This is a genomic window from Simplicispira piscis (assembly GCF_054783455.1).
The window spans coordinates 1-114636 of record NZ_BAAGQN010000017.1 but is presented as its reverse complement, the minus strand read 5'-3'; the positions used below and the strand labels follow the sequence as shown (position 1 = coordinate 114636).

The following is a 114636-nucleotide window of genomic DNA, read 5'->3' as shown; positions in this document are numbered from 1 at the left end:
CGTGCACCGGGCCAGCCCTCGGCGCACAGCGCCGGGATCAGGCTGGGTTTTTGCCAGCTGCTTTTCTTTCCGGCGGTGCCGTGCAAAACAAGGGCAAAATCAGCCTCTAGCGCTTATCCATAAATCGCGAGAAGCTATCAAAACAGGAGTTTCAGCGGTGGCTCAGGCGCCGCACGGCCCAGTCGCCCAGGCTCTGGATGGCCTGCACGAAAAAGATCAGCACCACCACCACGGCCAGCATGATGTCGGGCAGAAAGCGCTGGTAGCCGTAGCGGATGCCCAGGTCGCCCAGGCCGCCGCCGCCGATCGCGCCGGCCATGGCCGAGTAGCCGGTCAGGCTCACGAAGCTGATGGTCAGGCCGGCGACGATGCCAGGCAGCGCCTCGGGCAGCAAAATCTTCCAGACGATCTGGCCGGTGGTCGCGCCCATCGACTGGGCGGCCTCGACCAGGCCGTTGTCGACCTCGCGCAGCGCGGTCTCGACCAGGCGCGCGATGAAGGGCGCGGCCGCCAGCGTCAGCGGCACCACGGCAGCGCCCGTGCCGATCGACGAGCCCGTGATCAAGCGCGTGAACGGAATGATCGCCACCAGCAGGATGATGAACGGCGTCGAGCGCACGGCGTTCACGATCCAGCCCACGGTCTTGTTGAGCGGGCCGTTTTCGAGCACGCCGCCCTGGTCGGTCAGGCGCAGGAACACGCCCAGCGGGATGCCGATGAGCGCGCCGACGACGCCCGAGATGCCGACCATGACGATGGTTTCCCACAGCGAGGTGGCAAACAGCTCCAGCATCATTTCAGAGAAATTTTCAAACATCGCTCAATCCTTGCTCGGCACTTCTTCGACCTGCACGCCGTGCTGGCGCAGGTGCGCAACGGCACTTTGAATCTGTTCGGCCGCGCCGCTGGCAAACACCGCCAGCGACCCGAACGGCTGGTCCTGGATCTCGTCGATCTGGCCGTGCAGGATGGACAGCTCCAGCCCCAGGTCGCGGATCAGGTGCGACAGGATGGGCTGGTAGGCGCTCTCGCCCGCATACGACAGGCGCAGCAGCTGGCCGACGCCGCCGCTGAGCCCGGCCGAGAGCTGGCGCACGCGCGCCATCACGCTGGCGGGCAGCTCCTGCGGCACGATCTCGTCGATCAGGCTCTTGGTGATGGCCTGCTGCGGGCGCGTGAACACGTCGAGCACCGGGCTCTGCTCGACGATGCGGCCGGCGTCGATCACGGCCACGCGGTCGGCCACCTGCTTGATGACCTGCATCTGGTGCGTGATCAGCACCACCGTGAGACCCATCTCCTGGTTCACCTTGCGCAGCAGATCGAGGATGGAGCGCGTCGTCTCCGGATCCAGCGCCGAGGTGGCCTCGTCGCTGAGCAGCACCTTGGGCCGGCTGGCGAGCGCGCGCGCAATGCCCACGCGCTGCTTTTGCCCGCCGCTGATCTGCGCCGGGTAGCGGTCGGCGAGCTGCGTCAGGCCCACCAGTTCGAGCAGCGGGTCCACGCGCCGGCGGATCTCGTCCCTGGACATGCCCACCAGTTCGAGCGGCAGCGCCGCGTTATCGAACACCGTGCGGGACGACAGCAGGTTGAAGTGCTGGAACACCATGCCGATGTCGCGGCGCGCGGCGCGCAGCTCGGCGTCGTTCAGCTGGGTCAGGTCGCGGCCGTTGACGATGACAGCGCCAGCGGTGGGGCGGTTGAGCAGGTTGATGGTGCGCACCAGCGAGCTTTTGCCCGCGCCGCTCTTGCCGATGATGCCGAACACCTCGCCTGGCGGAATGTGCAGGTCGATGCCGCGCAGGGCTTCGACGGGGCCCGTAGGGCCCGGGTAGGTCTGGGAAAGTCCCCGTAACTCGATCATGGGAAAAACAGGCTCTCGCACGACGGCTGCGCTGCAAAAACCCGTGGATAAATAGGTGAAAAAAGAGGATGCAGCACTGGGCACACGGCAGGCGGCGGTGGTCAACTATGCTTTTCATAGCTGCCAGCGCTTGCTGATATTGCCTTAGAGCCTGTTTAGGCTCTAAAAACTGCAGAGGCTCAATTATGACGCTCTGCAACAAGTTGCGTGCGGCCCAAGGGCCAACGCAGCTGCCAGGCGCGCGCCGTGGTGCCCAGCAGGCGCTGCAGCGGCGCCGGGGCCACGGGGGGGGCGGGGGCCGGCACGGCCTTACTTTTTGGCATAAATCTGATCGAACAGGCCGCCATCGGCAAAGTGCAGCTTGCTCACATTCGCCCAGCCGCCAAAGGCCTGGTCGATGGTGAACAGCGACAGCTTGGGAAACTGCGCCGCGTACTTGGCGCGGGCCTTCTCGCCCGTGGGGCGGTAGAAGTTCTTGCCGGCAATGTCCTGGCCTTCGTCCGAATACAAATACGCCAGATAGGCTTGCGCCACCTTGCGCGTGCCTTTTTTGTCCACGTTCTTGTCGACCACCGCCACCACGGGCTCGGCCAGGATGCTGATGGAGGGCACGACGATCTCGAACTTCTCGGCGCCAAATTCCTTGAGCACCAGATAGGCCTCGTTCTCCCAGGCCAGCAGCACATCGCCCATGGCGCGCTGCGCAAAGGTGATGGTGGCGCCGCGCGCGCCGGTGTCGAGCACCGGCACGTTCTTGTACAGGCGCGCCACAAAATCCTGGGCGCTGGCCGCGCTGCCGCCGCCCTGGCGCTTGCCGTATTCCCAGGCGGCCAGGTAGTTCCACTGCGCACCGGCCGAGGTCTTGGGGTTGGGCGTGATCACGGCGACGCCGGGTTTGACCAGATCGCCCCAGTCCTGGATGGCCTTGGGATTGCCCTTCTTGACCAGAAAGACGATGGTCGAGGTGTAGGGTGCCGAGTTGTGCGGCAGGCGCTTTTGCCAGTCCGGCGCCACCAGCGCACCGTGTTTCACCAGCGCATCGATGTCCGGCGCCAGGCCCAGCGTCACCACGTCGGCGCTGATGCCATCGATCACCGAGCGCGCCTGCTTGCCCGAGCCGCCGTGCGACTGCTGGATGGCCACGTCCTGCCCGCTCGTGGCCTTCCAGTGGCGGGCAAAGGCCTGGTTGAACTGCACATACAGCTCGCGCGTCGGGTCGTAGGACACATTGAGCAAGGTCACGGATTGGGCAAACGACGGCAATGCCGTCAGGGCCAAGGCGCTGGCCAGGGCGGTGGCAAAAGGAAACTTGATAAAGTGGCGGCGAAGTTGCATGGGGGCCTCGGAAGAATGTTGGAAACGGTGCAAGCCACCGGTGCAATGCATTCTGCAAGGCCATCTTAAAAACTGAAACGAATAAAATTTCAGTTCTTTATACCCAAAAGCATAGAACCAACCCAGAAGGAAATTTTCATGGCACGTACCGTCCACTGCATCAAACTCGGCAAGGAAGCCGAAGGCCTCGACTTTCCCCCCTACCCTGGCGACCTGGGCAAGCGCATCTGGCAAAGCGTGAGCAAAGAGGCCTGGGCCGGCTGGCTCAAGCACCAGACCATGCTGGTGAACGAGAACCGCTTGAACCTGGCCGACGCCCGTGCGCGCCAGTACCTGGCCCGCCAGATGGAACAGCATTTCTTTGGCGGCGGCGCCGACGCGGTGCAAGGTTACGTGCCGCCCAGCGCCTGAAAAACGGCTTGCGCAGACACTCCGGCGCCCTTCGTGGCGCCTTTTTGCATTGATTTTTTGAACGCGCAGCACCCCACCATGGCCGAACGCATTGATTGGCTCGACGACAGAACCCCCTACAGCCCGCGCTTTGGCGACCGTTACCACAGTGAGCACGGCGGCATGGCGCAGGCGCGCGATGTCTTTTTGCACGGCTGCGGTCTGCCGCAGGCCTGGGCCGGGGCGACGCAGTGGCGCATTCTGGAAACGGGCTTTGGCTTTGGGCTGAACTTCCTCACCACCTGGGCCGCCTGGCGTGCCGACCCGCAGCAGCCCACGCTGCTGCACTTTGTCTCGCTCGAAGCCTGGCCCGTGTCCACCGACGACCTGCTGCGCGCCGCCGCGCGCCACCCCGAGCTACAGCCGCTGGCACAGGAACTGTGCGCGCAATACTGGGGCCTGCTGCCGGGTGTGCACCGCCTGTGGTTCGATGGCGGGCGCGTGCTGCTCACGCTGTGCATCGGCGACGCACAGGCCTTGCTGCGCCAGCAGCACTGGGAGGTGGATTCGATCTACCTCGACGGTTTCAGCCCGCAGGCCAACCCCGAAATATGGAGCCTGCACACCCTCAAGGCCGTGGCGCGCTGCTGTCACCGCGGCACCCGCCTGGCCACCTGGACCATTGCCCGCGCGGTGCGCGACGCCCTCACCCAATGCGGCTTTGTCGTGAAAAAAGTGCCGGGCGTGCCGCCCAAACGCGACAACCTGCACGCCACCTTCAACCCCGCGTGGGAGCCACGCACCAGCCGCACGAGCGAAACCACGGCCGAGCACCCGACCCCGGCGCGCTGCATGGTCATTGGCGCGGGCCTGGCGGGTGCCGCCAGCGCTGCCAGCCTGGCGCGGCGCGGCTGGAGCGTGCAGGTGCTGGATGCTGCTGCCGCACCTGCCAGCGGCGCATCGGGCCTGCCCGTGGGGCTGTTTGCGCCCCACCTCTCGCCCGACGACAACATTTTTTCGCGCGTTTCGCGCAGCGGCGTGCGCGCCATGCTGCAGCAATCCCACGCCCTGCTGCAGCCGGGCCTGGACTGGAACCCCGGCGGCGTGCTGGAGTGCCGCCCGCCCGACAACCTGGGCCTGCCCAGCGGCTGGGAGCACGGCCCCGGCGCCGACTGGGGCCTGCCCGCCAACCCGCAAATCCTGCACGCGGCGGGCCTGTCCGAGGACAGCACCGCCTGCTGGCATGCGCGCGGTGGCTGGGTGCGGCCCGCGCGCCTGGTACAAAAGCTGCTGGCCCAGCCGGGCATCACCTGGCAGCCCCACAGCCAAGTAGCCACGCTGCAGCGCACCGCCCATGGCACCTGGCAGGCACTCGATAGCGCAGGCCAGCCCCTGGCTGAAGCCGACGTGGTGGTGCTGGCCGCAGGCCCCGCCTGCAACACCTTGCTGGCCACGGTGCAAGCCCCCGCGCTCCCCCTGCAGCCCGTGCGCGGCCAGCTGTCCTGGGGGCCGCAACCACCGGGCGCCACCGGGCTGCCGCCCTTCCCCGTCAATGGCAACGGTGGCCTGGTGGCGCATGTGCCGCACGAAAACGGCATGGCCTGGCACATGGGCTCCACTTTTGACCGCGATGTAGAACAGCTGCCCCTGCCACCCGAAGAACAGACCGCCGCCCACGCCACCAACTGGCAGCGCCTGCAGGCCCTGGTGCCCGCCGCCACCCCGGCACTGCGCCCGGCGTTTGAAGGCAGCGCAGCCAGCAGCCTGCACGCCTGGGCCAGCGTGCGCTGCACCGCTATCGACCGCCTGCCCATCGTCGGCCCGGTAGCCCCCGCCCGCCTGCCCGGGCTGTGGGTGTGCACGGCCATGGGTGCCCGCGGGCTGACCCGTGCCGTGCTGTGCGGCGAACTACTGGCGGCGCGCCTGCAAGGGGAGCCCTTGCCGCTGGATGCGCGCCTGGCCCGTGCCATGGGCACCGAACGCTTGGGCCCCACACCGGCTGCGGAATAAGCTTATTCGCATATAGGAAGCACAAAACAATCGTTTGTTTTCATAAGCAGGCCCTCTACATTCGCGGCCATGCCTGAATTTGCATTCGTTTTCGCTGGTTTTGCCGTAGGCCTCATCGTGGGGTTGACGGGGGTGGGCGGCGGCTCGCTCATGACGCCGGTGCTGATCTTCTTTTTCGGCGTAAAACCCCACCTGGCCATCGGCACCGACCTGCTGTTTGCCGCCTTTACCAAGATGGGCGGCACGGTCGGTCTGGCCCGTCAGCGGCTGGTGCCCTGGAGCGTGGTGGGCCTGCTGTGCGCGGGCAGCATTCCGGCGGCGCTGGCGTCGCTGTGGCTGCTGCAGCACCTGGGCCCGGCCAGCGAGCAGGTGCAGCACCTCATGACCACAACCCTGGGCGCGGCCCTGCTGCTCACCGCCGCCGCCATGCTGTACAAGGTGGTGGTGTTTTCGGCCCAGCGCCAGGCCGCCGAACAGGCCGCACGCCAGGGCAGCGGCGCCGCCGCCACGCAGCCGCGCCATTGGAGCCTGCCGGTGCTGCTGGGCGCGGTCATCGGCACGCTGGTCACCTTTACCTCGGTGGGCGCAGGGGCCATTGGCGTCACCGTGCTGCTGCTCGTCTTTCCGCACCTGCCGCTGCCGCGCATCATTGCCGCCGACATTGCCTACGCCGTGCCGCTGACACTGGTGGCCGGCATGGGCCACGCATCGCTGGGTTCGGTCGACTGGGCCTTGCTGGCGCAGTTGCTGGCCGGTTCATTGCCGGGTATCTGGCTGGGCTCGCGCCTGGTCACCCGCACCCCAGAGCGGCTGATCCGCTCTGCCCTTTCGTTGCTGCTCGCCTGGGCGGGCGCCAAACTTGTTTTGATTTAAGAGGCTCGTTGCCCCATGTACCAATACACCGACTTCGACAAGAAATTCGTTCAGCTGCGCGCCGAGCAGTTCCGCGACCAGCTTGAGCGCTGGGAGCGTGGTGAACTGACCGACGAACAGCTTTTGCCACTGCGCCTGCAAAACGGCTGGTACATCCAGCGCTACGCGCCCATGGCGCGCATTGCCGTGCCCTATGGCGAAATCAGCAGCACGCAACTGCGCACGCTGGCCCACATTGCGCGCGAGTACGACAAGCCCGCACCTGAACTGCTGGCACACGCCCAGGCCACACAAGACGCATTGCAGGACGCGCAGCCCGGCGCAACGCTGGCCGCACCGCCGCTGCGCTACGGCTACGGCCACTTCACCACGCGCACCAATGTGCAATTCAACTGGATTCCCCTCCACCGCGCGGCCGACGTGATGGACCTGCTGGCCAGTGTCTCCATGCACGGCATCCAGACCAGCGGCAACGACATCCGCAACATCACCTGCGACGCGCTCGAAGGTATCGCCGAGGACAGCATCGTCGATACGCGGCCGTTCGCCGAGATCACGCGCCAGTGGAGCTCGCTGCACCCCGAGTTCTCCTACCTGCCGCGCAAGTTCAAGATCGCCTTCAACGGCGCCGAAGAAGACCGCGCCGCCATTGGCTGGTACGACATTGGCTTGCAAGCGCGCCGGGCCGAAGACGGCAGCGTGGGCTTCACCATGAAAGTGGGCGGCGGCATGGGCCGCACACCCATCATTGGCAGCGTGGTGCGCGAATTTCTGCCCTGGGACCAGTTGCTCAACTACATCGAAGCCGTGGTGCGCACCTACAACAGCTACGGCCGGCGCGACAACAAGTGGAAGGCGCGCATCAAAATTTTGGTCAAGAGCGAAGGCCAGAAGTTCATCGACGCGGTGGAGAAGGAATACCAGGACATCGTCAACCTCGACGGCGCGCCCCACACCATCACGCAGGCAGAGCTTGACCGGGTCACAAGCCATTTCGTGGTGCCCGAGCTGAAGGCCACCAACCTGCCCTCCAAGGTGAATACACAAGGCCAGTTGTACCAGCGCTGGTTGCAGCAAAACGTGCGCGGCCACAAGCTGCCCGGCCTCAAGACCGTCACCCTGTCGTTCAAGCGCCCCGGCTTTGCCACCGGCGATGCCGACGCCGACACCCTGGAAGCCCTGGCCCAACTGGCCGAGCAGTTCAGCGCTGGTGAGGCGCGCCTGACGCACGAGCAAAACCTGATGCTGCCCTGGGTGCATGAGGGCGACCTGCCCGCGCTGTACGAAGCGGCCCGCGCTCTGGGCTTGGCACAACCCAACATCGGCCTGCTGACCGACATGATCATCTGCCCCGGCGGAGACTTCTGCTCGCTGGCCAATGCGCGCTCTTTGCACATTGGCGCCGCCGTGACCGACCGTTATCAAGATTTGGACGAGCTGTTTGACCTCGGCCCCATCGACCTGCACATGAGCGGCTGCATCAACTCCTGCGGCCACCACCACAGCGGCCACATCGGCATCCTGGGCGTGGACAAGGACGGCAAGGAGTGGTACCAGATCACGCTGGGCGGGTCTGACGGCACCGATCTGTCTGGCCCCGCGATTGGCGGCAAGGTGGTCGGCCCCTCGTTCACCGCAGCCGAAGTGCCCGATGTGATCGAGGCGCTGCTCGCCACCTTCCGCGCGCTGCGCAAGCCCGGCGAGTTCTTTATCGACGCACTGCGCCGCCTGGGCCACGACCCGTTCAAGCAGGCCGCCAACGCTGCCCGCCGCCCCAAGGCCGACCAGGAAGCCCTGGCAGAACAAGACTGACCGCGATTGAAGACTATGAAAATAATAGCTGCTAGCGCTTTATCCACGGGCGCTGATACCGAAAAAACCTTGCAAATCCCCAACGACGCTGAGCTGGCCGAGCTGGTCGCCAGCGGCGCGCTGGAAGGCGTGCAGCGCGTGGAACTGCAGTTCCCCAAATTTACCGACGGCCGTGCCTACAGCCAGGCCCTGCTGCTGCGCCGACGCTATAAATTTGCGGGCGACATCCGCGCCACGGGCGATGTGCTGATCGACCAGCTGGTGCACATGCACCGCAGCGGTTTCAGCAGCGCCGTGCTGGCCGAGGGTGTAGACGCCGCCGCTGCTGAGCGCCAGTTTGCGCGCTTTGGCGCCTTCTACCAGGGCGACGTGAACGAGCCGCGCCCTCTGTTCGCCCGCGATGCAGCGCTGGAGTCGGCATGAGCGCCGTACTGACTCCCAACCCCGCGCTGGACCTCGCACACGTCAACGCCACACTCGGCCACGACGCATCCGGCCTCGTCACCTGGGCGCTGGGCCTGGGCGAGGCTTCCATCGTCACCACCAACTTCCGCCCGTTCGAGGCCGTGATCCTGCACCTGGTCACACAGGTCAACCCCGACGTGCCGGTCGTCTGGATGGACAACGGCTACAACACCGAAGCCACCTACCGGTTTGCCGACGAAGTGACGAAGCAGCTGGGGCTGAACCTGCACATCTACCTGCCGCGCCGCTCGCGCGCGCACCGCGAAGCCGTGGAAGGGTTGACGCCCGCGCTGGATGACCCGCGCCACGCGGCCTTCACCGCAGAAGTGAAGTTGGAGCCCTTTGCCCGCGCCCTGCGCGAGACGGCGCCCAAGGTCTGGTTCACCGCGCTGCGCGCCACCGACAGCGCCGTACGCGCGCAGATGGAGCCCGTGAGCATCAACCCCGACGGCCTGATCAAGGTGGCGCCGCTGCTGCACTGGTCGTCCAAGGACCTGCACGAATACTGCGTCAAGCACGGCCTGCCCAACAACTTCGACTACGTGGACCCGACCAAGGGCGAAGACAACCGCGAGTGCGGCTTGCACCTGGCGCACTGAAACCTATAGCTGCCAGCGCAATCCCCATCAGCGTTACAGCCCGATTTGAATGGAATAAACAATGAACGCCCGCGTTGACACCTCCGTGCTGAACCACCTCAGCAACCGCCACCTCGACGCGCTGGAAGAAGAAACCATCTTCATCCTGCGCGAGGTGGCCGCCGCCTTCGAGCGCCCCGCGCTGCTGTTCTCGGGCGGCAAGGATTCACTGGTCATGCTCAAGTGCGCTGAAAAAGCTTTCGGCGTGGGCCGCATCCCTTACCCCCTGCTCATGATCGACACGGGCCATAACTTCCCCGAGGTGACGGATTTCCGTGATTTGCGGGCCAAGGAACTGGGCGCCGAGCTCATCGTGCGCAATGTCGAGGATTCGATGGCACGTGGCACCGTGCGCCTGGCGCACCCCGGTGAGCCGCGCAACGTGCACCAGTCGGTCACGCTGCTCGAAGCGATTGAAGAGTTTCGTTTTGACGCGCTGATGGGCGGCGCCCGCCGCGACGAAGACAAGGCCCGCGCCAAAGAGCGCATCTTCAGCCACCGCGACAGCTTCGGCCAATGGCAGCCCAAGGCACAACGGCCCGAGCTGTGGACGCTGTTCAACACCCGCCTGCAGCCGGGCGAGCACTTTCGCGTGTTCCCCATCAGCAACTGGACCGAGCTCGATGTGTGGCAATACATCGAACGCGAGCAGATCGCCCTGCCGTCGCTGTATTACACACACCAGCGCGAGATCGTCGAGCGCAAGGGCCTGCTGGTGCCCGTGACGCCCCTCACGCCGCTGCGCAGCGGCGAGCAGCTGGAAACACGCGACGTGCGGTTTCGCACCCTGGGCGACATCACCTGCACCTGCCCGGTCGAAAGCCTGGCCGCCACCGCGGCCGAGATCGTGATCGAGACATTGGCCGCCGACGTGAGTGAACGCGGCGCCACACGCATGGACGACAAAACCTCTGACGCTTCAATGGAAAAGCGCAAGAAAGACGGGTATTTTTAATGCAACCCCCTGCGTCGCTGCGCGCCTTCCCCCTTCTCTCGCGCTTCGCGCGGGAAGGGGGACACCGCCAGCGCGGCGGGGCGGCCCTTGCGCGGCGGTCGCTAGCCTGGGCCGCGCCCTATCCAACAATGCGAGCGGTGCGTAGCACTCTGGATTACTGAGATCAATCCAATGACAAATACTATTCATTCGATAGCTGCCAGCGCAATACCATCAAGCGCTGCAGGCCAAAATGGCCCTATATCGGCCCTCAAGTTCATCACCTGCGGCAGCGTGGACGATGGCAAAAGCACCCTCATTGGCCGACTGCTGGTGGACAGCAAGTCCGTGCTGCAAGACCATCTGGCGGGCGTGCAGCGCGCGGGCGAAACCGATCTGGCCCTGCTGACCGACGGCCTCTCTGCAGAGCGCGAACAAGGCATCACCATCGACGTGGCCTACCGCTACTTCGCCACCGAAACGCGCAAGTTCATCATTGGCGACGCACCGGGCCACGAGCAGTACACGCGCAACATGGTCACAGCGGCCAGCAGCGCCGATGCCGCTGTCGTGCTGGTCGATGCCACCAAGCTCGACTGGGAGAACCCACAGCTCACGCTGCTGCCGCAAACGCGCCGCCACAGCCTGCTGGTGCACCTGCTGCGTGTGCATTCGCTGGTGTTTGCCGTGAACAAACTCGATGCCGTGGCCCACCCTGAACGGGCCTGGCAGCACATCAGCGCGGCGCTCGCGCGCTTTGCCCAACAGGCCGGCATTGCGGTGCGCGCCACCGTGCCCGTCTCGGCCCTCAAGGGCTGGAACGTGGTCGATGCCCACCCCGGCTGGTGCGGCTACGAAGGCCCGAGCCTGCTGCAAATCCTCGAACTGCTGCCCAACACGCCCGCCGACACCGGCCTGCCGCTGGCCTTCCCGGTGCAGTGGGTCGAAAAGTTCTCGTCGTCTGCCGACACCACCCAGGGCCGCCGCGTGTTCTGGGGCCGGGTCGCCGCTGGCCATGTGGTAGCCGGTACGCCCGTGCAAGTCTTCCCCAGTGGCCAGACCGCCACCGTGGCCCAGGTGCTCGACCACGCACGCCGCCCCATCGGCGTAGATGCGGGCCAAAGCGCCGGCATCGTGCTCGACCGCGAGGTCGATGTCTCGCGCGGCGACTGGATCGTGGCCGCCCCCACGCAGGCCGCCCCGGCCGAAGACGACTTCGACACGCCCGCCACGGTGCCTGCCTGGCCCGGTCGCCGCGAACTGCACACCACCGTGGCCTGGATGGACAACGAACCCCTGGTGGCAGGCCGCGTGTACTGGGCGCTGCACGGCCACCGCTGGGTCAAGGCCAAGGTCAAGCGTGTGGTGCACCGCCTGGACATCAACACCCTGGCCGAAGAAGACGCCAGCCAACTCGAGCCCAACGCCATCGGCCATGTCGAACTGCTGCTGCAAGAGCCCCTGCCCACCGCACCGTTTGGCCAGGCCCGGGTGCTAGGCTCGCTGATTTTGGTGGACACGGCCAGCCACGCAACCGCTGGCGCCGTGCTTGTCAATTGACCTTAGTCACGTTTTCCATTTGATTGGCAGGGGCTGCCACCCGGTTCCCCTGCCACACCCTCTAAAATCGAGGGTGTTCCCTGATTCCCACAAAGCATTGCCATGACCCACGTCGTTTCCGAAAACTGCATCAAGTGCAAATACACCGATTGTGTGGACGTGTGTCCCGTCGACTGCTTCGTCGAAGGCCCGAACATGCTGGTCATCAACCCGGACGAGTGCATCGACTGCGCCGTCTGCGTGCCTGAATGCCCGGCCAACGCCATCTTTGCCGAAGAAGACCTGCCCCCCACCGAGCTGGCCTTCATCAAGATCAACGCCGAGCTGACCAACGCCCCCGGCTGGAAGCCCATCACCAAGCGCAAGACCGCGCTGGAGGGCGCCGACGAGTGGAACGGCCAGCCCGGCAAGATCAAAGACATCATTCGCTGATGGCTGCTGCGGTCGACGGTACCCCGCTGCCACACGGCGCACCCCGCACCGCCTTGTCCACCCCGCCTGCGCTCCTGCACACCGATGCCGTCGTCATCGGCGCGGGGCCGGTCGGCCTGTTCCAGGTCTTCCAGCTCGGCCTGCAGGGCCTGCGCACGCACCTCATCGACGCACTGCCCCACCCCGGCGGCCAGTGCGCCGAGCTGTATGCAGACAAACCCATCTATGACATCCCCGGCATCCAGGTCTGCACCGGCCAGGAGCTGACCGAGCGTCTGCTGGGCCAGATCAGCCCCTTCGCACTCCACTGGCACCTGGGCCAGCAAGTCGATACCGTGCAAGCCCTGCCCACCGGCGGCTTGCGCGTTGGCACAGCACAGGGCACACAACTGCAGGCGCGTGCCGTGTTCATCGCCACCGGCGTAGGCGCCTTCGTGCCGCGCACCCTCAAACTGCCGGGGCTGGACGCTTACGAGGGCGGCCAACTGCTCTACCGCCTGGACGAAAGCACCCGCCTTGCCGGGCAGCGCGTGGTGGTGCACGGGGGCGACGAGCCCGCTGTGCAGCAAGCCATTGCCTGCGCCACCGCCCCCGAGGCGCAGCGCCCCGCCCACACCACGCTACAGCACCGCCGCGACGTTTTTGACGCCCCACCCGCCCTGCTGGAGCAACTGCAAGCCCTGCGCGCAGCGGGCCGCATTGAGGTCGCCATCGGCATGGCCAACAGCATCGTGGAAGAAGCCGGGCACCTCACTGCACTGGAGCTGGCCACCCCCGAGGGCACGCCGCTGCGCCTGCCGCTGGACCTGCTGCTCGTGCGCCTGGGCCTGGTACCCCGCCTGGGCCCTGTCGCCGAATGGGGCCTGGCACTGGAGCGCAAACAGCTCGTGGTGGACCCCGCCACCTTCGCCACCAACGTGCCCGGCATCTACGCCGTGGGCGACGCCATCACCTACCCCGGCAAGCGCAAGCTCATCCTGAGCGGCTTCCACGAAGCCACCCTGGCCGCCTTCGGCGCGGCGGAATGGCTGGCGGGGCACAAGCTGCCGCTGGAGTACACGACCAGCAGCGCGAGGTTGCAGGGGTATTTGGGGGTCGGGGGAGCGGACGACTGATAAAGGACTCGCGCCTATGGCGGGGTTCAGAGTCCTCGGTGGCTGGCCGCTTACACAGCACCAGGCAATCTGCACGATGCCCTTCGGGAGCGTGCTCGCGGATGAAGGCACCGGCCAATTCCGGCTGCTATCCGTTCGCTACCGCACGGACAAAAACACATCCATGGACGATGCTTGTGCAGACTTGCTTACAGAGGCTTTTGCCGTGATCGCTCGGATGCCCGCACAGGTGCCGTGCACGATCACCAAGCCCCGGTCAATCAATGTTGGAGTACCAAAATGCCTGACACAAAACCGCCCATTCGAGAGAGCTCACGTCTCGCTTCTCTCAAGATAGCGATCCTGGAAGAGCGGCGGGTTCTTGGACTAGAAGACCGTCCGGCCCGGAGCACTAATGGCGAACGCCAAAGGTTTCACCAAAATCAGCCCCCACAAGCACCTTTTTTTCCGGATTTTCTACACTATAGCCCGGCCATGGTGCGGGAAAACGGTGTTCTCGGAGCGCGGCGAAGCCAAAAATGGACTGCTGCGGCCGATTTGCCGTCGGCGATCCTCCCATTCGACAGCCACCGGGGTATCCACACCGCGGGTGAACACACACCCAGCGCAGCGCCGCACACAGCCGTGCCCGGCAGCAATCCCATCGTCACCCTCTCCACAGAACACAAGCTGGCGAGACGCACTGCTGCCCTGTAGTGCACAGGCGCGCATACCGATAACAGGATAAAAATGGCTTATAACGCTTACTGGATAAGCGTTATAAGCTATCAGAAAATGAGCTTTTGGTTCAGTCGCTGACATGGCACTCGCGCCGCAGCAACGCCAGTGCGTCGCCCAAACCGTAGTCGTGGTCGTCTTGCAGCGTGGCACGGGCTTCAGAAACAAAGCCTTGCCACAGCGCCAGGTAGTCGGCGCGGTGCACTTCGGGGGCGTGTGCACGGATGAAGGCGTCGGCCAGTTCTGGCTGCCAGCCTTTGCTGCGCAGCTTGCGCACCAGGGTTTTGGCGGCTTTTTCGGGCAGCAGTGTTTTCTTGGGCACGCCCGTGGCCAGGCACAGGAACAGGGTGAGCAACGCGGCTTCGTCTTGCTCGCCCAGTGTCGCGCGTTGCCAGGTTTTGCTGGCGGCGGCGGGGGACGCCTCATCGCCCGGCTGCGATGCGGCCGCGCGCAGGTATTCGTCCACCTCGCCCAACGGATCTTCGAGCAAAAAGTAGCGGTGGCGCAGCGCAGTCATGGGGCGCAGCAGCGGTGCAATCGGGCGAGCGGGGTCGAGAAGCTTCTGCAAATCGGCCAGCACGACCGGTTTTTGCGCATCTACCACGGCGTGCAACGCGGGCGGCAGCCCTTTGGGCACCGCGAGCGCGTCAGCACCCACAACGGCTTTGCCTGCCTTGCGGCGGGCAGCAAGCAATTTCTGAAACGTCGCCGCGCTTGGCCACTCGGTGCTGCGCGGGGCCAGGGCGTGCAGGGCCAGGGCGGTGCGCAGCACGCCTTCGGCGTCGGCGCCGCCCTCTTCCAGCGCTTCGTCGTCCAGCTGGTAGTGGCTGGCAATCCACAGCGCTGCCTGCACCACCTCGCCAATGCGGCTGCGCCGCGCCAGTTCTTCACGGTACTGGGCATAGCTGCGCAGCGACCACAGCGCCAGCAACGAGACCTGGGCCTCGTCCTGGCCCTGCATGCCAAAGTGGGTGCTCTCGGGCAGGGCAATCAGGGCGCGCAGCATGTCGGTGCCGGCTTTGGAGCGCGACAGCAGCGAATGCGTGGCGAGCAGTTGCGCTGCCTGTGCGAGGTCACCGCCCGACGCATCCTGCAAATGCAGACTGACGAAGTTGACGATGCGCTCGCGCGCACGTTCCAGTTCGGGCCGCAAAAACTCGCTGCCGAAGTAGCGCGCTATCTGCACCATGCCCTTGGGAGCCTCCGCATGCAGGGCGGCGAGCTTTTCGGCCCCCAGAATGCCGTGGTTAACGCCGTGCGCCAGCGCGCGCTCGAAAAACGAGCGTGCGTCGTGCAGGGCCAGCGCCTGCGGCGGTGCTTCGTGCGAACGGCTGCCAGGCATCAGATGGCCGATTCTTCGTCAGAGGTGCGCGCTGCCGGTGTGACGTTGCCGCGGTCGGTCTCGCTGGTCTCGAACTTGCCGTCGTCCTCTTCCTCGGGCTGCTCGTCACCTTCGCCCAGGTCGTGCGCGCGGGCTTTGGCACGCAGCACCAAGAGCATTTCAATAAACAGGTCGCGGCACTCGTAGCGCAGCAGCCAGGCCATCTGCATCCAGTCCTGGTCGGCCACTTCGTCCAGCTCGACGCGCGGGCGCACGTAGCCCGACGCGAGCAGCTCATCGTCACTCAGCATCAGGCCGTAGTCTTCGGTGGCTTCAAAAACACCGGTACGGGCAAAAGCCTCAATGCGGCTCCATTTTTCGGTGAAGTAGTTGGCCAGGGCTTCGGCGCCGCCGTCCAGGTCGCCGATGGCGTTCAAAAAATCCAACGGGTCGGCGTCTTCACGAAAGACGACGGCGTTAACCATGCTGCGCAAGTGCTGGTGCGTTAGATCTTTGTACTGTTTCTCCAGCACCATGGCGCGGGCGAACTGCTCGGGTGTGACCAGCATGTTCACGACGGACGCCTTGGAGCTGTCGTACTCCCGCATCACGGCCAGCACATCTTTGGGCGCGAGCTGGTCGAGCACAACCATCAGCGCACGGTCGCCCTCCTCATCGGCCAGGTCGGCCAGCGCGCTCTCGGCGCCCACGATGTCGCCAGCCGCGATCAGACTGGTGGTTTTTTCAATCAATGCCAGGTGGTTCATACGTTCTCGGTGTCAGTCCTTGCGCTCGAAACCTTGGTCTGCGAGCCAGTCGGCGCCGGCTTCGTCGAGCGAGCGGCCATCTGGCGGGTCGCTGGCGTCGTCGGCGCTCAGGCCGTCGCCGTCGTCGCCCTCGTCGCTGTTGCGAGCTTCTTCGTCATCCGGTGTGTCTTGTGCGGCGTCGGCAGGGCCAAACCCGTGGGCGTGCAGGTACTCCAGGCAGGCGGCCACGGTCATGAAAGTCGCGCCGCCGGGCTCTGCCAGCACTTTGAGCGCCACAGGTTCCGCCCAGGGTTCGAGGGCCACGGCGCCCGCCAGTTCCGGCCATGTAGGCAGTGCCTCGGGCGGTAATGTCAGCAATCGCTGCATGGCTGCCAGCTTGGGAAAACGAAATGCGCGGTGGAAAACCACGGCCACCATTTCGGGGCTGTAGTCCAGCATCTGCACCAGGAAGCCGATTTCGCTGCGCTTGGCGGCAAGGCGCTTCGTTAATACATCCTTGCCTTCGGAATCAGAGGTCAGGTCATCGAGCTCGGCCTCGTAGGCTTTGCGCAAGTCGGAGAAGTAGCGAGAGAGTTTCATGGAAGATTGCGTTCACGCACGAAGGCCTGCCAGATTTCCGTTGCGGTTTGCAAAGGGTCGTCGAGCAGGTTGCGGCGGCGGTTGTCGTCGTATTGCTGGCGGCGCTCGGGGTCCGAGAGCACGTCGTAGGCTTGTTGCACCTCGCGAAAACGCAAGGCTGCGTCAGCCGCTGTGTTGCGGTCAGGGTGATAGTACGAGGCCTTTTGCCGAAACGCCCGCTTGATGTCGGCCAGCGTGGCGTTGGCCGCAAGGCCCAGGGCGGCGTAGTGGTCGCCTTGCATCGGCCCGATCAGCCCAGTGCGGCGTACACGTTTTGTACGTCGTCGTTGGCGTCGATGGCCGCAAGGAAGGCTTCGACCTCCTCCAGCGCCTCAGCACTCAGGCTGGCAGGGTTGACCGGGTTCTTGGGCCGGTAGCCCAGCTTGACCGAGAGCACGGTAAAACCGTGCGCAGGCAGGGCGCGGCTCACAGTGTCCAGGTCGGCTGGATCGGTCCAGAACAGGGTTTGGCCCTCTTCTTCGCCGGGTTCAAGGTCTTGCGCACCGGCTTCGATGGCGGCCATTTCGGCATCGGCACCGGCAGCCGCGGGTTCGGCCTCAATCATGCCCACATGGTCAAAGTCCCAGGCGACCGAGCCCGAGGTACCGAGCTGGCCCTTGCGAAACAGCACGCGCATTTCAGGCGCCGTGCGCTTGACGTTGTCGGTCAGGCATTCGACCATCACCGCAACCTGGTGCGGGGCAAACCCCTCGTACACCACATGCTCGAAACTGGCCGCATCGCCGCCAATGCCGGCGCCCTTTTTGATGGCGCGGTCCAACGTGTCTTTGGGCATGGAGACCTTGCGCGCTTGCTCGAGCACCAGGCGCAGCTTGGAGTTGCCCGCCGGGTCGGCACCGCCGCGCGCAGCGACCATGATTTCCTTGGCCAGCTTGCCAAACAGCTTTCCGCGGGCGTCGGCGGCCTGCGCCTTGCCCTTTGCTTTCCATTGCGCACCCATGCGAGTTCCTTGGCTGATCCTGGGGCGCACCCGCGCGCGCACGGCGCTGCGCAGGGAAACCCCGGGCAAAACCCAAGAGATTACCACTGCCGCTAGAATCCGCCCCGCACCACCGCAAGACTGGTGCATTCGCTAGGGGTGCCCCACGCCGATATTGGCGCGCGGGCTGAGAGAGTCCCTTTGAACCTGATTGAGATCATCCTCGCGCAGGGAAGCCCGTTCTAACGCCCACCGACCGCGTGGCCCGGGTCTTTCTTGCACCGATGCTGCCAAGGAGTCCGCATGAACACCGCAACCGCTTCCACCAACGAAGCGCTGACCCCCGTATCCAGCGCGCAGCGCGTTTTCCGCTGGCACGACCATGCCTCTCTGTGGTTCAGCCTGGGCGTGGGCCTGCTGGTCATGCAGGTGGGCGCCTACCTGATGCCCGCGCTGGGCACGCAAGAGGCGGTACTGGCCATTGTGGCGGGCTCCATCATCGGAGCCGGGCTGCTGGGCTGGGTGGCAAAGATTGGCTGCGACAGCGGGCTGGCCAGCGCCGGGCTGATGCACGCGGTCTATGGCCGCGCGTTTGCGCGCCTTCCGATTGTGCTGAACATCGTGCAGTTGATTGGCTGGGGCAGCTTTGAGCTGGTGGTGATGCGCGACGCCACGGTGTCCATCGGGCGCCAGTCAGGTGCCATGGCAGCGACCTACTGGCCGATGCTGGCTACGCTGCTCTGGGGCGGCGTGATCACGCTGTTGATCAGCGGCTCAATGGTGCAGCTGGTGCGCCGCATCATTGCCCGCGTGGCATTGCCGCTGGTGGTGTTGTCGCTGCTGTGGCTGAGCTGGCAGTTCCTGGGCTTGGCCCAGGCGCAGGGGTTCGAGCAGTTGTGGCAGCGGCGCGGCGAAGGCGGCATGGGCGTGATGCCCGCGCTGGACCTGGTGATTGCCATGCCTATTTCGTGGCTACCGTTGGTGGCTGACTATGCGCGCCATGGCCGCAGTGGCGGCACTGCGTTGCGGGGCACCTGGCTGGGCTACGCGCTGGCCAATGTGTGGTGTTACGCGCTGGGGGTGCTCGTCGCCTTGACGTTGCCCAGCCAGGACCTGGTGACCGCGCTGCTGCTGGCGCAGGGCGGGCTGATCGCGCTGTCGCTGATATTGATTGACGAGGTAGACAACGCTTATGGCGACACCTATTCGGGCGCTGTTTCGGCCCACAGCCTATTGCCGCGCTGGAGCGTGCGCCAGTGGGGCCTGGTCGTGGCAGTGGTCTGTACGCTCATGGCGCTGGTGCTGCCCATGCACAGCCTGGAGCCGTTTTTGCTCATGCTCAGCTCGGTATTCGTGCCGCTGTTTGGCGTGATTCTGGGGCGCCTGGCTTTTGGCGCCAATGCCGCTTCAGCGCTGCAGGCCGCAGGCAAGGCGCACGCGGCGCCCATTGTGATCTGGCTGGCGGGCATCGCTTTCTACCACCTGCTACCAAAGTTCGCCCCCGTGCTGGGCTCGGCCCTGCCCACGCTGGCCGTAAGCTTTGTGCTGGCCTACGCAACCCGTCCACGCCGCTGAACGACCCGTGTCTCGGGCATACCGTGGTGTGCCCACTTGGCTTGCCTAGAATGGCCCATGAAATCTTTTATCCGATTCTTTTTCAAGACCCTGCGCATTGTCCTGGGTCCGGTCATGCTTCTCAAGGAGGCACTGACCCGCCCCAAAGGCATCGTGCGCTCTCAGGCAGGGCAGGAAGCCGTTGACCAGGCATGCAAGGGCCTGGCGCTGTACCAGTACAAAACCTGCCCTTTTTGCATCAAGGTGCGCCAAGAAATGCGCCGCCTGTCCTTGACGGTCGCCAAAGTGGACGCGCAGCCGGAAGGCCCCGACAGGACTGCACTGGTGCAGCAAGGCGGCCAGGCCAAGGTACCTTGCCTGAAGATCACCGACAAAGCAGGCAACAGCCGCTGGCTCTACGACTCCAAAGAAATCATCAGCTACTTGCGCAGCCAGTTCGCACAGGTGACCTGAGGCCGCCTGAGACGGGCGCAAAAATCCTTGACAGTCAGCCCTGGATGACACGCTGCGCCATGGGCGCATAACCGTGGTTGAGTGGGCCGTGGCCCTTGCCGGTACGCACGGCCGCACCTGCCTGGATAGCGCCCAAAATATACGCGCGCGCCAGCGCCACGGCCTCGGGCAGCGCATGGCCCAAGGCCAGATGCGCGGCGATGGCAGACGACAGCGTGCAGCCCGTGCCGTGGCCGTTGTGCGTGGCAATGCGCGGCGATCGCAGGTATTGGAGGGTGCCGCCCGGCAGCGCGAGCACGTCCACCACCTCATCACCCGGCAAGTGCCCGCCTTTGAGCAGCACAGCGGGCGCGCCCAGCGCCAGCAAAGCGCGGGCAGCATCGTCCAATGCCTCGATGCCCGGGATGGCGCGGCCCAGTAGCAGCGCCGCTTCGTCGAGGTTGGGGGTCACCACGGTGGCCAGCGGGAACAGTTCACGCACCAGCACCTGTACGGTCTCGTCGGCCATCAAGCGGTCGCCGCTGGTGGCCACCATGACCGGGTCGAGCACCACATGCAGCAGTTGGTAGCGCCGCAGGGCATCGGCCACCACGGCCACCACTTCGGGCGAATGCAGCATGCCGATCTTCACGGCATCGACGCCAATGTCTTCCACCACGGCCTCGATCTGTGCGCGCAGCATCTCGGGCGGCACGCCGTGGATGGCGCGCACGCCCTGCGTGTTTTGCGCGGTGATGGCGGTAATGGCGGTCATGCCATAACAGCCCAGGGCGCTGAAGGTTTTCAGGTCGGCCTGGATACCGGCGCCACCGCCACTGTCTGACCCGGCAATGGAGAGCACGCGGGCGTAGCGGGGAGCCTGTGCAGAAAGGGGTGCTGTGTGCGTCATGGCGAAAATTATCCCGGAAACCCAAAGCGCCCCTGCCGTCACCCCCCACAACCCCGGGGAACCAACGCCAGATCCGAGGCCTGCGCATGCGCCACATCAAGCCAGGGGAATCGGCGTTGTGCTGTAATTGCCGCTTACGGACGAAACAGGGGTGTCCCGCTACCCAACGTGGCGCGGACTGAGAAACACCCTGGGGCTTTGCGCCCCGTTACCCGATCCAGATCATGCTGGCGTGGGGAGTTTCCAGTGCAGGCACCTGCCCGTTTTGTCCCCTGTAACACCGCAGACGGACAAACATGACGCTTTCCAACACCTCTTTCACCATTCTCGGCGCCGGTCTGCTGGGGCGCTTGCTGGCCGTATCACTTGCGCGCCAGGGCCACAGCGTGGCCATTTACGACAAAGGCGGCCCGCTGGGCGAGCATTCGGCTGCCCGCGTGGCCGGAGGCATGCTGGCCCCGCTGGCCGAATCGGCCATCGCCGAGCATGGCGTGGTACGCATGGGCCGCCACTCGCTCAGGCGCTGGCCCGAGCTGCTGGCACCGCTGGCGATGCCGGTGTACTTCCAGCAAGAGGGGACGCTGCTCGTATGGCACCGCCAGGACGCGCAAGAGGCCACCCGCATGCGCCAGCAACTCGAGAACACCCGCACCAGCGTCACCGAACTGCCTGCCATGCAGATGCTCGACAGCGAGGGTATGGCGCAGATTGAGCCCGCGCTCGCGCCGCGCTTTGCCCAGGGCATGTACCTGCCTGGCGAAGGCCAGCTCGATAACCGGCAACTGCTGGCTTCGCTGGCTGGCGAGATGGAGCACCTGGGTGTGCAATTGCACTGGAACACGCCGCGCGAACTGGGCTATTTTGGCGCAGACCACCCGGGCTGGCTGCTCGACTGCCGCGGCCTGGGCGCACGCGGTGACTGGCCCCAACTGCGCGGTGTGCGCGGCGAGGTGATCCGCCTGCACGCCCCCGAGGTCACGCTGCAGCGGCCCACACGGTTGCTGCACCCGCGCTACCCGGCCTATATCGCGCCCAAGGAAAACAATGTGTTCGTGATCGGCGCCACCGAGATCGAATCCGAAGACCTCTCGCCGGCCAGCGTGCGTTCCACGCTGGAATTACTGAGCGCTGCCTACGCCGTGCACCCGGGCTTTGCCGAGGCTCGCATTCTGGAACTGTCGGTGCAATGCCGCCCCGCACTGCCCGACAACCTGCCAGCCGTGCGCCAACTGGCGGCGCGCACGCTGCAGGTCAACGGCATGTACCGCCATGGCTACATGATTGCGCCTGCGATGCATGATGTGGTGCTGGATATCCTCGCAGGCGGCGCGTCGGCGCGGGCTGCTGAGTTCGATCTGTCGATGCAATTGCTCTGAAGCGCCACAACCATGCACGTTCTCATCAATCTCCAGCCCCACGAACTGCCCGAGGGCGCCAGCGTGGCCGACGCCCTGGCCGCCATGCAGGCAAAACCGCCCTACGCCGTGGCTGTCAACACTGTTTTTATACCCGCGCCCCAACACCCGCACCACCTGCTGCAAGCGGGTGACAAGGTCGAAGTGATCTCCCCCGTCACAGGGGGCTAAAACCATGAACACGACATCAACCGACGACGCCCTGGTCCTGTACGGCCAGCAGTTTTCCAGCCGCCTGCTGCTGGGCACATCCCGTTATCCCTCGCCGTCGGCACTCAAGGCCGCCGTGCAGAGGGCCCAGCCGGCCATGGTCACAGCCTCGCTGCGCCGCCAGGGCAGCAATCCGGCCGAAAGTGGCCAGGGTTTCTGGGAACTGCTGCGGGAGCTGGGCGTGCCGGTGCTGCCCAACACCGCCAACTGCCACAGCGTGCAAGAGGCCATCACCACGGCGCAAATGGCACGCGAGGTGTTCAACACCCCGTGGATCAAACTAGAGGTCATTGGCGACGACTACACCCTGCAGCCCGACACCCTGAACCTGGTGGCTGCTGCCGAGAAGCTGGTACGCGACGGCTTCTACGTACTGCCCTACTGCACCGAAGACCTCGTGCTGTGCCAGCGCCTGGTGGACGTGGGATGCCAGGCCATCATGCCCTGGGCTGCGCCCATCGGAACGGGACGCGGCCCCATGAACCCCTATGCCTTGCAGGTGCTGCGCGAACGCATCAACGTGCCCATGCTGATCGACGCGGGCCTGGGCCTGCCTTCGCACGCCTGCCAGGTGATGGAATGGGGCTTTGACGGCGTGCTGCTCAACACCGCCGTAGCCCTGGCGCAAGACCCGGTGGCCATGGCCGGCGCCTTTGCCGACGCTGTGCATGCCGGGCGCGCCGCCCGCCATGCAGGGGCCATGCAACCCCAGCAAGCCGCCCAGCCCAGCACCCCGGTGCTCGGCACCCCGTTCTGGCACCATGCGCCCGCATGACTGATAGCAACACCCTGGCGCAAGCCATTACTGCGGCCCACGCCACGAGCTTGACCGGTTTCCCGCCGCAGCCGGTGCCCGCACCCGCGAGTGACGCGCCGGTGTACCTGGGCGCGCTGCAGGCCTGCAGCGCACTGGGCTTCATCGCCCACGATGCGCAGGTGCTGGCCCATGCCTGGCAAGCGCGCTGGGAGCGTACCGGCAGCACCACACCCGAGATTTGGCCCACTGTGGCGCAAGATTTCGGGCTGCAGACGCGGCCGCACGCAACGCCTTTTGCCGTCTGCCCACAGCAGCTCGGCCTGTATGCCGTGCTGCCCGATGCCGCCTGGGTCGGCCGCATGGCCCGCGCAGGCGTGCCCACAGTGCAACTGCGCTTCAAATCGGATGACACCGCCGCCATTGCCCGCGAAGTGCTCGCCGCCGTGCAGGCCGTGCAAGGCACGGGGGCCCTGCTGTTCATCAACGACCACTGGCGCGAGGCGATGGCTGCCGGTGCCTATGGTGCGCACCTGGGCCAGGAAGATCTGGATGCGCTCAGTGCGGCGCAAGTGCAAGAACTGCGCCAAAGTGGCCTGCGCCTGGGCGTGAGCACGCACGGCTATGCGGAAATGCTGCGCGCCGATGCGGTGCAGCCGAGCTACATCGCCCTGGGCGCCGTGTTCCCCACCACACTTAAACGCATGGCGACCGCGCCACAAGGCGTGGCGCGGCTGCAAGCCTACGCGCGCCTGCTGCAGGACTACCCTACGGTGGCGATTGGTGGCATTGGAGCGGAACAGTTCGCGGGCATTCTGGCAACCGGCGTGGGCTCCATCGCCGTGGTGCGGGCGCTGGTGAATGCGCCAGACCCCGAAGCCACGGCAGCGCAACTTCTAAAGGCCATGCAAATTTCATAAAAAAAATGGCTCCAACGCTTTGTAGTCAAGCGCTGGAAGCTATATTTTCAATAGCATATCGCCGGAATAACCAAACCCGCCAGGCCGATCACTTCGGCTTCTGGACTTCTTCGAGTTCGAATCGCACTTCAAAGCGATCGCTGCTGGAACCAAACCCGACGGGCTGTCCCGGCTCTGGAGGCTTTGTAGGTGGCACGGCGGGCAGGTCGCTCTGGGTGATGGGGGGCAACGCCACGGGCCCGCCGGTCAACGTGTCGCTCAGGTCAAAGTCAATGGTCTCAACCCCCGCGGGGGCCTTGGTGGAGAGCAAAACATCGCCCCGGGTGGATTCCATGCTCAGCCAGTCCGGGTCGTATTCCAGCATGCTGTCCATCCCGTCGATCGGGTGCGCAGCCGCGTCGCGTTCCACGTCGGTCTTGGCAGCGTTGTCCTGCACGGGCTCATCCACCACGCTGACGACCGGGGTGGTGCGTTTACGCGGCGGCGGCGCCCCGCGTGCAGACGGCGGCGTGGTGCGGGCAATGGCGTTGAGCAGCAACAAATCGTCAAAGGCGGCCAGATCGAAGCGCTCAAGCACCGCATCGCCATGCCGAAACAGCAGGCTATCGAGCATTGGCAAAACCGACTCATCGCTCCAGATCGCCTCGATCTCAGCCAACACGTCGGCATAGGTCAACAAAGGGCGACCCGGCCGGTTGAAGGAGGAAAACTCGGGCACCAACGCATTGAAGTGGCGATGGAACTGCGCTCGCAGTTCATTGAAATCGTCCACCCGGCTGAGCGAGCGGTACAGGCGCAGCAACTCCAGGTAAGCAGAAGGCGCCGTGGTTTCGTTATCGGCGATGTATTTGCGCAGCACACCGATAGCCTGGATATGCTCACCCACCGACACAAAAAATTCGGCCTGCTGTTGCAGGTCAAACAGTTCTTCGGGGTTGATCAGCAACACGGGCTGCGGCGCGGGGTCGGGCTGCTTGTGCTGGCGCTCCGCGGTTGGCACAGCCACCGACAGGGGTGCAAGCCCAGAAATAGGAGACCGCGCACGCGCCACAGCCGCAGGGACCGGCGGCTGCGCTACCGGTGGGGGCTGCACGGGCTCGGGGGCTATGGCGTGTGGCACCGGCACAGGTGTTTCCGGCACTGGCCGGACCAGGGCGCCAGCCCAGGCATCCTGGGCCTGGCGGTGGGCGGCGCGCAAGCGCTGCGCCATCCACACGGCCCAAACCAGAATAGCCGCCAGCAAAGCCAGTAAGCCATACACGATGGTGGCTGAAAACCGTTCGGATTTTTCCAGTTCCAGGCGCTGCTGCACAGCGATGGCGGCGGCGCGCTCGCTGTCGGCCTGTGTTTTCGCACGGGACATTTCGGCATTGAGTGCCGCGGTGCGGGCACTCTCCTGCAGGATGTCCTCAGGCTGCATGTTCAGCACTTTCCACTGGGCCTGGGCCTGCTCGCGCTGCAGCGTGGTCGCGGGCACCTCGGGCAGCTGCAGCTCGGTCGTCAGCTGCAGGGGAGCCGGAGTTTCGAGCCAGTTTTCCAGGGGCTCCATCACCAGGCGCGAACGAGGGGCCAACGCCTCCTTCTCAGGGGCTTTCACCTTTGAAGCGGCCTTTGGTAGGGGCCGGGACGGCCTGGTCGGTGCCAGTGCGGCAGCGCTCTTCGAAGGCGCCGGTGCTTGCGCGGCCTGTGGCCTGCGGGGCAGAGGTACCACTGGGCCATTATTCTCGGATGTTTTACCTGAACGGCTGCCCGTACCCGCGCCCAAACCCGTCGGAGCGGTTGCGTCGCTGACGTCCTCAGGCATCTCCACCCGGGGAATCACGATGGGTCGGGTGCCCGCTGTCATGCTGGCGGGCGGGTCTGCCAGGAAGGTGTAAGTGCGGGATGTCTTGCCATTGCAGCCGGCCAGCAAAGTGACCGTGAGCACGGGCTCGTCGACGATGGCAGAAGATTGCACACGCACCATAGAAGCACGGCCCTGCACTTCGGGCAGCGGCGTGACGCGAACCCTACCGCGCGAAACCGGAACGGCGCCCGACAGTATTTCGGCGGTGATACAAGCCTGCGCCACGGTTTGGCCGGGATCGGGCTGCACTTCAAAGGCCAGGTCCACCGAACGCCCCAGCAACACAGCGCCTCTGGAAGGCCCTAAAGCCAAGGCCGCGGCAGCCCCTGCAAAAGAGCCTAAAGTTAGCGCCAAAAGTGCGTTACGAAAATTCACATTTTTTCTCAAAATATGTGTCGAATTCTTGCACAAAACCTATCAACAAGGCCATGGTCATAATTACGCTATGAAAATTCAATTTCCAGTAGTGGGTGTGGTGGGTGCTGGTGCCATGGGCCGGGGCATTGCGCAAATGATGGCCCAGGCAGGGAGCCAGGTGCGTTTACTGGACACACAGCCTGGCATGGCGCAGCGCGCGCACGATGCCATTCTGGAACAGTGGCACAAACAGGTCACCAAAAACCGCATGGACGCAGACCAGCGTGACGCTTGCGCCGCGCGCCTGCAGACGGCCCATGCGCTGGCCGACCTTGCCGACTGCGACCTGGTCGTCGAAGCCATCGTGGAAAGCCTGGACGCCAAGCAAGCCCTGCTGCGTGAACTGGAGACCGTTTTGCGGCCAGAGGCAGCGCTCGCCAGCAACACCTCGTCGCTGTCGGTCACGGCCATCGCTGCGGCGTTGCAAAACCCCCGGCGCATGGCAGGGCTGCACTTCTTCAACCCCGTTCCCCTGATGAAGCTGGTGGAAGTCGTGGCTGGCCTGCGGACCGACCCCGCCCTGTGCACCGCCCTGGCCGCGCAAGTAGCCCAGATGGGACACACCGCAGTGCAGGCCCAGGACAGTCCGGGGTTCATCGTCAACCATGCGGGCCGCGGCTACACCACCGAGGCCTTGCGCATCGTGGACGAAGGCGTGGCCGATTTCGCCACGGTCGACCGCATCCTGCGCGACCAGGCGGGCTTCAAGCTCGGGCCTTTCGAACTGATGGACCTGACGGGGCTGGACGTATCGCACCCGGTCATGGAATCCATCTACCACCAGTACCACGAAGAACCGCGCTACCGCCCCAGCGTGGTCACGGCGCAGCGCCTGGCAGGTGGCCTGCTGGGCCGCAAAACAGGAGAAGGCTTTTACCGCTATACCGACGGCGTAGCCCAGGCAACCCCCGAAGCTCCAGTGCCCGTGGTGGACAGCATGCCCCCCGTGTGGGTATCGCCCCGGGCGGCACGCCGCACGGAGATCTACCAGATGCTCAAGAACCTGGGCGCCGACATCGAGACCGGCGCGGCGCCTTCAGCCAGCGCCATCATTCTGGTGGCGCCCTTGGGCTTTGACATCACGACCGTGGCCGTGGTGGAGCGTCTGGACCCGGCACGTACCATCGGCATCGACATGCTGATCGAAGAAAATGCCACCCGCCGCCGCGTACTGGCCACGAACCCCGTGACGCGCGTGGACATCCGCAATGCTGCCCACGCCCTGATGGCACGCGACGGCAAGGCCGTCAGCGTGGTGCGCGACAGCGGGGGCTTTGTCACCCAGCGGGTGGTGGCCACCATTGTCAATATTGCCAGCGACATTTGCCAGCAGCGCATCTGCAGCCCGCGCGACCTGGAAACCGCCGTCACCCTGGGGCTGGGCTACCCCCTTGGGCCCCTGGCCATGGGTGACCGCTGGGGACCCACCAATATCCTGGAAGTACTGTTCAACATGCAGACCGTTTATGGCGACCCCCGCTACCGCCCCAGCCCCTGGCTGCGCCGCCGTGGCGCCATTGGCCTGAGCCTGCAGCACGAGGAAGAGTAAGGTCAGCCGCGTTCTGCCGCCCCCCTTTATCCAACGGAATCGCACCTACATGCCCGCAGAACTTCGCAGCACCAGCCACGGCCAGACCCTGGTTCTGACCATCAGCAACCCCGATCTGCGCAACGCCCTCGACCCCGCCATCTACGCAGCAGGCACCGAAGCACTCAATGGCGCCGAACGCAACGCCGAGGTGCGCAGCGTGGTCATCACGGGGGCCGGCGGCATGTTCAGCGCCGGCGGCAACCTGCAGCGTTTGCAGGCCAACCGCAGCCTGGGCACTGAGGTGCAATCAGAAAGCATCGAGGCGCTGCACAACTGGATCGAGACCATCCGCGCCTACCCCAAACCGGTGGTGGCCGCCATCGAAGGGGCCGCAGCCGGTGCCGGGTTCTCGCTGGCCCTGGCATGCGACCTGATCGTGGCCGCGCGCAATGCGGTGTTTGCCATGTCGTACAGCCAGGTAGGCCTCTCGCCCGATGGCGGCGCCAGCTGGAGCCTGGCCCACACCCTGCCCCGCCCCCTGGCCGTCGAACTACTGATGTGTGGCGAGCGCACCAGCGCCGAGCGCCTGCACGTTCTGGGCCTGGTCAACCGCCTGGCCGACCCCGGCGGCACACTGGCCGCCGCACTGGAACTGGCCCAGACGCTGAACGAACGTGCCCCCAATGCACTGGCCAGCATCAAAGAACTGCTGGACGAAGCGGGCCAGCACACGCTCAATACCCACCTCCATCTGGAGCACCAGCATTTTGTGCGCAACCTGCACCATGCCAACGCGGGTGAAGGCATCAGCGCCTTCCTGGAAAAACGCAAACCGCAGTACCGCTGATCGGGCGTATGGCGCGCAGCGCCTGCAACGCTATTGATTGAGTAGCTACTACCGCTTTACCCACAAGCGTTAGAGCCACTTTTCATTCAAACAATTCAGGCACGCCGTAGCAGCTATGGGGGCGCTGCGTGCCGCTGTGCACCTGCGCGCCTGGCCCGCATCCAGACACGCAGGTGACAACCCCCATGTCCGCTGGCCGTCCCTGACGCGACAATGACCGCGTACCTAGTCACCCAAAAGACAGCCCATGGACGACCCTATTCTTACTATCGAAGAACGTGAAGCGATCAACTCCGGTCGCTGGTTCTCATCTCTTTCACCTTCACTTCGACACGACATACTGCGATGCGCTTACGTCAAACGCTTCAAGGATGGTGGCCTCATCGCTGCCCGCGGCGACCCGCCCGAGGAGTGGATCGCCTGCGCCAAGGGCGCGGTGCGCGTGAGCTCAACCTCCATCTCGGGCAAGCAGATCACGCTGACTTACGTGGAGCCGGGCATCTGGTTTGGCGACGTGGCCATCTTCGACGGAGACCGGCGCACGCACGATGCCTACGCACATGGCGAGACCACCATCCTGTGCGTAGCCAAGGCCGATTTCAAGAAAGTTCTGGCCATGCATGTGGAGTTGTACGAAGCGATGCTGCGCCTGCATGCCCGGCGCATTCGCCAGCTCTACGGCTTGGTGGAGGACCTCAACACCCTGCCGCTGCGCGCACGGCTGGCCAAGCAGTTGCTGCACCTGGTGCGCAGTTACGGCATCCCCAGCCTTTCGCATGGCAACGAGATGCGCATCGGCCTGCAACTGGCACAAGAAGAGCTGGCCCAGCTGCTGGGCGCTTCGCGTCAGCGCGTCAACCAGGAACTCAAGGCACTTGAACGTGAAGACATCATCCGCATCGAACCCGGCGGGCTGGTCGTGCGCGACCGCGACGCCCTGATGGACATCACCGAACTCGACAACTGACCCCCACCCATGAGCAATTTCGACCACTTCATCGGCACCCGTGCCGTCTCCGATCAGCACGCATTCGATACAGCCACCCTCAGCAGCTGGCTGGAGCAGCACCTGGAAGGCTTCGCTGGCCCCCTGAGCGTCGAAATGTTCAAGGGCGGGCAATCCAACCCTACCTACAAGCTCATCACGCCCAGCAAGAGCTACGTGATGCGCGCCAAACCCGGCCCCGTGGCCAAATTGCTGCCGTCGGCCCACGCCATTGAACGTGAATTCGCAGTGATGAGTGGCTTGCAAGGCACCGATGTGCCCGTGCCGCACATGCATGTGCTGTGCGAAGACGAATCCATCATCGGGCGCGCCTTCTACATCATGGAGTTCATGCAAGGCCGCGTGCTCTGGGACCAGGCTCTGCCCGGCATGAATCCCGAGGAACGCACAGCCATCTACAACGAATCGAATCGGGTTATCTCCGCCCTGCACACGGTCCCGTTTGCCGAACGAGGCCTGGCCGGTTACGGCAAGCCTGGAAACTACTTCGAACGCCAGATCGGCCGCTGGAGCAAGCAGTACATGGCCTCGATCACACAGCCCATCGAAGAGATGGACCGACTCATGGCCTGGCTGCCCGCCCACATGCCTGCCGGTGCACGCGACGAGAACCGCGTCTCCATCGTGCATGGCGACTTCCGGCTGGACAACCTGATGTTCCACCCCACCGAACCGCGCGTCATTGCCGTACTGGACTGGGAACTGTCTACGCTCGGCCACCCGCTGGCCGACTTCAGCTACCACTGCATGGCCTGGCATATCCCGCCGGGCATGTTCCGGGGTATTGGCGGGCTGGATTTGGCGGCGCTGGGCATTCCATCCGAAGCCGAATACATCCGCAAATACTGCGAGCGCACCGGCCTGGCCACCCCCGAGGAATTGGCCGCCGACTGGAACTTCTACATGGCCTACAACCTTTTCCGCCTGGCCGCCATCCTGCAAGGCATTGCCAAGCGCGTCGAAGCCGGCACGGCATCGAGCGCCCAGGCCAAGGCCTCGGGCGAAGGCGCCCGCCCCCTGGCCCAGATGGCCTGGTCTTTCGCCCAGCGCGGTTAAGCACCGCCAATACCCCCGTTTTTCAAGGAGAACCCATGGACTTCGATTACTCGCCCAAAACCAAGGAACTGCAGAAGAAACTGCTCCAGTTCATGGACGACCACATCTACCCGGCTGAAAGCCAGTACGCCGCCGAGCTGGCCGCCAACACGGCGATCGGTAAGCGCTGGACGCCGCTACAGACCGTCGAAAACCTCAAGGCCAAAGCCCAGGCTGCTGGACTGTGGAACCTGTTCATGCCTGTGGATACGGCCGAGGCCTCGGGCTACCACGGCGCTGGCCTGACCAACGCTGAATACGCCCCGCTGGCCGAAATCATGGGCCGCGTGCTCTGGTCCAGCGAAGTCTTCAACTGCTCCGCGCCCGACACCGGCAACATGGAGACCATTGCGCGCTACGGCTCCGACGGTATCAAGGCCACCTGGCTCAAACCCCTGCTCGAAGGCAAGTTCCGCTCAGCCTTCGCCATGACCGAGCCCGATGTGGCATCGAGCGACGCCACCAACATCGAAACACGCATCGAGCGCCAGGGCGACGAATACGTCATCAATGGTCGCAAGTGGTGGACCTCCGGTGCGATGGATCCGCGCTGCAAGGTGCTTATCACCATGGGCAAGACAGACCCCGAAGCGCCCCGCCATTCGCAACAAAGCATGATCGTGGTACCCGCCGACACGCCCGGCGTGAAGGTGGTACGTGCGCTCAACGTGTTCGGCTACGACGATGCACCCCACGGCCACGCCGAAGTACTGTTCGAGAACGTGCGCGTGCCCGTCTCTAACATTTTGCTGGGCGAAGGCCGTGGTTTCGAGATCGCCCAGGGGCGCCTTGGCCCCGGACGCATCCACCACTGCATGCGCCTGATCGGCCTGGCCGAGCGCGCGCTGGAACTCATGTGCAAGCGCTCCATGAGCCGCGTGGCTTTTGGAAAAACGGTGGCCCAGCAAGGCGTGACACAAGAGCGCATTGCCGAAGCACGTTGCAAGATCGACATGGCGCGCCTGCTCACGCTCAAGGCGGCCTGGATCATGGACATGGCCGGCAACAAGGTCGCCAAAACCGAAATCGCCATGATCAAGGTGGTCGCTCCCAGCATGGCCTGTGAGGTGATCGACTGGGCTTTGCAGGCCCACGGTGGCGGTGGCGTCAGCGATGACTTCCCCTTGGCTTTCTCGTATGCCCAGGCGCGCACCCTGCGCTTTGCCGATGGCCCGGACGAAGTGCACCGCGCCTCCATTGCCAAAATGGAACTGGGCAAGTACGCACCGCCCAAGGCGCACTAAGGCGATGCTGAATAAGTCACCGCGATGATGCGCGCCGTGCATCGGGATGGGATGCAAGGCGCAAACCGCAGCCATAGCCGCAGCTATGGCGAGGATTTGCAACGCTGCAGACCGCCCGAGGTACGGATGCACAGCGCGTGAGGGACTTGTTCAGCATTGCCCTAAATTTGCAGAAACCTGCCGCCCTCACCCGGGCGGCAGCGTGGCGGGCCCCGAGTCAGACGCAGGCGGCAGCTTCTGCGCCGCCACGGTAGCTGCGGCCATCAACAGGGTGGTAGCGTATTCGAGGTCGGGAAGGTAGCAGTCCATGGTCTGCATCCGCAGCGATAACTGGCCACCCGACAGCATCAGCACAAGGGGCAACGCCGCCTGTTCTGCACTGCGGCTCCCAAGAAGATGTGACACCACGGCTGCATTAATCCAACGGCGCGCCTGCTCTTTGCGGTCGCCCACCACGGCAAAAAGCCGTATGAAAGAAGGCGGCAGTTCAGGCCACTGCACTTCCTCGTACATGGCAAGCCAGCGCATTTCTTGGGGCAGGCTTTCGTCCACAGCGGTCTGCAGGGTTTCCGTAATGGCGCCATAAACGCGCCCCTCCAAAACCTCTTTCAGCGTGCGACTGATCACCATGACACTGGCATCAGGGGTTGCATGCGGGTCGGTTCTGGCACGCAACTCCGTACCCTTCAGATAGTCGCGTGTAGGCGATCCGCTTTCCAGCAGCCAAGGTTGCCCCACCACCGTACCGCTCAGCTGAAACCGTGCCGGTTCACCCTGAAAATCGAAAGACCAACGCTGCGCAGCAGCCCAGAGCGCAAGCTGCGCAGGCGTTGCAATGCCCTGGATATGGACAGGCTCCTGGCTGCGTGCAAAGACGGAACGAAGTCGTTCAAACATGGCAGGTTTGCGGTATGGACAGTGCATTCCATTAAACGCCAAATTGACCCTGAATGCACCCTGCTGCCCGCTTGGCAAAATAGCCGCACCTACCCCAGATGCATGCTGCTGCCAGTGACGCGAAAATCAAGTGTCGGTGCCCCGGCATCAAAAGGCATGCCCAGGGCCAACCGTCCCTCACCATGGAGCAAGCAGGCACTGCGACGCAAAGGAACGGCAGTGTCACTGTTCGCAAACTGAACCCATGTGCCAAAACTGCTGACATCGGTCAGTGCGAAGGCGCCATTCGTCCAGTCGATGCGGGCGTGCATACGAGAAACACGGGGGTCTGCAATGCTGACCTGCGCCGCACTGGAGCGGCCAATGTGCAAGGGCATATCCTCCGACGAAAACAAAAGTGTCTCGCCTTTCCATGCCAACTCGATCGAACCCGGCAACGAGTCCAAAGGCGCAACATTGCTGTGAAGACCCGCTTGCATGGTCAGCTGCTCCGGCGAATCCTGTTCTCGCCATTCGGCTTGGTAGATGAGTTGTGCCTCGGTCTTGCCGCGTATCTCAAAAACGCCCAGCTTACGAAAGCGCACATGCGGAACCACCCCAGCATCCACAGCCGTGACATCATTGGTCCAGATTTCGCCTGGTCCCGCGCGCTCGCACAGCCGGGATGCCACGTTGACGGCATCGCCATAGGCATCACCGTCGACTTCCAAAACCTCTCCGCAGGCAACGCCTACGTGCATTTCCATGCGCAATACTTCGGGCCAGCGCTGGAGATGAATCTGGTGGCTGCGCTGCAGTTCGCCGGCAGCCGCTACTGCCTGGTTGGCGCTGGCAAAGATGCCCAACACGCCATCCCCCAGCATTTTGACCACACGCCCCTGGTGCGCCTGCATGACTTCGGCGATCCATTGCGTCAGACGCATGACCGTCTTGGCCGCGCGCTCGTTGCCCATCGTTTCGTAGAGCGAGGTGCTCCCGGAGAGGTCGGCAAAGACCACCGTCGAGATTGAACTCATGGAGGCAAAGACACAGTGGTTGTCATCGTCAGCAGTTTAGATCAAGTGATGACATCACGCAGAACCCTCTGCGCGCCCCACTTCTTCAAGGGACCGCCGCTGCTCCTCGCTCGTTGGCCTCAAGCCATGCCGCAGCGCCGCGCCCGGCATGAAACCCTGTTGCCAGACTCGCCGTCAACAGATAGCCTCCAGTGGGGGCTTCCCAATCGAGCATTTCCCCTGCACAGAAGACACCTGGACGACCAAGAGCCATAAGCTGGTCATCCAATCCTTCGAAAGCCACGCCGCCAGCGGTGCTGATGGCCTCGTCCAATGGCCGGGGCGCCACCACGGTAATGGGCAAGGCCTTGATAGCCTGCGCCAAAGCTACCGGGTCGTTCATCTGCGCCTTGTCCAGTTGCTCATGAAGAATGGCCATCTTGATGCCATCAAGGCCCAGGCGACTTTTGAGATGACTGGTCAAAGAACGCGATCCACGGGGGTGGCACACCTCCGTCAGCACGCGCTCGAGCGAGTGATCGGGCAGCAGATCCAGCTGGAACGTAGCACTGCCGTGGGCCTCGATCTCATCACGCAACAATGCCGACACCGCGTAGACCAGACTACCCTCCACGCCGGTCACTGTGGCAACAAACTCGCCTCTGCGCGAAAAACTGCGGCCATCGCGGCTGCTAAAGGTAATGGCGACCGATTTGAAAGGCTGGCCTGCATGGCGCTGCGCGAAATGTGGCGACCAGCCCGTCTGCACTGCTGGCGGTTGACCCATTAGTTCCTGCAGAAATTCACGCCGCGTCTCTCCGGCCAAAGCCACCCGACTTGGGACATCAAAACCACAGTTGGCAGGCCGCAACCGCGCCACCGGCATACCGCAAGATTCCAGCACCGGCACCCAAGCGCCGTCAGACCCCAGTCTGCCCCAGCTAGCGCCGCCAAGGGCCAAAACCACCGCCTTTGCCTGCACGAACAGCGTACCCGTCGGCGACACCAGCCGCAAAGCGCCGTCTTCTGCCCAGCCACACCACCGGTGGCGCATATGAAATTGCACGCCCATGGTCCGCAAACGGTGCAGCCAGGCGCGAAGCAGAGGAGCAGCCTTCAAGTCGGCAGGAAAGATCCGGCCAGACGTGCCGATAAAGGTGTCCACACCCAGTGCTTTTGCCCAGCCACGCAACTCTTCAGGGCCAAACTCTTTGAGCAAAGGCAACAACTGCGGTGCGCGCCCCCCAAAACGGGAAATAAAGATATCGAACGGTTCAGAATGCGTCAGATTAAGCCCGCCCTTGCCGGCCAGCAAAAATTTTCGTCCCACCGACGGCATGGCGTCAAACAGGTGCACAGCATTGCCAGCGCGGGCCAACTCCTCTGCGGCCATCAAGCCCGCGGGCCCGCCGCCCACCACGGCTACATCACATACGCGCTGTGGCGGAACAGATATCAACTCAGTCATATTGGATAAGGTTCATGCCGACATGCGGCGATTGGAGGCTGGTGAAATGAGGCGGCTGCTGTCGATGGTGCCCACGGAACACAACGGGTATTTCGTTCATCGATTTTTGCTATGACAGTCATAGCGCCGCGTCGCCTTGTCGACGACAGGGGCGCCCTTGTTTCTGTCACAATAAAAGAACTTTATACGTACCGGTACACCACCAACAAGGAAAGCGCATGGCCAGCGAACTCATCAAACATCTTTCTGACGCCAGCTTCGAGGCTGATGTACTGAAATCCGGTACACCGGTCCTGGTCGATTACTGGGCAGAATGGTGCGGCCCCTGCAAGATGATTGCCCCCATTCTCGACGAAGTGGCAGGCGCCTACCAAGGCAAGCTGCAAGTTGCCAAAATGAATGTCGACGAAAACCGCGAAGTTCCGGCCAAGTTCGGTATCCGCGGCATCCCCACGCTGATGATTTTCAAGGATGGCCAGTTGGCCGCGACCAAGGTCGGCGCGATGAGCAAGGCACAACTGACCGCATTCATCGACCAGCAATTGGCCTGATTCGAGAAAACCGCTGGCTTTGCAGCCAGCGGTTATTGGGGCCACAGGCAACACAGGCCAGTGGCCCAGGACGACATTTATCGCCCCACCCGATTCAGTGCCCACAAAGCCTCTGCATTTTTTCCTGTCATAATTCCCACAGATCACCGGACTGCATGCATTGGCAGCCGGATCAAGATCCCAGGCAAGCTGGGTCTGCAAACAGCAGCCCACCCGGCACCAGCCCCCCTCTCCCAAGATTCATACCAGCTCCGCCAAGGAGTCAATCCATGCACTTAAACGAACTCAAGGCACTGCACGTGTCTGAAGTCCTCAAGCAGGCTGAAGAGCTTGAAATCGAAAACGGCGGCCGCATGCGCAAGCAGGAGTTGATGTTTGCGATCATCAAGAAACGCGCCAAGACCGGGGAACAAATCATCGCCGATGGCGTGCTGGAAATCCTACCTGACGGTTTTGGCTTCTTGCGCAGCCCGGACACAAGCTTCACGGCCAGCACGGACGACATTTACATCAGCCCGAGCCAGGTGCGTCGCTTTAACCTGCACACCGGCGACATGATCGAAGGTGAAGTGCGCACACCCAAAGACGGTGAACGTTACTTCGCCCTCAACAAGCTCGACTCCGTCAACGGTGGCCCGCCTGAGCAGAACAAACACAAGGTCATGTTTGAAAACCTGACGCCACTGTTCCCCAAGGAACAGATGCGCCTGGAGCGCGACGTCAAGAGCGAAGAAAATATCACCGGCCGCATCATCGACATCATTGCGCCCATCGGCCGGGGCCAGCGCGCACTGATTGTGGCACCGCCCAAAAGCGGCAAGACGGTGATGATGCAGCACATTGCCCACGCCATTACCGCCAACAACCCCGATGTGCACCTGATGGTGCTACTGGTGGACGAGCGCCCTGAAGAAGTGACGGAAATGCAGCGCACGGTGAAAGGTGAAATCATCGCCTCCACCTTTGACGAGCCCGCCGCACGCCACGTGCACGTGGCCGAAATGGTGATCGAGCGGGCCAAACGCCTGGTCGAGCTCAAGATGGACGTGGTGATTCTGCTGGACTCGATCACTCGCTTGGCCCGCGCCTACAACAACGTTGTGCCGTCGAGCGGCAAGGTGCTGTCGGGGGGGGTGGATGCTGCTGCTCTGCAACGCCCCAAGCGCTTCTTCGGAGCAGCCCGTAAGGTCGAAGAAGGCGGCTCGCTCACCATCATCGCCACCGCGCTGGTCGACACCGGCAGCCGCATGGACGAAGTGATTTTTGAAGAATTCAAGGGCACCGGCAACTGCGAAATCCACCTGAACCGACGCCTGTACGAAAAGCGCGTGTTTCCCGCCATCGAACTCAACAAGAGCGGCACGCGCCGCGAAGAGTTGCTGCTGGCACCCGAGATTCTGCAGAAAACCCGCATCCTGCGCCAATTCATGTACAACATGGATGAAATCGAATCGATGGAGCTCATGATCAAAAACATGAAGGCAACCAAGAGCAACGTCGAGTTTTTCGACATGATGCGGCGCGGTGGCTGATCGCCCCATTCATGCGATAATCCAGGGCTTTTCGCGAAAAGTGCTGTGGCAAATAGGTGCTGCAGTGGCTGCCGCAGTTGATACACATACAAGGATTCGCCATGAAAGAAGGCATTCACCCAAACTACCGCGAAGTTTGCTTCCAGGACATGTCCAACGGCTTCAAGTTTGTCACGCGCTCGTGCGTGAACGCCAAGGAAATGGTCAAGATGGAAGACGGACGCGAACTGCCGCTGTTCAAGCTTGATACCACCAGCGAATCGCACCCCTTCTACACCGGCACGCAAAAATCGGTGGACAATATGGGTGGCCGTGTGGAACGCTTCCGCAACCGCTTCGGCAAGACCACGGCGAAGTAATTCTCGCCAATCCGCCAAAGGGCAGCCCGGGCAACCGCGCTGCCTTTTTCTTTGCATTTCCGGGATACTTGCGATCATCCCGCCTGGACACCTCTGCCCGCAAGCGCTGTCTTTACGCTATCGCAGGTTTTTAAAAACGGCACACCCTCTTCCTCTTTTGCAGCGTGAACCAGCCCACTCCCGCCATCGTTCCCCAGAGTGCCGTGCGTCGCTTGCCCCGTTGGGCTCTCTTGCTGCTGTGTCTGGCTTACATCGTGCCGGGTTTTCTGGGGCGGGACCCATGGCGTGGCGCCGACATGACCGCTTTAGGTTACATGATCGAACTGGCGCAAGGGCATACGCCATGGCTGTCTCCCCTGCTGGGCGATCTACCGCCTGAGACAGATGGCCTGCTCCCATACTGGCTCGGTGCATGGGCTATTCAATTTACATCGCCCTGGCTGGCGCCTGAATGGGCCGTCCGCATTCCATTTGTTCTGCTGCTCGCGTTAACCCTTCAGGCCACTTGGTATGGCATTCATGAACTGGCGCGCAGCCCAGGGGCGCAACCTGTCGCATTTGCCTTTGGTGGCGAGGCCGACCCCGCAGACTATGCCCGCGCCATGGCCGATGGCGGCCTGCTGGCCCTACTGGCCTGCCTGGGGTTGGCCCAGCCTTCCCACGAAACCACTTCGTATCTTGTACAGTTGTGCTGCACCTCCCTGCTCTTCTATGGACTGGCTGCGGCGCCTCATAGAACCTTCGGACCACTCCTGGCCCTGATAGTGGGGCTGCCTGGGCTGGTGCTCAGTGGTGCTCCTGCACTGGCCTTGCTCTACGGCCTGGGCGGCAGCATGATGTGCGTTTGCGACCCGAACAACGCAGGCACATCCCATGTACGTGCCCGGTTCTTGGCTCTGGGTATTTCCCTGCTGGCGGTGGCCGTGACCGTTCTAGCCTGGCAACTGGACCTGTGGCGCTGGCGGATTGTTTGGCCCCAAGCCGATACGAAGGACTGGCCCAGCCTGGGACGCCTTCTGGTGTGGTTTACCTGGCCCGCATGGCCTTTGGCTTTGTGGACCCTCTGGCGCTGGCGCAAGCAAATCTGGAACCGGCAATTGCACCGTCATCTGATGCTACCTTTGTGGTTTGTATTGATCTCGATGGGCGCCAGCCTGTGCACTCAGCCGGCCGACCGTGCCCTGCTGCTGGGTCTACCCGCGTTGGCGGCTTTGGCGGCTTTTGCCCTGCCTACCTTGCGCCGCAGCGTGGCCGCATTGATCGACTGGTTCACGCTGCTGTTCTTCTCCGTGTCCGCCATCGCCATCTGGGTGGTTTGGGTCTCTACACAGACCGGCATTCCCGCCAAGCCTGCCGCCAACGTCGCCAAACTGGCGCGCGGGTTCGAGCCCGAGTTCTCATTTCTGGCATTTGCCGTAGCGTTGGCTGCCACCGCGGCGTGGTGCGCTCTGGTAGGGTGGCGTACAGGCCGGGATCGCAAACCAATCTGGAAAAGTTTGGTGCTTCCTGCCTCCGGCGCCACGCTCAGCTGGCTGCTGCTGATGACACTCTGGCTTCCTATGCTCAACTACGCCCGCAGCGATGCCCCACAGATGCATGCCATTGTGTCGGCGGCCCACCAACCGCCCTGCATGCACATGTTCGGCCTGGGCCGCAGCCAGATTGCAGCCTTGCAATTTCATGGCCAGCTACGGTTGACCCCCCTCGCCAGCCCCCCCAGCTGCCCATGGCTGGTGTGGGCTCAGCAAATAGATGCTACGGACTTGCCCATGGGCCCGCCATGGATGCCTGACTTGAACGGCTGGACACTCAACACCACACAAGGACGCCCCACCGACCGCAACGACGCCTTGCTGCTGTACCGGTACAGCGCACCTTAAGCGCTTGTGGGTGGAATGAGTGTGACAACAATATCGGAACGATCGGCGATTACTCGCCATGCACTGACTGTGTTGGCGGGTCAGCTCGCCGTCATGGCCTTTGGCGTCACGGACACCATTGTGGCCGGCCGACATGCCGAGGCCTCACTGGCCGCTCTGTCGATTGGTTCAGCCATCTTCATCAGTGTTTACGTGGCGCTCATGGGGTTGCTGCAGGCGCTCCTGCCGGTCTGGGCGGAACAGCGCGGCGCTCAGAATCCGGCAGACATTGGCCGTACATTCCGCCAAGCACTTTACCTGTGCGCTGCCACCTGTCTGCTGGGCATGGCCGCTCTGCTGTTCCCAGATGCCGTCCTTGAATGGACCGATGTACCCACAGCGCTGCGTGCACCGGTTTCCCAATACCTGGGCGTTCTGGCACTGGCTTTACCACCGGCCTTGCTGTTTCGGCTGTACAGCACCCTCAACCAGGCATTGGGCCATCCCCAACTGGTGACGTGGCTGCAGGTGGCCGCGCTTTTCGTCAAGATCCCCCTGTCCATCTGGTTCACTTTTGGCGGCGCCGGCCTGCCTGCCATGGGGGTTGTGGGGTGCGCCTGGGCCACACTGGTGGTGAACTGCACCCTGCTCGGCTTGGGGCTGTACCTGCTGCGCACCCAGGACATCTACACACCATTGCGCCTGTGGCGATCCATGGAGCGCCCTGACTGGACGCAGCTGGGCGCTTTTGCCAGGCTGGGCGTCCCCGCCGCCCTGGCCATCACGGTGGAGGTTACTTCGTACACGCTGATGGCGCTTTTCATCGCGCGGCAGGGCACCCTGGCGACCGCCGGACACCAGATTGCAGCCAATCTGGCTGCCGTGCTGTACATGGTTCCGCTCTCCTTTGCCATTGCCACCAGCGCACGGGTAAGCTTCTGGCGCGGCGCCGGCAACGATGCGTTGGCCCGCCATGCCGTCTGGATGGGCTTTTGGCTCTCAGCGCTTACCAGTATTGCGCTATCAGCTATATTATTTATAGCAAAAGAATCTCTGGCTCGTGTGTACAGCAATGACGCTGACGTCATCCTGCTGACGTCAGCACTGCTGGTCTGGGTCGCTGTCTACCATTTGTTCGATGCGGTCCAGACGCTGTGTGTGTTCGTGCTGCGCTGCTACCGCATCACCCTTGCGCCCCTTGTGGTGTATGGCTGCATGCTGTGGGGTATGGGCTTAGGGGGCGGTTATGTGCTGGCCTACCAGGGCATGGGCAGCCTACCCGCGCTGCAGTCCCCTGCGCCGTTCTGGGCGGCGAGCGCAGCGGCGCTGGCCGTGACCGCGGCTGCCTTCGCATGGATGCTCCAACGCGCACTCAATGCGTCTCTGCATCCTGCTCCAGCGTTACATGGCGCAGCCTGTTCGCAGGGAAAACAACACTGAACGTCGAGCCCTGTCCCAGCACACTCGCAATGTGCAGCTCAGCGCCATGGCGCTGCAGCACATGCTTGACGATGGCCAACCCCAAGCCTGTGCCCCCCGTTTCGCGCGAGCGGCTGCGGTCAATGCGGTAGAAGCGCTCGGTCAACCGGGGAATGTGCTCTGGAGCAATGCCAGGGCCGGTATCCTGCACCGAAAAAACACCACGGCCATCGGCAAGTGTCTTCCACTGCACTGCTATACGCCCCCCGGCCGGGGTATAGCGCACGGCATTGCCCACCAGATTGGACAGAGCGCTTTGCAACTCCTTCATGCTGCCGGCAATGTCGAGCGCCTCGGCCCCTGCGGCGGGCTCCGGAAACGTCCATTCATGCGGACGCGCCTGGCCACGGATCAACAGGTTCGAAAGTGCCCGTCCCTCCTCCTCGCAGCGCAGCAACAAGGTCTGCACGGGATGCCACTCGCGCATCCCCGGCAAAGGGCTGCCTTCCAGACGAGAGAGCGCCAGCAGATCCTGCACTACGCTGTGCATGCGCGTGGCCTGCTGTGCCATCAATTCCAGATACCGCTCGCGTTCATCGGCCGAAATCGGTAGCGTCTGCAAGGTTTCCACAAAACCCATCAATACCGTCAAAGGCGTACGGATTTCGTGCGACACATTGGCGACGAAATCTCGCCGCATGGCGTCGGCCTGCTCCAGTGCCGTGATATCCCGTGAGAGCAGCAAACTGCGGCCATCGCCATAGGGATGCAATTGCACGGCAATCCGTACCGGCCGGGACGGCGTGCTCTCGCGCCCCTCCAGCACCACACTTGCAGAATAGTCCTGGGCAGCAAAATAGGCATTGAACTCCGGGTCGCGCACCAGGTTTCGGATGGACTGGAGCGCATCGCGTTGCGCATCGAACCCGAAATGTGCCGCGGCCATGGCATTGCACCACTCAATGCGGCCGACTTTGTCCAGCAGCACAACGCCGTTGGGCGACGCCTGCAAGGCAGCCAATATGTCCTCCAGCCGGCTCTGGCTCTCCTGGGCCTGTGATTCCTGCTTGCGCACCAGGCGCCGGGTGCGCTCCACTGCCTCACCCCACATGCCCCGCATCGCAGGTGCCTTGACCATTTCACCCGTGCGCATCCAGCCCAGCACTCGGGCACCGCGCCACAAATCCAGAAAAAACCAGATCCATGCCGCAACCGCAGCCCCTGACGCGGCCCCCCAGGCGCCAGCTTGCCACCACCCCAGACCCATGCCCAGCAATTGCCAGCACAGGAAAATAGAAAATCGCCAGAGCATGGGAGCTCAGGCCCGCAAGGGCACCTGTGGCGGAGCCGCAAACCGGTAACCTACGCCGCGCACCGTTTCCACCATCAGGCCCGCCTCACCCAGTGCTTCGCGCAGCCGCTTGACATGGACGTCGACCGTACGTTCCTCAATAAACACATGGTCACCCCACACTTTGTCCAGCAACTGGGCGCGGCTGTGCACCCGCTCGGGATGGGTCATGAAGAAATGCAGCAACTTGAATTCGGTCGGGCCGACTTTCAAGGCTTGCCCGTCCAACGAGACACGGTGCGTTGCAGCGTCCAAAACCAATGCCCCCATCGTCACACTTTCTTGTGCTTGCTCTGGTGCGCGGCGACGCAGGACTGCGCGGATACGTGCGAGCAACTCCTGGGTCGAAAAAGGCTTGGTGATGTAGTCGTCCGCTCCAGCGTCCAGCCCCGCAACCTTGTCCGGCTCATCCCCGCGGGCGGTCAACATCAGAATGGGGATGGATTTGGTACGGCTACTGGCACGCCACTTGCGCGCAAGCTGCAGGCCACTCTGGCCGGGCAACATCCAGTCGAGCAGGATTACATCGGGCAAGACGGCGTCGAGTTCACGCTGTGCAGTCTCGCCGTCTTCAGCCCAAACGGGCTGAAAACCGTTGTGTCGCAGATTCACAGCTATCAATTCAGCAATCGCGGGTTCGTCTTCCACGATCAGGACATGGGGAAGCTTTCTCATTCCTTTTCTACCCCTTTACAGGACCGCCGATTCAATCTCATCCAAAGAGGTGTGTCGCACATCCATGCCCTTCACCAGATAAATGATGAGCTCGGCAATATTTTTGGAGTGGTCGCCAATCCGCTCGATGGCTTTGGCCAGAAAAAGCAGGTCCAGGCTGGGGGAGATCGTGCGCGGATCTTCCATCATGTAGGTGATGAGTTTGCGAACGAAGCCATCGAACTCCCTGTCAATCAGGTCGTCTTCCCTGAGGATTGCGACGGCCATTTTTGTGTCCAGCCGGGCAAAGGCATCGAGCGCCTTGCGCAACTGCCCCGATGCCAGGTCGGCGGCCACCCGCAGGTCATTCGAGGGCAGGCAGCGCGGCGCACCACCTTCAATGATGGATTGCACCATGCGTGCCATGCGGTGGGCCTCGTCACCCATACGCTCCAGATTGGCCGTGGCCTTGGAAAAAGCCAGCAAAAGGCGCAGGTCGCGTGCTGTGGGCTGGCGCCGGGCGATGATGGTGGAGAGTTCATGGTCGATTTCTACCTCCATGGCATTGACCCGGTTTTCTATCGTACGAACCTGCTCTACCGCCTCAAGACTGAACTGCGATAGCGCGTGAATTGCCTGTCGGATCTGGGACTCCACCAGCCCCCCCATTTCCATGACACGTGAGGAAACCCCATTGAGTTCACTGTCAAACTGGGAAGAAAGATGTTTGTCTGCCATAAATCGCTCCTCAGCCGAAACGGCCGGTAATGTAGTCTTCGGTTTCCTTGCGTTCGGGCTTGAAGAAGATCGCCTCGGTCGCTCCAAACTCGATCATTTCGCCCAGATACATGTAAGCGGTGTAGTCACTGCAACGCGCCGCTTGCTGCATGTTGTGGGTCACGATGGCAATCGTGTAGTCGTGCTTGAGCTCATCGATCAGCTCCTCAATCTTGGCCGTAGACAGCGGGTCCAGCGCCGAAGTGGGCTCGTCAAGCAGCAGCACAGAAGGCTTCACCGCCACGCTGCGCGCAATGCACAGGCGCTGCTGCTGACCGCCCGAAAGCGACAGGCCGCTCTGGTGCAACTTGTCTTTCACTTCGGTCCATAAGGCGGCCTTCGACAGCGCCCACTCCACCCGGTCATCCATCTCGCTGGGGGACAGCGCTTCATAGAGCTTCACGCCAAAAGCAATGTTGTCGTAGATCGACATGGGAAAAGGCGTGGGCTTCTGGAACACCATGCCGATACGCGCGCGCAGCAGGTTGATGTCTTGCTTCGGGTCCAGGATGTCCTGCCCATAAAAGCGGATGCTGCCCTCCGCCCGCTGGCCGGGATAGAGGCTATACATCCGGTTGAGCGTGCGCAACAAGGTCGATTTTCCACAACCCGAGGGGCCGATAAAAGCGGTGACCTTGTGCTCGGCAATATCCAGACTGACGTTGCGCAGTCCCTGGAACTTACCGTAGTAGAAATTCAGATTGCGCAATTCCAGCGCATTCCTGGTGGGAGTCGTCGTCGCGGTAGCGTTGGTCATTGTCAGTTCTGTTAAAGGACGTACCTGCATCGACAGGCCGTGCAAAAAAGGGCGTAAATGTCAGACCTTGTCTTTTTCGCGCAGAAAGATCCGCGCCACAACGTTGAGCACCAGCACCGCCAGCGTGATGAGCAGTGCGCCGGCCCAGGCCAGGCGTACCCAGTTGTCGTACGGACTGAGCGCAAACTGAAAGATCACCACGGGCAGATTGGCCATAGGCGCATTCATGTTGGTGCTGAAAAACTGGTTGTTCAGGGCAGTGAACAGCAGCGGAGCCGTCTCACCGCTGATACGCGCCACAGCCAGCAAAAGCCCCGTCATCACACCACTGCGCGCGGCGCGCAAGCTCACCATGATGGAAACCTTCCAGCGCGGTGCGCCGAGTGCAAAGGCCGCTTCACGCAGACTGCCTGGTACCAGGCGCAGCATGTTCTCGGTCGTGCGAACCACCACCGGAACGGCAATCAGCGACAGCGCCATGCTGCCGGCCCAGCCGGAAAAATGGCCCATGGAGGCGACGGCAATGGCATAAACGAAGAGCCCCAGAACAATGGAGGGCGCCGACAACATGATGTCGGTCACAAAGCGGGTCAATTCAGCCGTTTTGCTCTGATCGCCGTATTCCGCGAGGTACACGCCGGCCAAGACACCTACCGGTGTAGACACCAGCACGGTAAACCCCACCATCATCAGGCTGCCGACGATGGCATTGGCCAGGCCACCACCCTCGGAACCTGGGGCTGGCGTGGAGTGGGAAAACAAGTTCCAGTCCAGCGCAGCAAAACCTTTGGTAAACAGCACGCTCAGTATCCAGAGCAGCACAAACAACCCCAGGGCCATGGAGCCCAAGGAAAGCGTCAGGCCCACCGCATTGGCGCGCCGCCGTTTTTGATAGATTTTGGTGTTGTATTCCATGAAGACTCTTTGATGGCCTTGAGAGCGCCTATAGACCCTTGGCCTTTTCCGCCCGCAACATCAGGATTTTTGCTGCCGAAAGCACCACGAAAGTGATGACGAAAAGCAGGAATCCCAACGCAAACAATGCGGACAGGTGAAAGTCCGCTGCCTCGCCAAATTCATTGGCCAAAGTGGATGCAATGGAAGTGCCCGGCGAGAACAGTGATGCAGGCATGCGGTTGGCATTGCCGATCACAAAAGTCACTGCCATGGTTTCACCCAGGGCGCGCCCCAAACCCAGCATGATTCCGCCCACAACACCCTTCTGCGTATAGGGCAGCACGACACGATGGACCACCTCCCAAGTGGTACACCCCAGCCCATAGGCGGATTCGCGCAGGATGGGTGGAACAATCGCAAAAACATCCCGCATCACCGCAGCGATGAAGGGAAGCACCATGAATGCGAGCACAATGCCCGCCGCCAGAATGCCAAACCCGTTGGTACTGCCGCCAAACAAAAAACCCACCAATGGCATTGCGCCCAGCAGTTTTTGCACCGGCATCTGAAAGTAGTCGGCAAACAGCGGGGCAAAAACAAACAGACCAAACATGCCGTAGATGATGGACGGCACCGCTGCCAGCAACTCCACCGCTGTGCCCAGCGGGCGGCGCAACCACACAGGGCAGGTTTCTGTCAAAAACAGCGCAATACCAAAGGCCAGGGGCACGGCAATCAACAGCGCAATGCCCGCACTGGCCAGGGTTCCCACGATCGCGATGGCTGCACCAAACTCTTCATTGACGATGTCCCATTCCACGCGCCAGATGAACTGGGCACCAAACTTGTGAAACGTCGGCCATGCATAGATGAAAAGCGACACGATGATGCCCATCAGCGCAGCCAGCACCAGCAGCGATAGACCCTGGGTCAGCCGATGGAAGAAAATATCCTGAAGACGCTGCCGCTGGGCAATCGACACCATCGCTTTGGCTGGTGCATGCGCCGCATCGGGCATTGTTTGTGCGCTCATCGTGATCTCAACACTCATGTGGGTTTCCTTGGGGCATCTTCTGCCAACACCAGCCCTCTGACAAAAGACACCCCGGAAGTCTCCGATTACTTGCGGATCTGCGACCAAATCTTGGCACGGATCTCAGCAGTCAGGCTATCGGGAAGCGGCACATAGTCCAGCTCTGCAGCCATCGCCTTGCCATTCTTGAAAGCCCAGTCAAAAAACTTCAAAACTTCAGCAGACTGCGCCTTGTCGGCTGGATCCTTGTACATGAGGATGAACGAGGCGGTACTGATAGGCCAGCTCTCGGCGCCCTTGGCGTTGACCATTGAAATCCCCATGCCCGGCATACTGAACCAGTCTGCACCAGCCGCAGCAGCCGCAAAGGACTTGTCGTCAGGACTCACGAACTTGCCGTCTGCATTTTGCAGTTGCAGGAAATTCATGTTGTTTTTCTTGACGTAAGCATACTCAACGTAGCCTACAGCGCCCTTGATGCGATTCACATTGGCGGCAACGCCCTCATTACCCTTGCCACCGACCGACGACGGTGCCGGCCATTTCACGGCAGCGCCCTTGCCCACCGAATCTGCCCACTCTTTGCTGACAGCGGTCAGGTAATCCGTGAAATTGAACGTGGTTCCCGAACCATCAGCCCGGTGTACCACGGTGATGTTCTGGTCGGGCAAGGTTTTTCCGGGGTTCAGCGCTGCCAGCTTGGCATCATTCCATTTGGCGATCTTGCCTAGAAAAATATCTGCCAAAACGCCACCGCTCACACGCAATTCGCCGGGCTTAAAGCCTTCCAGGTGAAGCACTGGCACCGTACCGCCAATGATGGCGGGAAACTGCACCATGCCGTCCTTATCGAGATCGCTGCCTGGCACCGGCGCATCGGTCGCGCCGAAAGCCACCGTCTTGGCACGGATCTGACGGATCCCCCCCGAGGATCCGATCGACTGGTAGTTCATGCCCGTGCCCGTTTCTTTTTTATAGACCTCAGCCCACTTGGCATAGATCGGGAAGGGAAACGTTGCACCCGCGCCAGTGATATCGGCAGCAAACGCACTGCCCATAGTCATGGAAGCCAACGTGACAGCGACGATTTTCAGAAATGTGCGTTTCATTCAGTACCTTTCAGTAAGCGTTAACAGGAACAAAACGAACTTTAAAAACCTTAAATGACAAACCCGTGACATACACAAAAAGTTTTCCTGAATTTTCAAGAACATCCTCACGCAGTCACTGCGCTGACACGGTGCTGAGACACAATGGGAAGAATTTTCCAACCACAAGAGTATTCGTCTTCGCATCGCCCACCATCGGCCGTGCTCATGTTGCCCATCGTCTCGCAACAGGCCCCCGGAAATTCAGTCCCTCACGTTACCTTGCCGCACGAATCCTCTTTCAAAAACCCATGCAGAACGGCACACACCTCGCCGCCATTGATCTCGGCTCCAACAGTTTTCGTCTCGAAATCGGTCGCTACGAATTCGGACATATTCAGCGTATCGAGTACCTGAAGGAAACCGTGCGCCAAGGCAACGGCCTGGATGAAGAGAACAACCTGAGCACAGAAGCCATGCAACGCGGCTGGGACTGCCTGGCCCGTTTTGCCGAACGATTGGCCAATTTCCCCCGCGCTCAGGTGCGCGCCGTTGCCACACAGACCTTGCGAGAGGCTCGCAACAGCCACGTTTTTCTGCAACGCGGTGGCGAGGTACTAGGCCATCCGATCGATGTGGTGTCAGGGCTGGAAGAAGCTCGGCTGATCTACCAGGGTGTCTCGCGGCTGCTTCCAGAGTCTGGGGAGCGACGTCTGGTTGTTGATATTGGAGGGCGATCCACGGAGCTCATCCTGGGCGAGCGTTTTACATCCCACGCTGTCGCTTCATTCTGCGTAGGCAGCGTGGCCTGGTCCACACAATTTTTCCCCAATGGTCGGTTGTCTGCATCGGCTTTTACAACCGCCGAAATCGCTGCCAAAGCGGTTCTGGACGAGGCACTGGAAACCTATCGTCCTAGCCACTGGGATGTAGCCTATGGATCATCAGGAACTGTAGGGGCGGTGCGCGACGTGCTTGTTGCCGCTGGTCAGTCTGCGGGGGAAACCATCACCCGCAGCGGACTGGACTGGCTGCGCGAGCGTTTGTTGCGTGCGCAAAGTGTCGATCGCATCCGGCTGGATGGTCTCAAAGACGATCGCCGTCCCGTCATCGGCGGAGGGCTCAGCATACTGAGAGCCGTTTTCGATCTTCTGGACATCCATGAAATGCAAGTGGCACAAGGGGCCCTGCGCCAGGGCGCCCTGTATGACCTGCTGGACCGCGAACAACCACAGACAGATCTGCGAACCGCATCAGTGCAGGGGCTGGCACTCAACTTTGCCGTAGACCTTTCTCAGGCCGAGCGTGTGGCAAAGACCGCCTGCTTTCTTTTCAAGCAAATTTCACCCAGGCCCTCCGAATCCGTACTGCGCAATCTGAACTGGGCCGGTCGCCTACACGAAATTGGCTGCCGCATCTCCCACAGCGATTACCACCGCCACGGCGCCTATATTCTCGAGAATACAGACGTTGCAGGCTTCGCCAAACATGAATTGCACGGCCTGGGATCCTTGGTGCTGGGTCATAGGGGAAAGGTCCGCAAGCTACAAGCCGATATAGATGACCCCATTTTTATTTTTCAACTGATGGCCCTTCGACTTGCGGTGGCTTTGTGCCACGCCCGGCGTGATCCCGACTTGGAAGGATTTACGCTGTCCATCAAAGGACAGCGCTTTAACCTTGCAGCGAACCCTGGATGGGCGACCGCCTACCCTCAGTCTGCCCACCTGCTGCGTGAAGAAATGCTCGCATGGCAACGCACCCCTTGGGAACTGGAAACACACCTGCCTTGATGCCCATACGATGACCGCTTCCGTGCATCTGGCCGAATAACGCCCCTCAGGACCGACAAAGGATTTCAAAGAAAATCTGGTGACAAGACAGCCAGCAAAGTTGTTTCACTGCGCTCCACGCTCTGGCGCTGTCGCAACCACCAGACCGATCCTTTTCGCACCGCACATTGGTTCGAATGGATCTCCAGCAGATGGGCGATGGTTTGGCCCAAGACCGGTTGGTGTCCGACCACCAGAACGGCTCCTCGAGAACGTGGCCATTGCACCAACTCCAAAAGATCCTGTGCAGTGCCATCGGGCAGCAACTCGGCGCGTAACTTGTATTTGCGCCCCAAAGCAGTGGCCGTCTGCTCTGCGCGCCGCGCCGGGCTCGATAGCACCCTCAGCCCATCAGGTAGCTGCCTTTCGAGCCATGCTGCCATACGAGCGGCCTGTTTTTCCCCCCGTGCTGTGAGTGGTCTCGACAGGTCATCCATGTGCGCTGCACCCATCTCTGCCTCTGCATGGCGCCACAAAATCAGATCCATGCTGGACATTCGGATCAGCCGTTGTGCGGCGCGACAATCGACACACCATACCGCGCCATCAGTGCATTCTGTGCACCCTGCCCGCTGGTAGGTTTTGAAGCACGCATATAAGTGCCATCAGACAACAACTCCCAAGCGTCTCGGTCATCGTGCAGACAGGACACCAGGCACTCATCAATAATACGTTGACGCAGGATCGGGTCCTTCACAGGCCAGGAAATTTCCACGCGCCGCAGCATGTTGCGGTTCATCCAGTCAGCGCTGGAGAGAAACAGTTCCTCCTCAGCGCCCTTGCCAAAATAAAAAATCCGGGAATGTTCCAGAAAGCGCCCGATGATGGAGCGAACACGGATATTTTCAGTGAACCCGGGCACTTGCGCGGGCAAGATGCAGGCGCCACGCACGATCAGGTCAATTTTCGCGCCGCGCTGACCGGCGAGCACCAGCGCACGGGCCAATGCCTCATCCGTCAAAGCATTCATCTTGGCCACAATGCGCCCACCCTCACCCCGGCTTGCCGCCAAGCCAACCTGCTCGATCTTCTCCAGCATGCGGCGATGGAGCTGGAACGGTGCCACTAGCAAGCGTCGCATGCGTGGGAGCCGATTCTGGCTGGCGAGATGGTTGAACACATGGTCCATGTCGGCCGTCGTTTCCTCATCCGCGGTGAGGTAGCTCAGATCGGTATAGAGACGCGCTGTGCGCGGGTTGTAGTTACCGGTGGACAAGTGGCCATAACGGCGCAGCTGCTTGCCTTCCTTGCGTGTCACAAGCAACATTTTGGCGTGCGTTTTCAACCCAACAACGCCGTACACCACCTGGGCACCCACCGACTCCAAGGCTTCTGCCCAGTTGATATTGGCCTCTTCATCAAACCGTGCCTTTAGCTCCACCACGGCCATGACTTCTTTGCCGCGGCGTACCGCCTCACGCAGCAATTCCATCAGTACCGCATCGGAACCTGTTCGGTAAATAGTCTGCTTGATGGCCACCACTTGTGGATCGTTCACAGCTTCGCGCAGAAAAGCCAAGACACCATCAAAGCTCTCAAAGGGGTGATGGATCAGCGTATCGCGCTGTCGCATCTGGGCCATGATGGATGTGCCCAAAATCAATTGACTTGGCCAGACAGGCCGCCAGACTGGAAACAGCAGTTGTGGGTCATCAACCAGATCTACCAATTGCGCCAACCGCACCAGATTCACAGGTCCATGCACCCTGTACAGGGCTGCCGCAGGAAGATCAAATTGGCGCAACAAAAAATTCGACAGGTAGGCGGAGCAACTGCTGGAGACTTCCAAGCGTACGGCCTGTCCAAAATTACGCTGCTGCAAGCCCTGGCGCAGCACCATGCGCAGGTTGCGCACATCCTCTTCGTCTACTGCAAGATCCGAGTGTCGCGTGACGCGAAACTGCGAGAACTCAGTGACTTCGCGCCCTGGAAAAAGATCGGACAAGTGCGCTCTGATCACGCTGGAAACACTAACGAAATTCTTGCCCTTGGGTGCAACTCCCATCGGCATCCGGATAAACCGAGGCAATGCCCGTGGAACCCGCACAATCGCAATGTCGTTTTCTCGCCCAAACGCATCAGCACCCTTGAGTCGCACAATAAAATTGAGCGACTTGTTGGCGACCTGCGGAAAAGGATGCGCGGGGTCCAAACCCACAGCAACCAGCAGTGGCCGGACTTCTCGGGCGAAATAGTCGCTCACCCAGCGCCGCTGCGCACTGCCGCGGTCGCCATGTGCCACGATGCGCACCCCCTTCACTGCCAGCGCAGGCACGAGGGCCTCGTTGTACAAAGCGTATTGACGCGCCACCAATTCATGCGCTTTGGCTGTCAGTGCGGCCAGCGACGCTTCACCATAAGACCCCTTGGTTTCGCCATTGCGTGCAGCCGTGATGTGCGGCTCGGCACGCACTTCAAAAAATTCATCCAGATTGGACGACACGATACTCAAGTAGCGCAGCCTTTCCAGCAACGGCACATCTGCACGGGCCGCCCAGTCCAACACCCTTTCGTTGAACGCGAGGATGCAGTGGTCACGATCCAAAAATCCTGAAACACCTGGAGCCGTCAGACAAGGCGCAAGAATAGCCAACGAATTGTCCGACGCTTGAGGGCCCCGTTCAGCCGAGACTGCAGCCTGTGCGGTGTTCTCCAATACGCCCGTTGTGTAGGGCGCAATCATGTTTATTTCACTGAAGACGGGGGACATGGGCACGTTGGGATACTGATCAATCGATAGCGAAATATGGATTGGATGCGTGACAGCTTCGTGACACAGCGGTCTTTCATCACACCACGCAACCAGCCCCATCACCCCAAAAAGTGCTTGCGGTAACGCACGGGCAAATCGACCAGTCGCATGAGCATGGGTAGGTCTGCGGTATTGAAATCGGGGTCCCAAGCGGGTGCTCCCAGCACGCGAGCACCCAGGCGCAGGTAGCCCTTGATAAGGGCCGGTGGCTCGACATCCAGGCTCGCATCCAGTCGCTCCACGGGCAGCGGCAGACGGGGATGCACCTGGTACTCCATAGGAGCCATATGGGTTTCACGCAGCTTGTGCCAAATGCTGGCAGCGGCATTGCCGCATGCAGCACCGTTGTGCTGCATAGGAATGCTGGCACAGCCCACCATGGTGTCGAGTTGATTACGTGCCATGAAATCGGCCAACGCACCCCATAAAGCCATGATGACGCCACCATGGCGATGCTGTGCATGCACGCAACTACGGCCCAACTCCACCATTCTCGGCCGCAATTCGCTCAGACGGGTCAGGTCAAACTCGGTATCGCTGTAAGTGCAGCCGGCACGCCGTGCCTGCTCGGGCGTCAGCACGCGATAGGTACCGACGACCTGCCCTGTGCCAAGGTCGCGAACCAGAAGGTGCTCGCAAAAATCATCAAAGATGTCGATGTCGTGGCCCTTGATGGTGGGCTTTAGCCGCGCCCCCATTTCAGTCGCAAAAACTTCGTATCTCAGGCGTTGCGCCTGCCGGACTTCGTCGAGGTGTCGCGCCCAAACCACCTCCACACCCCCACCCGGCACAGAGTGCGCCACCCCATTCGAACGATAGGGGCGATGAAGCGACCCCCGAGGCAACGATACCGGCGACAAGGGGCGCGTTGGGTTTGGCAAATCACTCATGGAAACTCCTTTGTATGAGGACCACCGCGAAACCGCAGTAGCAGTAGCACGCCAGCACTGCAAGCGCTACGGGGCAACCTCCATGGCAGTCTGGCCTCCATGCATGACGCACCCAAGTCAGGCCTGTGAACAAACCATGACGAGCTTTCCGCCACCCGCACCTTGGACAGGGCCGAATTGAAAACCACAGAAAACCCTCGTCCTTCAAACATGTTCCATATTTCTTTCCATCCACCAAGAACGTACAATTTCATACAATTAGCTGATGGAATCGGGTTCTGCTAGGCTTGTCCGCTGCGGCTCCCTTTTCAAAAATTTCACATTTGCTCTCTCCTGCCCACCGTCCCACCACATCACTAGAACGTGCCCTGCGAGAACAGCAAACCTTGCTGGACAGCGCTGGCGCGGGCATTGCGTTCATCCGCAAGCGCCAGGTGGTTCGCTGCAATCTGCGTTACGCGGAAATTTTTGGCTACAGCACGCCTGAACAACTCATTGGGCAACGCAGCGAGGGCTTTTATCCCGACCTGCAGGCCTATCGCGAACTGACCCGTGCGGCCTATCCCGTGGTGGCGGCCGGAGACACTTTCCGCACTGAGCGCAGCATGCGCAGGCGCGATGGCTCACAGTTCTGGGGGCGCCTTACGGGCACACTCATCAATCCGCAGGACAGCCTTGAAGGCTCCATCTGGTTGATTGACGACATCGATGAACAAAAAGCAGCGCAAACCCAGCTCCATACAGCGCTGTGGGAAAAAGAGGTTTTGTTCGATAGCGCCATGGTGGGCATCGTCTACCTGCAGAACCGAACTCTCACACGCTGCAACCGGCACTTCGAGCAGATGCTCGGCTACGGCCCGGGAGAACTGCAAGGGAGTCCATCCCGGCGTTGGTACACCAGCGACGCCGACTGGGAAGAGGTCGGCCATCGCTCCGCCCCGGTACTTTCACAGGGCCAATCCTTCCAGGGCGAAGTCACACTCGCCCGCAGAGACGGCACCCCCGTGGTGTGCGATGTGCGCAGCAAGGCGATTGACCCCGCCAACCTTGCGCTCGGATCGATCTGGATCTGCATGGACATCACGGAGCGTCGCCAGGCACAGGCTGCACTGATCAAAGTGCACGCAGAGCTGGAGTCGCTGGTAGCCCAACGCACACAGCAACTGCGAGAAACCGTCGACAGCCTGCACCGCGAGATGAACGACCGCAAAGCCGACCAGGAGCGTATTTACTGGCTGGCGCACTACGATCCTCTCACCGGCCTGCCCAATCGCACCTTGCTGGCAGAGCGCAGCATCCAGGCCATTGAGGTGGCGCGCCAGACGCAAACCCCGCTCTCCGTGATCTTCCTAGATCTGGACCATTTCAAGCATGTCAACGACTCGCTCGGCCACCAGGTAGGCGACACCTTGCTGGTGGCCATTGCCCGGCGCCTGCGGGCCGTGGTGCGCGACAAGGACACTGTCTGCCGGCTCGGTGGTGATGAGTTCATCTTGCTGCTACCCGGCGCCAATGCCAAGGGTGCCGAACGGGTGGCCGGCAAGCTGCTGGAAGCGTCGCGCCAGCACTACCAGATCGATCACCACGAATTGACGATCGCCCCCTCCATGGGTATCGCCGTGTTTCCCGAAGATGGTGATGATTTTGACTCGCTGAGCCAATCGGCTGATGTTGCGATGTACCGCGCAAAGCTCGATGGCCGCAATACCTATCGCTTCTTCACACGGGAGATGCAGGCCCATTCGGTGCGTGCGCTGCAATTGGAAAACGCGCTGCGCCGCGCCCTTGAGCGCCAGCAATTCACCCTGCACTACCAGCCCAAAGTATGCATTGCCACCCGCCAGGTGCTGGGGATGGAAGCCCTGCTGCGCTGGCAGCACCCAGAACTGGGGGCGGTATCGCCGGGTGAATTCATCCCCATTGCAGAAGACAGTGGTCAGATCCTCGCCATTGGCGAGTGGGTGTTGCGCACTGCGCTGACCCAGATGCGCGACTGGCATGCCCAAGGACTAGCGTTGCCGTCCATGTCGGTCAACCTGTCTGCCGTCCAGTTCCGCGAGCCCCGGCTGCCGGAACTGATCACGCGCATCCTGGAAGAAACCGGCGTCCCCCCCGGCGCGCTGGAACTGGAGTTGACCGAAGGTGTTGCCATGGAGGACCCCCGCAGCGCCATTGCCACCATGCGCGAGTTGCATGCGCGTGGCGTGCGCTTGTCGATCGACGACTTCGGCACCGGCTATTCATCTCTGAGCCAGCTCAAGCAGTTTCCCGTCAGCACACTCAAAATTGACCAGTCTTTTGTGCGCGATCTGGACAACGGCCCCAGCGACAAGGCCATCGTCAGCGCCATCATCCGCATGGCCCAGGCCTTGGGTATGCAGACCGTAGCAGAAGGCGTGGAAACACGCGGGCAATTTGACTTTTTGCATGCGCAAGGCTGCCATCAGGCGCAAGGCTACTATTGCGGCCACCCCCAACCCGCGCCGCAGTTGCAAACCCTGCTACAGGCCCTGCACAAGCCGCAAACGCCACAATCACGCACTCCCATCGATGCCACTGAAGCGCCTTGCAGGGACCGGGAACGCTGAGCTGCATCATGAAAAATTACTATCAAAACAGGCTCCAGCGCTTACCAGTCAAGCGCTATATGCTATTAATTAAGTAGCAATTATCCTTGTCGTGCAGCCTGTGCCAGCCGTTCTGCGCAAGAACTGGCTTGGGCAGCGTCACGCGCCTCCACCATCACGCGCAGCAAGGGCTCGGTGCCACTGGCACGAATGAGCAATCGCCCCGCCTGCCCCAATTCTGCTTCGACGGCCTGGGTCTCGCGGGCCAGCAAAGCGTTGGAACGCCAATCTGTTCCCGGGGGCAGACGCACGTTCAATAGCACTTGGGGGAAGAGATCCACGCCATCAAGCAACTGCGCCAGGGTCTGTCCATTGCGCACACAGGTCTGAAGCGCCTGCAACGCGCTGACCAGGCCATCACCCGTGGTGTGCTTGTCCAGCGCCAGCAGGTGGCCAGAGCCTTCGCCGCCCAGAATCCAGCCATGGCGGGCCAGCTCTTCGAGCACATAGCGGTCTCCGACCTTGGCTCGCACCAGTTTCACGCCACGCGCCTGCAAGGCCAGCTCGATGGCCATGTTGGTCATCAACGTGCCCACCACACCGGGGACATGCTCATCGCGCGCCATGCGGTCGCGCACCATCAAATAGAGCAGCTCGTCGCCGTTGTACAGGCGCCCCTGCGCATCGACCATCTGCAATCGGTCAGCATCGCCATCGAGGGCAATACCAAAGTCGGCGTGGTTGGCCCGCACGGTCCGCACCAAGGCATCCGGGTGCGTGGCACCCACCTCATGGTTGATGTTCAGGCCATCGGGCGCACAGCCAATGGCTACCACATCGGCGCCCAGCTCATGGAACACCTTGGGAGCGATGTGGTACGCCGCCCCATGTGCCGCGTCCACCACGATCTTCAGCCCCTTGAGCGTCAGGTCCTGATCGAAGGTGCTTTTGCAAAATTCGATATACCGTCCCGCTGCGTCGTCGAGCCGGCGGGTTTTACCCAGCGAGGCCGAGTCGGCCCATACCGGGGGTTCATCCAGCGCGGCCTCGACCGCCAGCTCCCACGCATCGGGCAGCTTGGTACCCTGGGCACTGAAGAACTTGATGCCATTGTCAGGAAAGGCATTGTGGCTGGCCGAAATTACCACACCCAGGCTGGCGCGCTGGGCGCGTGTCAGGTATGCCACGCCTGGCGTAGGCAAGGGTCCCAGAAGCACCACATCCACTCCGGCCGAATTGAAGCCCGACTCCAGCGCGCTCTCCAGCATGTAACCCGAAATACGGGTGTCTTTGCCGATCAGCACCGTGGGGCGGTCCTCGGTCTGGCGCAGCACCCGGCCAACGGCATGTGCCAGGCGCAGCACGAAATCGGGCGTAATAGGCGCCTGCCCCACCGTGCCGCGAATGCCGTCGGTTCCAAAATATTTTCTTGTCATTCCCGGTTTCCTAAAGCGCTGGTTCGCTGGATTTTGAAAGTAGCCCGGACGCAAGTGCACGCACGCGGACGGCGCCCATGGAGACGATGGATCGGTGGCTATCCCTCGTGATCGCCACCCACCAACCCACTCCGCACACGACGCCTGGCTATTTTCGCATCCCCTCAAAGCAAAAGCGCCCTGACCCATTTCAGGGTCAGGGCGCAGAGGCAAGTAAATCGCTTACTGTTTCGCGTTCTTCATCAGGAATTCCAGCACGAGCTTTTGCTCACCGTCGTCCAGACCGGCGCGTGGGAACATGCTTTGCGTGATGCCCAGCCACTGCTTCTTATTGAAGCCGCCCGGGTCCCGCGGGCCGTGGCAGACGGTGCAACGCTGGTAGAAGATTTTTTCACCCGGACTGAGCGAGGCCGTCGCCTTTTCGCGCAGCGTTTGCGCACGCTCCAGGCCAAAAAACTTCTCGTCAAACTTAATGTCTTTTTTGACAACGATCTGCGGTGGATCGAACGCCTTGGTGCCTCCCGCGTCCGCATCGGTGCATTTGCGCAAAGAGGCCATGCAGGTGTTGGCCGTCGTAGCCTGGGACAGGCCGCTGGCACCTCGGCTGGAGGTCAGGAAGTTCACCTGGCCATTGTTGCAGCGGCCCTTGCTGTCGAGTTGTGGCCAGGCGCCTTCGTAGATGCTGACCACGCCGGGCATGATTTTGTCGGACACCCGTGCACCCACCACCAGGGAGCCGCGGTCGTTGTACAGCTCCACCAGATCACCGTCTTTGATGCCGCGCTCGGCCGCATCCTGCGTACTGATCGTCAGCGGCTCGCGCGTCTGCACCGCATAGCGCTTGCGCAGCGGCTCCGCGTTGTTCATTTGTGAGTGCAGGCGGAAGTACGGGTGCGGGCTGACCACATGCAACTGGCCATTTTTGCCATTGCCCAGATATTCACCGGGCTCCAAAAATTTGGGCATGGGCGGCATATCGGGCAGTTTCATCTTGTCGATGCTGGCCGAATACATCTCGATTTTGCCGGTGGGGGTATGCAGCGCGTTTTTCTTCGGGTCCTTGCGGTAGTCGGCGTGGCGCACCCACTTGCGTGCTTCCTTGGGTACCTTGATCGGGGCCATGCCCTTTTCCCAGAATTCCTCGAAGGGCATGCTGCCCTCGGCCGAACTGGCGGCGAAAGCTTCCTTGACGTAGTCCATCTGTGTTTTGCCTTCGGTGAAGGCGTATTCGACACCACACACTTCCGAGAGGCGGCGGAAGATCTCGAAGTCGTCGAGCACGTCACCCACGGGCGCCACCACCTGGCGCATGGCAAACACCTTGTCAATGTTGTAGGTGCCGCCCGAGGAAATATCGTTGCGCTCCATCGTGGTGGTCGCGGGCAAGACGATGTCGGCCATGCGGGCGGAACCGTTCCACCAGCAATCCTGCACGATAACGGTGTCCACGACTTGCATGGCACGCGCCAACTCGTTCAAGTCCTGCTGGTGCGAGAAGAAGTTGTTGCCCGCGTTGTAGATCAGCTTGACCTTGGGAAAGGTGTAGGTGCTGCCGTTGTAGGTGAATGCCTTGCCGGGGTTCAACAGCATTTCATTGATCCGCGATGCCGGGCAGATTTTCTTGATCGGATTGCGCCCCTGCGACATGCCGCGGGGTGCGGTGCCGCCCGATTGCGCCGTTCCGCCGCCACCGTAGTGCCACGAAAAACCAATGCCCTGGCCCGGCAGACCGATATTGCCCAACATGCAGGCAAAGTTGACGATGGCCCAGTAAGGCATCTCACCGTGGTGCGCGCGCTGGATGGCCCAGGAACCGGCAATCTGCGTGCGCTTGCTGGCCATGAGCTCGGCCAACTCCCGAATTTTGGCCGCCGGAATGCCCGTAATCTTGCTGGCCCACTCGGGCGTCTTGGGCGGCGTGCCGTCAGAGTCCTTGCCTTCCAGATAGGCCAGAAAGCGGTCGAAGCCTACGGTGTACTTGCTGATGAAGGCCTTGCTGTACTTGCCCGTGCGGTACAGGTGGTAGCTCATCGCCAAGAACAGCGCAGTGTCCGTGTTGGGGATAATTCTCACCCACTCGGAGCCCATTTGCTCGTCGGTGGTGGTGACCTGCGGGTTGATCGAGATGAACTTCACGCCCGCTTTCTTGATGGCATCGAAGTTGGGATACATCTCGTGGTCGCACACCGTGTATTCGATGCGGTTGTTCTTGTCGGGGTCGCAACCCACAAAGACAAAGACCTCGGTGTTGTCACGTACCTGCTCCCACGAGGTCTGCGCCGAATAGACTTCCAGGTCGCCAATGATCATGGGCATGATCACCTGCCCGGCCCCAGCAGAATAGTCACCGGCCGTCATGGACGAGCCGCCCAGCAGGTTGAAGAAACGCCCCTGCAACACATTGGGCCGAAAGATGCCGCCATGCGACCAACCGCCATAGCTGCTGCTGAAGCACCCCTCGTTACCGTGCTTCTCAATCGTATCCAGAATAGCTTTGGCGCTCAGGCCGATCGCTGTATCCCAGCTCACTTGCACCCAATCGTCCTTGCCGCGCAACTCGGGCTTGCTGCTGCCACCGTTTTGCACAGCTTCCAAATACGACTTGCGCACCATCGGCCCGGCGATACGCGTCTTGTCGTAGGTGCGCGCCAGCATGCCTTCGGTCAGCATGGGGGTGGGACGCTTGTCTGCAGCCGTCGGCGTGACCTGGGTCAACCGCCCATTGGTCACCGTGGCAATGAAAGGCCCATAGTGGTCTGCATGCGCCACCGTACCTGTCCAGGAAGCCAAATCCACCGCCGCTGCCGCCGGTGCGGGCGTCTGTGCAATAGCGCGGGCCACTGGCCCAAGCGGGAACAAGGATACTGCCAGCCCAGCCGAGCCCAATGCTCCGGTAGCACCGAGCAAATTGCGTCGTGTCAGTCGCATATTTACCTTTCAAATATTATGGTTATTGAAGGGTAAACCCTGATATATTAAAGGTCAATGGATATTTTCAATATTCAAATTCATTTGACAGCGCAATGACCTGGCTCAACAAGTGGCGGTAATGCGCGGGTATTACGCAAATGAATGACGCATTCAAGCGCCTGAAGTGCACCGCAGCACTTTTTAAGGGGCTCGTAGAGCATGAATGGCGAGGCTTCACGGCTTGCCGTGCGGATGGAAAATGCCGACTTGGCAGAGCATGGCAGCAGCGCCGTGCAGCAGTGAAACACGCCCTTGGGAAGGCCGCTGAAGTTCAGAGCCCCTCTGATCGCATCGCCTTCCACACAGCCAGCGCCTGCACAGTTTCACGCACATCGTGCACACGAACCACATGCGCACCGCGCTCCACGGCCAAAAGCGCCGCAGCGACGCTGGGAATCAAGCGCTGATCCACATCCAGTCCGGTCACTGCACCGAGCGACGATTTGCGGGACCACCCGGCCAGTAGCGGGTAGCAAAGTGCCAGCAATTCATCCTGGCGGGCCAACAGGGCAAAATTTTGCTCCACGGTTTTACCAAAACCGATTCCATAGTCGAGCACAATCCGCTGCCGATGAACCCCTAACGCCTGTAAATCAGACGCTGAGCGCTCCAAAAAGGTGAGCACTTGCGAAACGGCGTCTCCTTCCATCGGCGCAGTCTGCATGGTTTGGGGATCACGGTGCATGTGCATCAAACAGATGCCGCACGCAGGGTGGCGGGCCACCACTTGTGCGGCGCCTGGCTGGCGCAGCGCCCACACGTCGTTGACGATGTCAGCACCCAGGTCAAGTGCATGCTGCATCACTTCAGCCTTGCAGGTATCGATCGACACAGGCACGCCCAAATGCACCGCTTCGCGCAGCACGGGCAGAACACGGGCAAGCTCATCCTCTAACGCCACCGGAGGGCTGCCGGGCCGCGTCGATTCACCACCAATGTCCAAAATATCCGCCCCCTCGCGCACCAACTGCTCGCAATGGAGCAACGCCTGGCGGGCCGTGGCATGGCGCCCGCCGTCTGAAAAAGAGTCGGGCGTGGCGTTGACGATGCCCATGATCCGGGGCCGGGACAGGTCGATCGCAAAACGGGTGGTGTGCCAGATCATGTGCAGTGGTCAAAAATGCAAAAAAAAAACGGGGCACAAAGGCCCCGTTTTGACACCCACAGGCCCTTCAGGCCACAGTGGGTGCAGGATCGGTGCTCACGGCAGGTGTGCCACCCGTGGGGCCATCGCCCGACGGTGGAATACGCGGCGTCCAGTCCTTGGGCGGGCGCGGTGGCTTGCCTGCCATGATGTCGTCAAGCTGGTCGCTATCGATGGTTTCCCATTCCAGCAAGGCCTTGGCCATGGCGTGCATCTTGTCACTATTTTCTTCGATGAGCTTGCGTGCCAAGGCGTACTGCTCGTCGATGATCTTGCGCACTTCGTCGTCCACCTTCTGCATGGTGGACTCACTCATGGTGGTGGTCTTGGTGACCGAGCGCCCCAGGAACACTTCGCCTTCGTTCTCGGCATAAACCATCGGGCCCAGTGCATCAGTCATGCCGTAGCGTGTGACCATGTCGCGCGCAATGGAAGTCGCTCGCTCGAAGTCGTTGCTCGCGCCTGTAGTCATCTGGTGCATGAACACTTCTTCTGCGATACGGCCACCAAACAGCATGCTGATCTGATTCAGCATGAACTCCTTGTCATAGCTGTAGCGGTCTTGCGAGGGCAGGCTCATCGTCACGCCCAGGGCACGGCCACGCGGGATGATGGTGACCTTGTGCACCGGGTCGCATTTGGGGAGCAGCTTGCCAATCAGCGCGTGGCCGGACTCGTGGTAAGCCGTGTTGCGGCGCTCTTCCTCGGGCATGACCATGCTCTTGCGCTCGGGGCCCATGAGAATCTTGTCCTTGGCCTTTTCAAAGTCCTGCATCTCGACGGTGCGCGCATTGCGGCGCGCAGCCATCAAAGCGGCTTCGTTGCACAGGTTGGCCAGATCGGCGCCCGACATGCCGGGCGTACCACGGGCAATAACGCCCGGATTCACGTCCTGGCTCACCGGGATTTTGCGCATGTGCACATTCAGGATTTGCTCACGGCCACGGATGTCGGGCAGCGTGACATAGACCTGGCGGTCGAAGCGGCCCGGGCGCAGCAGGGCTGCATCCAAAATGTCGGGGCGGTTGGTTGCAGCCACCACGATCACACCCAGATTGGTCTCAAAGCCGTCCATCTCAACCAGCATCTGGTTGAGCGTTTGCTCGCGCTCGTCGTTGCCACCGCCCAGGCCAGCGCCACGCTGACGGCCCACGGCGTCGATCTCGTCGATGAAGATGATGCAGGGGGCGTTTTTCTTGGCGTTCTCGAACATGTCGCGCACACGCGCTGCGCCCACGCCAACGAACATCTCCACAAAATCAGAGCCCGAAATACTGAAGAAAGGCACCTTAGCCTCGCCAGCAATGGACTTGGCGAGCAGCGTCTTGCCGGTACCGGGAGGACCCACCAGCAGCAGGCCACGCGGAATGCGGCCACCGAGCTTTTGAAAACGCTGCGGGTCTTTCAGAAAGTCCACGACTTCCTTCACCTCTTCCTTGGCCTCGTCGCAACCGGCGACGTCGGCAAAGGTGACGGTGTTGTTGTTCTCGTCCATCATGCGTGCCTTGCTCTTGCCAAAGCTGAAGGCGCCGCCCTTGCCGCCGCCCTGCATCTGGCGCATGAAATACACCCACACGCCAATCAGCAGCAGCATAGGACCCCAGCTCACCAGCAGGGTCATCAGCAGCGAACCTTCTTCGCGTGGTTTGACGTCGAACTTGACGTTGTTGTTGATCAGGTCGCCCACCAAGCCCCGGTCAAGGTAAGTGGCCGTGGTGCGGAGACGGCGGTCGTCCTGGGTGACGGCCACAATCTCGGTGCCCCCCTGGCCTTCCTGGATGGTGGCGCTCTTGATGCGGTTGTTGCGCACTTCTTCCAGAAATTCCGAATAGCCGATATGGCCCGCAGCCCCTACAGCGCGGGTGTCGAACTGTTTGAACACGGTGAACAGCACCATGGCGATGACAAGCCATACGGCAACTTTTGAAAACCACTGATTGTTCAAGCGGAGCTCCGGTGAGGGTGGCGAAACGATTTCACGTTCTTAAATGGGACTGATTTTAGGCGTTTCAACCCGGCAAGGTTGGGCAATACCCCTTGGCACCCATTGGAAGATCAAGGGTTTACAAGAAAAAAAGCTGCACTGCCCCGCCCAAAGATCCTCAGGGTGATTTTTTCAGACCGATGCCGACCAGAAAGGTTTCCGACGATTTGTCGCGCGAAGCCTTGGGCTTGACGGGCTTGACCACCCGAAAAGTTTCGCGAAACAACTGCACCAACTCTGAATATCCTGCCCCATGGAACAGCTTGACGACCAGCGCCCCCTCGGGCCGCAAATGGGCACAAGCGAATTCCACCGCCAACTCCACCAGATGCGTAATGCGCGTGGCATCTGTCGATGCGATGCCCGTCAGGTTGGGCGCCATGTCCGACACCACCACGTCCACAGGACGGGCTTGCAAGGCAGCTTCCAGTTGCGCCAACACCTCGGGCTCACGGAAATCACCCTGCAGGTAAGTGACCCCCTCGATCGGCTCCATGGGCAGAAGGTCGAGCCCAATGATGCGGCCGTCGAGCGTACCTGCTGCCGCCCCGGCCGGGGAGAGTCGACGGCGTACGTACTGGCTCCAGGCCCCAGGCGCGCAGCCCAAATCCACCACGGTGGCACCGGGCCGCACCAAGCCAAACTGTTCATCGATCTCCTTGAGCTTGTAGGCCGCACGTGCGCGAAACCCCTCTTTTTGTGCCAATTTGACGTAGGTGTCGTTCACATGGTCGTTCAGCCATGCTTTGTTGATTTTTTTGCTCTGGGATTTGACTTTCATGCTTCTTTCGTCCTGCCTCGATAATACGGCCCATGCCCCAAATTGAACTCACCTCTGCCGAACGCCGCGAATACCGCGCCGAGGCCCACCATCTCAAGCCCGTCGTCCTCATTGGCGGCGATGGTTTGACGCCCGGCGTGCGCAAAGAAATCGACGCCGCGCTCAACGCCCATGGCCTGATCAAGATCCGTGTCTTCAGCGACGACCGTGCTGCGCGCGAGCTGATGTACCAGGAACTGGCCGCCGAATTGGGCGCAGCCCCCATCCAGCACATCGGCAAGCTGCTGGTGCTGTGGCGCCCGCAGCCCGAAAAAGTGAAGGCACCGGACGAAGACCGCATGCCGGGCCCGCGTGACGTCAAAGTGATGAAGTACAGCAAGCGCGGCGGCCAACGCCCCGAGATCAAGCAGTTGCGCGTGCTGGGAAACCAGCGCCTGACCTCTGGTGGTCAGGTCAAGCGCGCCAAAAAGCGCAAGCCGACCTCGGTAAAAAAGCGCCAAGCCAGCTGACGCGATGACCGGTACCGCCGCCACGGCGCGCCAGCGCCATGTCATCTGCATGAAATGGGGCACCAAATACGGGCCCGAATACGTCAATCGCCTCTATGCCATGGTGCGCCGCCATCTCAGCGGCGATTTCCATTTTGTCTGCCTGACGGACGATGCCGAAGGTATCCGCCCCGAGGTGCAATGCCTGCCCATCCCGCCATTGGACCTGCCCGCGGGTATTCCCGAGCGCGGCTGGAACAAGCTGGCCACTTTCACTGCCGATCTGCATGGTTTGCGCGGCACGGCACTGTTCCTGGATGTGGACGTGGTGGTCACCGGCAGCCTGGACGATTTCTTCACCCAACCGGGTGATTTTCTCATCATCCACGATTACAAACGCCCCTGGCGTATTACCGGCAACTCTTCGGTCTACCGGTTTGAACTGGGCGCGCACCCCGACGTTCTGGAATATTTTCGCGGGCATTTCAACGAAATTCGCCAGCAGTTCCGCAACGAACAAGCTTATCTGTCGGACTTCCTGCACAAGCAAGGCAAGCTGCAATACTGGCCAACCGAATGGTGCCCCAGCTTCAAGTACGACGGCATCCCCACCTGGCCGACCAATTACTGGAAACCACCTTTTGTTCCCGCAGGTGCGCGGGTGGTGATTTTCCATGGTGAATGCAATCCGCCAGACGCACTGGCAGGACGGCGCAACCGGCGCTTTCGCTTTATCCAGCCCGCCACCTGGGTGGCCGAGCACTGGCACGAGTAAGAGCGGAAAAAACCGTCCTCAGGCGGGCAGTGGCCGCGTCGGGCCGCGCAGCGTATGCCACAGGGTTGCCAGCGCACAGCCCCATTGCAGGGCGTACATGAGCGTCCCCACGCTGTGCCATAGCCGCAGATCCTGCCGCGCCACGATGCGTGGCGCCACGCCAAATTGCACCAAAAGCGCCAGCAGGAGGCCAAACACTATAAAAAGTGTAGCTTCTCGCGCCCATGGATAAAGCGTTACATCCCCTTTTGGCCTTGAAACCAGCAGCAAGAGCACGCAGCAGACCACGGACACCCAGGTCTGGGCCGCAAACAGCCGTGCCGCCATGCTGCCCGCCATGGCCGGCGTGGGCAGGTACACAAACAGCAAGGGCACAGCCAGAAAGCCAATGGCCCCCAGGCTTCCCCACCAGAGCGCAGCAAGCAGTGCAGGAAAACGGGCAGTCATGGCGCAGGCCTGGGCCGGTCAGACGTAGCTGACGCCCACGATTTCATAGCGACGAATACCACCCGGCGCCTGCACTTCGGCCGTGTCGCCCTCTTCCTTGCCGATGAGCGCACGCGCGATGGGACTGGAAATGTTGATCAACCCCAGCTTCAGGTCAGCCTCGTCCTCGCCCACGATCTGGTAGGTCACAGCGTCGCCCGTGTTTTCGTCTTCCAGCTCCACGGTCGCGCCAAAAACCACCTTGCCTTCGGCATCAATGCTGCCGGGGTCGATGATCTGCGCGGCCGACAGTTTGCCCTCGACGTCCTGGATACGCCCCTCAATGAAGCCTTGGCGGTCCTTGGCCGCTTCGTACTCGGCGTTTTCGCTCAAATCGCCCTGCGCGCGCGCCTCGGCAATCGCCGCTATGACCGCTGGACGATCTACAGTTTTGAGTCGATGCAGTTCGGCTTTAAGTTTCTCGGCGCCGCGCTTGGTAATGGGAATGGTGGCCATTCTCTCCGTCTCCATGGGTGTATAGGGGTGCCGCGCATTGCGCGACTGGTTCTGCGCGCCACAACGATGTGGCGACGCCCAAAAGCAAACCGCCGCACGTTGCCGCGCGGCGGTTTGGGTTCATGCGGCAATTATGCCGTGTTTGAAACCGGTCGCGAACCCCGCGGGGTTCGGCCTCCAGTTCTTAAGTCGCTGGTACGAATTCAGGCCTGCAGTTGTGCGTGCATCTCTTGCACAGAAATAACATCCAGTTGGTCCATGTGCTTCATACCCTCGACAGCGGCCTCGGCACCGAAAATGGTCGTAAAGGTGGTGACCCGTGCCTGCAGCGAACTGGTGCGGATGGCACGCGAGTCGGCAATGGCGTTGCGGCGCTCTTCCACCGTGTTGATGACCATGACGATTTCGTTGTTCTTGATCATGTCCACGATGTGCGGGCGCCCTTCGGTCACCTTGTTCACCACCTGCACTGGCACCCCGGCAGCGGCGATGGCAGCAGCCGTGCCCTTGGTGGCGACGAGCTCAAAGCCCAATTCCACCAATTGGCGCGCAATGTCCACGGCGCGCGCCTTGTCGGCGTTCTTCACCGTCAGGAACACCTTGCCCGAGGTCGGCAGTTTGGTGCCAGCGCCAAGCTGGCTCTTGACGAAGGCCTCGCCGAATGTCTTGCCCACGCCCATGACTTCGCCAGTGGACTTCATCTCGGGGCCCAGGATGGTGTCTACGCCCGGGAACTTGACGAACGGGAAGACGGCCTCTTTCACGCTGAAGTACGGCGGCGTCACCTCCTTGGTGATACCCTGGCTGGCCAGCGTCTGGCCTGCCATGCAGCGCGCGGCCACCTTGGCCAGCTGGATGCCCGTCGCCTTGCTGACGAACGGTACTGTGCGGGAGGCACGCGGGTTCACTTCCAGCACGTAGATGATGTCCTGGCCATCGACTTCCTGGATGGCGAACTGCACGTTCATCAGGCCCACCACACTCAGGCCCTCTGCCATGGCCGCTGTCTGGCGCTTGATTTCGTCCACCGTGGCCTTGGAGAGGTAGTACGGCGGCAGCGAGCACGCCGAATCGCCGCTGTGCACACCCGCCTGTTCAATGTGCTCCATCACGCCGCCAATAAAGACCTGGCCAGCCGTGTCGCGCACGCAGTCGACGTCGCATTCGATGGCATTGGAGAGGAAGCGGTCGAGCAGCACGGGCGAGTCGTGGCTGACCTTGACGGCTTCGCGCATGTAGCGCTCAAGGTCGCGCTGCTCGTGCACAATTTCCATGGCGCGACCACCCAGCACATAGCTCGGGCGCACCACCAAGGGGTAGCCCAGGGCCTCGGCTTTTTCCAGGGCCTCGGCCTCGGTGCGGGCCGTGGCGTTGGGCGGCTGGCGCAGGTTCAGCTTGCCCAGCAGTTGCTGGAAACGTTCACGGTCTTCTGCCGCATCGATCATGTCCGGGCTGGTGCCGATGATGGGCACACCTGCCGCTTCCAGGTCCAGCGCCAGCTTCAAAGGCGTCTGCCCGCCGTACTGCACGATGACGCCATGGGGCTTTTCCTTGTCGACGATCTCCAGCACATCTTCCAGCGTGACCGGCTCAAAGTACAGACGATCCGAGGTGTCGTAGTCGGTGGACACGGTTTCGGGGTTGCAGTTGACCATGATGGTCTCGTAGCCGTCCTCGCGCATGGCGAGCGCTGCGTGCACGCAGCAGTAGTCGAATTCGATGCCTTGACCAATGCGGTTGGGCCCGCCGCCCAGCACCATGATTTTTTTCTTGTCGGTCGGCTCCGCCTCGCACTCTTCCTCGTAGGTCGAGTACAGATAGGCCGTGTTGGTGGCAAACTCGGCCGCGCAGGTGTCCACCCGCTTGTAGACCGGGCGCACATTCAGTGCTCGGCGCTGGTCGCGCACGGCCTTTTCGGTGGTTTTGAGCAACTTGGCCAGACGCCGGTCAGAAAAACCTTTTTGTTTCAAAGTGCGCAGCTCGCTGGCATCCAGCGCCGCCAAGGCGCCCTCGCCTTTCTCGGCGGTCAGCTTGTCGATGTCAAGCTCGATTTTCACGATCTGCTCGATCTGCACCAGGAACCAGCGGTCGATCTTGGTCAGTTCAAACACCTCGTCCACCGACAGCCCCATGGCAAAGGCGTCACCCACGTACCAGATGCGCTCGGGGCCGGGCTCGCCCAGCTCCTTTTCCAGCACTTCGCGGTCCTGGGTTTTTTCGTTCATGCCATCCACGCCCACTTCCAGACCCCGCAGGGCCTTCTGGAAGGATTCCTGGAAGGTGCGACCCATGGCCATGACCTCGCCCACACTCTTCATCTGTGTGGTCAGGCGGCTGTCGGCTGCAGGGAATTTTTCGAAAGCAAATCGTGGAATCTTGGTGACCACGTAATCAATCGAAGGCTCGAACGACGCGGGCGTAGCACCACCCGTGATTTCGTTGCGCAGCTCGTCGAGCGTGTAGCCCACCGCCAGCTTGGCGGCTACCTTGGCAATCGGGAAGCCCGTGGCCTTGGACGCCAGCGCCGACGAGCGCGACACGCGCGGGTTCATTTCGATGACGATCATGCGGCCGTCTTTGGGATTGACGGCGAACTGCACGTTCGAACCGCCCGTATCCACACCAATCTCACGCAGCACCGCCAGGCTGGCGTTGCGCATGATCTGGTACTCCTTGTCGGTCAGCGTCTGCGCGGGTGCTACGGTGATCGAGTCACCAGTGTGCACGCCCATCGGGTCGAGGTTTTCGATCGAGCAAATGATGATGCAATTGTCCGCCTTGTCGCGCACCACTTCCATCTCAAACTCTTTCCAGCCCAGGAGCGATTCTTCAATCAGCAGCTCGTTGGTGGGCGAGGCTTCCAGGCCGCGCTTGCAGATGGTCTCGAACTCTTCGGGGTTGTAGGCAATACCACCACCGGTGCCGCCCAGCGTGAAACTGGGGCGGATGACGGTGGGAAAACCCAGGGTTTTCTGCACCGCCCAGGCTTCATCCATGTTATGGGCAATGCCGGAGCGCGCCGAATCCAGGCCGATGCGCGTCATCGCATCCTTGAACTTGAGGCGGTCTTCGGCCTTGTCGATGGCCTCGGGTGTGGCGCCGATCAGCTCCACCTTGTATTTGTGCAAAACCCCGTTACGCCAGAGATCCAACGCGCAGTTCAACGCGGTTTGCCCGCCCATGGTGGGCAGGATGGCGTCGGGGCGTTCCTTGGCGATGATTTTCTCGACCGTCTGCCAGGTGATGGGCTCGATGTAGGTGACGTCGGCCGTGGCCGGGTCGGTCATGATCGTCGCGGGGTTGCTGTTGATCAGGATGACCTTGTAGCCTTCTTCCCGCAGCGCCTTGCAGGCCTGCACGCCGGAGTAGTCGAACTCGCAGGCCTGCCCAATCACGATGGGGCCGGCGCCGATGATGAGAATGCTTTGAATGTCGGTGCGTTTTGGCATGGGAAATCAATGGTTGGGTTCGCTGGGCACGTCCGCCTCGGGTCGGCGGCGGTGCAGGTGCGCAAGCAAGACGGCGGCACGTTCGGCGGGCAGATTCTTCTGCATCAGCTGCAGCAGGCCATCGCCCTGCACAAGCGGGCTGAGCACCTCGGTCTCGGCCTCATGGAACGTCACATCCCATTCGGCCAGTGTTTCTTCGAACGTGGCGTCGTCCCAGGTCTTGCCTTTGGCGATCAGGGTGACGAGCGGAAGCGCCTTGCGTTCCACAAATGCCTTGCGATACGGTTTTTGTTGCCAGCGTTCGCCGAACCACTCGCGATGGTTCGGAGCCAGGCTCAGAATGCGCTTGTGGATCGCCTTCTCAAGCGCTGCAGCAGGAAAGCTGAAGAGCTTCATGCCGCAGTGGCCTTGGTGCGCGCATCACGCATGGTGTCGACAAACCGGTCAAACAGCCCATCAATGTCGGAGGTACCGGGAGAGGCCTCCGGGTGGCCCTGAAAACTGAAGGCGGGACGGTCGGTGTACTCCAGCCCCTGCAACGAGCCGTCGAACAGGCTCAGGTGCGTTGCCCGCACCTGCGCGGGCAACGAGTCAAGCTGCACTGCAAAACCGTGGTTCTGGCTGGTGATGCTCACGCGCCCGGTGACAAGCTCTTCCACAGGATGGTTGGCGCCATGGTGGCTGTTGTCCATCTTGAACGTGCTCGCGCCCGCCGCCAGCGCCATGATCTGGTGGCCCAGGCAAATGCCGAAGGTGGGCTTGCCCGTTTCGAGCAGCGTGCGCACCGCCTCAATGGCGTAGGTACAAGGCGCTGGATCGCCGGGCCCGTTGGAGAGAAAGATGCCGTCGGGCTGCAGCGCGAGCACCTGCGCAGCAGGCGTCTGTGCCGGCACCACGGTGACCTTGCAACCGCGCTCGGCCAGCATGCGCAGGATGTTGTATTTGACGCCGAAATCGTAGGCCACAACGTGATATTTCGGCGCCGTCTGCACGCCGTAGCCACTGCCCAGCGTCCATTCGGTCTGCGTCCACTCGTAAGATTTTTCGGTCGTCACCACCTTGGCGAGGTCAAGACCTGCCATGGAAGGTGCGCCGCGCGCGGCGGCAATCGCCTGGTCAATGCGCTCCTGCGTCACCGATTCACCCACTGCGAGGCCGACGATGGCACCATTTTGCGCACCCTTGTCGCGCAGCAGGCGGGTGAGCTTGCGCGTGTCGATGTTGGCGATGGCCACGGTGCCTTCGCGCACCAGGTACTCGGGCAGGATCGCGGTAGCGCGGAAGTTGCTGACAAGCAGCGGCAGGTCTTTGATGACAAGGCCTGCAGCCTGGACTTTCGGGGATTCGACGTCCTCCGTGTTGACACCGTAGTTGCCGACATGCGAGACCGTGAGGGTCACGATCTGCTGGCAGTAACTGGGGTCCGTGAGGATTTCCTGATAGCCGGTCATGGAGGTGTTGAACACCACCTCACCGACGGTGGAGCCAACGGCTCCAATCGAATTGCCGATAAAGACCGTGCCGTCTGCGAGCGCCAGAATGGCGGGCGGGAATGTTCCCTGTAGAGACAAAAGCACTGGGTTCTCCGGATGGTTACGGTCGCCCGGCGCCTGCAGGCCCGCTGCATCAAATGCCTGCGGCTGCTCTCAGATGGGTTATTGCTTTGGGTGCGGTCGGGCGACGCTGTTGCGAGAAAAGCCCTTGATTATAGCGCTGCGCTTCTGGGTACGCACCGACGCAGATTCCGCAAGAACTTGTCACGCAAGCACATGTTCCGTGTGTTGCAAGCAGCAGCGACGCACCTGGCCTGTCGGACTTGGGAATCGTCGGCTGCCCATCGGCCCCAGCCCGACAGGCTAGGCCAGGTGCACTGCCAGTGTGCATCGTGCATGAAGATTCGCGTGGCAAACAGCCCAGTAGCCTTCTGCAGTACCGGAAAAATACGCCCGACCAAGGCGATTTTGTGCGCAACCAATAACACCATGGGCGCTTTTTCAGCGCATGGCACCGCTGGCGTGCAGGCAGATGGCCGCTGCAGCCGCCACATTCAACGACTCTTCTCCTCCGGGCTGCGCAATGCGAATGCGCAGGGCGGCCCTCTCCTCCAAAGCAGCAGAAACACCCTGCCCTTCGTGCCCCATGACCCAGGCGCAGGGCCAGGGCAGTTCGGCGCGGTGCAGGAAGTCGCCTTCGTGCACATGGGTCACCAAGATCGGCACCCTGAGTGGCCCAAGGTCTTCAAGGCCCGCTGCTTCGATCAGGTTCAGCGCGAAATGCGCGCCCATGCCTGCCCGCAAAACCTTGGGCGACCACAGGGCGGCACTGCCCTTGAGGGCAATCACCTGCCTGAAACCAAACGCAGAGGCGCTGCGCAGGATGGAACCCACGTTGCCTGCGTCCTGGACGCGGTCGAGCACCACGGTCGCCTCGTCCGGCTGCAGAGCCGTACCAACAGGCACATCGATGATGAAGCCCATCTGGGCCGGTGACTCCAGGCCGCTGATGTCGGTAAACAAGGCATCGGCGAGCACTATTGATTTACTAGCTGCTTGCGCCCATTCCACGGACGCTAGAGGCCAAAAAGACTCAGAAAAAACCGCGATCGACACGGTTTGTCCACGCGCCAGCGCCGCACGGCAGAGGTGATCACCCTCCAGCCAGACGCGGCCTTGCTTGCGATACGCCGTGGTGTCCTGCGCCAGGCGCCGCAGATCCTTGACGAAAGTGTTGTCCCGGGAATGGATAACAACCACGGAGGGCGAAGTCATCGGCACACCGCTTCACGCAGGTTCAGCGCAACAGGCGCAAACGAGCGCCGGTGGTGCATGCACGCGCCATGCTCCTGCAGGGCGGCCATGTGCGCAGCGGTGCCATAGCCTTTGTGCCCGGCAAACCCGTATTGTGGAAACTCTGCGTGCACCTGCGCGCACCAGCGGTCACGGTGCACCTTGGCCAGAATGGATGCCGCCGAGATGGCGGGGACCAACGCATCGCCCTTGACGATGGCCTCGGCCGGCATATCGAGTCGGGGCAGTCGGTTGCCATCCACGAGCACCAAGGCCGGTTTAAGGCGCAGCCCCATCACGGCCCGCTGCATGGCCAGCAGCGTCGCCTGCAGAATGTTGAGGCGGTCGATCTCTTCCACGGAAGCCTCGGCAATGCTGCAGCACAGCGCCTTGGCACGGATTTCGTCGTAGAGCTTTTCGCGCCGCAGCGGCGTGAGCTTCTTGGAATCTGCCAACCCGGCAATCGGGCGCAAATCATCCAGAATCACTGCAGCGGCCACCACCGGGCCGGCCAATGGGCCACGGCCGGCCTCATCCACCCCGGCCATCAGGCCGGAGGGATGCCATGGCAGGCAGGCTTGTTCAGACCGTGGTGGCAAGGACTTTCTGGATGGCATCGGCGGCCAGTTGAGGGGTGTTGCGCCGCAAGGTTTCATGCAGCAAGGTAAAGCGCTGGTGCAGCGCCATCATGCGTCCAGGGTCGTGTTTCAGCGCATCAAACCACTGCAGCACTGCGGCTGCCAGTGCCTGCGGCGTGGCATCGTCCTGAAGGAGTTCGGGCACCACAAAATCATTGCACAGAATATTGGGCAGCCCCACCCAGGGCTGTAACTGCTTGCGGCGCATCAGCCGCCAGCTCAGGGGGTGCATGCGGTAGCCAATGACCATGGGGCGCTTGAACAGCGCTGCTTCCAGGGTGGCGGTGCCGCTGGCAATCAGCGTCACATCACAAGCCGCCAACGCGGTGTGGGACTGGCCAGGAATGACCTGCAGCACATGGCCCAGACCGCAGTCGCGCGCCGCTTGTTCGATGCGACTCTGCAGCGCAGGTACTGCGGGAACTATCATTTTAATAGCTGGTAGCGCTTGATGGATAAGCGCTGCAGCCTCAAAAAACCTTGGAGTGATGTACTGCACCTCGGCCGAGCGACTCCCGGGCAGGATGGCCAGCACGGCACCACTGTCCTGCAAGCCCAGTTGGGCGCGGGCCGCGCTGCGATCGGGCGCCATGGGAATCACACCTGCCAGAGGGTGGCCCACATAGGTGGCTGCAATGCCATGGCGTTCGAGCAGCGCGGGCTCGAACGGGAAGATGCACAACACATGGTCGGCCGCACGGCGGATTTTCTCAACGCGATCGGCGCGCCAGGCCCAGATCGATGGGCAGACAAAATGCACGGTCTTGATGCCCGCAGCGCGCAGATCCGCTTCGAGGCCCAGGTTGAAATCAGGGGCATCAACACCGATGAACACACCCGGGCGCTCACGCAGCAGGCGGGCCCGCAACTGGCGGCGGATATGGATGATTTCACCCAACCGCCGCAGCAACTCAAAGCTGTAGCCATGCACCGCCAGTTTTTCGCTGGGCCACCAGGCTTCAAAGCCCCGGCGGGCCATCTGCGGGCCACCAATGCCATGGCTGGAGAGGCCGGGCCACACATCGCGCAAGCCGTCCAGCAGCAACCCGGCCAACAGATCACCCGAGGTTTCGCCCGCCACCAGGGCGACGCGGGGGCTGTGCTCCATGGCCGTCAGCGCACGATGCCGCGTGTGGAGGCATCGAGAAACGCCAGCAGCAGAGCAATGTCGGCTACGGCCTGTGCATTGGCTTGGGTGCTCGCCAATTCGGCAATCGCGGTGCGCGAGGCTTCCAGCGTGAGACCCTGGCGGTACAGCAGACGGTGCATCTGCCGGATGGCGGCCAACCGATCAGCCGAGAAACCGCGCCGACGCAATCCCTCCAGGTTCAGGCCGCGCACGGTCAGGGGATTGCCATCGACCATCATGTAAGGCGGCACATCCTGCGAAATATGGCTACCAAAGCCCGCCATAACATGGGCACCAATCTTGACGAACTGGTGCACTCCCGTCAGCCCACCGATGATGGCCTGGTCACCCACCTGCACATGGCCGGCCAGCGTCGCATTGTTGGCCAGAATGGTCTGGTGGCCCACCACACAGTCGTGCGCAATGTGGACATAAGCCATGACCCAGTTGTCGTTGCCCACCGTGGTGACCCCCCGGTCCTGCACGGTGCCGGTGTTGACGGTACAAAACTCGCGAAAGGTATTGCGATCGCCAATGCGCAGTTCGGTGGGCTCGCCTGCGTATTTCTTGTCCTGCGGAGCAGCGCCCAGCGAGACGAACTGGTAGATGCGGTTGTCCTGGCCAATGGTAGTCCGGCCTTCGATCACGCAGTGCGGCCCCACCGTAGTGCCCGCGCCAATGCTGACATGCGGGCCAATGACGGCATAGGGCCCCACCGTGGCAGTGGTATCGATGCGTGCCTGGGCATCGACAACGGCAGTGGGGTGGATGTTATTCACGGCGTACCGCGCTCCTTCAGCCCACGGCGCGCATGGTGCACATGAGTTCGGCTTCGCAGGCCACCTCCTCGCCTACCCGGGCCACACCCTTGAACTTCCAGATGCCGCCACGCACGCGGTCGATGGTGATGTCCAGGACCAGTTGATCGCCTGGTTCAACGGGGCGTTTGAAACGAGCCCCGTCGATGCCCACAAAATAGTAGATATTGTTTTCGTCCGGTACCTGGCCCATCGCATCGAAGGCCAGCAAGCCCGCCGCCTGGGCCAGAGCCTCCAGGATCAACACCCCTGGCATGACAGGATGCCCCGGGAAATGCCCCATGAAGTAAGGCTCGTTGAACGTGACGTTCTTGATGGCCCTGATGCGCTGGTTGCGCTCGAGTTCAAGCACCTTGTCCACCAGCAGAAAGGGATAGCGGTGGGGTAGTTGCTTGAGAATTGCGTGAATATCCATCATGGGCGTTCAATCTTGTTGTTCTGTAGAAGGCTTTCGAGGGCCTTGATACGCTCGCGCAGGCTATGCAACTGCTTGAGCGTGGCAGCGTTTTTTTCCCAGCGTGCATTGTCGTCGATGGGGAACATCCCTGTGTACTGACCGGGTCGTGTCAACGACCGCGTCACCGTCGTGGAGGCCGATACGTGCACATGGTCCGCCAGCGTCAAGTGCCCCAGCACGATGCCGCCACCGCCGACAGTGCAGTGGGCGCCGATCGTGGCGCTGCCGGCCACGCCAACACAGCCAGCCATGGCCGAATGTCGGCCAATATGCACGTTGTGGCCAATTTGAACCAGGTTGTCGAGCTTGACGCCGTCTTCGATCACGGTGTCCTGCAGCGCACCACGGTCAATGCAGGTGTTGGCACCAATCTCCACATCGTCACCAATGCGCACGGCGCCCAGCTGCTCGATCTTGACCCAGGTTCCGCCCTCGGGCGCAAAACCAAAGCCATCGGCGCCAATGACCACGCCAGCATGCACGATGCAGCGCTCTCCGATATGACAGTCTTCACCCAGTGTGACGCGCGACTTGAGCACCGTACCCGCACCGATGCGGGCGCCGCGCTCGATCACGCACAAGGGCCCCACCCAAGCCGTGGCATGCACCTGGGCCTCGCTGTGTACAACAGCGCTGGGGTGCACCCCCGGCAACACCGGCGGCGCATGCCGCTTACGCCAGAGCTGCGTGGCCCGGGCGAAATAGGCATAAGGATCATCAGCCACAATGCAGGTGCCCCGCGCCATCGCGACCTCGCGCATTGCAGGCGCCACAATGACACAGGCCGCCTGGGAGGCGGCCAGTTGCTGCTGGTAGCGCGGATTGCTGAGAAAACTCAACTCCTGCGCTTGTGCTGCCTCCAGCGGGGCCAGCCGGGTGATCTCGGTGCCGGGATCACCCTCCAGCGTTCCACCCAGTGCCTCGATGAACTCGGCCAGGCGCAAACTCACGCGACGTCCACCTTGTGGCTGCTGTAGTTACTTGGTAGGCGCAGCATTCAGCGCTTTGATCACCTTGTCGGTGATATCGTGCTTGGGACTGATGTAGACGGCTTGGTCCACGATGATGTCGTATTTTTCTTGCTCAGCCAGCTGCTTGACGATCTTGTTGACGCGATCACTCATCTGGTTGAGTTCTTCATTCTTGCGGGAATTCAGATCTTCCTGGAATTCGCGGCGCTTGCGTTGAAAGTCACGGTCCTGGTCCACCAACTGACGCTGGCGCGTCTGTCGCTGGCTCTCGGACAGCGTGGGAGCATCGCGCTCGAATTTTTCGGTGGCCGACTTCAGGGTCGCGCCCAGATCATTGATTTCCTTGTCGCGGCGGGAGAATTCTTGCTCCAGCTTGGCCTGCGCCGCCTTGGCCGTGTTGGCCTCGCGGAAGACGCGATCAGTCTGGAGGAAACCCGCCTTGAATTCCTGCGCTTGCACAGGGAGCGCAGCACCAAAAGAACCCAGCAGTATCGCCAAGGCGATGGGACGAGAAAAATGTGTCATTAGAAGGATGTTCCGATCTGGAATTGCAGTTCTTGGATTCTATCGCCAGCAAACTTACGCACAGGCTTGGCGTAAGCCAGGCGCAATGGGCCCAGTGGCGAAATCCAGCTCAGCCCGATGCCCACGGAAGCGCGCATTTCGCTCAGGCGCATTTTTTCGCCGTCGCCATACACGTTGCCCACGTCGAGGAAAGTAAAGACGCGCAATGTCCGGTCATTACCAGCTCCCGGGAACGGAGCGATGAGTTCGGTATTGAAAGTAAGCTTCTTGGGACCGCCCAACGAAGCCCCGGTAACGTCGCGCGGGCCCAGGGTTCCCTGGTCAAAACCACGCACCGAGCCCAGGCCACCCGAGTAGAAGTTCTTGAATACCGGGAACGGCCTGCCGCCCATGCCCTTGCCCAGGCCTACCTCGCCATTGAAAGCCAGGGTGAATTTTTTGCTCAGGGGCACATACTGCTGGTACTGGTAATTGGCGCGCACATAACGCGCGTCTCCCGCCACCGACCAATCCGTATTGAGCCGCTGGTAGCGGCCCGTGTTGGGTGCCAGTGCGCTGTCACGGCTATCACGCGACCAGCCAATGGTGAGCGGCACCGCTGAACTGGATGCACCGTAGCGATCTGCATAGCTAAGGTAAGCCGCCGGGATGTTGGTGCCGGCCTTGATGCGGGTTTGCTCCAGGGCACCACCAAAAAAGACCGTGTCGGTCTCGCTGAACGGCACGCCAAAACGGATACCAGCCCCGGTGGTGATGAGCTCGTAATTGCCGCCCTGGTCCTCGTAGGGTTTGTCAGAGCGGTAATACAGATCCAGGGTGCGCGAGATACCGTCCTTGGTGAAATACGGATCGGTGGTGCTGAACACCAGCGTACGCTTGAACTTGCTGGTGTTCAGGTCTACACCCAAATAATTGCCCGAGCCAAAAATGTTTTCCTGCTTGATTGCGAAGGAAAAAGATATTTTTTCTGCACTGGAAAAACCTGCTCCTAGCTGCAGGGAACCCGTAGGCTTTTCGGCCACGGTGATCAAGAGGTCCACCTGGTCGGGCGCACCGGGAACCTCCAGCGTCTCGATGTTGACCTCGGTGAAATAACCAAGACGATCCACGCGATCGCGGGAGATGCGGATTTTTTCTCCGTCGTACCACGAGGCCTCGTACTGCCGGAACTCGCGCCGGATCACTTCGTCGCGGGTGCGGTCATTGCCTGCCACACTGATGCGGCGCACATAGGCGCGGCGCACGGGTTCGGCCTGCAGCACCAGGGCTACGCGGCCATTTTCGCGGTCGATCTCAGGAACGGCTTCGATGCGTGCAAACGCAAAACCAAAATTACCGAAATGCTCGGAGAACGCCTTGGTGGTTTCTGCCACCTGGTCGGCGTTGTAGGGTTCGCCGGGACGAATGGTGACCAGTGACTTGAATTCGTCTTCGCGTTCCAGGAAATTGCCTTCGAGCTTGACACTCGACACGACGAACCGCTCGCCTTCGGTGACGTTGACCGTGATGGAGATGTCCTGCTTGTCTGGAGAAATCGCTACCTGGGTCGAATCAATGCGGAATTCCAAATATCCCCGCTGCAGGTAGTACGAGCGCAAGGTCTCCAGGTCGGCATTGAGTTTGGTGCGCGCATAGCGATCCGACTTGGTATACCAGCTCAACCAGCCGCCGGTATCCTGGTCAAACAGGCCTTTGAGCGTAGACTCGCTGAACGCCTTGTTGCCAACAATGCGGATGTCCTTGATGCGCGCTGTATCCCCCTCCACCACCGAAAAGGTGAGGTTGACGCGGTTGCGCTCGATGGGCGTGACGGTGGTGATCACCTCGGCGCCATAGAAGCTCTTGTTGATGTACTGGCGCTTGAGTTCCTGCTCGGCGCGATCGGTGAGCGCCTTGTCGTACGGACGGCCATCGGTCAGGCCGATGTCGCGCATGGATTTTTTGAGCACGTCCTTGTCGAATTCACGCGAGCCGACAAAATCGACGTCGGCAATCGTGGGGCGCTCCTCGACCACCACCACCAGGACGCCCCCCGTCGCTTCAAGGCGTACATCCTTGAACAAGCCCAGACCAAACAACGCGCGAATGGCAGCGGCCCCCTTGTCGTCGTTGTACTCATCGCCCACACGCAAGGGCATGGAGGAAAAAACGGTTCCGGGCTCCACGCGCTGCAGGCCCTCCACACGAATATCCTGCACCTTGAAAGGTTCCAGGGCCCACGCGGCCTGGGCAGCAAAAATCATGGCAGCGACAGCTGTCACGGTGCGTGCACCGAAGCGATTGATATGTTTTTTCATGAATGAAGCCGGTGCCACCAATGCGCAGGCATGGCGGCCAAAAGGTTAGCCAAAGAGCCGGGAGATATCGTTAAACATAGCGATGGACATCATCAACAGCAGCACAGCGATTCCGCCGCGCTGCAAGCGCTCCATCCAGGCATCCGAGACACCCCTGCCCGTCACGCCCTCCCAAAGATAATACATCAGGTGCCCACCGTCGAGGACGGGCAGCGGCAACAGGTTCAGCACACCCAGACTCACACTGATCAAGGCCAGAAAGGCCAGGTACTGCGTCAGCCCCATGCTGGCAGACCGCCCCGCATAGTCAGCAATCGTCAGGGGACCGCTGATGTTCTTGAGCGAAGCTTCTCCGATGACCATGCGGCCCATCATGCGCAAGGTCAACACCGACACCTGCCAGGTGCGCGTGACACCGCTCCACAGGCCTTCGAAAGGCCCGTATTGCACGGTAGTGAACTCTGGCCGTGCGCCCACATAGGCGCCCACGCGCCCGATCAGCTCGCCCTGGTCCTGCTGTACCTCGGGCTGCACGTCCAACGTCAGGGCCTGCGTGCCCCGCTGGATGCGCCAGGGCTGCGAGACAGGCTTCCCATCGTGCACCGATCCACGGATCAGCGCACGCAGCTGTTGGCCATCAACCACCTCCACGGCGCCAATGCGCAGCACCACATCACCCTCGCGCAGGCCTGCACGCTGGGCCGCACTGTCGGCCATCACTTCGCCCATCACTGGGCGCGTCCACGGCCCCACGATGCCGATCATCTGCATGAGGCGCGCATCGGCTTCCCGGGTATCCAGTTGATTCAGGGCAAGCACTACCGTGCGCTGGCTGGCCCCCGGCGTAGGTTCAAGCTCCAAGCGCACCGGAGTCGCTTCTAATGCGCCGCGTGTGAGCAACCAGCGCAGGTCTTCAAAGGACCGCACGGGCTGGGGCTCCTCGTTGCCAATCGCCGCATTGCGCACCAGCTCCCCGCCATGCAGGCCTGCCGACTCGGCCACAGAACCCGGCACCGGTCGTGCGAGGTAGGCCATGGGCTCCTGCACCCCCATCCAATTGACCGTGGCATAAAGCAGCACCGCCAGAACAAGGTTGGCCACTGGGCCCGCAGCCACGATGAGCGCCCGCGAGCGCAGCGACTGGGTATTAAAGGCCAGATGGCGCTCTTCGGGAGGTACCGGCGCTTCGCGCTCGTCCAGCATGCGTACAAAACCGCCCAGCGGAAATGCCCCCAGCACAAACTCGGTGGGAGAACCCTTGGGCTGCCAGCGCAGCAGTGGCTTGCCAAAGCCCACCGAAAAGCGCAGAACTTTCACGCCGCAAGCCACCGCCACACGGTAGTGGCCATATTCGTGCACGGCAATCAACAGCCCCAGGGCCACAAGAAAGGCAACAATGGTCAACATGCGTATCCCCGTGAAATCAGGTGGCAGCGCCTAGGCTGCCAACCGCAAAGCGATCCGTTGCGCAACTGCACGCGCATCGGCGTCCAACGCCAGCAGGTCTGCGAGCGAATCGGGATTGGAGAGAGAGACGGCAGACAAAGTTTCCAGATTCAGCGCATGGATCTGGTCAAAACGGATGCGCCGCTCCAGGAATGCCGCTACCGCCACTTCGTTGGCGGCATTGAGCACCGCCGTGGTACCGGCAGGAGCCTCCAGCGACTCCCACGCCAAGCGCAGTCCCGGAAACCGCTCAGGATGGCCATGGTTGTCAATGGATTCAAATGTCATGGCGCCCAGGGCATGGAAGTCCAGTACGGCCGCGCCGGACTCCACGCGCTCGGGCCAGGCCAGGCCATAGGCAATGGGTACCCGCATGTCTGGCGTGCCCAACTGCGCCACCACCGAGGTGTCGCGGTACTGCACCATGGAATGGATGATGCTTTGCGGATGGATCACCACATCGAGCTGCCGGGGCGACAGCCCAAAGAGATAACGCGCCTCGATCACTTCCAGCGCCTTGTTCATCATCGTGGCCGAATCGACCGAGATCTTGCGCCCCATGACCCAGTTGGGGTGTGCGCAGGCTTGCTCAGGCGTCACATCGCGCAGGCTGCCAGGCGATCTCTGCCGAAACGGCCCCCCCGAAGCGGTGAGGATGATCTTTTCCACGCGCCGCGACCAGGTGGCAGGGTCTTCGGGCAGCGACTGAAAAATGGCGGAGTGCTCGCTGTCGATGGGCAGCAAGGTCGCCCCACCCTCGCGCACCGCACGCAGAAACACCTCACCCCCCACCACCAACGCTTCCTTGTTGGCCAGCAGAAGGCGTTTGCCCGCTCGGGCCGCAGCCAGACAGGGCGCCAGCCCGGCTGCCCCGACGATGGCGGCCATGACCATATCGACCTCTGCATGAGATGCTATTATTTCAATAGCTTCTGGCGCTTGCAGCACAAGCGTTGGAAGGTCATTTTGCTTAATTTTTTCTTGTAGCACCCGGCCATGCTCTGCACTGGCCATGACGGCATAGCGCGGAGTAAAACGGGCACACTGGGCCAGCATCAGGTCAACCTGGGTGGCGGCACTCAGCGCAAAAACCTCGAAACGTTCGGGGTGGCGTGCCACCACATCGAGCGTACTGGTGCCGATGGATCCTGTGGAGCCCAGCACCGTAATGCGTTGTTTCATGTCTTTACCAGTGTCATCAGCATCATGGCCAGCGGCAATGTGGGCAGCAATGCATCCACACGGTCGAGCACACCCCCATGGCCGGGCAGCAGGTTGCTGCTGTCTTTCACACCGGCACTGCGCTTGATGAGCGATTCAATGAGATCACCCACTACGCTCATGGCGACCATGAACAGCACTCCCAGCACCAGCACCCACCAGCCCTGGTTTGCCAGGCGTGTATACAGGCTGGCCACGGGTGCTTGCAGACGGGCATCGGCCACAACCCAACACACTGCCAGCAGCAACACACCAGCCACACCACCCCACACCCCCTCCCAACTCTTGCCCGGACTGATCGAGGGGGCAAGCTTGTTGCGGGTGAAACGCAGGCCGAACGCCCGGCCCGAAAAATAAGCCGCGATGTCGGCCATCCATACCAGCGTCATCACCGACAGCAGAAAGTTGATGCCCTCGATGCGCGCCTGCACCACGGCCAACCAAGCCAGCCACAACACCAGCACCCCTGCCAGCAATCGCACCGACCCGGGAATGCGCGGCCAGCCAGGAACACCCGCCCGCAGCAACCACGTGCCACCCAGCACCCAGAAGGCACCAGCCGCAACCCACAGCGCGCCCATCGGTCGCTCGGACCAACCCAGTGCCCACGAAGCGGCACACAATGCCACGCACACCGCCCCCACGGCCACCGAAGCCACAGGGCTGCAGCCATTGAGCCGACCCCATTCCCAGGCCGCGCCGGCCATCAGCACGAGCACGACGGTGGTAAACGGTACCGGCGAGGGATAAAACAGGGCTGGCAGCAAAATAGCCAGCAGGACCAGGGCGGTGATGATGCGCTGCTTCAGCATGGAGCCCTTTCAGGCACGCACCAGTCCGGGGTGCGCAGGCAGAATTTGTTCAGACGTCTTGCCAAATCGACGTTCCCGGGCATGGAAGGCCGCAATAGCCTCATCCAGCGCAGCATCATCGAAATCCGGCCAAAGCTTCTCACTGAAATACAACTCTGCATAGGCGGCTTGCCAAAGCAGGAAATTGCTCAGTCGCATTTCACCACCGGTACGGATCAGCAGGTCGGGGTCGGGCACATGGGCCAGTGCCATGGCGCTGTCCAGGCTGGCTTCGGTGATGGGTTCACCACGTGCCGCCAAGGCGGCTGCAGCCTGCGCCACATCCCAGCGGCCACCGTAATTGAAACAGACGTTTAACACAAGGCGGGTGTTGTGGGCCGTAGCGGCCTCGCCTTGCAGCAATCCGCTTTGTACTTTCTCGGAAAGCCCATCCCGCGCACCGACGAAATGCAGTTGCACGCCGTCCTTGCACAGTTGCGGTACTTCGCGCGAAAGCGCTTTGGCGAGCAACTCCATCAGGCCTGAAACTTCATCAGCAGGCCGATTCCAGTTTTCGGAGGAAAACGCAAACACCGTCAGCACGCCCACGCCACGCTGGGCACAGGCCTGCACGCAACGGCGCAGCACATCCACGCCCTGCTTATGCCCTGCAAGGCGCGGGAGGAAGCGGCGCTTGGCCCAGCGGCCATTGCCATCCATGACGATGGCGATATGGTGGGGCGGCACCAACTCCTGAGTGTTGGAAATGGACATGCGGACGGTCTTCAAACCGCCATGATTTCCTGCTCCTTGGCAACCACCAGGGCGTCGATCTCGACAATGTGCCGATCGGTCACCTTCTGGATGTCTGCCTCGGCGCGCTTTTGGTCGTCTTCAGACGCCAGCTTGTCCTTGACGAGCTTCTTCACGGCTTCATTGGCATCGCGCCGCAGGTTGCGCACGGCAATCTTGGCCGACTCTCCTTCGTTGCGTGCCAGCTTGGTCATTTCCTTGCGGCGCTCTTCGCTCATGGCCGGCATGGGAACGCGGATCAGATCTCCCAGGGACGCCGGGTTCAGTCCCAGGTCGCTCTCGCGGATGGCTTTCTCGATCTTGGCGCCCATGCCCTTTTCCCAGGGCTGCACACTGATGGTGCGCGAATCGAGCAGAGACACGTTGGCCACCTGCGACAGCGGCACCATGGACCCGTAATAGTCCACATGTATCGTGTCCAGCAAGGCAGGGTTGGCACGGCCCGTGCGAATTTTTTGCAGGTTATTTTTAAAAACCACGATGGATTGATCCATCTTGGCTTGCATGTTTGTCTTGATGTCGGCAGTCATGTTTTTTCCTCTGGGCACCAGGCAGCAAGGGCGGCCCGTTGCCGTCAAGCGTAAACCAGGGTTCCTTCGTCCTCGCCCATGACCACGCGCTTGAGCGCCCCCGGCTTGAAGATGGAAAACACCTTCACGGGCAGCTTTTGGTCACGGCACAGGGCAAATGCTGTGGCATCCATGATGCCCAGGTTGCGCACCATGGCCTCGTCAAAGCTGAGCGTGGTGTAGCGCGTGGCAGAAGGGTCCTTGTGCGGGTCGGCAGTGTATACGCCATCGACCTTGGTGGCCTTGAGCACCAGTTCGGCACCGATTTCGGCACCCCGCAAAGCGGCAGCGGTGTCGGTGGTGAAAAAAGGATTGCCTGTGCCAGCCGCAAAAACCACCACCTTGCCTTCTTCGAGGTACTGCAGTGCTTTGGGCCGCACATAAGGCTCCACCACCTGCTCGATCGAGATGGCGGACATCACCCGGGCCGTCAGGCCCTGCTTGTCCATCGCGTCAGCCAGGGCCAGAGCATTCATCACGGTGGCGAGCATGCCCATATAGTCCGCCGTCGCGCGATCCATCCCTTCAGCGCCGCCAGCGACGCCACGGAAGATGTTGCCACCACCGATCACCACGGCCACCTCCACCCCCATGCGGGTCACCTCAGCGACCTCCTGCACCATGCGGACGATGGTGGAGCGGTTGATACCGAAGGCGTCATCCCCCATGAGCGCCTCACCCGACAGCTTGAGCAAAATGCGCTTGTAGGCTGGCGTGGCGATGGTCATGGAAGTTCTCCGTAGGTCTGGGGGATGGGGCGGCAAATCAGGGCTATCAGTGGATCAGGCAGCGGCCTTGGCAGCGGCCACTTGGGCGGCCACTTCAGCAGCAAAATCGTCCACCTTCTTCTCGATGCCTTCACCGACTACGTACAGGGTGAAGCCCTTCACGGTGGTACCAGTGGCCTTGAGCATCTGCTCGACGGTCTGCTTGTCGTTCTTCACGAAAGCCTGGTTGAACAGCGAAACTTCCTTGAGGTACTTCTGCACGCCGCCTTCGATGCGCTTGGCAACGATTTCGTCGGACTGCACAGGCTTGCCTTCGGCCGTGGCCTTGGCGGCATCTTCCGCAGCCTTGGCGGCAGCGACAGAACGCTCTTTCTCGATCAGTTCGGCGGGAACGTCGGCACTGGTCAGGGCCACGGGCTTCATGGCGGCGATGTGCATGGCCACGTCCTTGGCAGCGATTTCGTCACCTTCGTACTCGACCACCACGCCGATGCGTGTGCCGTGCAGGTAGGAGGCGAGCTTGCTGCTGCTGCCAAAGTACTTGAAACGACGGAACGACATGTTTTCGCCGATCTTGCCGATCAGGCCCTTGCGCACATCTTCCAGCGTGGGGCCAAAGCTGTCCTGCTCATAAGGCAGTGCACCCAGGGCCGCGAGATCGGCGGGATTGTGCTTGCCCACCAACTCCGCTGCAGCCTGTGTCATGGCCAGGAAGCTATCGTTCTTGCTCACGAAATCGGTTTCGCTGTTCACTTCGATCAAACCGCCGGTGTTGCCAGCGATGTAGCAAGCAACAACGCCTTCGGCGGTGATGCGCGAAGCGGCCTTGCCAGCCTTGGTGCCGAGTTTGACGCGCAGCAACTCCTCGGCCTTGGCCATGTCGCCATCGGCTTCGGTCAGGGCTTTCTTGCATTCCATCATGGGGGCGTCGGTCTTGCCACGCAGTTCAGCGACCATGCTTGCGGTAATTGCAGCCATTTCTTATTTCTCCGTATTCAGTTCAATCGTTTCTAGATAAAAAAAGGGGGCCCATCAAGCCCCGCTTTTCTTCCGCGACGCAGCGCGCGGGCCGGGGCTTTAAGCGGCAGTTTCTTGCACTTCGACGAATTCGTCGGCACCCTCACCGGCAACAGCCTTGACCACTTCGGTCACGGCGTTGTTGCGGCCTTCAATGATGGCGTCGGCCATCGCGCGCACATACAGATCCACCGCCTTGGCCGAGTCATCGTTGCCAGGGATGATGTAGTCAATACCTTCGGGCGAGTGGTTGGTATCGACCACACCGATCAGCGGAATACCCAGCTTCTTGGCTTCGGCAATGGCGATCTTGTGGAAGCCCACGTCCACCACAAAAATGGCGTCGGGCAGCGCAGCCATGTCCTGGATGCCGCCGATGTCCTTTTCCAGCTTCTCGATCTCGCGGGTGAACATGAGCTGTTCTTTCTTGCTGAGCGACTCCAGGCCGGCTTCCTGCTGGGCCTTCATGTCCTTGAGGCGCTTGATCGAGGTCTTCACGGTCTTGAAGTTGGTCAGCATGCCGCCCAGCCAGCGCTGGTTCACGAAGGGCACGCCAGCACGGGCAGCTTCGGCGGCGACGGTGTCGCGGGCCTGGCGCTTGGTGCCAACAATCAAAATGGTACCGCGGTTGGCCGACAGTTGCTGCGCAAACTTGCTGGCCGCCTGGAGCATCGGCAGCGACTTTTCCAGGTTGATGATGTGAATCTTGTTGCGATGACCGAAGATGTAGGGGGCCATCTTGGGGTTCCAGAAGCGGGTTTGGTGACCAAAGTGGACACCGGCTTCCAGCATTTCGCGCATGGTGACGGACATGAAAATTCTCCAAAGGTTGAGTCTAAAATCCAGCCCGACCATTGCTGCCCTGCGGGCTGCAACACCTTGTTTGGACTGGTTTGCTATTTACCTTGCCAGCCCCGTTGCCGCGGCACATAACGCACCAGCGAACCCACTGGTCAGCAAAGCCTAAAGATTTTAGCACACCCATGCTTAACGACCTCGACACCACCCGCCGCCTGCTGCAAGTCGGCAGCGGCAATGCCCGCGACGCCCTGGAGCACTGCATCACCGCAGCCCAATCGCCCGCGTGCGCGCATGTTTTTTCGCGTCCCATGTTTGACGAAGCCCGCGCCCACGCCGCGCAACCGGGCGTTGAGCAGCGCCCTTTGGCGGGCCTGGCCGTATCCGTCAAAGATTTGTTCGACCTGCGCGGCCAACCCACCCCGGCGGGTTCATTGGTGTTGGCCGACGCTGGCGCCGCTTTGGAAGACTGCCCGGCCGTGGCGCGGCTGCGCGCAGCGGGAGCCTCGATCGTGGGTCGCACGCACATGGTCGAATTCGCTTTTTCGGGCGTAGGCACCAATCCACACTACGGCACACCCGCCGCCTTTGATGCACGCACCGGCGCCCTGCCCGGCCCGGCGCGCGTACCAGGAGGCTCCTCGTCAGGGGCGGCGGTATCGGTGGCCACGGGCGCGGCTTTCATCGGCCTGGGTTCAGACACGGGGGGCTCCATCCGTATTCCGGCCGCACTCAACGGCATTGTGGGTTTCAAAAATACAGCCCGACTTGTGCCCACCACGGGTGCCGTGCCGCTGTCCACCACGCTCGACACCGCCTGCGCCCTGACGCGCAGCGTGCGCGATGCCATAGTGGCGCACGAAATTCTGGCGGCGCGGCGCGTCACGCGCAGCCCGGCAGCGCTGTCTGCCTGGCGCCTGGCCGTGCCCACCGACACCTTTCTAGAGGAACTGGACCCCGCTGTGGCCCAGGCCTTTGAGCGCAGCCTGGAAACCTTGCGCCGTGCTGGCGCCCGCATCGAACCAGTGGCGCTGCCCGAGGTGGCCGACCTGGCCCACATCCAGGCCACGGGCGGCTTTTCAGCTGCAGAGAGCTACGCCTGGCACCGTCCTCTGCTGGCGCAACACGCGGCACTCTATGACCCGCGCGTGCGCACCCGCATCGAGCGCGGTAGCAGCATGACAGCGTTTGAGTACATTGATCTGCAGCAGGCGCGACGGCGCTGGATTGCCCGCGTGGAGGCCGCCATCGCCGGTTTCGACGCCCTGCTCTCACCCACCGTACCCATCCTCGCACCCACCATCGCCAGCGTGGCCCCGGCCGATGGCCAGGAAGCCGCACAGGACGCGGCCCGCGACGCAGCCTTCTTCCGCGCCAATGGCCTGCTGCTGCGCAACACCAGCATTGTCAACATGCTCGATGGTTGCGCGCTGTCCTTGCCCTGCCACATGGCAGGGGAACTGCCGGTCGGTCTCATGGTGTGGCATGCTGCACTGCACGATGATGCGGTGCTCAATGTGGGTTTGCGCATTGAAGAAACGCTACAAAAACAATAGCTTATAGCGCTTTACTGTATTGCGCTAGAGGCCGAAAATAACCTTTATTTCATGAAGATTGCCATTGTGGGCGCCGGCGTGGTCGGCGTGACCACTGCCTATGAATTGGCGCTGGACGGCCACGCCGTCACCGTGTTTGAACAGCGCAGCGCCACCGCCGAAGAAGCCAGCTTTGCCACTGGCGGCCTGCTGGCCCCCGGGGTGCTTGATCCGTGGTCGGCCCCAGGCACCGCCTGCCCCCCCGGCGTGCTGGGCCGCCATGCGGCGCTGCACCTGGGTCGTTCGATCAGCCTGGCCGAGCTGTCCTGGCTGCGGCGCTGGCGCAGCGCCGCGCGTGCCAGCGCCCGCAGCGGTGCGCCTTTGCCCCCGTTGGTCGCGCTGGAGAGGCTCGCGCGTTACAGCCGTGCACGGCTGCAACACCTGGTCGAATCGCTCGGTCTGGTGTTTGAAAGCAGCGCAGGCGCCTTGCTGCTGCTGCGCACGCCACAAGATGCTGAGGGACTGGCGCCCGTGCTGAAAGTGCTGCGCGATACGGGCACGGTCGTCCGCGAACTCGATGCCGACGCCGCACGCGCCATCGAACCCGGCCTCTCCCCCTCGCTCCCCCTGGCAGGAGCACTGCACCTGCCCGATGGGCTGGCCGGCAACTGCCGTCAGTTTGCGCTGCTGCTGCGCCAGGCCGCACAACAGCGCGGCGCCCAATTCGAATTCAACGCCTGCGTGGCACGCCTTTCCAGCGCCCCCGCAGGCGTCCAGCTGGAGGGCGAATCAGCGCCCCGCCCGTTCGATGCCGTGGTGCTGTGCGCGGGCGCCCAAAGTGCTGCCTTGCTACAACCGCTTGGCCAGCGCCTGCCCCTGGTGGCGTTGTACGGCAGCTCGGTCAGCGCGCCCCTGCGCGAAGAACTGCATGCACCGCTGGCTGCCGTCGTGGACGTGCAAACCCGAACCACCATGGTTCGCTTGGGTCAGCGGGTACGGGTCTCGGGTGGCGCCGAGCTGGGCACCAGTACAGCACAAGCCCACCCCCAAACACTGGGTACGCTGTACCGTGTGCTGGGCGAGTGCTTCCCCGGTGGCCTCTCGCACTCCAGCGGCTTGCAGGTGTGGCGCGGCGCACGGCCGATGCTGCCCGATGGCCCACCCATGGTGGGCCAGAGCGCCGTGCCCGGCCTGTGGCTCAACCTGGGCCATGGTGCCAGCGGCTGGGCACTGGCCTGTGGCAGTGCCCGCGCACTGGCAGACCAGATGGCGGGCAAGACACCAGACATCGACCTGGAAGGGCTGGGCGCGCAGCGCTTCTGACGCACAATGCAGCACCGCCCCCCACAGGGGCCACTGCCGTCCGTCGCCATGCACCGCATCTGCTCCCACCAGCCCCACCCGCTACACGACACCGCTGCCACGCGCCGCTTGGAGCATGCGGCGGCAGCCCTGCTGCCCCCGCACACGCTGATGCAGCGCGCCGGCTTGCGCGTGGCACAGCTGGCGCGCGCCCTGGCGCCCCACGCCCGCACCATCTGGATCGCCTGCGGCCCCGGCAACAACGGCGGCGACGGGCTGGAAGCGGCCATGCACCTGCGCCAGCAGGATCTGCCCGTGGTGGCAACCTGGCTGGGCGCCCCCGAAAGCGCCCCAGCCGACGCCCTGCGTTCCTGGCAGCGTGCCCGGGACGCTGGCGTGCAGTTCATCCACGATGCTCCCCGGCTGGGCACGCAGGATCTTTGCATCGATGCCCTGCTGGGCATCGGCCTCGCCCCAGGCGACACCCGCCCAGGCCCACAAGGCCCTCTCCTGGCTTTGCTGGAGCAACTGCGCAATAGCCCCGCCCCGCTGCTGTCCATCGACCTGCCTACCGGCCTGCAGAGCGACACGGGCCAGTACGCTGCCGGATTTGCTCCGGTGGCGTCCCCCCGGCCCAGCGCAGCACAGCCCGCCCATCGGCACACCCTGAGCCTGCTCACCCTCAAACCCGGCCTTTTTACCGGTAGCGGGCGCGACGCCGCTGGCACGGTATGGCTCGACACCCTGGGCTGCAACCCCACCAACGAGCCGCCCAGCGCCTGGCTGGCGGGCGCGCCCTTGCAAACACAGCGCCTGCATGCCAGCCACAAAGGCAGTTATGGCGATGTCGCCGTGGTGGGCGGCGAAGGACTGCAAGCGCGCGGCATGGGCATGACAGGCGCGGCCCTGCTCGCCGCCAGCGCAGCGCTGCATGGCGGTGCGGGCCGTGTGCTGGTGGCTCTGCTGGGAGCTGAGGCACTGGAACTCGATGAGCAACAACCCGAACTGATGTTCCGCCGATTCGATGCGCTGCATCTGCCGCAACTCACCGTGGTCTGCGGCTGCGGAGGTGGTGAGGCTGTGCGCGCCGTCTTACCACCTGTGCTGGCACAGGCACCCCGTCTGGTGCTCGATGCCGATGCCCTCAACACCATTGCCGCAGAGCCTGATCTCCAGACGGCGCTCGCAGCCCGTGCAAACCAGGGCTGGGTCACCGTACTGACCCCGCACCCGCTGGAAGCCGCGCGCCTGCTGACAACCACCACCAGTGCAGTGCAGGCGCACCGCTTGTCGGCAGCCCAATCAGTGGCAGAACGATTCCAGTGCGTGGTAGTGCTCAAAGGATCGGGCAGCATCATCGCGGCCCCTGGCCAGACCCCGGTCATCAACCCCACCGGCAATGCACGCCTGGCGTGTGCAGGCACGGGTGATGTGCTCGCCGGCCTGATCGGCGCGCGCCTGGCAACGGGCGCCGATGCAATGCGCGCTGCCACCGAAACGGTATTCCTCCACGGCCAGGCGGCAGATCATTGGCCACCACAGCAGCCCTTGGTGGCCAGCGCACTGGCCCGCACACACTTTATATTTGATTAAAAACAGCTCAAACGCTTACTGATAAAGCGCTGGAAGCTATAGTTTTTATAGTATTTTAAGAAAGATGGTCGATGGTAAAAACAACCATCCACCTCCCGTTCCGGCGAAAACTCAGGACCTCTTGGACGACGAGCGCTCTTGTCCCTTGCCCGGCTTGCCTGCGGCCTTGCTGGGTGCATCTGTTCGGGCCTTGCTCAGCAAGGCCGCCTTCTGCACCGATTTACCCGATCGCCTGGGTTCGCTGCTGGCTTCCCGCGAGGTCGCTTCAGGTTCTGGCGGGGCGCGCCGCTTGTCTGAAGCTGTAGGCAACTCTGGCGCTGCAGGGCGAGCGCCGCCCTTGGCACGGGAAGACCGGGCAGCCGAGGGCTCGCCTTCATTGACCAGGAGAAAATCAATACGCCGCCCGTCCAGGTCCACCCGGCTGACCTGCACGCGCACCCGCGTGCCGATGGCGTAACGCAGGCCGCTGCGCTCGCCGCGCAGTTCCTGGCGGGCTTCGTCGAACTTGAAGTATTCGCCGCCCAATTCGGTGATGTGCACCAGTCCTTCGACATACATGGCGTCCAGCGTGACGAAGATGCCAAAGCTGGTGGCCGAAGACACCACACCGCCATATTCCTCGCCCAGGTGCTCGCGCATGTACTTGCATTTGAGCCAAGCTTCGACGTCACGGCTGGCCTCGTCGGCACGGCGCTCATTCGCACTGCAATGCAGGCCCGCCGCCTCCCAGGACTGCGTCTCGGCCAGCGCTGCCCCGGTTTCCTTCTTGCGCGGGGCTGTGCCTGGCGGGGCGACGCGATTCGCAAGCCGCTTGCTTAGTTTTTCATGTGCTTCGCCCGGTGTGGGCAACATGGGCAGCCGGTACTTGGTGTTCCCCAGAATAGCCTTGATGACGCGGTGCACCAGCAGGTCAGGGTAGCGCCGGATGGGGCTGGTGAAGTGCGTGTAGGCGTCAAACGCCAGACCAAAGTGGCCGTTATTGATGGGCGTGTAAATCGCCTGCTGCATGGAGCGCAACAGCATGGTATGGATCTGCTGCGCATCGGGCCGGTCTTTGGTGGCCTCGGCAATCGCCTGAAACTCGGACGGCTTCGGGTTGTCGCTGATCGTCATGCCCACGGCCATGGCCTTGAGGTAGTTGCGCAGAATGTCCTGCTTCTCGGGCGTAGGGCCTTCGTGCACGCGAAACAGGCCATGCTGCTTGCCCTGCGCGATGAAGTCGGCGCTGCAGACGTTGGCCGCCAGCATGGCTTCCTCGATCAGCTTGTGCGCGTCATTGCGCGTGCGCGGTACGATTTTTTCAATACGGCCATTCTCGTCACAGACGATCTGCGTCTCGGTGGTCTCGAAATCGACCGCACCGCGCTCGCGCCGCGCCAGCAAGAGTGCGCGGTAGGCGTCGTGCAGGTTAAGCAGGTCGCCCACGCGCTCCTGGCGCTTGGCCGCCTCGGGGCCGCGCGTGTTGGCCAGAATTGCCGCCACCTCGGTGTAGGTGAAGCGGGCGTGGCTGAACATCACCGCCGGATAGAACTGGTAGGCGTGCACCTCGCCCTTGGCGTTGATGAGCATATCGCAGACCATGCACAGGCGCTCCACATCGGGGTTGAGCGAACACAGGCCGTTGCTGAGCTTCTCAGGCAGCATGGGGATCACGCGGCGCGGAAAATACACGCTGGTGGCGCGATCGTAGGCGTCCACATCAATAGCGCTGCCGGTCTGCACGTAGTGGCTCACGTCCGCAATGGCCACCAGCAGGCGCCAGCCTTTGCCGCGACCCACCTTGGCTGGTTCGCAGTACACAGCATCATCAAAATCGCGCGCATCCTCGCCGTCGATGGTGACGAGTGGCACATCGGTCAGATCGATGCGCTGCCTCTTGTCCTGCGCACGGACATGGTCCGGCAGCGCTCCCGCCTCGGCCAGGCAATCTTCAGAAAACTCATGGGGAACGCCGTACTTGCGCACAGCGATCTCGATCTCCATGCCCGGGTCATCCACCTCGCCCAGCACCTCGGTAATGCGGCCCACGGGCTGGCCAAACAGCGCAGGCGGCTCGGTCAGCTCGACCACCACGACCTGGCCCGGCTTGGCCGATCCTAGGGCGTCACCCGGGATCAGGATGTCCTGCCCATAGCGCTTGTCCTCGGGTGCGACGATCCAGACGCCACTCTCCTGCAAAAGGCGGCCAATGATGGGTTGTGCCGGTCGCTCGAGGATTTCAACCACGCGCCCCTCGGGCCGTCCCCGACGGTCCTGGCGCACGATGCGCGCCCGAACCCGATCCTTGTGCAGCACAGCACGCATCTCGTTGGGTGGCAAGAAGATGTCGGGCTGGCCATCGTCGCGCAGGACGTACCCATGCCCATCGCGGTGCCCTTGAACACTGCCTTCGATTTCATCTGCAGATGGGGAAAGCGGGGCTCGAGGGTTCATTTTTTTGTTATACAATCGTAGACTTTCCTGAAATGCCCAGGTGGCGGAATTGGTAGACGCACTAGTTTCAGGTACTAGCGAGTAACATCGTGGAGGTTCGAGTCCTCTCCTGGGCACCAAGTTTAACTTAACGAAAAGCCGCTGTACCCAGCGGCTTTTTTGTTGGCAAAAGTATCTTAACCGCCCATCAGGTGGGATTTCTTGCTATACAATTCAGATCTTTCCTGAAAGCCCAGGTGGCGGAATTGGTAGACGCACTAGTTTCAGGTACTAGCGAGTAACATCGTGGAGGTTCGAGTCCTCTCCTGGGCACCAAAACAAAAAAAGCCGTTGCAAACGCAACGGCTTTTTTCATGGTCAGTCCAATGACTGTGCTACTTCGCCAGCTCCGTGGCAGCCAATCCCGGCGCACTCGCGCGCGCCAGGATCGCCCTCTCATCACTTGCGCAGCAAAGCCTTCAAAGCATTCTGCAAGCGGCGCGCCGTGGCTGCATCACTGGCGCTGGCCAACACGCGAGCGGCGTCTTGCCCCCAGGTTTCGGTCGGTGCGGGATCATTGCGGCGCGTGAGCAACTGCAATTGCAGCATGCGACGATCCGAAAGATGTTCGGCCGGCGTAGGCACCTCGGCAGCCATCTCAAGACGCAGCATGGCCTGGGCCGCTTCCCCTGCGGGAGCACTTGCCAGCGCTTGTATCCAGGCATTGCGCGTGGCAGGTGCGACACGGCCACCCAAATCTTGCGCTGAAGGCACCAAGGTCGCATCGCGCTTCTCCCAAGCAGACAACAATTGGGTGAGGGCTTCGCCATGGGCCTGGGCCGCCAGCTTCTTGAGTGCCTGTTGCGCATGTTCCAGCGCCTCGCGCTGAGCCCTGAAGGCGGCATCGCCCAAGCGTGGTCCACGGTCTTCCGGTGCCGGACGGCGGTCCGCAAATCGGCCGCCGTCACGCGGAGCATCGCGGCCCGGGCGCGCATCGCGGCGCTCTCCGGGGCGTCCTGGACGTCCCGGCGCAGCAGGCGCGTCCCTCTTCATACCGGGGCGATCATCGCCGCGCACTGCAACTACGGGACGGGCAACCACCTTGGGCGCAGGTGCAGCTGCTGGTGCTGCAGTCTCGTCCTCAGCCGCAGAAGGCTCTGCCTGAGTGCTTTGCGCAGCCTCGGCAGGCACAGCTCCCTCTTGTACAAATGCAGCCTGAGCACGGCCTTCTGCTGCAGCCTCTGCCGTTGCCTGCGCCTGACCACGCAATGCGGCTTCCAGGGCGGCCATGGCTTCGCGGATCTGCTGGGCGTCACCACCCGCATTCGCGGCCTGCAGTGCCTTGGATGCCTCCAGCACCGCGCGGTCGTGGGCGCTGGTAGCCGATGCACCACGCTCACGCTCCGCGGTCTTGCGGTTGAACGCTTCATCAATCGGCTTGCGGAAAGCATCCCAGAGCTTTTGCTCCTGACGACGATCGAGGGGCACGACATGGGCTTCGGCCTGCCAGCGCTGCTGCAAAGCTTTGATGGCATCAATGCGCAACACCGGATCAGTGCCCAGCACAACGGCTTCTTCGATCATTGCCTGGCGGCGTGCCAGGCTCTCGGCTTGTGCCTTTTCAAAAGGCTGGGCTGCTGACGCAATGGCTTGTTTCCACAGGGGCTGGAGTTCAGCAAATAACTTCTCACCAACGTGGCCACTTTCACGCCAACGATCACCAAACTGGTGCAAGGCGCGGTTGATGGCTTTCCAGTCCTTTGACTGGGCATGTTCTTGCGCCCACGCCTTGACCTCTTCGATCAATGCGAGGCGCTGGGCCTTGTGCTCGGCGGATTCGGTGCGAATCTTGTCCAGCCAGGCCTCCACCACCTTGTGGGCGGCATTGCAGGCTTCATCAAACTTCTTCCACAAACCATGGTTGGGCGCTCCGCCCTGGTCGGCTTGCTTCCACAGGTCACGCAACTGGCGCAACGTTTCCTGCATCTTGCGGCCACCCAGTGCCTGGCCCTCGGGGCGTTTGAGCAATGCCTCTGCCTTGGCCAGCAAATCCTCACGCACCTGGTCGGCACTCCAGCGCTGCCAGCCTTCGAGTTCGCCCGCCGCGACCAACGCCGTGTGCACGCGCTGCTCCAGTGCCGCGTCAATATGCCGACCATGCGTCTTGAGCACAGCGCGCAACGCCGCCGCCGCACCGGCACTGGCTTTGCCATGACCTTCAGCGGTTTCCTGCTCTAGCTTTTGCAATGCTTCGCCTACCATCTGGGCGGCCTTGGCCACCACTTCAGGGTCGGCTTTAGGCTTGGGCTGACGTACAGGGCGCTCAGCAGCAGCAGCAGCAGCCGCTTCGGTGGGCACACCACGCGCTACACGCAACTCGTCGGCCCATACAGGCACCGGCGGCAATGCTGCCTGTGCATTCTCTGCAGCAGCGATGGCGAGGGCCACGGCAGACTGGAAAGCATCCCAGACGACCAATAACTGCGCACGCGATGCGTCGAGCAGGGGCGGGAAACGTGCCTCTACGCTGGGCCAGCTGGCATCATCCGAGAGCGCCTGTGCCTGCTCTTGCCAATGCTGGACATCGACCCGCAGCACGTCCTGTGCGGCTTGGGCGTCACGCCACGATTTGGTCGACAGCACCTCGATGCGCTGGGCCAGCAGCACCGCCGCTTCGCGCTGCACCTGCACACGGTGCTGCAAATCCTCGATCACCTTGACGCGGTCTGCCAACTGCACTTTGAGCAGCGATAGAGGCTCCCGTGAAAGAGGTGCGCCCGCCTTGGCGGCATCGCGCTGCCAAGCCAGTGCGTCAGCGATATTGAGCTTGGACGCTGCCATCAGGGCCTGCGCTTTCTCAGCCCATTCGGCGGCAATGGACTCCTGGCTCTTGGCTCGGCGAATTTCGTCCAGACGTTCACGCACGGCCCGGGCGGCGCCCTTGTCGCGGCTACTGAGCTCTTTGAAAACCTCCTGCAATTGTTCGTGCGCGGGCTGGGTCAACAGCCATTCGCGGATGCGCGCGGCACGCTCGCCCGACGTTGCCGCCGAGAAGGCACCGCCGGTCAGCGCATCCAGCGGATGCGCATCGGGGGCTTTGGCAGGGGCCGGGGTGGTTTCAGGTGCGTCGGACATTTTGTTGCGGGAAAAAATTGGAAACATGGAATCTACAAATACAGCCTTCCGCGCCAGGGCCAGAAAGCGTAATAAAAACGCACCGCAAAGACACTACGGTGCATGGCTGTCGAAACCGCTATTTTCACCGGGATTTGGTCTATACCACTAACCCAGGTCAACGGACCGCCAGAGTGAGCTCCGCACGGGGCTGCCACGACGTCTGGGACGACTCCACATGCGCAGCGCCCAGGAACAATCGATCTTGCGGCAATTGGCGCGATGCAAGGTAGTCGCGCACGGCCACCCCACGGGCCAAAGCCAGCGCACGGATGGCGTCCTCGGACACTGGAATACTGGCCAAAAGCAATGCTTCCATCTCGGACGGCGGCAGCTCCTTGGCCATCCCGATCAGGTTGCGCGGCTTGGCCATGTCCGACCGGCGATACACCTCCTTGAGCAATGCAGGGTACTCGTCCGAGCCCACAGCTGCGACAGCATCAGCCGCCTGGCCGGCACGCACGGCTGCGCGGCGTTTTTGTGCCAGCACGGCCTGCTGGAGCTGTTCGCGCTTCCATCCCTCGCGTTCTGCGTCCAGGTTCGCCATCCCTGCGACGGTCATCTTGAGTGCAGGCCGATCGATCAATACCTGAGCGACTTTGTCCAATTGCGTGCGCGCTGGAGCATCCAGCACGCTGCTACCCGGCACAAACGCCACCACCCCCTGTTCTGCACCACCATCCAGCGCGCTCGTGAGCAGCGAAAAAGGCGCCGAAATGGCCTTGAGAACCAGATTCCCGATGATCTTGAAAATTACCGGCCCCAAGCGAAACTCAGGGTCATTGAGCGACCCGCTGATAGGCAATTCCACATCAATCACGCCATTGCGGTCTGCCAACAGGGCCACTGCCAGCCGCACCGGCAGACTGGCTGGCGCTCCTTCGACCGGCTCACCAAAGGTCAATTGCTGAAGCACCAGCTTGTTCGAAGCAAGCAAGCGCCCGTCCGGCTGCACCTGGTAGGTCACATCCATGCTGAGCTTGCCCCGCTCGATGCCATGGCCGGCGTATTTGATGGTGTAAGGTGACAGCGGCGGCAGCTCCAGATCGCGCATGCGGCCCCGAATGTCCAGCGCCAGAGGCCGGGTCAGCGGATTGAGCTTGCCGCTGATATCCAGCGAAGCCGTCCCCTCGGCCCTGCCACGCAGCTCCAGTCCGGCCATCTCAGGGGCATCCCCCCCAGCCGGGGCTACCGACGAAAAAGCGTCCAGGTGGCCGTTTAACTCCGTGAGCTGGGCCGAGTAGTTGGGTTTGATGAAATGGTCGGTGAAATCAACCGTACCTCCCGTGAGCGAGATCGGCCCGAAACGGATGATGGGCGCAGACTCTGCCTCCACACCTCCAGCAGCCACCGATACGGCTGATGCGGCGGGGACAGCGGGCTCGGCCACTGTGGGAGTGGCAGGTGGCTTTGCCTTGACCAGCTCCTGCAGATTGAGCCGCCCATTGGCCTGCACGATGACGCGCGCAAAAAAATCACTGAGCGCCGTCTCCCGCACATCCACGGACAAAGGTTTGCCGGGCGCCAGGTCCACGGCCAGGCCACGCAAACCCAAAGATTTCCAGTTCAGCAAATCTTCGCCACTGCGCAAGCCGCGAAGCTCTTCCTCAGCACCATCGACTGGGGCCTGCACCGCCATGCGCACGCGCACATCGTCCAGTGCAGCATCTCCCTGCACGCCCAACGCTGTGCCCTTCGGGCTTTCCGCATAACGAACCTGCCCCTTGAAGCTACCGTCGATACGGCGCAGGTCTACATTCACGGCATCGGCCACATAGGATTTAAAGGCATGCAGTGGCAGCTGTGTGGCCAGCACCCGCCCCTGCACCCGCAAGGGAGCCAGCGCCGCTGTTCCCTCGTATTCCAGGCGACCAGGATCTGCGCGCCCTGCCCCCAGACGTGCCGACAAGGTCACCGCAGAAGGCTTGGCCGACACAGCCAAGGGAGCAAAGTCTTGCAGGCGCAGACGCAGCGAGGACACAGTGAACGCAGCCGGCTCCGCAAGCACAGCGTCTTTGAATGCGATACCACCTCCATCAACCTCCAGTTGGGACAGTTTGACCGACCAGGGTGCTCGCGGCGCAGGCTCTTCCACAACAGCAGATTGCGGTCGTGCGGGCTGAGCTACTTGCCAGCGCTCAAACATCCAGCGGCCCTCTGCACTCCGATCTACTAAAGCGCGTGGCTGCGTCACGACGACACGTCCCACATCCACACTGCGCAGCGATAGGTTGATCCGCGTGTTTTCGACCTGCAAACGCTTGATTTCAGCCAGCGACTGCCCCCCACGCATGGCCAAACTGGATGGCTGCACATCAGTGCAAGCGGCGACCGAGGCCTGCGAACAGGACAACCTCAGGTCATCAAGCCCCAGGCGCGCCACTTGTGCGACCAACGCAGCACCATTCCAGGCCAGCCCGAGGTCAGCCTGCAGTGCACCCCCCAGGCGGGGCGAAATCCATTGCGCCAAATACGGCGCAGCCAACTCCAGCGGCAACGCTTGTACAGACACGGCAACCTGGCCGAGCTGGGGATTTCCATCACCGGCAAACGCCAACACGGCTGGATTTTTAGCTGAACCCTCGCCCTGCACCGCAAAGCTACCGGCAAAATGCATGGCCCTTTTCATGGGCACGGACACATCGGACGCCTGGAGCACAAGATCGCGCAGGCCCATCTGTGCTCCAGCAGGGATACTCTCATCCTGCCAAGAGGCCTGTCCATGGCGCAGAGAAAAACGGCCCACATGCACGTCCCAGTCTGCTTCCTTGGCCTTTGCAGCAGACACTGGCGTTTTCGCAGAGGCCGTGTGCGCTGGTTGCGCAGGCTGGCTTGAAAAGTCCAGATTGAAATGACCCATCCCGTCCCGTCGCACTGCCACACGGGGCGCATCCAAATCGATCGCATCGATCCGCAGCTTGCGGGCAAAAGGCTGCAACTCTGCCAACTGCAGCTTCAGGCCATCCAAGGACACAAGCTCTCGACGCTCCTTGTCCAGAAAGCTGACGTTCTTTGCACGCACAACGCCACTCAATTGCACGACCGCGGATGGCGTTTGTTCGAACGAGAAACGCACATCCGCATCCACCACCGCAGAGTTCAGTCGCACAGGGAAGGCGGCCGGAAGATAGTCCCGGTAAGGCGCCAGATCAAAATCCGCGAGATGAATAGTGGCATCGGTTCGGAGACTGTCCGTAAAGGGCGCCGCTTCGGCCAAGGTGTCGAACACACTTCCATTGAGTAGAAACGCCACCCGGGGCGCGACTTTGACTTGGCGCTGGGCCTGCAGGTTGCTGATGAAGGGCAGCGAAAACTCCAGTTCGCGCACCTCATGCGTACGGTTTACCGTGCGATCGACAAAATCCACGGCCCCCCCATGCACCGCAATGTTGTAGAGGGCGAAGCCGGTTGACGCAGCCTTGCCATCCCCGGGTTGGGACAATTTTTCGATGATGTCATCGAGATCGGTGCGTCCTGGCGCCAGTTGTGTGACATGCACGATGGGAGCATCTATCTCCACGGCATCAACGACCGGCGCCAACCGCAGCAGCGACTGCAGCTCCATATCTATATAGATACGCTGCACCTGCAACAGGAACCCCTGCCCTTGGGCATCCGCAATGGACACGTCGTGCAGGCTGACCTCCAGAGACCAGGGCAGGAACTGCACCCGACCAATCGAGACCTGCCGCCCCAGAGCCTTGGAGGCCAGCGCCTCGCCCTGGCTGCGCAAGATCGGCGGCAGCGCCAACCATGCCAGCACCCATAACAACACAAGGCTGCAGACCGACCACGCACATCGCCGCATCCAAGGGGAATTTTGCAAAAAAGACTGGGGAAAAGACAGATTCATCACCACAGGCGCTGGACTTCAGCAAACTCAAAGGCAGCTATTGGATCAGAGTTCACCACAGGCCGCGCAACAGCCTGAAACAAGAAAGCCCGGAAAGGCGGCGGTGGGCCACGCTTCCGGGCTTGACGGCTGACACAACGGTCTTTGCCATCGGTTCGCAGCACGGAGAAAATCGTCCGGACTGCGGGGAGGCAATGTATTGCCTCCAAGGGGTTGCCTTGAAAGCGCCGCGCTTGGCCTGTAGGGGCACTGCATGCCCCGACAGGTGGCTTTGCTTCTTCCAGCGATGCCTGCAATCAAGAGGCCAAGCCACCTTATCAAAGAATACCGTGGAACACAAATCAGCAGATCAATCGGTCAGTGGATACCGATTGAAATTGGGCAGATCTCTCCAGCCAGGGCAAAACCAACAACCATTCCCCCTCGTAAAAGCGTCGAGAATCTGTGATTTTTAACATATTCATAACAATATAAATGTCTTAAAAATCAATTTAATAGTGTTGACTTGGCATTAAATCGGCTTTTAGAATCCGCCAGCTTCTCGAAAGCTAGTGAAAACCCCAATCCGCTGCCGAATCCGGCTAAGTCAAATCGGTCTACCGAGGTGCTACACGCCAGGCACGAATTTGATGGCGTACCAATCCAGGCGTGGTTCTTTTCATGGCAGATGACCCCAAGGTCGTTCGCTACCAGACCCCGCCGCAGAAAGGAAAGCTATGACAGCGATAGAACAATGGGTCAACAACACCCGCACTTTTGCGGCCCATGTGACCACCGGTTTTCTGAAGATGACCCACAACGGTTTTGCCTTCCTGGGTCTGGCCCTGGCCTTCGCAGTGATCGCACTAGCGGCCCGGGCCGATTTGCGCCTGGCAGGCGAAACCCAGTTGATGGACTGGCTGCAAAACCGGCAAGAAATGCTGCTCGGCCCGACCGAGGAGCCGCTGGAGCCCAGCGACCGCACCCTGGCCATAAACCCCCAGGAACTGCCACGCGAGCAGGCCCGTGTGGCCTTCTGGCTGAGCAAAAAATACCGCGTGGCAGCGGAGCCACTGGGCTTGCTGGTGGCCGAAGCCTATGAACTGGGAGCCCGCACCAAACTCGACCCGACGCTGATTCTGGCGATCGTGGCCATCGAGTCGCGCTTTAACCCCTTTGCTCAAAGCCCGGTAGGTGCCCAGGGGTTGATGCAGGTGATGACGCGCGTGCATACCGACAAGTATGAAAGCGTGGGCGGAACCCTGGCGGCTTTCGATCCGATCACTAACCTGCGGGTCGGCGTTAAGGTGTTTCAGGAGTGCATTGCTCGCGCCGGCTCCATTGAAGGTGGGCTGCGTTACTACGTTGGTGCCGCCAATCTGGCGGACGACGGAGGCTATGCCGCCAAAGTACTCGCAGAACACTTCCGACTGAGCCAGGTTGCAGGTGGCCGCCGGATGCCTGTTGCGCCGCCGACTTTGAGCACGCAGGCTCCCGTTATGGCGGTTCCAGCCGTGGCAGCACCTTCGCAGAGCAATCCCAGCGACAAGGTTGCCATGCTCTTGCCCTCGGATCTCTGAGCAGTGGGCGCTCGGTTTGCGGGCACTTTCATCCGTCTGACTCCGCCAGGACCCAGGCTCAGTTAAAATAGCCGAGTACGCGACTGGCGATAGGCGCTCTCTCCCACAGGAGACGGCCGCTGATGTGGAAACCTGCAGGGGCCTGGCCCACTGTGAACCACCGGGGAGCGTGCCGCTGCAGGCACCTGGGTGCGCAGCGTTCCGCCGTTCGCCTGGGCAGCCCTTGCTCTCAAGGGACCTCAAGTTCATAGGACTGCCATGTACCACCGCAACCTTCTTGTCGAACAGACCGACCCCGAACTCTTTGCTGCCATCCAGGCCGAAAACAAGCGCCAGGAAGAACACATCGAACTCATCGCCAGCGAAAACTACGCCTCCCCTGCCGTCATGTGGGCCCAGGGCACGCAGCTGACCAACAAATACGCTGAAGGCTACCCAGGCCGCCGCTACTACGGTGGCTGCGAGTACGTCGATGTCGCTGAGCAGCTGGCCATCGACCGCGTCAAGCAGATTTTTGGCGCTGACGCTGCCAACGTGCAGCCGCACTGCGGCGCCTCGGCCAACGAAGCCGTGTTCCTCGCTTTCTTGAAGCCTGGCGATACCATCATGGGTATGAGCCTGGCCGAAGGCGGTCACCTGACGCACGGCATGGCTCTGAACATGAGCGGCAAGTGGTTCAACGTTGTCTCTTACGGCCTGGACGCCAAAGAAGAGCTCGACTACGACGCCATGGAGCGCAAGGCGCACGAAACCAAACCCAAACTCATCATCGCTGGCGCATCGGCCTACAGCCTGCGCATCGACTTCGCACGCTTTGCCAAGGTAGCCAAAGATGTGGGTGCGATCTTCATGGTGGACATGGCGCACTACGCTGGCCTGATCGCTGCTGGCATCTACCCCAATCCCGTACCCCACGCCGACGTCGTCACATCCACCACGCACAAGAGCCTGCGCGGCCCGCGCGGCGGCATCATCTTGATGAAGGCCGAGCACGAGAAAGCCATCAACAGCGCCATCTTCCCTGGCCTGCAGGGTGGCCCGCTGATGCACGTGATTGCCGCCAAGGCCGTGGCTTTCAAGGAAGCGCTGCAGCCCGAATTCAAGGTATACCAGCAGCAGGTGTTGAAAAACGCCCAGATCGTCGCTGAAACCCTGACCCAGCGCGGCCTGCGCATCGTCAGTGGCCGCACTGAAAGCCACGTCATGCTGGTGGACCTGCGCGCCAAGGGCATCACCGGCAAGGAAGCCGAGACCGTTCTGGGCAGCGCCCACATGACCATCAACAAGAACGCTATTCCGAACGACCCGGAAAAGCCGATGGTGACCAGCGGCATCCGCGTGGGCACGCCTGCCATGACCACGCGCGGTTTCAAGGACGAAGAAGCACGCCTGACGGCCAATCTGCTGGCCGACGTGCTCGACAACCCGCGCGATGAAGCCCACATCGCCGCTGTGCGCGCCAAGGTCAACGCCTTGACCGCGCGCTTCCCGGTCTACCGCTAACCCTCCCCCGGCAGGCCCGCCATCGGCGCCGATACGATTCCTGATCCAAGGATGTACCGGCTCCGCCGGGCGGCGGGCGCTACCACCGAGAACACCCATGAAATGCCCCTTCTGCAGTCACCATGAAACCCAGGTCGTCGAGACCCGGGTGTCTGAAGACGGGGATTTCATCCGCCGCAGACGACGTTGCGCCACCTGCGAGAAACGCTTTACCACCTACGAGCGGCCTGAAGTCAGCTTTCCCGTCGTGGTCAAAAAAGACGGCCGACGCACCGACTACGCTCGGGCCAAGCTCATGGGGTCGTTCAATATTGCCTTGCGCAAGCGTCCGGTCAGCACGGCGCAGGTGGACTCTTCGATCGAACGGATTGAGGAAAACCTGCTCAACCTCGGGCAGCGCGAAATTCCGTCGAGCCGCATTGGCGAGCTGGTGATGCGCGAACTCAAGAAACTCGACAAGGTGGCCTATATCCGCTATGCCAGCGTCTACCGCAGCTTCGAGGACATTGACGAGTTCAAGACCCTCGTCGATGAAGTGCGGCAGTGAGCGCCTTTTATTGTCAAAATTGCTATTAATAATATAGCTATTTGCACTTATCTGTAAAGCGATAGAGGCATTTTTAGCCATTATTGGTGTCGCTTGCAGCTCTGCACAGCGCTCCACCCAGCGGCACAATGCCGTACCTGTGAAAACCCGCCATTTGCTGCAGCTTGTGCTGCTGTCCGCCCTGTGGGGCGCATCCTTTCTGTTCATCCGTGTGGCCAGTCCCGTGCTGGGACCCAACGTCACGGCGGCGCTGCGCATTGGCCTGGCAACGCTGACCTTGGCGGGCATCATGCGCGCCACGCGCGAACCCTGGCCCTGGCGGCACTGGCGCGAGCTGACTGGCCTGGGCATCATGACCGTGGCCCTGCCCTTCCTGCTCTATGCCTGGGCGGCGCTGCGGCTGCCTGCGGGGTACAGCTCGCTGCTCAACACCATGGTCGTTCCCTTTGGCGTACTGGCTTCAGCCTGGATGAAGGAGGACACCCTCAGCCTGCGCAAATGGCTGGGCTGCCTGTTCGGTTTTCTGGGTGTGGCATTCATCGTTCGGCTGGGGCCCGTCAACCCCACACCCGAGCTGGTGTGGGCCGCCCTGGCCTGCGTGGGCGCAGCAGCCTGCTACGGGATATGTACGCCGTGGATGAAGCGCAGCACCCAGCGCATCAGCCCGTTGGCGATTGCGGCCGGCATCCACGCCACGGCCCTGGTCATGCTGCTGCCGGGTGCCGCCTGGGACTGGCCACAGGCCCGCTTTACCGCCCCGGCGCTGGCTGCGGTGCTGGTGATGGGCGTGGTCACCTCGGGCTTGGCCTACTGGCTCAATCTGCGTGTGCTGAGCCAGATATCACCCGTTGCGGCCATGAGTTCGGCCTTCATGATTCCGCTGTTCGGTGTGACCTGGGGACACCTCTTCCTGGGCGAATCGCTGGGCCCGGGCATCTGGTGGGGCGGTGCACTGGTGCTGCTGGCCACCGCCCTCGTCACGGGCTTCAACCCGCTGCGCATTCTGGTGATCCTGCGCAAGCGCTGAATCCTGCGGCTAAGCCAGCGACGCCTTGATCGGCGGCACCGCCTGCACCACATCTCCGCACTGCGCACGGTGGCGCAGTGCGTGGTCCATCAGCACCAAGGCCAGCAGCGCCTCGGCAATGGGGGCAGCACGGATGCCCACACAAGGGTCGTGGCGGCCGCGGGTAGATACCTCGGCGCTCTGGCCATGGATGTCGATGGTTTCGCGGGGGCTGATGATGGAACTGGTGGGCTTGATGGCCATGCTCACCTCAATGTCCTGCCCCGTACTGATGCCGCCAAGCACGCCCCCCGCGTTGTTGTTGCGAAAACCCTCCGGCGTGAGCGAATCGCCGTGTGTCGTGCCTCGCTGCGCCACGCTGGCAAAACCAGCGCCAATCTCCACACCTTTCACAGCGTTGAGGCCCATCATGGCGTAAGCGATATCGGCGTCGAGCTTGTCGTACAAAGGCTCACCCAGGCCCACGGGCACGCCCGTGGCCTGCACGCGGATGCGGGCGCCACACGAGTCACCTGCCTTGCGCAGCGCGTCCATGTAGTCCTCAAAACGGGCCACGTCCTGCACAGGAGCAAAGAAGGGGTTGTTCGGCACATGGTCCCAGCTCTCAAACGGAATCTCCAGTTCACCCAGCTGCGTCATGCAGGCGCGCAATTGGGTGCCGTATTTTTCGGCCAGCCATTTGCGGGCGACCGCACCGGCTGCCACGGTAGGCGCCGTCATGCGCGCGGATGAACGCCCACCTCCGCGCGGGTCGCGCAGGCCGTATTTGTGCCAGTAGGCGTAGTCGGCATGGCCAGGACGAAAGGTCTGCAGAATGTCGCCATAGTCCTTGCTGCGCTGGTCCTGGTTGCGAATCAGCAGACCAATGGGCGTGCCAGTGGTGCGGCCCTCGTACACGCCGGAGAGAATCTCCACCGCATCGGGTTCGTTGCGCTGCGTGACATGGCGACTGGTGCCGGGTCGCCGACGGTCGAGGTCGACCTGGATGTCGGATTCAGACAGCAGCATGCCGGGTGGGCAACCGTCGATCACGCAGCCAATGGCCGGGCCGTGGGATTCACCAAAGTTGGTGACGCAAAAAAGAGTTCCGAAGGTGTTTCCGCTCATGGCGCACGATTATCCCTGAGCGCGGCAGCCCGCTGGCTCTGCAACAACGCACTATTGATTTAATAGCTACTAGCGCTTTACCATCAAGCGCTGCAGGCCAATTTCATTCAAATTTTCAAAAACTGCCTCAGCACCCTTCGGGCCAGCAGGCACCCACCGACCCCAGGTCAGGCCGCGTTTGCACCCTCTTCCGGCCAGTCACGGATGTAGGCCTTGAGCATCTTGTTCTCGAAGTTCTGGCTGTCCACCACAGCCTTGGCCACGTCGTAGAAACTGATCACACCCATGAGCATTTTTTTGTCCATCACCGGCATGTAGCGTGCGTGGCGGTCCAGCATCATGCGGCGCACCTCGTCCATGTCGGTTTCGGTGGTACAGGTCAGGGGGTGGTCATCCATGGCGGATCGCACCTGCAAGGTGCCCACGCTGCCCTTGTTCTTGACGATGGCCTGTATCACTTCGCGGAAGGTGAGCATGCCCACCAGGTCACCATGCTCCATCACAACGAGCGAACCAATGTCCTTCTCGGCCATGGCATCCACCGCAACTGCCAGTGGTTCGTCGGGGTGGACAGTAAAAAGGGTGCTGCCCTTGACGCGCAGGATGTCGCTGACTTTCATGGTGTAACTCCGAGTCGGCCCGGGGGCTCAATGCATGGGAAGGTCAAATATAGCCCACAATCCCGGGGCATTGCCCGCCGTTTGATACACCTTGGAGACATATTCATGCCCGGTTATGCCGATCCCGGCTTTGACACTCTGGCCCTGCACGCAGGTGCCACGCCCGACCCCGCAACCGGCGCACGCGCCGTACCCATTCACCTGACGACGTCCTTCGTCTTCGAGTCCAGCGACCACGCGGCGTCGCTGTTCAACATGGAACGCGGCGGCCATGTCTATTCGCGCATCAGCAACCCGACCAACGCCGTGCTGGAGCAGCGCATGGCCGCGCTCGAAGGCGGTGCGGGCGCCATCGCCGTGGCCAGCGGCCAGGCAGCGCTGCACCTGACCATCAGCACGTTGATGGGCGCGGGCTCGCACATCGTGGCGAGTACAGCGCTCTACGGCGGCTCGCAGAACCTGCTGCATTACACGCTGCGCCGCTTTGGCATCGAGACCACCTTCGTCAAGCCCGGCGACATCGACGCCTGGCGCGCCGCCATCCGTCCCAACACCAAATTGTTCTTCGGCGAGACCGTGGGCAACCCCGGCCTCGAGGTGCTCGACATCCCCACCGTGAGCGCCCTCGCCCATGAACACGGTATTCCCCTGCTGGTGGACTCGACCTTCACCACGCCCTGGCTGCTCAAGCCCTTCGCGCATGGTGCTGATCTGGTGTACCACTCGGCCACCAAGTTCCTCTCCGGCCACGGTACGGTGATCGGCGGCGTGGTGGTGGACAGCGGCGCGTTCGACTGGGAAGGCTCGGGGCGCTTCCCCGAGATGACCGAGCCCTACGAGGGTTTTCACAACATGGTATTCAGCGAGGAATCGACCGTGGGCGCCTTTTTGCTGCGCGCACGCCGCGAAGGCCTGCGCGATTTTGGCGCCTGCATGAGCCCGCACACCGCCTGGCTCATCCTGCAGGGCATAGAGACCTTGCCGCTGCGCATGGAACGCCACATGCGCAACACCGAAAAAGTGGTGCAATTCTTGGCCAGCCAGCCCTTCGTCGAGCGCGTGGGCCACCCGATGCTTGAATCGCACCCCAGCCACCAGTTGGCGCGCAAGCTCCTGCCACGCGGCATCTCCTCCGTCTTCAGTTTTGACCTCAAGGGCACACGCGAACAGGGCAAGAAGTTCATCGAGGCGCTCAAGCTCTTCAGCCACCTCGCCAACGTGGGCGACTGCCGCAGCCTGGTGATTCACCCGGCCAGTACCACGCACTTCCGGTTATCCGACGAAGCCCTGGCAAGCGCGGGCATCACACAAGGCACCATTCGCCTGTCGATTGGACTGGAAGATCCGGACGACCTGATCGACGACCTCAAGCGCGCACTCAAGGCCGCAGAAAAGGCAGGAGCCTGAGCCATGGAACTGCTTGTCAACGGCCACAACACCTTCTGCTACACCGGCGGCAAACCCTTCAATCCGGCGCAGCCCACCGTGGTGCTGATCCACGGCGTGCTCAACGACCACAGCGTCTGGGCCATGCAAAGCCGCTACCTTGCCCACCACGGCTGGAACGTGCTGGCCGTGGACCTGCCCGGCCACTGCAAGAGCGCGGGCCCGGCGCCCACGTCGGTAGAGGAAGCCGCCGACTTCATCGCCGCGCTGCTCGACGCCGTGGGCGCACCGCGCGCTGCGCTGGTAGGCCACAGCTGGGGCTCGCTGATCGCATTGGAGGCCGCAGCGCGCCTGCAGGAGCGCGTGAGCCACCTGGTGCTGGTGGGCACGGCCTTTCCCATGAAAGTCTCTCCAGCACTCATCGACGCGGCGCTGAACGAACCTGAAAAGGCGCTGCGCATGGTCAACGTGTTCTCGCGCAGCACCCTGTGCGCGCCGCCCACGGCGCTGGGCCCCGGCACCTGGGTGTTTGGCGCCAGCATGGCGCTGGGCCGTCGCGTACTGCGCAGCAACCCTGCGGTCAACCTGTTCCATCGGGGCTTCGTGGCCTGTGACAGCTATGCCGGGGGCGAGGCTGCCATTGCCCGCATCACCTGCCCGGTGCTGTTCGCCCTGGGCACCCAAGACCAGATGACCACACCCAAAGCGGCGCAAGGCCTGATTGCCGCCGCACGCGCAGCCTGCAAGACCGTGCAGGTCACCCACCTGCCTGTGGGCCACCACCAGATGACCGAGGCGCCCGAAGAAACGCTGACCGCGATCCGGGATTTTCTGTCCAACGCATAAAGCAACACACCCTATGAAAATTGCCACCTGGAACGTCAATTCTCTCAGCGTGCGCCTGCCCCAGGTGCTCGAATGGCTGGCACAGAACCCTGTCGATGTGCTGTGCCTGCAGGAACTCAAGCTCACCGAGGACAAGTTCCCTTTTGCCGCGCTGCAGGCGGCTGGCTATGAGGCTGCTGCCCTGGGCCAGAAAACCTACAACGGCGTGGCCATCCTTTCACGCGTGCCCCTGAGCGAGGTCGTGCGCAACATTCCAGGTTTTGACGACGAGCAGGCACGCGCCATCGCGGCCACGGTCGATTCCAGCGCAGGTCCGGTGCGTGTGATCAATGGCTATTTTGTCAACGGCCAGGCGCCAGGAAGCGACAAGTTCGCTTACAAGATGCGCTGGCTGGCGGCGCTGCACGACTGGGTGCACACCGAACTGGCAGTCCATCCGCGCCTGGTGGTACTGGGCGACTTCAACGTGGCACCGGAGGACCGCGACTCCTATGACCCCGTGGGGCTGGCTGACACCATCCACCACACCCGCGAGGAGCGCGCCCACTTCCAGGCCTTGTTGGATCTGGGCCTGACGGACGCCTACAGGTTGTTCGAGCAGCCCGAAAAGAGCTATTCATGGTGGGATTACCGCATGCTGGGTTTCCAAAAAAACCGGGGGCTGCGCATTGACCACATTCTGGTCAGTGAAGCGCTGCGTGCAACCGTTACAGCCTGCGTCGTGGACCGTGCACCACGCAAAAATCCGCAGCCAAGCGACCACGCTCCGGTGGTTGTCACTCTCGCTTGAGCCACCACCGCAAGGCGATTGTCCATCCGCACAAGAGCCCCCAGCGGTCAGAACAAACATCCCCCCAAAGCTGCCAGGGAAGACCTGGCAGCTTTTTTGTTGGAGCCCCCGCAAACAGATGGCGGTGCGGCCCACGCCGGTCGCTGCGGCCATAACGCACAGCGGCCAAGGTGCGTCAGCAAACGCTTCAGCGTTGCATCGAGAAACGGTTGCGCAAGGCACGCACTTCATCGTGGTTGCGCTGCGCACCTTGGGCCTGGCGCTCCACCAACGCTCGCACATCCAAGGGCAGTGTCGCTTTCAGGGCCTTGCGGTAGCGGGCCACAGCAGCATCTTCGCCTCGCTCGCACTCCTCAAGCACCGCCTTGTCATCCTGGATGGAGAGGGCCGTCTTCACCGACACCCAGCCACGGTGCAATGCACCCGCCACGGTGCCACCCGAAGCGGGTTCGCCATCCAAGCGACGGATTTCATGTTCTAGTTCCATCGCAGCGGCAGCACATTCGCGCGAATGGCGCTGGAAGATGCCCTTGAGTTCACCCGAATCGGCATGCTCGGCACATGCATGAAAGCCGTATTCACCATCGCGGGCTGACTCCAGCAAATCATTGAGCGTATCAACCACGTCGTCGTTGTCGATGGCGTGAACACGCGAGGCGCGTTCCCAAGCGGCGCGTGTGGCGGGGCGAACGTCGGTCCACGCCAACCCTTGGTCAGCATGACGGGCACGCCAGTCATCGGCCAAACGCGGCTCAACGGTGTCGAAATCGCCTTCGTAACGACCCACCGAACTCCAACCCAACTCGTAGGCAGGACGGTATTGGTCATAGGTGCGGCCATGTACGTAGTAGGGTTCACGCTGATAGATGTCGCGCCAGTAGGCATCTTCCGCAGTGGGGTTGACTGACTCAGCTGCCGCCTTGCCGGCGAGCCCACCGATCACAGCGCCTGCCACGCCCCCCACGGCAGCACCGACAGGGCCGCCCAAAGCACCCGCAGCCGCGCCCGCTGCAGCACCACCCATGGCTGCGCCCAGGCCTGTGCCGACAGGGTGAGCGCCCGGCTCGTTGGTCAGGGGGTCACGGTTGGCATCGTTGAAATCCGACATAGAAATTCTCCGTTTGGTTGACAGTGCCCCATTCTTGAAGCGATCAACAAAACGAAGGGTCAGCCCACGGAGCACCTGTTTGTAGGACAGGCCCCAGTCCCACCCGGGCGTGCTACCAGGACCACCAAGCCCTGGATCGATGGCACAAAGAAAATTATCAGGCTGAATTTTTGCTATTTATTTAATAGCTAATACCGCTTATGGATAGGACATTAAAGAGTATTTTCATCATTATTTTTTGTATCCAGACCAAGTTCCTGGATCTTGCGCGTGATGGTGTTGCGCCCAATGCCCAGGCGCTGCGCCGCTTCCATGCGCCGTCCGTGGGTGGCGTCCAGTGCAGCGCAGATCAAGCGTGACTCAAAACGGTGCATGAGCTTGTCCCAGACATCGCCCTGTGCACTGGACAAAAGCACCTGCAGCTCGGCATCCAGCGCAAGCTCCCATGTGGGCGTCACCACGGTCGCTGCATGGGGATCTTTCAGATCTGGACCAGCGGTTGGACCGGGCTCGGACACCTCCGGCACGGATGCGGGGGCTGGCGTCGGAACCGCCTGCATTGACGGCGTGAAGGAAGAAGCAAGCGGAGGGCTGAAATGCAGCACTTCGGGCGGCAGGTCCTGCACCGAGATCACCTGTGCAGGCGCCATGACGGTCAACCAGTGGCAGATGTTCTCCAGCTGGCGCACATTGCCCGGGAAGGCAAACTGCCCCAGGCGCGCCAGCGCAGTATCGTCAATGCGCTTGGGCTCCACGCCCAGCTGCCGCGCACTCACCTGCAAAAAATGCCGGGTCAGCATGGGCACATCTTCAGCGCGCTCACGCAGTGCGGGCAAGCGCAGGCGAATGACGTTGAGCCGATGGAACAAGTCTTCACGGAACGCACCGTCCAGCACACGCTGCTCCAGATTCTGGTGCGTGGCGGCAATCACGCGCACATGGGACTTGACGGTGGCATGTCCGCCCACACGGTAGAACTGGCCATCCGACAACACGCGCAGCAGCCGTGTCTGCAAGTCAAACGGCATGTCACCGATTTCATCAAGGAACAGCGTTCCGCCCTCGGCTTGCTCAAACCGTCCACGCCGCTGTGTCTGCGCACCCGTGAAGGCGCCGCGCTCATGGCCAAAAAGCTCGGATTCCAGCAGATCCTTGGGGATCGCTGCTGTATTGATCGCCACGAACGGCCCCTGAGCGCAAGGCGAGTGCTTGTGCAAGGCGCGGGCCACCAGCTCTTTGCCTGAGCCAGACTCGCCCGTGATGAGCACCGTGACCAGGCTCTGGCTCAGCCGTCCAATAGCGCGAAACACATCCTGCATGGCGCTGGCCTGGCCCAACATCTCGGGCGCCACATCCTGGCTGTCCTGCGCCACATCCTCGCGCTGACTCTCCTGCACCGCGCGGCGGATAAGCTCCACCGCCTTGGGGATGTCAAACGGTTTGGGCAAATACTCAAAAGCGCCGCGTTGGAAGGCCGACACAGCGCTGTCCAGGTCGGAATAGGCGGTCATGATGATCACCGGCAGGCCCGGCTGGATGGCATGCACCTTCTCCAGCAATTGCAGGCCCGTGCCGCCCGGCATGCGGATATCACTCACCAACACCTGCGGCCCAGGCAGATCGGACCCGCCGGCACTCTGGGCCGCCAGCGCGTCGAGCACTTCGCTGGGGTGGGAGAAACTGCGCGTGGGCAGGTTTTCGCGCGCCAGCGCCTTCTCGAGCACGAAGCGGATCGAGGGGTCGTCATCTACTATCCAGATCGGCTTCATGGGTGGTCACACTTTCACTGGTTGCGTTTCTAGAAGCCTTTGAACGGTGCTCAGGGCAAGGGAAGCAGGATGCGAAAGTCGGTGCGTCCCGGCACACTCTCGCATTCAATCAGTCCATGGTGCTGCTGCACAAAAGTCTGCGCCAGCGTCAGCCCCAAGCCCGAGCCGCCGTCGCGGCCCGACACCAGCGGATAGAAAATTCTGTCCCGAATGGCGTCGGGCACACCCGGCCCGTTGTCGATGACATGCAATTCCAGTGCCAACTTATAGCGTTGACGGCCAAAAGTGACCTGCCGTGCCACGCGCGTGCGCAGCGTGATGCAGGCATCGCCCTGCGCTATCCGGTCGGTCAGCGCCTGCGCGGCGTTCTGAACGATATTGAGCACCGCCTGGATGAGCTGTGCCCGATCGCCCCGAAACTCGGGAATCGAGGTGTCGTAATCACGCTGCACCCGCAGGCCCTGCGGATACTCCACCAGAATGAGCGAACGCACGCGCTCGCAAACCTCATGGATATTGACGTCACCCACCTGGTGCGGGTGGCGGTGGGGTGCCAGCAGGCGGTCCACCAAGCTTTGCAGGCGATCCGCTTCGTGGACGATGACCTGGGTATATTCGGCCAGATCCGGGCTATCCAACTCCATCTCCAACAACTGCGCTGCCCCACGGATACCGCCCAGCGGGTTCTTGATCTCGTGCGCCAGGTTGCGGATCAGCTCTTTGTGTGCCTGGGCTTGCTCCAGCAAACGCTCTTCGCGGTCTTGGCGCACCTGTTGTTCCAGCGGCCACAGCTCCACCAGCACTTCGCCTTGAACTTCGGTGGGGGCCACATTCACATGCACAGGCACAGGTTCCTGGTGCAGGCGCTTGAGACTGGCCTCGTAGCGCAGGGCCGCAAAATCTTTACTGCGGGTGCCGGCCAATGCGGTTTGCAGCAAGGCAGGATCGGTGAAAAACTGGGAAAAATCAGTACCTTCAAGGGTGCGGCGCGACACGCCCAAATGCTGCTCCAGTGCAGCATTGGCGTAAAGCAGGGATCCATCGATCCGCAGTACCGCTACCAGTAGCGACAGCATGTCCAGCACCTGCAGCAGGCGCTGTGGCCCGTGCGGGGAGTTGGCAGCCATCACCCGTCCCGATTAAGGGGACGGCAAACGCGCCAGTTCACGCTTGATGCCCGCAATGTCGCTCTCACTGCGGGCCAGGTTGGCCTTGATCTCGGCGGTGCGCTCTGCATAGCGCTGGGTATTGCGCAGATCAAGCGCGTTGCGCTCGGGCGCCCCGTTGTTGTATTCCTTGGTGAGTTCAGCGTGGCGCGCTTCCGCCTTGCGCAATTCAGACTCCAGGATGGCACGGGCGTCAGCGTCACGCGCACGCTGGTCATTGGGGTTCACGCGGGGCGCGGAAGGCGGGGAGGCAGACTGTTTGGCCCCTGCAGCACCACTGGCCGGGACATTGCGTACGCCCTCGACAACCGTGACGTTACCTCCTTCAACCGGCTTGCAGCCCCGCTCCTTAGCCTGATTGGCATTGTTGGTGTACTCATTGCCACAGCGATAAATACGATCCTGTGCGCCCACTGGCGCCACCATCAGGGCAAGAAGGGTCAGAGCAGGTAGCGAGGAGAGAAAGGTCTTTTTCATACAGTGTGCTCGCACGCATCGTGCAGGGTTGCTTCTTAGTATCACCCAAACAGGGCCGATCTCCAATCCAATGTATGCATTGAACTGCAACGAAATGCCATGGGATGCACCGAGGCGCCCAGGGTTCCCCAGAAAAAAAGCGGCCCGGAGGCCAATGCCAGTCAGTTAAGCCCTGACTGGCATTTTTTTTGTTGGGAACTTGCTGCGAGAGCGCTTGA

At 62.1% G+C, this 114636-nt stretch carries 98 protein-coding genes, 2 tRNA genes and 2 riboswitches; of the genes, 42 read left to right on the top strand and 58 right to left on the bottom strand.

The window, feature by feature from the left end; genetic code table 11:
- Nucleotides 1-151 precede the first annotated feature (151 nt).
- From ACYVOC_RS13200 to ACYVOC_RS13190, 3 genes are all read right to left on the bottom strand, one after another.
- The gene (locus ACYVOC_RS13200) at nt 152-817 is read right to left on the bottom strand and encodes a methionine ABC transporter permease (protein WP_461162113.1); all 666 of its coding nucleotides are present in this window, start codon (nt 815-817) and stop codon (nt 152-154) included.
- Nucleotides 818-820: 3 nt separating this feature from the next.
- On the bottom strand, nt 821-1864 hold the full coding sequence (locus ACYVOC_RS13195; RefSeq protein WP_461162112.1) for a methionine ABC transporter ATP-binding protein: 1044 nt from the start codon (nt 1862-1864) through the stop codon (nt 821-823).
- Nucleotides 1865-2173: 309 nt separating this feature from the next.
- The gene (locus ACYVOC_RS13190) at nt 2174-3199 is read right to left on the bottom strand and encodes a sulfate ABC transporter substrate-binding protein (protein ID WP_461162111.1); all 1026 of its coding nucleotides are present in this window, start codon (nt 3197-3199) and stop codon (nt 2174-2176) included.
- 138 nt (nt 3200-3337) lie between these two features.
- On the opposite strand from ACYVOC_RS13190, the gene ACYVOC_RS13185 reads away from it, so the two are divergent.
- The 10 genes from ACYVOC_RS13185 (at nt 3338) to ACYVOC_RS13140 (ending at nt 13428) form a co-directional block, all read left to right on the top strand.
- A complete protein-coding gene (locus ACYVOC_RS13185; protein WP_116004060.1) occupies nt 3338-3610 on the top strand; it encodes an oxidative damage protection protein in 273 nt (90 codons plus the stop codon).
- Nucleotides 3611-3688: 78 nt separating this feature from the next.
- Nucleotides 3689-5599, top strand: a complete 1911-nt coding sequence (mnmC, locus tag ACYVOC_RS13180; RefSeq protein WP_461162110.1) for a bifunctional tRNA (5-methylaminomethyl-2-thiouridine)(34)-methyltransferase MnmC2/FAD-dependent 5-carboxymethylaminomethyl-2-thiouridine(34) oxidoreductase MnmC1 — start codon at nt 3689-3691, stop codon at nt 5597-5599.
- A 69-nt stretch (nt 5600-5668) separates the two neighbouring features.
- A complete protein-coding gene (locus ACYVOC_RS13175; protein WP_116004061.1) occupies nt 5669-6472 on the top strand; it encodes a sulfite exporter TauE/SafE family protein in 804 nt (267 codons plus the stop codon).
- 15 nt (nt 6473-6487) lie between these two features.
- Nucleotides 6488-8284, top strand: a complete 1797-nt coding sequence (locus ACYVOC_RS13170) for a nitrite/sulfite reductase (protein ID WP_116004062.1) — start codon at nt 6488-6490, stop codon at nt 8282-8284.
- Nucleotides 8285-8299: 15 nt separating this feature from the next.
- The gene (locus tag ACYVOC_RS13165) at nt 8300-8707 is read left to right on the top strand and encodes a DUF934 domain-containing protein (protein WP_461162109.1); all 408 of its coding nucleotides are present in this window, start codon (nt 8300-8302) and stop codon (nt 8705-8707) included.
- Nucleotides 8704-9348, top strand: a complete 645-nt coding sequence (locus ACYVOC_RS13160; protein ID WP_461162108.1) for a phosphoadenosine phosphosulfate reductase domain-containing protein — start codon at nt 8704-8706, stop codon at nt 9346-9348. Before ACYVOC_RS13165 ends, ACYVOC_RS13160 begins: the two co-directional genes overlap by 4 nt.
- A gap of 61 nt (nt 9349-9409) precedes the next feature.
- Nucleotides 9410-10342, top strand: coding sequence for a sulfate adenylyltransferase subunit CysD (gene cysD / locus ACYVOC_RS13155; RefSeq protein ID WP_116004065.1), 933 nt, complete (start codon nt 9410-9412; stop codon nt 10340-10342).
- 171 nt (nt 10343-10513) lie between these two features.
- The gene (locus ACYVOC_RS13150; protein ID WP_461162107.1) at nt 10514-11881 is read left to right on the top strand and encodes a sulfate adenylyltransferase subunit 1; all 1368 of its coding nucleotides are present in this window, start codon (nt 10514-10516) and stop codon (nt 11879-11881) included.
- 102 nt (nt 11882-11983) lie between these two features.
- A complete protein-coding gene (gene fdxA, locus ACYVOC_RS13145; protein WP_116004067.1) occupies nt 11984-12313 on the top strand; it encodes a ferredoxin FdxA in 330 nt (109 codons plus the stop codon).
- Nucleotides 12313-13428 carry an NAD(P)/FAD-dependent oxidoreductase gene (locus tag ACYVOC_RS13140; RefSeq protein WP_461162106.1) on the top strand — a complete coding sequence of 372 codons (1116 nt, stop codon included), beginning with the start codon at nt 12313-12315 and terminating at the stop codon, nt 13426-13428. Before fdxA ends, ACYVOC_RS13140 begins: the two co-directional genes overlap by 1 nt.
- Before the next feature lie 787 nt (nt 13429-14215).
- Here the strand turns inward: ACYVOC_RS13140 and ACYVOC_RS13135 are convergent.
- The 5 genes from ACYVOC_RS13135 to ACYVOC_RS13115 are packed head-to-tail and all read right to left on the bottom strand — an operon-like array spanning nt 14216 to nt 17812.
- Nucleotides 14216-15487, bottom strand: a complete 1272-nt coding sequence (locus ACYVOC_RS13135) for a hypothetical protein (RefSeq protein WP_461162105.1) — start codon at nt 15485-15487, stop codon at nt 14216-14218.
- Nucleotides 15487-16233 (bottom strand): hypothetical protein, encoded by a 747-nt coding sequence (locus ACYVOC_RS13130; protein ID WP_461162104.1) that lies wholly within the window; start codon nt 16231-16233, stop codon nt 15487-15489. Before ACYVOC_RS13130 ends, ACYVOC_RS13135 begins: the two co-directional genes overlap by 1 nt.
- Before the next feature lie 12 nt (nt 16234-16245).
- Nucleotides 16246-16812: a hypothetical protein gene (locus ACYVOC_RS13125; protein ID WP_461162103.1), complete on the bottom strand. Its 567-nt coding sequence runs from the start codon at nt 16810-16812 to the stop codon at nt 16246-16248.
- On the bottom strand, nt 16809-17093 hold the full coding sequence (locus ACYVOC_RS13120; RefSeq protein WP_461162102.1) for a DnaJ domain-containing protein: 285 nt from the start codon (nt 17091-17093) through the stop codon (nt 16809-16811). Before ACYVOC_RS13120 ends, ACYVOC_RS13125 begins: the two co-directional genes overlap by 4 nt.
- An 8-nt stretch (nt 17094-17101) precedes the next feature.
- Nucleotides 17102-17812 carry a YebC/PmpR family DNA-binding transcriptional regulator gene (locus ACYVOC_RS13115; RefSeq protein WP_461162101.1) on the bottom strand — a complete coding sequence of 237 codons (711 nt, stop codon included), beginning with the start codon at nt 17810-17812 and terminating at the stop codon, nt 17102-17104.
- A 124-nt stretch (nt 17813-17936) separates the two neighbouring features.
- Nucleotides 17937-18042: riboswitch (TPP riboswitch) on the top strand.
- Nucleotides 18043-18094: 52 nt separating this feature from the next.
- On the opposite strand from ACYVOC_RS13115, the gene ACYVOC_RS13110 reads away from it, so the two are divergent.
- On the top strand, nt 18095-19366 hold the full coding sequence (locus ACYVOC_RS13110) for a purine-cytosine permease family protein (protein ID WP_116004079.1): 1272 nt from the start codon (nt 18095-18097) through the stop codon (nt 19364-19366).
- A 57-nt stretch (nt 19367-19423) separates the two neighbouring features.
- A complete protein-coding gene (locus ACYVOC_RS13105; RefSeq protein WP_461162100.1) occupies nt 19424-19819 on the top strand; it encodes a glutaredoxin family protein in 396 nt (131 codons plus the stop codon).
- A gap of 34 nt (nt 19820-19853) precedes the next feature.
- Here ACYVOC_RS13105 and thiD read toward each other — a convergent pair whose 3' ends face one another.
- The gene (gene thiD, locus ACYVOC_RS13100) at nt 19854-20708 is read right to left on the bottom strand and encodes a bifunctional hydroxymethylpyrimidine kinase/phosphomethylpyrimidine kinase (RefSeq protein ID WP_461162099.1); all 855 of its coding nucleotides are present in this window, start codon (nt 20706-20708) and stop codon (nt 19854-19856) included.
- Between the two features lie 296 nt (nt 20709-21004).
- Here thiD and thiO point away from each other — a divergent pair, with 296 nt between their 5' ends.
- The 4 genes from thiO to ACYVOC_RS13080 are packed head-to-tail and all read left to right on the top strand — an operon-like array spanning nt 21005 to nt 24007.
- The gene (gene thiO, locus ACYVOC_RS13095) at nt 21005-22084 is read left to right on the top strand and encodes a glycine oxidase ThiO (RefSeq protein WP_461162098.1); all 1080 of its coding nucleotides are present in this window, start codon (nt 21005-21007) and stop codon (nt 22082-22084) included.
- A 12-nt stretch (nt 22085-22096) separates the two neighbouring features.
- Entirely contained in the window at nt 22097-22294 is a 198-nt protein-coding gene (gene thiS, locus ACYVOC_RS13090) for a sulfur carrier protein ThiS (protein ID WP_461162097.1), read from the top strand.
- A gap of 4 nt (nt 22295-22298) precedes the next feature.
- A complete protein-coding gene (locus tag ACYVOC_RS13085; RefSeq protein ID WP_116004084.1) occupies nt 22299-23108 on the top strand; it encodes a thiazole synthase in 810 nt (269 codons plus the stop codon).
- Nucleotides 23105-24007, top strand: a complete 903-nt coding sequence (locus ACYVOC_RS13080) for a thiamine phosphate synthase (RefSeq protein ID WP_461162096.1) — start codon at nt 23105-23107, stop codon at nt 24005-24007. Before ACYVOC_RS13085 ends, ACYVOC_RS13080 begins: the two co-directional genes overlap by 4 nt.
- A gap of 88 nt (nt 24008-24095) precedes the next feature.
- Here ACYVOC_RS13080 and ACYVOC_RS13075 read toward each other — a convergent pair whose 3' ends face one another.
- Entirely contained in the window at nt 24096-26135 is a 2040-nt protein-coding gene (locus ACYVOC_RS13075) for a hypothetical protein (protein ID WP_461162095.1), read from the bottom strand.
- Between the two features lie 163 nt (nt 26136-26298).
- Between ACYVOC_RS13075 and ACYVOC_RS13070 the strand changes: the two genes are divergently transcribed.
- From ACYVOC_RS13070 to ACYVOC_RS13050, 5 genes are all read left to right on the top strand, one after another.
- Nucleotides 26299-27819: a 3-hydroxyacyl-CoA dehydrogenase gene (locus ACYVOC_RS13070; protein ID WP_461162094.1), complete on the top strand. Its 1521-nt coding sequence runs from the start codon at nt 26299-26301 to the stop codon at nt 27817-27819.
- Nucleotides 27820-27868: 49 nt separating this feature from the next.
- A complete protein-coding gene (locus ACYVOC_RS13065; protein ID WP_461162093.1) occupies nt 27869-28648 on the top strand; it encodes an oxepin-CoA hydrolase, alternative type in 780 nt (259 codons plus the stop codon).
- Nucleotides 28649-28895: 247 nt separating this feature from the next.
- Nucleotides 28896-29615, top strand: coding sequence for a Crp/Fnr family transcriptional regulator (locus tag ACYVOC_RS13060; protein WP_116004089.1), 720 nt, complete (start codon nt 28896-28898; stop codon nt 29613-29615).
- Nucleotides 29616-29624: 9 nt separating this feature from the next.
- Nucleotides 29625-30710, top strand: coding sequence for a phosphotransferase (locus ACYVOC_RS13055; protein ID WP_116004090.1), 1086 nt, complete (start codon nt 29625-29627; stop codon nt 30708-30710).
- Nucleotides 30711-30745: 35 nt separating this feature from the next.
- Nucleotides 30746-31993, top strand: coding sequence for an acyl-CoA dehydrogenase family protein (locus ACYVOC_RS13050; protein WP_116004091.1), 1248 nt, complete (start codon nt 30746-30748; stop codon nt 31991-31993).
- Between the two features lie 186 nt (nt 31994-32179).
- On the opposite strand, the gene ACYVOC_RS13045 is transcribed toward ACYVOC_RS13050, so the two are convergent.
- From ACYVOC_RS13045 to ACYVOC_RS13035, 3 genes are all read right to left on the bottom strand, one after another.
- Complete coding sequence (locus ACYVOC_RS13045; protein WP_461162092.1) at nt 32180-32890, bottom strand: hypothetical protein; 711 nt, start codon at nt 32888-32890, stop codon at nt 32180-32182.
- An 89-nt stretch (nt 32891-32979) separates the two neighbouring features.
- Nucleotides 32980-33906: an adenylate/guanylate cyclase domain-containing protein gene (locus ACYVOC_RS13040; protein ID WP_116004093.1), complete on the bottom strand. Its 927-nt coding sequence runs from the start codon at nt 33904-33906 to the stop codon at nt 32980-32982.
- Nucleotides 33907-33991: 85 nt separating this feature from the next.
- Nucleotides 33992-35353: a TIGR03862 family flavoprotein gene (locus tag ACYVOC_RS13035; protein ID WP_461162091.1), complete on the bottom strand. Its 1362-nt coding sequence runs from the start codon at nt 35351-35353 to the stop codon at nt 33992-33994.
- 218 nt (nt 35354-35571) lie between these two features.
- Here ACYVOC_RS13035 and trxA point away from each other — a divergent pair, with 218 nt between their 5' ends.
- The 5 genes from trxA (at nt 35572) to ACYVOC_RS13010 (ending at nt 41094) form a co-directional block, all read left to right on the top strand.
- Nucleotides 35572-35904, top strand: coding sequence for a thioredoxin TrxA (gene trxA / locus ACYVOC_RS13030; protein ID WP_116004095.1), 333 nt, complete (start codon nt 35572-35574; stop codon nt 35902-35904).
- 269 nt (nt 35905-36173) lie between these two features.
- Nucleotides 36174-37436: a transcription termination factor Rho gene (gene rho / locus ACYVOC_RS13025; protein WP_116004096.1), complete on the top strand. Its 1263-nt coding sequence runs from the start codon at nt 36174-36176 to the stop codon at nt 37434-37436.
- A gap of 101 nt (nt 37437-37537) precedes the next feature.
- On the top strand, nt 37538-37795 hold the full coding sequence (locus tag ACYVOC_RS13020; RefSeq protein WP_461162090.1) for a type B 50S ribosomal protein L31: 258 nt from the start codon (nt 37538-37540) through the stop codon (nt 37793-37795).
- Between the two features lie 164 nt (nt 37796-37959).
- On the top strand, nt 37960-39675 hold the full coding sequence (locus ACYVOC_RS13015; RefSeq protein ID WP_461162089.1) for a hypothetical protein: 1716 nt from the start codon (nt 37960-37962) through the stop codon (nt 39673-39675).
- Nucleotides 39676-39705: 30 nt separating this feature from the next.
- Nucleotides 39706-41094, top strand: coding sequence for an MATE family efflux transporter (locus ACYVOC_RS13010; protein ID WP_461162157.1), 1389 nt, complete (start codon nt 39706-39708; stop codon nt 41092-41094).
- Here the strand turns inward: ACYVOC_RS13010 and phoR are convergent.
- The 7 genes from phoR to pstS form a co-directional block, all read right to left on the bottom strand.
- On the bottom strand, nt 41027-42385 hold the full coding sequence (gene phoR / locus ACYVOC_RS13005; protein ID WP_461162088.1) for a phosphate regulon sensor histidine kinase PhoR: 1359 nt from the start codon (nt 42383-42385) through the stop codon (nt 41027-41029). The genes ACYVOC_RS13010 and phoR overlap by 68 nt on opposite strands.
- A 6-nt stretch (nt 42386-42391) precedes the next feature.
- The gene (gene phoB, locus ACYVOC_RS13000; RefSeq protein WP_461162087.1) at nt 42392-43099 is read right to left on the bottom strand and encodes a phosphate regulon transcriptional regulator PhoB; all 708 of its coding nucleotides are present in this window, start codon (nt 43097-43099) and stop codon (nt 42392-42394) included.
- Nucleotides 43100-43114: 15 nt separating this feature from the next.
- The gene (phoU, locus tag ACYVOC_RS12995; RefSeq protein ID WP_116004101.1) at nt 43115-43816 is read right to left on the bottom strand and encodes a phosphate signaling complex protein PhoU; all 702 of its coding nucleotides are present in this window, start codon (nt 43814-43816) and stop codon (nt 43115-43117) included.
- A 10-nt stretch (nt 43817-43826) separates the two neighbouring features.
- Entirely contained in the window at nt 43827-44612 is a 786-nt protein-coding gene (gene pstB / locus ACYVOC_RS12990; protein WP_116004102.1) for a phosphate ABC transporter ATP-binding protein PstB, read from the bottom strand.
- 60 nt (nt 44613-44672) lie between these two features.
- A complete protein-coding gene (gene pstA / locus ACYVOC_RS12985; protein WP_461162086.1) occupies nt 44673-45527 on the bottom strand; it encodes a phosphate ABC transporter permease PstA in 855 nt (284 codons plus the stop codon).
- A 28-nt stretch (nt 45528-45555) separates the two neighbouring features.
- On the bottom strand, nt 45556-46527 hold the full coding sequence (gene pstC, locus ACYVOC_RS12980) for a phosphate ABC transporter permease subunit PstC (RefSeq protein ID WP_461162156.1): 972 nt from the start codon (nt 46525-46527) through the stop codon (nt 45556-45558).
- Between the two features lie 101 nt (nt 46528-46628).
- On the bottom strand, nt 46629-47651 hold the full coding sequence (pstS, locus tag ACYVOC_RS12975) for a phosphate ABC transporter substrate-binding protein PstS (RefSeq protein WP_461162085.1): 1023 nt from the start codon (nt 47649-47651) through the stop codon (nt 46629-46631).
- A gap of 290 nt (nt 47652-47941) precedes the next feature.
- On the opposite strand from pstS, the gene ACYVOC_RS12970 reads away from it, so the two are divergent.
- On the top strand, nt 47942-49423 hold the full coding sequence (locus tag ACYVOC_RS12970) for a Ppx/GppA phosphatase family protein (protein WP_461162084.1): 1482 nt from the start codon (nt 47942-47944) through the stop codon (nt 49421-49423).
- Nucleotides 49424-49488: 65 nt separating this feature from the next.
- On the opposite strand, the gene ACYVOC_RS12965 is transcribed toward ACYVOC_RS12970, so the two are convergent.
- The 3 genes from ACYVOC_RS12965 to ACYVOC_RS12955 all read right to left on the bottom strand — a co-directional run bounded on the left by ACYVOC_RS12965 (nt 49489) and on the right by ACYVOC_RS12955 (nt 53104).
- Entirely contained in the window at nt 49489-49950 is a 462-nt protein-coding gene (locus ACYVOC_RS12965; protein WP_116006057.1) for a SixA phosphatase family protein, read from the bottom strand.
- A gap of 14 nt (nt 49951-49964) precedes the next feature.
- Nucleotides 49965-52172, bottom strand: a complete 2208-nt coding sequence (gene ppk1, locus ACYVOC_RS12960) for a polyphosphate kinase 1 (protein ID WP_461162083.1) — start codon at nt 52170-52172, stop codon at nt 49965-49967.
- Nucleotides 52173-52273: 101 nt separating this feature from the next.
- Nucleotides 52274-53104, bottom strand: a complete 831-nt coding sequence (locus tag ACYVOC_RS12955) for a GNAT family N-acetyltransferase (protein ID WP_461162082.1) — start codon at nt 53102-53104, stop codon at nt 52274-52276.
- A 323-nt stretch (nt 53105-53427) separates the two neighbouring features.
- On the opposite strand from ACYVOC_RS12955, the gene ACYVOC_RS12950 reads away from it, so the two are divergent.
- The gene (locus ACYVOC_RS12950) at nt 53428-55692 is read left to right on the top strand and encodes a sensor domain-containing protein (RefSeq protein WP_116004109.1); all 2265 of its coding nucleotides are present in this window, start codon (nt 53428-53430) and stop codon (nt 55690-55692) included.
- Between the two features lie 80 nt (nt 55693-55772).
- Here the strand turns inward: ACYVOC_RS12950 and glmM are convergent, their stop codons facing one another.
- The 5 genes from glmM to ACYVOC_RS12925 form a co-directional block, all read right to left on the bottom strand.
- Complete coding sequence (gene glmM, locus ACYVOC_RS12945; protein ID WP_116004110.1) at nt 55773-57107, bottom strand: phosphoglucosamine mutase; 1335 nt, start codon at nt 57105-57107, stop codon at nt 55773-55775.
- 222 nt (nt 57108-57329) lie between these two features.
- Nucleotides 57330-59948: a molybdopterin-dependent oxidoreductase gene (locus ACYVOC_RS12940; RefSeq protein WP_461162081.1), complete on the bottom strand. Its 2619-nt coding sequence runs from the start codon at nt 59946-59948 to the stop codon at nt 57330-57332.
- A 400-nt stretch (nt 59949-60348) separates the two neighbouring features.
- Entirely contained in the window at nt 60349-61182 is an 834-nt protein-coding gene (gene folP, locus ACYVOC_RS12935) for a dihydropteroate synthase (protein WP_461162080.1), read from the bottom strand.
- A 67-nt stretch (nt 61183-61249) separates the two neighbouring features.
- Nucleotides 61250-63166, bottom strand: a complete 1917-nt coding sequence (gene ftsH / locus ACYVOC_RS12930) for an ATP-dependent zinc metalloprotease FtsH (RefSeq protein WP_116004113.1) — start codon at nt 63164-63166, stop codon at nt 61250-61252.
- 157 nt (nt 63167-63323) lie between these two features.
- Nucleotides 63324-63986, bottom strand: a complete 663-nt coding sequence (locus ACYVOC_RS12925) for an RlmE family RNA methyltransferase (RefSeq protein WP_461162079.1) — start codon at nt 63984-63986, stop codon at nt 63324-63326.
- Between the two features lie 32 nt (nt 63987-64018).
- Here ACYVOC_RS12925 and ACYVOC_RS12920 point away from each other — a divergent pair, with 32 nt between their 5' ends.
- Both ACYVOC_RS12920 and ACYVOC_RS12915 read left to right on the top strand, forming a co-directional pair.
- Nucleotides 64019-64495: a YhbY family RNA-binding protein gene (locus ACYVOC_RS12920; RefSeq protein ID WP_461162078.1), complete on the top strand. Its 477-nt coding sequence runs from the start codon at nt 64019-64021 to the stop codon at nt 64493-64495.
- 4 nt (nt 64496-64499) lie between these two features.
- Nucleotides 64500-65249 (top strand): glycosyltransferase, encoded by a 750-nt coding sequence (locus tag ACYVOC_RS12915; RefSeq protein ID WP_116004116.1) that lies wholly within the window; start codon nt 64500-64502, stop codon nt 65247-65249.
- An 18-nt stretch (nt 65250-65267) separates the two neighbouring features.
- Here the strand turns inward: ACYVOC_RS12915 and ACYVOC_RS12910 are convergent, their stop codons facing one another.
- From ACYVOC_RS12910 to rpsB, 21 genes are all read right to left on the bottom strand, one after another.
- Nucleotides 65268-65696, bottom strand: a complete 429-nt coding sequence (locus tag ACYVOC_RS12910) for a DUF4149 domain-containing protein (protein ID WP_116004117.1) — start codon at nt 65694-65696, stop codon at nt 65268-65270.
- 18 nt (nt 65697-65714) lie between these two features.
- On the bottom strand, nt 65715-66191 hold the full coding sequence (gene greA / locus ACYVOC_RS12905; RefSeq protein WP_116004118.1) for a transcription elongation factor GreA: 477 nt from the start codon (nt 66189-66191) through the stop codon (nt 65715-65717).
- Nucleotides 66192-66394: 203 nt separating this feature from the next.
- Nucleotides 66395-69640 carry a carbamoyl-phosphate synthase large subunit gene (gene carB / locus ACYVOC_RS12900; RefSeq protein ID WP_461162077.1) on the bottom strand — a complete coding sequence of 1082 codons (3246 nt, stop codon included), beginning with the start codon at nt 69638-69640 and terminating at the stop codon, nt 66395-66397.
- A 6-nt stretch (nt 69641-69646) separates the two neighbouring features.
- Nucleotides 69647-70036, bottom strand: a complete 390-nt coding sequence (locus ACYVOC_RS12895) for a hypothetical protein (RefSeq protein WP_461162076.1) — start codon at nt 70034-70036, stop codon at nt 69647-69649.
- The gene (gene carA, locus ACYVOC_RS12890) at nt 70033-71217 is read right to left on the bottom strand and encodes a glutamine-hydrolyzing carbamoyl-phosphate synthase small subunit (protein ID WP_461162075.1); all 1185 of its coding nucleotides are present in this window, start codon (nt 71215-71217) and stop codon (nt 70033-70035) included. Before carA ends, ACYVOC_RS12895 begins: the two co-directional genes overlap by 4 nt.
- A 417-nt stretch (nt 71218-71634) precedes the next feature.
- Nucleotides 71635-72408, bottom strand: coding sequence for a TrmH family RNA methyltransferase (locus ACYVOC_RS12885; protein WP_461162074.1), 774 nt, complete (start codon nt 72406-72408; stop codon nt 71635-71637).
- Nucleotides 72405-73043 (bottom strand): ribonuclease HII, encoded by a 639-nt coding sequence (gene rnhB / locus ACYVOC_RS12880; protein WP_461162073.1) that lies wholly within the window; start codon nt 73041-73043, stop codon nt 72405-72407. The genes ACYVOC_RS12885 and rnhB overlap by 4 nt, the downstream gene beginning before the upstream one ends.
- On the bottom strand, nt 73009-74172 hold the full coding sequence (gene lpxB, locus ACYVOC_RS12875) for a lipid-A-disaccharide synthase (protein WP_461162072.1): 1164 nt from the start codon (nt 74170-74172) through the stop codon (nt 73009-73011). Before lpxB ends, rnhB begins: the two co-directional genes overlap by 35 nt.
- A 5-nt stretch (nt 74173-74177) precedes the next feature.
- Complete coding sequence (gene lpxA, locus ACYVOC_RS12870; protein ID WP_461162071.1) at nt 74178-74972, bottom strand: acyl-ACP--UDP-N-acetylglucosamine O-acyltransferase; 795 nt, start codon at nt 74970-74972, stop codon at nt 74178-74180.
- Nucleotides 74973-74988: 16 nt separating this feature from the next.
- Nucleotides 74989-75429, bottom strand: a complete 441-nt coding sequence (gene fabZ, locus ACYVOC_RS12865; protein WP_116004125.1) for a 3-hydroxyacyl-ACP dehydratase FabZ — start codon at nt 75427-75429, stop codon at nt 74989-74991.
- Nucleotides 75426-76418, bottom strand: coding sequence for a UDP-3-O-(3-hydroxymyristoyl)glucosamine N-acyltransferase (lpxD, locus tag ACYVOC_RS12860; protein WP_461162070.1), 993 nt, complete (start codon nt 76416-76418; stop codon nt 75426-75428). The genes fabZ and lpxD overlap by 4 nt, the downstream gene beginning before the upstream one ends.
- Nucleotides 76419-76445: 27 nt before the next feature.
- Nucleotides 76446-76964, bottom strand: a complete 519-nt coding sequence (locus tag ACYVOC_RS12855; RefSeq protein WP_116004127.1) for an OmpH/Skp family outer membrane protein — start codon at nt 76962-76964, stop codon at nt 76446-76448.
- The gene (gene bamA / locus ACYVOC_RS12850; protein ID WP_461162069.1) at nt 76964-79261 is read right to left on the bottom strand and encodes an outer membrane protein assembly factor BamA; all 2298 of its coding nucleotides are present in this window, start codon (nt 79259-79261) and stop codon (nt 76964-76966) included. The genes ACYVOC_RS12855 and bamA overlap by 1 nt, the downstream gene beginning before the upstream one ends.
- Before the next feature lie 45 nt (nt 79262-79306).
- Nucleotides 79307-80668 carry an RIP metalloprotease RseP gene (gene rseP, locus ACYVOC_RS12845; RefSeq protein WP_461162068.1) on the bottom strand — a complete coding sequence of 454 codons (1362 nt, stop codon included), beginning with the start codon at nt 80666-80668 and terminating at the stop codon, nt 79307-79309.
- Between the two features lie 30 nt (nt 80669-80698).
- The gene (gene ispC, locus ACYVOC_RS12840; RefSeq protein ID WP_461162067.1) at nt 80699-81889 is read right to left on the bottom strand and encodes a 1-deoxy-D-xylulose-5-phosphate reductoisomerase; all 1191 of its coding nucleotides are present in this window, start codon (nt 81887-81889) and stop codon (nt 80699-80701) included.
- Nucleotides 81886-82740, bottom strand: coding sequence for a phosphatidate cytidylyltransferase (locus tag ACYVOC_RS12835; RefSeq protein WP_461162066.1), 855 nt, complete (start codon nt 82738-82740; stop codon nt 81886-81888). Before ACYVOC_RS12835 ends, ispC begins: the two co-directional genes overlap by 4 nt.
- A gap of 9 nt (nt 82741-82749) precedes the next feature.
- Complete coding sequence (uppS, locus tag ACYVOC_RS12830; RefSeq protein WP_461162065.1) at nt 82750-83493, bottom strand: polyprenyl diphosphate synthase; 744 nt, start codon at nt 83491-83493, stop codon at nt 82750-82752.
- 11 nt (nt 83494-83504) lie between these two features.
- Entirely contained in the window at nt 83505-84062 is a 558-nt protein-coding gene (gene frr, locus ACYVOC_RS12825; RefSeq protein WP_461162064.1) for a ribosome recycling factor, read from the bottom strand.
- Between the two features lie 44 nt (nt 84063-84106).
- On the bottom strand, nt 84107-84829 hold the full coding sequence (pyrH, locus tag ACYVOC_RS12820) for a UMP kinase (RefSeq protein ID WP_116004134.1): 723 nt from the start codon (nt 84827-84829) through the stop codon (nt 84107-84109).
- A 54-nt stretch (nt 84830-84883) separates the two neighbouring features.
- A complete protein-coding gene (gene tsf / locus ACYVOC_RS12815; RefSeq protein WP_116004135.1) occupies nt 84884-85807 on the bottom strand; it encodes a translation elongation factor Ts in 924 nt (307 codons plus the stop codon).
- A gap of 99 nt (nt 85808-85906) precedes the next feature.
- On the bottom strand, nt 85907-86659 hold the full coding sequence (gene rpsB / locus ACYVOC_RS12810) for a 30S ribosomal protein S2 (protein WP_116004136.1): 753 nt from the start codon (nt 86657-86659) through the stop codon (nt 85907-85909).
- 170 nt (nt 86660-86829) lie between these two features.
- Between rpsB and ACYVOC_RS12805 the strand changes: the two genes are divergently transcribed.
- From ACYVOC_RS12805 to ACYVOC_RS12795, 3 genes are read left to right on the top strand one after another with little or no spacing between them, the layout of a single operon-like run.
- The gene (locus ACYVOC_RS12805; protein WP_461162063.1) at nt 86830-88200 is read left to right on the top strand and encodes an amidase; all 1371 of its coding nucleotides are present in this window, start codon (nt 86830-86832) and stop codon (nt 88198-88200) included.
- 51 nt (nt 88201-88251) lie between these two features.
- Entirely contained in the window at nt 88252-89502 is a 1251-nt protein-coding gene (locus ACYVOC_RS12800) for an FAD-dependent oxidoreductase (protein WP_461162062.1), read from the top strand.
- Nucleotides 89503-89550: 48 nt separating this feature from the next.
- Nucleotides 89551-91074, top strand: a complete 1524-nt coding sequence (locus ACYVOC_RS12795) for an NAD(P)H-hydrate dehydratase (RefSeq protein ID WP_461162061.1) — start codon at nt 89551-89553, stop codon at nt 91072-91074.
- Between the two features lie 111 nt (nt 91075-91185).
- Here the strand turns inward: ACYVOC_RS12795 and rnr are convergent, their stop codons facing one another.
- Nucleotides 91186-93507 carry a ribonuclease R gene (gene rnr, locus ACYVOC_RS12790; RefSeq protein WP_461162060.1) on the bottom strand — a complete coding sequence of 774 codons (2322 nt, stop codon included), beginning with the start codon at nt 93505-93507 and terminating at the stop codon, nt 91186-91188.
- Nucleotides 93508-93541: 34 nt separating this feature from the next.
- Here rnr and ACYVOC_RS12785 point away from each other — a divergent pair.
- Nucleotides 93542-93626 (top strand) — tRNA-Leu (locus ACYVOC_RS12785).
- Nucleotides 93627-93737: 111 nt separating this feature from the next.
- Nucleotides 93738-93822: transfer RNA gene (locus ACYVOC_RS12780), tRNA-Leu, on the top strand.
- A gap of 123 nt (nt 93823-93945) precedes the next feature.
- On the opposite strand, the gene ACYVOC_RS12775 is transcribed toward ACYVOC_RS12780, so the two are convergent.
- Together ACYVOC_RS12775 and ACYVOC_RS12770 are read right to left on the bottom strand one after the other, a co-directional pair.
- Nucleotides 93946-96621, bottom strand: coding sequence for a DUF349 domain-containing protein (locus tag ACYVOC_RS12775; RefSeq protein ID WP_461162059.1), 2676 nt, complete (start codon nt 96619-96621; stop codon nt 93946-93948).
- Between the two features lie 157 nt (nt 96622-96778).
- Nucleotides 96779-100513, bottom strand: a complete 3735-nt coding sequence (locus ACYVOC_RS12770; protein WP_461162058.1) for a DUF748 domain-containing protein — start codon at nt 100511-100513, stop codon at nt 96779-96781.
- Nucleotides 100514-101229: 716 nt separating this feature from the next.
- Here ACYVOC_RS12770 and ACYVOC_RS12765 point away from each other — a divergent pair.
- The 4 genes from ACYVOC_RS12765 to ACYVOC_RS12750 all read left to right on the top strand — a co-directional run bounded on the left by ACYVOC_RS12765 (nt 101230) and on the right by ACYVOC_RS12750 (nt 105149).
- Nucleotides 101230-102072 carry a lytic transglycosylase domain-containing protein gene (locus ACYVOC_RS12765; RefSeq protein ID WP_116004143.1) on the top strand — a complete coding sequence of 281 codons (843 nt, stop codon included), beginning with the start codon at nt 101230-101232 and terminating at the stop codon, nt 102070-102072.
- A 69-nt stretch (nt 102073-102141) separates the two neighbouring features.
- Nucleotides 102142-102297: riboswitch (ZMP/ZTP riboswitch) on the top strand.
- Between the two features lie 33 nt (nt 102298-102330).
- Entirely contained in the window at nt 102331-103575 is a 1245-nt protein-coding gene (gene glyA, locus ACYVOC_RS12760) for a serine hydroxymethyltransferase (protein ID WP_116004144.1), read from the top strand.
- A 97-nt stretch (nt 103576-103672) separates the two neighbouring features.
- On the top strand, nt 103673-104122 hold the full coding sequence (gene nrdR, locus ACYVOC_RS12755) for a transcriptional regulator NrdR (protein WP_116004145.1): 450 nt from the start codon (nt 103673-103675) through the stop codon (nt 104120-104122).
- Nucleotides 104123-104261: 139 nt separating this feature from the next.
- On the top strand, nt 104262-105149 hold the full coding sequence (locus ACYVOC_RS12750) for a DMT family transporter (protein WP_116004146.1): 888 nt from the start codon (nt 104262-104264) through the stop codon (nt 105147-105149).
- Nucleotides 105150-105158: 9 nt separating this feature from the next.
- Here ACYVOC_RS12750 and aroC read toward each other — a convergent pair whose 3' ends face one another.
- Together aroC and ACYVOC_RS12740 are read right to left on the bottom strand one after the other, a co-directional pair.
- Nucleotides 105159-106256, bottom strand: a complete 1098-nt coding sequence (aroC, locus tag ACYVOC_RS12745) for a chorismate synthase (protein ID WP_116004147.1) — start codon at nt 106254-106256, stop codon at nt 105159-105161.
- A 167-nt stretch (nt 106257-106423) separates the two neighbouring features.
- The gene (locus tag ACYVOC_RS12740) at nt 106424-106876 is read right to left on the bottom strand and encodes a CBS domain-containing protein (RefSeq protein ID WP_116004148.1); all 453 of its coding nucleotides are present in this window, start codon (nt 106874-106876) and stop codon (nt 106424-106426) included.
- A 105-nt stretch (nt 106877-106981) separates the two neighbouring features.
- On the opposite strand from ACYVOC_RS12740, the gene ACYVOC_RS12735 reads away from it, so the two are divergent.
- From ACYVOC_RS12735 to ACYVOC_RS12725, 3 genes are read left to right on the top strand one after another with little or no spacing between them, the layout of a single operon-like run.
- Complete coding sequence (locus ACYVOC_RS12735) at nt 106982-108283, top strand: O-acetylhomoserine aminocarboxypropyltransferase (RefSeq protein WP_461162057.1); 1302 nt, start codon at nt 106982-106984, stop codon at nt 108281-108283.
- Nucleotides 108284-108286: 3 nt separating this feature from the next.
- Nucleotides 108287-109108, top strand: a complete 822-nt coding sequence (locus tag ACYVOC_RS12730) for an alpha/beta fold hydrolase (RefSeq protein ID WP_461162056.1) — start codon at nt 108287-108289, stop codon at nt 109106-109108.
- A 13-nt stretch (nt 109109-109121) separates the two neighbouring features.
- Nucleotides 109122-109898 (top strand): exodeoxyribonuclease III, encoded by a 777-nt coding sequence (locus tag ACYVOC_RS12725; RefSeq protein WP_461162055.1) that lies wholly within the window; start codon nt 109122-109124, stop codon nt 109896-109898.
- A 187-nt stretch (nt 109899-110085) separates the two neighbouring features.
- Here ACYVOC_RS12725 and ACYVOC_RS12720 read toward each other — a convergent pair whose 3' ends face one another.
- From ACYVOC_RS12720 to ACYVOC_RS12705, 4 genes are all read right to left on the bottom strand, one after another.
- The gene (locus ACYVOC_RS12720; RefSeq protein ID WP_461162054.1) at nt 110086-111006 is read right to left on the bottom strand and encodes a ferritin-like domain-containing protein; all 921 of its coding nucleotides are present in this window, start codon (nt 111004-111006) and stop codon (nt 110086-110088) included.
- 212 nt (nt 111007-111218) lie between these two features.
- A complete protein-coding gene (gene ntrC / locus ACYVOC_RS12715; RefSeq protein WP_461162053.1) occupies nt 111219-112775 on the bottom strand; it encodes a nitrogen regulation protein NR(I) in 1557 nt (518 codons plus the stop codon).
- Between the two features lie 50 nt (nt 112776-112825).
- A complete protein-coding gene (gene glnL / locus ACYVOC_RS12710) occupies nt 112826-113902 on the bottom strand; it encodes a nitrogen regulation protein NR(II) (RefSeq protein ID WP_165829123.1) in 1077 nt (358 codons plus the stop codon).
- A gap of 12 nt (nt 113903-113914) precedes the next feature.
- On the bottom strand, nt 113915-114418 hold the full coding sequence (locus tag ACYVOC_RS12705; protein WP_116004154.1) for a hypothetical protein: 504 nt from the start codon (nt 114416-114418) through the stop codon (nt 113915-113917).
- Nucleotides 114419-114636: the final 218 nt, after the last annotated feature.

Excerpts from the sequence above, each read along its gene's own strand:
- pstA (WP_461162086.1), bottom strand. The coding sequence starts at position 45,527 with ATGGAATACAACACCAAAATCTATCAAAAACGGCGGCGCGCCAATGCG.
- rnr (WP_461162060.1), bottom strand. The coding sequence starts at position 93,507 with ATGAACCCTCGAGCCCCGCTTTCCCCATCTGCAGATGAAATCGAAGGC.
- ACYVOC_RS12910 (WP_116004117.1), bottom strand. The coding sequence starts at position 65,696 with ATGACTGCCCGTTTTCCTGCACTGCTTGCTGCGCTCTGGTGGGGAAGC.
- ACYVOC_RS13185 (WP_116004060.1), top strand. The coding sequence starts at position 3,338 with ATGGCACGTACCGTCCACTGCATCAAACTCGGCAAGGAAGCCGAAGGC.
- ACYVOC_RS13035 (WP_461162091.1), bottom strand. The coding sequence starts at position 35,353 with ATGACTGAGTTGATATCTGTTCCGCCACAGCGCGTATGTGATGTAGCC.
- pstB (WP_116004102.1), bottom strand. The coding sequence starts at position 44,612 with ATGACCAACGCTACCGCGACGACGACTCCCACCAGGAATGCGCTGGAA.
- glnL (WP_165829123.1), bottom strand. The coding sequence starts at position 113,902 with ATGGCTGCCAACTCCCCGCACGGGCCACAGCGCCTGCTGCAGGTGCTG.
- glmM (WP_116004110.1), bottom strand. The coding sequence starts at position 57,107 with ATGACAAGAAAATATTTTGGAACCGACGGCATTCGCGGCACGGTGGGG.
- ACYVOC_RS12965 (WP_116006057.1), bottom strand. The coding sequence starts at position 49,950 with ATGGATCTGATTTTGTGGCGCCATGCAGAGGCAGAGATGGGTGCAGCG.
- ACYVOC_RS12735 (WP_461162057.1), top strand. The coding sequence starts at position 106,982 with ATGCCCGGTTATGCCGATCCCGGCTTTGACACTCTGGCCCTGCACGCA.
- ACYVOC_RS13175 (WP_116004061.1), top strand. The coding sequence starts at position 5,669 with ATGCCTGAATTTGCATTCGTTTTCGCTGGTTTTGCCGTAGGCCTCATC.
- ACYVOC_RS13020 (WP_461162090.1), top strand. The coding sequence starts at position 37,538 with ATGAAAGAAGGCATTCACCCAAACTACCGCGAAGTTTGCTTCCAGGAC.
- mnmC (WP_461162110.1), top strand. The coding sequence starts at position 3,689 with ATGGCCGAACGCATTGATTGGCTCGACGACAGAACCCCCTACAGCCCG.
- glyA (WP_116004144.1), top strand. The coding sequence starts at position 102,331 with ATGTACCACCGCAACCTTCTTGTCGAACAGACCGACCCCGAACTCTTT.
- rpsB (WP_116004136.1), bottom strand. The coding sequence starts at position 86,659 with ATGTCCGTCACCATGCGCGAAATGCTGGAAGCCGGTGTCCACTTTGGT.
- ACYVOC_RS13060 (WP_116004089.1), top strand. The coding sequence starts at position 28,896 with ATGGACGACCCTATTCTTACTATCGAAGAACGTGAAGCGATCAACTCC.
- ACYVOC_RS12770 (WP_461162058.1), bottom strand. The coding sequence starts at position 100,513 with ATGAATCTGTCTTTTCCCCAGTCTTTTTTGCAAAATTCCCCTTGGATG.
- ntrC (WP_461162053.1), bottom strand. The coding sequence starts at position 112,775 with ATGAAGCCGATCTGGATAGTAGATGACGACCCCTCGATCCGCTTCGTG.
- aroC (WP_116004147.1), bottom strand. The coding sequence starts at position 106,256 with ATGAGCGGAAACACCTTCGGAACTCTTTTTTGCGTCACCAACTTTGGT.
- ACYVOC_RS12795 (WP_461162061.1), top strand. The coding sequence starts at position 89,551 with ATGCACCGCATCTGCTCCCACCAGCCCCACCCGCTACACGACACCGCT.
- cysD (WP_116004065.1), top strand. The coding sequence starts at position 9,410 with ATGAACGCCCGCGTTGACACCTCCGTGCTGAACCACCTCAGCAACCGC.
- bamA (WP_461162069.1), bottom strand. The coding sequence starts at position 79,261 with ATGAAAAAACATATCAATCGCTTCGGTGCACGCACCGTGACAGCTGTC.
- lpxB (WP_461162072.1), bottom strand. The coding sequence starts at position 74,172 with ATGGAGCACAGCCCCCGCGTCGCCCTGGTGGCGGGCGAAACCTCGGGT.
- ispC (WP_461162067.1), bottom strand. The coding sequence starts at position 81,889 with ATGAAACAACGCATTACGGTGCTGGGCTCCACAGGATCCATCGGCACC.
- ACYVOC_RS12720 (WP_461162054.1), bottom strand. The coding sequence starts at position 111,006 with ATGTCGGATTTCAACGATGCCAACCGTGACCCCCTGACCAACGAGCCG.
- ACYVOC_RS13130 (WP_461162104.1), bottom strand. The coding sequence starts at position 16,233 with ATGAACCACCTGGCATTGATTGAAAAAACCACCAGTCTGATCGCGGCT.
- thiD (WP_461162099.1), bottom strand. The coding sequence starts at position 20,708 with ATGACGCACACAGCACCCCTTTCTGCACAGGCTCCCCGCTACGCCCGC.
- phoU (WP_116004101.1), bottom strand. The coding sequence starts at position 43,816 with ATGGCAGACAAACATCTTTCTTCCCAGTTTGACAGTGAACTCAATGGG.
- thiO (WP_461162098.1), top strand. The coding sequence starts at position 21,005 with ATGACGCTTTCCAACACCTCTTTCACCATTCTCGGCGCCGGTCTGCTG.
- phoR (WP_461162088.1), bottom strand. The coding sequence starts at position 42,385 with ATGCTCTGGCGATTTTCTATTTTCCTGTGCTGGCAATTGCTGGGCATG.
- ACYVOC_RS13135 (WP_461162105.1), bottom strand. The coding sequence starts at position 15,487 with ATGCCTGGCAGCCGTTCGCACGAAGCACCGCCGCAGGCGCTGGCCCTG.
- phoB (WP_461162087.1), bottom strand. The coding sequence starts at position 43,099 with ATGAGAAAGCTTCCCCATGTCCTGATCGTGGAAGACGAACCCGCGATT.
- uppS (WP_461162065.1), bottom strand. The coding sequence starts at position 83,493 with ATGTCCATTTCCAACACTCAGGAGTTGGTGCCGCCCCACCATATCGCC.
- trxA (WP_116004095.1), top strand. The coding sequence starts at position 35,572 with ATGGCCAGCGAACTCATCAAACATCTTTCTGACGCCAGCTTCGAGGCT.
- ppk1 (WP_461162083.1), bottom strand. The coding sequence starts at position 52,172 with ATGTCCCCCGTCTTCAGTGAAATAAACATGATTGCGCCCTACACAACG.
- ACYVOC_RS12885 (WP_461162074.1), bottom strand. The coding sequence starts at position 72,408 with ATGACTTCGCCCTCCGTGGTTGTTATCCATTCCCGGGACAACACTTTC.
- ACYVOC_RS12725 (WP_461162055.1), top strand. The coding sequence starts at position 109,122 with ATGAAAATTGCCACCTGGAACGTCAATTCTCTCAGCGTGCGCCTGCCC.
- rho (WP_116004096.1), top strand. The coding sequence starts at position 36,174 with ATGCACTTAAACGAACTCAAGGCACTGCACGTGTCTGAAGTCCTCAAG.
- nrdR (WP_116004145.1), top strand. The coding sequence starts at position 103,673 with ATGAAATGCCCCTTCTGCAGTCACCATGAAACCCAGGTCGTCGAGACC.
- ACYVOC_RS12920 (WP_461162078.1), top strand. The coding sequence starts at position 64,019 with ATGCCCCAAATTGAACTCACCTCTGCCGAACGCCGCGAATACCGCGCC.
- ACYVOC_RS12740 (WP_116004148.1), bottom strand. The coding sequence starts at position 106,876 with ATGAAAGTCAGCGACATCCTGCGCGTCAAGGGCAGCACCCTTTTTACT.
- ACYVOC_RS13050 (WP_116004091.1), top strand. The coding sequence starts at position 30,746 with ATGGACTTCGATTACTCGCCCAAAACCAAGGAACTGCAGAAGAAACTG.
- pstS (WP_461162085.1), bottom strand. The coding sequence starts at position 47,651 with ATGAAACGCACATTTCTGAAAATCGTCGCTGTCACGTTGGCTTCCATG.
- ACYVOC_RS13195 (WP_461162112.1), bottom strand. The coding sequence starts at position 1,864 with ATGATCGAGTTACGGGGACTTTCCCAGACCTACCCGGGCCCTACGGGC.
- ACYVOC_RS13200 (WP_461162113.1), bottom strand. The coding sequence starts at position 817 with ATGTTTGAAAATTTCTCTGAAATGATGCTGGAGCTGTTTGCCACCTCG.
- ACYVOC_RS12915 (WP_116004116.1), top strand. The coding sequence starts at position 64,500 with ATGACCGGTACCGCCGCCACGGCGCGCCAGCGCCATGTCATCTGCATG.
- fabZ (WP_116004125.1), bottom strand. The coding sequence starts at position 75,429 with ATGATGGATATTCACGCAATTCTCAAGCAACTACCCCACCGCTATCCC.
- ACYVOC_RS12855 (WP_116004127.1), bottom strand. The coding sequence starts at position 76,964 with ATGACACATTTTTCTCGTCCCATCGCCTTGGCGATACTGCTGGGTTCT.
- ACYVOC_RS12895 (WP_461162076.1), bottom strand. The coding sequence starts at position 70,036 with ATGAAGCTCTTCAGCTTTCCTGCTGCAGCGCTTGAGAAGGCGATCCAC.
- ACYVOC_RS12765 (WP_116004143.1), top strand. The coding sequence starts at position 101,230 with ATGACAGCGATAGAACAATGGGTCAACAACACCCGCACTTTTGCGGCC.
- ACYVOC_RS13140 (WP_461162106.1), top strand. The coding sequence starts at position 12,313 with ATGGCTGCTGCGGTCGACGGTACCCCGCTGCCACACGGCGCACCCCGC.
- ACYVOC_RS13045 (WP_461162092.1), bottom strand. The coding sequence starts at position 32,890 with ATGTTTGAACGACTTCGTTCCGTCTTTGCACGCAGCCAGGAGCCTGTC.
- ACYVOC_RS13170 (WP_116004062.1), top strand. The coding sequence starts at position 6,488 with ATGTACCAATACACCGACTTCGACAAGAAATTCGTTCAGCTGCGCGCC.
- ACYVOC_RS13190 (WP_461162111.1), bottom strand. The coding sequence starts at position 3,199 with ATGCAACTTCGCCGCCACTTTATCAAGTTTCCTTTTGCCACCGCCCTG.
- pstC (WP_461162156.1), bottom strand. The coding sequence starts at position 46,527 with ATGCCCGATGCGGCGCATGCACCAGCCAAAGCGATGGTGTCGATTGCC.
- ACYVOC_RS12730 (WP_461162056.1), top strand. The coding sequence starts at position 108,287 with ATGGAACTGCTTGTCAACGGCCACAACACCTTCTGCTACACCGGCGGC.
- ACYVOC_RS13125 (WP_461162103.1), bottom strand. The coding sequence starts at position 16,812 with ATGAAACTCTCTCGCTACTTCTCCGACTTGCGCAAAGCCTACGAGGCC.
- ACYVOC_RS12775 (WP_461162059.1), bottom strand. The coding sequence starts at position 96,621 with ATGTCCGACGCACCTGAAACCACCCCGGCCCCTGCCAAAGCCCCCGAT.
- ACYVOC_RS12835 (WP_461162066.1), bottom strand. The coding sequence starts at position 82,740 with ATGCTGAAGCAGCGCATCATCACCGCCCTGGTCCTGCTGGCTATTTTG.
- thiS (WP_461162097.1), top strand. The coding sequence starts at position 22,097 with ATGCACGTTCTCATCAATCTCCAGCCCCACGAACTGCCCGAGGGCGCC.
- ACYVOC_RS12800 (WP_461162062.1), top strand. The coding sequence starts at position 88,252 with ATGAAGATTGCCATTGTGGGCGCCGGCGTGGTCGGCGTGACCACTGCC.
- ACYVOC_RS12955 (WP_461162082.1), bottom strand. The coding sequence starts at position 53,104 with ATGAGTGATTTGCCAAACCCAACGCGCCCCTTGTCGCCGGTATCGTTG.
- rnhB (WP_461162073.1), bottom strand. The coding sequence starts at position 73,043 with ATGCCATCCAGAAAGTCCTTGCCACCACGGTCTGAACAAGCCTGCCTG.
- ACYVOC_RS13110 (WP_116004079.1), top strand. The coding sequence starts at position 18,095 with ATGAACACCGCAACCGCTTCCACCAACGAAGCGCTGACCCCCGTATCC.
- carB (WP_461162077.1), bottom strand. The coding sequence starts at position 69,640 with ATGCCAAAACGCACCGACATTCAAAGCATTCTCATCATCGGCGCCGGC.
- ACYVOC_RS12925 (WP_461162079.1), bottom strand. The coding sequence starts at position 63,986 with ATGAAAGTCAAATCCCAGAGCAAAAAAATCAACAAAGCATGGCTGAAC.
- ACYVOC_RS13080 (WP_461162096.1), top strand. The coding sequence starts at position 23,105 with ATGACTGATAGCAACACCCTGGCGCAAGCCATTACTGCGGCCCACGCC.
- ACYVOC_RS13115 (WP_461162101.1), bottom strand. The coding sequence starts at position 17,812 with ATGGGTGCGCAATGGAAAGCAAAGGGCAAGGCGCAGGCCGCCGACGCC.
- rseP (WP_461162068.1), bottom strand. The coding sequence starts at position 80,668 with ATGTTGACCATTGTTGCCTTTCTTGTGGCCCTGGGGCTGTTGATTGCC.
- fdxA (WP_116004067.1), top strand. The coding sequence starts at position 11,984 with ATGACCCACGTCGTTTCCGAAAACTGCATCAAGTGCAAATACACCGAT.
- ACYVOC_RS13055 (WP_116004090.1), top strand. The coding sequence starts at position 29,625 with ATGAGCAATTTCGACCACTTCATCGGCACCCGTGCCGTCTCCGATCAG.
- ACYVOC_RS13065 (WP_461162093.1), top strand. The coding sequence starts at position 27,869 with ATGCCCGCAGAACTTCGCAGCACCAGCCACGGCCAGACCCTGGTTCTG.
- ACYVOC_RS13040 (WP_116004093.1), bottom strand. The coding sequence starts at position 33,906 with ATGAGTTCAATCTCGACGGTGGTCTTTGCCGACCTCTCCGGGAGCACC.
- ACYVOC_RS13105 (WP_461162100.1), top strand. The coding sequence starts at position 19,424 with ATGAAATCTTTTATCCGATTCTTTTTCAAGACCCTGCGCATTGTCCTG.
- ACYVOC_RS12805 (WP_461162063.1), top strand. The coding sequence starts at position 86,830 with ATGCTTAACGACCTCGACACCACCCGCCGCCTGCTGCAAGTCGGCAGC.
- ACYVOC_RS12705 (WP_116004154.1), bottom strand. The coding sequence starts at position 114,418 with ATGAAAAAGACCTTTCTCTCCTCGCTACCTGCTCTGACCCTTCTTGCC.
- ACYVOC_RS13070 (WP_461162094.1), top strand. The coding sequence starts at position 26,299 with ATGAAAATTCAATTTCCAGTAGTGGGTGTGGTGGGTGCTGGTGCCATG.
- ACYVOC_RS13120 (WP_461162102.1), bottom strand. The coding sequence starts at position 17,093 with ATGCAAGGCGACCACTACGCCGCCCTGGGCCTTGCGGCCAACGCCACG.
- tsf (WP_116004135.1), bottom strand. The coding sequence starts at position 85,807 with ATGGCTGCAATTACCGCAAGCATGGTCGCTGAACTGCGTGGCAAGACC.
- frr (WP_461162064.1), bottom strand. The coding sequence starts at position 84,062 with ATGACTGCCGACATCAAGACAAACATGCAAGCCAAGATGGATCAATCC.
- ACYVOC_RS13160 (WP_461162108.1), top strand. The coding sequence starts at position 8,704 with ATGAGCGCCGTACTGACTCCCAACCCCGCGCTGGACCTCGCACACGTC.
- ACYVOC_RS13150 (WP_461162107.1), top strand. The coding sequence starts at position 10,514 with ATGACAAATACTATTCATTCGATAGCTGCCAGCGCAATACCATCAAGC.
- ACYVOC_RS13165 (WP_461162109.1), top strand. The coding sequence starts at position 8,300 with ATGAAAATAATAGCTGCTAGCGCTTTATCCACGGGCGCTGATACCGAA.
- ACYVOC_RS13085 (WP_116004084.1), top strand. The coding sequence starts at position 22,299 with ATGAACACGACATCAACCGACGACGCCCTGGTCCTGTACGGCCAGCAG.
- greA (WP_116004118.1), bottom strand. The coding sequence starts at position 66,191 with ATGGCCACCATTCCCATTACCAAGCGCGGCGCCGAGAAACTTAAAGCC.
- folP (WP_461162080.1), bottom strand. The coding sequence starts at position 61,182 with ATGATCTGGCACACCACCCGTTTTGCGATCGACCTGTCCCGGCCCCGG.
- ACYVOC_RS12970 (WP_461162084.1), top strand. The coding sequence starts at position 47,942 with ATGCAGAACGGCACACACCTCGCCGCCATTGATCTCGGCTCCAACAGT.
- pyrH (WP_116004134.1), bottom strand. The coding sequence starts at position 84,829 with ATGACCATCGCCACGCCAGCCTACAAGCGCATTTTGCTCAAGCTGTCG.